Source organism: Streptomyces avidinii (genome assembly GCF_045161815.1).
Taxonomy (GTDB): Bacteria; Actinomycetota; Actinomycetes; order Streptomycetales; family Streptomycetaceae; genus Streptomyces; species Streptomyces avidinii.
Genome location: NZ_CP108863.1, coordinates 3,555,064 through 3,669,032, shown reverse-complemented (window position 1 = coordinate 3,669,032; position 113,969 = coordinate 3,555,064). Strand labels below are relative to the sequence as shown.

105 protein-coding genes (2 of these 105 only partly in view) are annotated in these 113,969 nt (G+C 72.2%); 63 read left to right on the top strand and 42 right to left on the bottom strand.

The genetic code is table 11. From position 1 onward, the window contains the following. The 3 genes in view from afsQ1 to OG373_RS15985 are tightly spaced (at most 53 nt apart) and all read left to right on the top strand, a layout consistent with a single transcriptional unit that may run on beyond the window. On the top strand, positions 1-482 hold the 3' portion of the coding sequence (gene afsQ1 / locus OG373_RS15995) for a two-component system response regulator AfsQ1 (protein ID WP_063754818.1). It extends 196 nt beyond the left edge of the window; the window shows 482 of its 678 coding nt (coding positions 197-678); its start codon lies beyond the left edge, outside the window; its stop codon occupies positions 480-482. Positions 483-535: 53 nt separating this feature from the next. Further along, on the top strand, positions 536-1,966 hold the full coding sequence (locus OG373_RS15990) for an ATP-binding protein (protein WP_397738677.1): 1,431 nt from the start codon (positions 536-538) through the stop codon (positions 1,964-1,966). Beyond that, positions 1,959-2,594, top strand: coding sequence for a hypothetical protein (locus tag OG373_RS15985; protein WP_397738646.1), 636 nt, complete (start codon positions 1,959-1,961; stop codon positions 2,592-2,594). The genes OG373_RS15990 and OG373_RS15985 overlap by 8 nt, the downstream gene beginning before the upstream one ends. Positions 2,595-2,863: 269 nt before the next feature. Here the strand turns inward: OG373_RS15985 and OG373_RS15980 are convergent, their stop codons facing one another. The 3 genes from OG373_RS15980 to OG373_RS15970 all read right to left on the bottom strand — a co-directional run bounded on the left by OG373_RS15980 (position 2,864) and on the right by OG373_RS15970 (position 6,095). Continuing rightward, on the bottom strand, positions 2,864-4,531 hold the full coding sequence (locus OG373_RS15980; protein ID WP_405438997.1) for a phospho-sugar mutase: 1,668 nt from the start codon (positions 4,529-4,531) through the stop codon (positions 2,864-2,866). A 28-nt stretch (positions 4,532-4,559) separates the two neighbouring features. After that, positions 4,560-5,366 carry a purine-nucleoside phosphorylase gene (locus OG373_RS15975; RefSeq protein ID WP_405438996.1) on the bottom strand — a complete coding sequence of 269 codons (807 nt, stop codon included), beginning with the start codon at positions 5,364-5,366 and terminating at the stop codon, positions 4,560-4,562. A 291-nt stretch (positions 5,367-5,657) separates the two neighbouring features. Further along, the gene (locus OG373_RS15970) at positions 5,658-6,095 is read right to left on the bottom strand and encodes a gamma-glutamylcyclotransferase (RefSeq protein ID WP_405438995.1); all 438 of its coding nucleotides are present in this window, start codon (positions 6,093-6,095) and stop codon (positions 5,658-5,660) included. Between the two features lie 173 nt (positions 6,096-6,268). On the opposite strand from OG373_RS15970, the gene OG373_RS15965 reads away from it, so the two are divergent. Both OG373_RS15965 and OG373_RS15960 read left to right on the top strand, forming a co-directional pair. Further along, a complete protein-coding gene (locus OG373_RS15965; protein ID WP_052873218.1) occupies positions 6,269-7,708 on the top strand; it encodes an NAD(P)H-quinone dehydrogenase in 1,440 nt (479 codons plus the stop codon). Positions 7,709-7,883: 175 nt separating this feature from the next. After that, entirely contained in the window at positions 7,884-8,834 is a 951-nt protein-coding gene (locus tag OG373_RS15960) for a DeoR/GlpR family DNA-binding transcription regulator (protein ID WP_405438994.1), read from the top strand. 176 nt (positions 8,835-9,010) lie between these two features. On the opposite strand, the gene OG373_RS15955 is transcribed toward OG373_RS15960, so the two are convergent. Further along, complete coding sequence (locus tag OG373_RS15955) at positions 9,011-10,774, bottom strand: acetyl/propionyl/methylcrotonyl-CoA carboxylase subunit alpha (protein ID WP_397738636.1); 1,764 nt, start codon at positions 10,772-10,774, stop codon at positions 9,011-9,013. Between the two features lie 1,128 nt (positions 10,775-11,902). Between OG373_RS15955 and OG373_RS15950 the strand changes: the two genes are divergently transcribed. Next, positions 11,903-12,520 (top strand): hypothetical protein, encoded by a 618-nt coding sequence (locus OG373_RS15950; protein ID WP_405438993.1) that lies wholly within the window; start codon positions 11,903-11,905, stop codon positions 12,518-12,520. Here OG373_RS15950 and OG373_RS15945 read toward each other — a convergent pair. Beyond that, positions 12,510-13,787: a helix-turn-helix domain-containing protein gene (locus tag OG373_RS15945; protein ID WP_405438992.1), complete on the bottom strand. Its 1,278-nt coding sequence runs from the start codon at positions 13,785-13,787 to the stop codon at positions 12,510-12,512. The genes OG373_RS15950 and OG373_RS15945 overlap by 11 nt on opposite strands. A gap of 170 nt (positions 13,788-13,957) precedes the next feature. On the opposite strand from OG373_RS15945, the gene OG373_RS15940 reads away from it, so the two are divergent. From OG373_RS15940 to OG373_RS15920, 5 genes are all read left to right on the top strand, one after another. After that, positions 13,958-15,196 (top strand): MFS transporter, encoded by a 1,239-nt coding sequence (locus tag OG373_RS15940; RefSeq protein ID WP_405438991.1) that lies wholly within the window; start codon positions 13,958-13,960, stop codon positions 15,194-15,196. Between the two features lie 78 nt (positions 15,197-15,274). Further along, complete coding sequence (locus tag OG373_RS15935) at positions 15,275-16,531, top strand: aldehyde dehydrogenase family protein (RefSeq protein WP_405438990.1); 1,257 nt, start codon at positions 15,275-15,277, stop codon at positions 16,529-16,531. After that, positions 16,528-18,252: a thiamine pyrophosphate-binding protein gene (locus OG373_RS15930; protein ID WP_405438989.1), complete on the top strand. Its 1,725-nt coding sequence runs from the start codon at positions 16,528-16,530 to the stop codon at positions 18,250-18,252. The genes OG373_RS15935 and OG373_RS15930 overlap by 4 nt, the downstream gene beginning before the upstream one ends. 25 nt (positions 18,253-18,277) lie before the next feature. Further along, positions 18,278-19,180 (top strand): ACP S-malonyltransferase, encoded by a 903-nt coding sequence (locus tag OG373_RS15925; RefSeq protein WP_405438988.1) that lies wholly within the window; start codon positions 18,278-18,280, stop codon positions 19,178-19,180. Next, positions 19,177-20,739 carry an MFS transporter gene (locus tag OG373_RS15920; RefSeq protein WP_405438987.1) on the top strand — a complete coding sequence of 521 codons (1,563 nt, stop codon included), beginning with the start codon at positions 19,177-19,179 and terminating at the stop codon, positions 20,737-20,739. The genes OG373_RS15925 and OG373_RS15920 overlap by 4 nt, the downstream gene beginning before the upstream one ends. Before the next feature lie 97 nt (positions 20,740-20,836). Here the strand turns inward: OG373_RS15920 and OG373_RS15915 are convergent, their stop codons facing one another. The 3 genes from OG373_RS15915 to OG373_RS15905 all read right to left on the bottom strand — a co-directional run bounded on the left by OG373_RS15915 (position 20,837) and on the right by OG373_RS15905 (position 23,462). After that, positions 20,837-22,063, bottom strand: a complete 1,227-nt coding sequence (locus OG373_RS15915; protein WP_405438986.1) for a cytochrome P450 — start codon at positions 22,061-22,063, stop codon at positions 20,837-20,839. A gap of 115 nt (positions 22,064-22,178) precedes the next feature. After that, entirely contained in the window at positions 22,179-22,424 is a 246-nt protein-coding gene (locus OG373_RS15910) for an acyl carrier protein (RefSeq protein WP_030387610.1), read from the bottom strand. An 87-nt stretch (positions 22,425-22,511) separates the two neighbouring features. Next, on the bottom strand, positions 22,512-23,462 hold the full coding sequence (locus OG373_RS15905) for a ribonucleotide-diphosphate reductase subunit beta (protein ID WP_397738614.1): 951 nt from the start codon (positions 23,460-23,462) through the stop codon (positions 22,512-22,514). A gap of 246 nt (positions 23,463-23,708) precedes the next feature. Here OG373_RS15905 and fabF point away from each other — a divergent pair, with 246 nt between their 5' ends. From fabF to OG373_RS15880, 5 genes are all read left to right on the top strand, one after another. After that, positions 23,709-24,998, top strand: a complete 1,290-nt coding sequence (fabF, locus tag OG373_RS15900; protein WP_405438985.1) for a beta-ketoacyl-ACP synthase II — start codon at positions 23,709-23,711, stop codon at positions 24,996-24,998. Beyond that, positions 24,995-27,616 (top strand): class III lanthionine synthetase LanKC, encoded by a 2,622-nt coding sequence (lanKC, locus tag OG373_RS15895; protein WP_405438984.1) that lies wholly within the window; start codon positions 24,995-24,997, stop codon positions 27,614-27,616. Before fabF ends, lanKC begins: the two co-directional genes overlap by 4 nt. 282 nt (positions 27,617-27,898) lie before the next feature. Further along, complete coding sequence (gene fabI, locus OG373_RS15890; RefSeq protein WP_397738607.1) at positions 27,899-28,669, top strand: enoyl-ACP reductase FabI; 771 nt, start codon at positions 27,899-27,901, stop codon at positions 28,667-28,669. 1 nt (position 28,670) lies between these two features. Next, the gene (gene speB, locus OG373_RS15885) at positions 28,671-29,705 is read left to right on the top strand and encodes an agmatinase (protein ID WP_397738605.1); all 1,035 of its coding nucleotides are present in this window, start codon (positions 28,671-28,673) and stop codon (positions 29,703-29,705) included. Then, a complete protein-coding gene (locus OG373_RS15880) occupies positions 29,702-31,216 on the top strand; it encodes a class I adenylate-forming enzyme family protein (protein ID WP_405438983.1) in 1,515 nt (504 codons plus the stop codon). Before speB ends, OG373_RS15880 begins: the two co-directional genes overlap by 4 nt. A gap of 70 nt (positions 31,217-31,286) precedes the next feature. On the opposite strand, the gene OG373_RS15875 is transcribed toward OG373_RS15880, so the two are convergent. Together OG373_RS15875 and OG373_RS15870 are read right to left on the bottom strand one after the other, a co-directional pair. Beyond that, entirely contained in the window at positions 31,287-32,456 is a 1,170-nt protein-coding gene (locus OG373_RS15875; protein WP_405438982.1) for a beta-ketoacyl synthase N-terminal-like domain-containing protein, read from the bottom strand. Continuing rightward, positions 32,453-32,974, bottom strand: coding sequence for a hypothetical protein (locus OG373_RS15870; protein ID WP_405438981.1), 522 nt, complete (start codon positions 32,972-32,974; stop codon positions 32,453-32,455). Before OG373_RS15870 ends, OG373_RS15875 begins: the two co-directional genes overlap by 4 nt. An 83-nt stretch (positions 32,975-33,057) precedes the next feature. Here OG373_RS15870 and OG373_RS15865 point away from each other — a divergent pair, with 83 nt between their 5' ends. The 5 genes from OG373_RS15865 to OG373_RS15845 all read left to right on the top strand — a co-directional run bounded on the left by OG373_RS15865 (position 33,058) and on the right by OG373_RS15845 (position 37,051). After that, the gene (locus OG373_RS15865; protein WP_405438980.1) at positions 33,058-34,263 is read left to right on the top strand and encodes a macrolide family glycosyltransferase; all 1,206 of its coding nucleotides are present in this window, start codon (positions 33,058-33,060) and stop codon (positions 34,261-34,263) included. A 57-nt stretch (positions 34,264-34,320) separates the two neighbouring features. Beyond that, complete coding sequence (locus OG373_RS15860) at positions 34,321-34,995, top strand: GNAT family N-acetyltransferase (protein WP_397738594.1); 675 nt, start codon at positions 34,321-34,323, stop codon at positions 34,993-34,995. After that, positions 34,992-35,819, top strand: coding sequence for a PIG-L family deacetylase (locus tag OG373_RS15855; protein WP_405438979.1), 828 nt, complete (start codon positions 34,992-34,994; stop codon positions 35,817-35,819). Before OG373_RS15860 ends, OG373_RS15855 begins: the two co-directional genes overlap by 4 nt. After that, a complete protein-coding gene (locus OG373_RS15850; protein ID WP_405438978.1) occupies positions 35,819-36,430 on the top strand; it encodes a class I SAM-dependent DNA methyltransferase in 612 nt (203 codons plus the stop codon). The genes OG373_RS15855 and OG373_RS15850 overlap by 1 nt, the downstream gene beginning before the upstream one ends. A gap of 141 nt (positions 36,431-36,571) precedes the next feature. After that, complete coding sequence (locus OG373_RS15845) at positions 36,572-37,051, top strand: hypothetical protein (RefSeq protein WP_405438977.1); 480 nt, start codon at positions 36,572-36,574, stop codon at positions 37,049-37,051. On the opposite strand, the gene OG373_RS15840 is transcribed toward OG373_RS15845, so the two are convergent. From OG373_RS15840 to OG373_RS15825, 4 genes are all read right to left on the bottom strand, one after another. Continuing rightward, the gene (locus OG373_RS15840) at positions 37,032-37,661 is read right to left on the bottom strand and encodes a nucleoside triphosphate pyrophosphatase (protein ID WP_405438976.1); all 630 of its coding nucleotides are present in this window, start codon (positions 37,659-37,661) and stop codon (positions 37,032-37,034) included. The two genes, OG373_RS15845 and OG373_RS15840, sit on opposite strands and share 20 nt — an antisense overlap. A 65-nt stretch (positions 37,662-37,726) precedes the next feature. Further along, the gene (gene mmpB, locus OG373_RS15835) at positions 37,727-37,861 is read right to left on the bottom strand and encodes a morphogenic membrane protein MmpB (RefSeq protein ID WP_257789492.1); all 135 of its coding nucleotides are present in this window, start codon (positions 37,859-37,861) and stop codon (positions 37,727-37,729) included. Between the two features lie 80 nt (positions 37,862-37,941). Next, the gene (locus OG373_RS15830; RefSeq protein ID WP_184791824.1) at positions 37,942-38,148 is read right to left on the bottom strand and encodes an acyl-CoA carboxylase epsilon subunit; all 207 of its coding nucleotides are present in this window, start codon (positions 38,146-38,148) and stop codon (positions 37,942-37,944) included. A gap of 21 nt (positions 38,149-38,169) precedes the next feature. Then, positions 38,170-39,765, bottom strand: coding sequence for an acyl-CoA carboxylase subunit beta (locus OG373_RS15825; protein ID WP_397738581.1), 1,596 nt, complete (start codon positions 39,763-39,765; stop codon positions 38,170-38,172). Positions 39,766-39,896: 131 nt separating this feature from the next. Between OG373_RS15825 and OG373_RS15820 the strand changes: the two genes are divergently transcribed. The 5 genes from OG373_RS15820 to hutH all read left to right on the top strand — a co-directional run bounded on the left by OG373_RS15820 (position 39,897) and on the right by hutH (position 45,874). Next, a complete protein-coding gene (locus OG373_RS15820; protein WP_405438975.1) occupies positions 39,897-40,763 on the top strand; it encodes a biotin--[acetyl-CoA-carboxylase] ligase in 867 nt (288 codons plus the stop codon). Between the two features lie 206 nt (positions 40,764-40,969). Next, on the top strand, positions 40,970-42,139 hold the full coding sequence (locus tag OG373_RS15815) for an adenylate/guanylate cyclase domain-containing protein (RefSeq protein ID WP_245385724.1): 1,170 nt from the start codon (positions 40,970-40,972) through the stop codon (positions 42,137-42,139). Positions 42,140-42,163: 24 nt separating this feature from the next. Beyond that, positions 42,164-42,985 carry an enoyl-CoA hydratase/isomerase family protein gene (locus OG373_RS15810; protein WP_405438974.1) on the top strand — a complete coding sequence of 274 codons (822 nt, stop codon included), beginning with the start codon at positions 42,164-42,166 and terminating at the stop codon, positions 42,983-42,985. Between the two features lie 125 nt (positions 42,986-43,110). Beyond that, entirely contained in the window at positions 43,111-44,226 is a 1,116-nt protein-coding gene (locus OG373_RS15805; protein ID WP_405438973.1) for a diguanylate cyclase domain-containing protein, read from the top strand. Between the two features lie 106 nt (positions 44,227-44,332). Beyond that, entirely contained in the window at positions 44,333-45,874 is a 1,542-nt protein-coding gene (gene hutH / locus OG373_RS15800; RefSeq protein ID WP_405444069.1) for a histidine ammonia-lyase, read from the top strand. Positions 45,875-45,968: 94 nt separating this feature from the next. On the opposite strand, the gene OG373_RS15795 is transcribed toward hutH, so the two are convergent. Then, positions 45,969-46,313 (bottom strand): hypothetical protein, encoded by a 345-nt coding sequence (locus OG373_RS15795; protein WP_405438972.1) that lies wholly within the window; start codon positions 46,311-46,313, stop codon positions 45,969-45,971. A gap of 164 nt (positions 46,314-46,477) precedes the next feature. On the opposite strand from OG373_RS15795, the gene OG373_RS15790 reads away from it, so the two are divergent. The 3 genes from OG373_RS15790 (at position 46,478) to OG373_RS15780 (ending at position 49,261) form a co-directional block, all read left to right on the top strand. Next, positions 46,478-46,762: a hypothetical protein gene (locus OG373_RS15790; protein ID WP_229874969.1), complete on the top strand. Its 285-nt coding sequence runs from the start codon at positions 46,478-46,480 to the stop codon at positions 46,760-46,762. A 134-nt stretch (positions 46,763-46,896) separates the two neighbouring features. Continuing rightward, positions 46,897-48,168, top strand: coding sequence for an Ig-like domain-containing protein (locus OG373_RS15785; protein WP_397738566.1), 1,272 nt, complete (start codon positions 46,897-46,899; stop codon positions 48,166-48,168). Between the two features lie 115 nt (positions 48,169-48,283). Continuing rightward, positions 48,284-49,261: a GNAT family N-acetyltransferase gene (locus OG373_RS15780; protein WP_405438971.1), complete on the top strand. Its 978-nt coding sequence runs from the start codon at positions 48,284-48,286 to the stop codon at positions 49,259-49,261. On the opposite strand, the gene OG373_RS15775 is transcribed toward OG373_RS15780, so the two are convergent. Beyond that, the gene (locus OG373_RS15775; RefSeq protein WP_405438970.1) at positions 49,251-50,171 is read right to left on the bottom strand and encodes a helix-turn-helix transcriptional regulator; all 921 of its coding nucleotides are present in this window, start codon (positions 50,169-50,171) and stop codon (positions 49,251-49,253) included. The genes OG373_RS15780 and OG373_RS15775 overlap by 11 nt on opposite strands. A gap of 166 nt (positions 50,172-50,337) precedes the next feature. On the opposite strand from OG373_RS15775, the gene OG373_RS15770 reads away from it, so the two are divergent. After that, positions 50,338-51,393 carry an NAD(P)-dependent alcohol dehydrogenase gene (locus tag OG373_RS15770; RefSeq protein ID WP_405438969.1) on the top strand — a complete coding sequence of 352 codons (1,056 nt, stop codon included), beginning with the start codon at positions 50,338-50,340 and terminating at the stop codon, positions 51,391-51,393. A 93-nt stretch (positions 51,394-51,486) separates the two neighbouring features. Further along, positions 51,487-51,888: an NPCBM/NEW2 domain-containing protein gene (locus OG373_RS15765; protein WP_405438968.1), complete on the top strand. Its 402-nt coding sequence runs from the start codon at positions 51,487-51,489 to the stop codon at positions 51,886-51,888. On the opposite strand, the gene msrA is transcribed toward OG373_RS15765, so the two are convergent. The 4 genes from msrA to OG373_RS15745 all read right to left on the bottom strand — a co-directional run bounded on the left by msrA (position 51,828) and on the right by OG373_RS15745 (position 56,754). Then, positions 51,828-52,490: a peptide-methionine (S)-S-oxide reductase MsrA gene (gene msrA / locus OG373_RS15760; RefSeq protein WP_189970299.1), complete on the bottom strand. Its 663-nt coding sequence runs from the start codon at positions 52,488-52,490 to the stop codon at positions 51,828-51,830. The genes OG373_RS15765 and msrA overlap by 61 nt on opposite strands. 80 nt (positions 52,491-52,570) lie before the next feature. Then, a complete protein-coding gene (locus tag OG373_RS15755) occupies positions 52,571-53,710 on the bottom strand; it encodes a hypothetical protein (protein ID WP_405438967.1) in 1,140 nt (379 codons plus the stop codon). Further along, positions 53,707-55,305, bottom strand: a complete 1,599-nt coding sequence (locus OG373_RS15750; RefSeq protein ID WP_405438966.1) for a M48 family metallopeptidase — start codon at positions 55,303-55,305, stop codon at positions 53,707-53,709. The genes OG373_RS15755 and OG373_RS15750 overlap by 4 nt, the downstream gene beginning before the upstream one ends. A gap of 342 nt (positions 55,306-55,647) precedes the next feature. After that, positions 55,648-56,754, bottom strand: a complete 1,107-nt coding sequence (locus OG373_RS15745; RefSeq protein WP_405438965.1) for a hypothetical protein — start codon at positions 56,752-56,754, stop codon at positions 55,648-55,650. A 74-nt stretch (positions 56,755-56,828) separates the two neighbouring features. Between OG373_RS15745 and OG373_RS15740 the strand changes: the two genes are divergently transcribed. After that, positions 56,829-57,986, top strand: a complete 1,158-nt coding sequence (locus OG373_RS15740) for a cystathionine gamma-synthase (RefSeq protein ID WP_397738546.1) — start codon at positions 56,829-56,831, stop codon at positions 57,984-57,986. 238 nt (positions 57,987-58,224) lie between these two features. On the opposite strand, the gene OG373_RS15735 is transcribed toward OG373_RS15740, so the two are convergent. The 3 genes from OG373_RS15735 to OG373_RS15725 form a co-directional block, all read right to left on the bottom strand. Next, positions 58,225-58,479, bottom strand: a complete 255-nt coding sequence (locus OG373_RS15735; RefSeq protein ID WP_397729388.1) for a hypothetical protein — start codon at positions 58,477-58,479, stop codon at positions 58,225-58,227. Further along, positions 58,476-58,892: a sigma factor-like helix-turn-helix DNA-binding protein gene (locus tag OG373_RS15730; RefSeq protein WP_397729387.1), complete on the bottom strand. Its 417-nt coding sequence runs from the start codon at positions 58,890-58,892 to the stop codon at positions 58,476-58,478. Before OG373_RS15730 ends, OG373_RS15735 begins: the two co-directional genes overlap by 4 nt. Positions 58,893-58,955: 63 nt before the next feature. Next, positions 58,956-59,477 carry a MarR family winged helix-turn-helix transcriptional regulator gene (locus OG373_RS15725; RefSeq protein ID WP_405438964.1) on the bottom strand — a complete coding sequence of 174 codons (522 nt, stop codon included), beginning with the start codon at positions 59,475-59,477 and terminating at the stop codon, positions 58,956-58,958. Positions 59,478-59,738: 261 nt separating this feature from the next. Here OG373_RS15725 and ilvA point away from each other — a divergent pair, with 261 nt between their 5' ends. The 6 genes from ilvA to OG373_RS15695 all read left to right on the top strand — a co-directional run bounded on the left by ilvA (position 59,739) and on the right by OG373_RS15695 (position 65,917). Further along, positions 59,739-60,974 (top strand): threonine ammonia-lyase, encoded by a 1,236-nt coding sequence (ilvA, locus tag OG373_RS15720; RefSeq protein ID WP_397729386.1) that lies wholly within the window; start codon positions 59,739-59,741, stop codon positions 60,972-60,974. A 136-nt stretch (positions 60,975-61,110) separates the two neighbouring features. Beyond that, on the top strand, positions 61,111-62,133 hold the full coding sequence (locus OG373_RS15715; RefSeq protein WP_405438963.1) for an ATP-binding cassette domain-containing protein: 1,023 nt from the start codon (positions 61,111-61,113) through the stop codon (positions 62,131-62,133). 145 nt (positions 62,134-62,278) lie between these two features. Beyond that, on the top strand, positions 62,279-63,073 hold the full coding sequence (locus OG373_RS15710) for an ABC transporter permease (RefSeq protein WP_266380794.1): 795 nt from the start codon (positions 62,279-62,281) through the stop codon (positions 63,071-63,073). Positions 63,074-63,133: 60 nt separating this feature from the next. Next, complete coding sequence (locus tag OG373_RS15705; RefSeq protein ID WP_405438962.1) at positions 63,134-64,345, top strand: helix-turn-helix domain-containing protein; 1,212 nt, start codon at positions 63,134-63,136, stop codon at positions 64,343-64,345. A 259-nt stretch (positions 64,346-64,604) separates the two neighbouring features. Beyond that, complete coding sequence (locus OG373_RS15700) at positions 64,605-64,739, top strand: hypothetical protein (RefSeq protein WP_405438961.1); 135 nt, start codon at positions 64,605-64,607, stop codon at positions 64,737-64,739. After that, a complete protein-coding gene (locus OG373_RS15695) occupies positions 64,736-65,917 on the top strand; it encodes a methyltransferase domain-containing protein (RefSeq protein ID WP_405438960.1) in 1,182 nt (393 codons plus the stop codon). Before OG373_RS15700 ends, OG373_RS15695 begins: the two co-directional genes overlap by 4 nt. A 733-nt stretch (positions 65,918-66,650) precedes the next feature. Here OG373_RS15695 and greA read toward each other — a convergent pair. Then, complete coding sequence (gene greA, locus OG373_RS15690) at positions 66,651-67,148, bottom strand: transcription elongation factor GreA (RefSeq protein WP_030765152.1); 498 nt, start codon at positions 67,146-67,148, stop codon at positions 66,651-66,653. Positions 67,149-67,286: 138 nt separating this feature from the next. Further along, positions 67,287-67,700 (bottom strand): DUF4307 domain-containing protein, encoded by a 414-nt coding sequence (locus tag OG373_RS15685; protein WP_405438959.1) that lies wholly within the window; start codon positions 67,698-67,700, stop codon positions 67,287-67,289. A gap of 107 nt (positions 67,701-67,807) precedes the next feature. Between OG373_RS15685 and mca the strand changes: the two genes are divergently transcribed. The 3 genes from mca (at position 67,808) to OG373_RS15670 (ending at position 69,219) form a co-directional block, all read left to right on the top strand. After that, entirely contained in the window at positions 67,808-68,689 is an 882-nt protein-coding gene (mca, locus tag OG373_RS15680; RefSeq protein WP_405438957.1) for a mycothiol conjugate amidase Mca, read from the top strand. 2 nt (positions 68,690-68,691) lie between these two features. After that, positions 68,692-68,925, top strand: coding sequence for a hypothetical protein (locus OG373_RS15675; RefSeq protein WP_052873284.1), 234 nt, complete (start codon positions 68,692-68,694; stop codon positions 68,923-68,925). Positions 68,926-69,006: 81 nt separating this feature from the next. Beyond that, positions 69,007-69,219: a hypothetical protein gene (locus OG373_RS15670; protein ID WP_405438955.1), complete on the top strand. Its 213-nt coding sequence runs from the start codon at positions 69,007-69,009 to the stop codon at positions 69,217-69,219. Between the two features lie 108 nt (positions 69,220-69,327). Here OG373_RS15670 and OG373_RS15665 read toward each other — a convergent pair whose 3' ends face one another. Next, complete coding sequence (locus tag OG373_RS15665) at positions 69,328-72,591, bottom strand: tetratricopeptide repeat protein (protein WP_405438953.1); 3,264 nt, start codon at positions 72,589-72,591, stop codon at positions 69,328-69,330. 153 nt (positions 72,592-72,744) lie between these two features. Between OG373_RS15665 and OG373_RS15660 the strand changes: the two genes are divergently transcribed. The 6 genes from OG373_RS15660 to OG373_RS15635 all read left to right on the top strand — a co-directional run bounded on the left by OG373_RS15660 (position 72,745) and on the right by OG373_RS15635 (position 82,552). Beyond that, on the top strand, positions 72,745-73,506 hold the full coding sequence (locus OG373_RS15660) for a DUF4344 domain-containing metallopeptidase (RefSeq protein ID WP_405438951.1): 762 nt from the start codon (positions 72,745-72,747) through the stop codon (positions 73,504-73,506). A 27-nt stretch (positions 73,507-73,533) separates the two neighbouring features. After that, positions 73,534-75,588: a thioredoxin domain-containing protein gene (locus tag OG373_RS15655; RefSeq protein WP_405438949.1), complete on the top strand. Its 2,055-nt coding sequence runs from the start codon at positions 73,534-73,536 to the stop codon at positions 75,586-75,588. A 243-nt stretch (positions 75,589-75,831) separates the two neighbouring features. Further along, positions 75,832-77,223, top strand: coding sequence for a glycosyltransferase (locus OG373_RS15650; protein WP_405438947.1), 1,392 nt, complete (start codon positions 75,832-75,834; stop codon positions 77,221-77,223). Next, positions 77,220-78,950 carry an ArnT family glycosyltransferase gene (locus OG373_RS15645; protein ID WP_405438945.1) on the top strand — a complete coding sequence of 577 codons (1,731 nt, stop codon included), beginning with the start codon at positions 77,220-77,222 and terminating at the stop codon, positions 78,948-78,950. Before OG373_RS15650 ends, OG373_RS15645 begins: the two co-directional genes overlap by 4 nt. Positions 78,951-78,968: 18 nt before the next feature. After that, a complete protein-coding gene (locus OG373_RS15640) occupies positions 78,969-80,126 on the top strand; it encodes a glycosyltransferase (protein WP_405444068.1) in 1,158 nt (385 codons plus the stop codon). Positions 80,127-80,197: 71 nt separating this feature from the next. Next, positions 80,198-82,552 carry a galactose oxidase-like domain-containing protein gene (locus OG373_RS15635; RefSeq protein ID WP_405444066.1) on the top strand — a complete coding sequence of 785 codons (2,355 nt, stop codon included), beginning with the start codon at positions 80,198-80,200 and terminating at the stop codon, positions 82,550-82,552. A 55-nt stretch (positions 82,553-82,607) separates the two neighbouring features. Here the strand turns inward: OG373_RS15635 and OG373_RS15630 are convergent, their stop codons facing one another. After that, positions 82,608-83,321, bottom strand: coding sequence for a hemolysin III family protein (locus OG373_RS15630; RefSeq protein WP_397729373.1), 714 nt, complete (start codon positions 83,319-83,321; stop codon positions 82,608-82,610). A 220-nt stretch (positions 83,322-83,541) separates the two neighbouring features. On the opposite strand from OG373_RS15630, the gene OG373_RS15625 reads away from it, so the two are divergent. Next, positions 83,542-85,380, top strand: coding sequence for a phosphoenolpyruvate carboxykinase (GTP) (locus OG373_RS15625; RefSeq protein ID WP_405438943.1), 1,839 nt, complete (start codon positions 83,542-83,544; stop codon positions 85,378-85,380). 113 nt (positions 85,381-85,493) lie between these two features. Here OG373_RS15625 and OG373_RS15620 read toward each other — a convergent pair whose 3' ends face one another. The 4 genes from OG373_RS15620 to OG373_RS15605 all read right to left on the bottom strand — a co-directional run bounded on the left by OG373_RS15620 (position 85,494) and on the right by OG373_RS15605 (position 90,064). Further along, complete coding sequence (locus OG373_RS15620; protein WP_405438941.1) at positions 85,494-86,105, bottom strand: hypothetical protein; 612 nt, start codon at positions 86,103-86,105, stop codon at positions 85,494-85,496. Continuing rightward, the gene (locus OG373_RS15615; protein WP_405444064.1) at positions 86,092-87,675 is read right to left on the bottom strand and encodes a substrate-binding and vWA domain-containing protein; all 1,584 of its coding nucleotides are present in this window, start codon (positions 87,673-87,675) and stop codon (positions 86,092-86,094) included. The genes OG373_RS15620 and OG373_RS15615 overlap by 14 nt, the downstream gene beginning before the upstream one ends. A gap of 113 nt (positions 87,676-87,788) precedes the next feature. Then, on the bottom strand, positions 87,789-88,973 hold the full coding sequence (locus tag OG373_RS15610; RefSeq protein WP_405438940.1) for a toxic anion resistance protein: 1,185 nt from the start codon (positions 88,971-88,973) through the stop codon (positions 87,789-87,791). Continuing rightward, positions 88,970-90,064 (bottom strand): hypothetical protein, encoded by a 1,095-nt coding sequence (locus tag OG373_RS15605; RefSeq protein WP_405438938.1) that lies wholly within the window; start codon positions 90,062-90,064, stop codon positions 88,970-88,972. The genes OG373_RS15610 and OG373_RS15605 overlap by 4 nt, the downstream gene beginning before the upstream one ends. Positions 90,065-90,207: 143 nt before the next feature. Here OG373_RS15605 and OG373_RS15600 point away from each other — a divergent pair, with 143 nt between their 5' ends. Then, positions 90,208-90,633, top strand: coding sequence for a hypothetical protein (locus OG373_RS15600; protein ID WP_405438936.1), 426 nt, complete (start codon positions 90,208-90,210; stop codon positions 90,631-90,633). A 42-nt stretch (positions 90,634-90,675) separates the two neighbouring features. On the opposite strand, the gene OG373_RS15595 is transcribed toward OG373_RS15600, so the two are convergent. From OG373_RS15595 to OG373_RS15585, 3 genes are all read right to left on the bottom strand, one after another. Then, positions 90,676-91,329: an RDD family protein gene (locus tag OG373_RS15595; RefSeq protein WP_405438935.1), complete on the bottom strand. Its 654-nt coding sequence runs from the start codon at positions 91,327-91,329 to the stop codon at positions 90,676-90,678. Between the two features lie 209 nt (positions 91,330-91,538). Beyond that, positions 91,539-91,931 carry a hypothetical protein gene (locus OG373_RS15590; protein ID WP_397729365.1) on the bottom strand — a complete coding sequence of 131 codons (393 nt, stop codon included), beginning with the start codon at positions 91,929-91,931 and terminating at the stop codon, positions 91,539-91,541. Between the two features lie 122 nt (positions 91,932-92,053). Continuing rightward, on the bottom strand, positions 92,054-93,265 hold the full coding sequence (locus OG373_RS15585) for a pyridoxal phosphate-dependent aminotransferase (protein WP_405438933.1): 1,212 nt from the start codon (positions 93,263-93,265) through the stop codon (positions 92,054-92,056). 497 nt (positions 93,266-93,762) lie between these two features. Between OG373_RS15585 and OG373_RS15580 the strand changes: the two genes are divergently transcribed. After that, a complete protein-coding gene (locus tag OG373_RS15580) occupies positions 93,763-93,975 on the top strand; it encodes a hypothetical protein (protein WP_052873304.1) in 213 nt (70 codons plus the stop codon). A 165-nt stretch (positions 93,976-94,140) separates the two neighbouring features. On the opposite strand, the gene OG373_RS15575 is transcribed toward OG373_RS15580, so the two are convergent. Beyond that, on the bottom strand, positions 94,141-94,458 hold the full coding sequence (locus OG373_RS15575; protein WP_405438931.1) for a hypothetical protein: 318 nt from the start codon (positions 94,456-94,458) through the stop codon (positions 94,141-94,143). A 220-nt stretch (positions 94,459-94,678) separates the two neighbouring features. On the opposite strand from OG373_RS15575, the gene OG373_RS15570 reads away from it, so the two are divergent. After that, complete coding sequence (locus OG373_RS15570) at positions 94,679-95,230, top strand: GNAT family N-acetyltransferase (protein ID WP_405438929.1); 552 nt, start codon at positions 94,679-94,681, stop codon at positions 95,228-95,230. A 75-nt stretch (positions 95,231-95,305) separates the two neighbouring features. On the opposite strand, the gene OG373_RS15565 is transcribed toward OG373_RS15570, so the two are convergent. Next, positions 95,306-95,758 carry a nitroreductase/quinone reductase family protein gene (locus tag OG373_RS15565; protein WP_405438927.1) on the bottom strand — a complete coding sequence of 151 codons (453 nt, stop codon included), beginning with the start codon at positions 95,756-95,758 and terminating at the stop codon, positions 95,306-95,308. A gap of 106 nt (positions 95,759-95,864) precedes the next feature. Between OG373_RS15565 and OG373_RS15560 the strand changes: the two genes are divergently transcribed. Beyond that, positions 95,865-96,884 (top strand): LysR substrate-binding domain-containing protein, encoded by a 1,020-nt coding sequence (locus tag OG373_RS15560; RefSeq protein ID WP_405438925.1) that lies wholly within the window; start codon positions 95,865-95,867, stop codon positions 96,882-96,884. A 92-nt stretch (positions 96,885-96,976) separates the two neighbouring features. On the opposite strand, the gene OG373_RS15555 is transcribed toward OG373_RS15560, so the two are convergent. Then, a complete protein-coding gene (locus OG373_RS15555; RefSeq protein WP_397729358.1) occupies positions 96,977-97,162 on the bottom strand; it encodes a hypothetical protein in 186 nt (61 codons plus the stop codon). 170 nt (positions 97,163-97,332) lie between these two features. Between OG373_RS15555 and OG373_RS15550 the strand changes: the two genes are divergently transcribed. After that, positions 97,333-98,679, top strand: coding sequence for a carbohydrate-binding protein (locus OG373_RS15550; protein WP_405438923.1), 1,347 nt, complete (start codon positions 97,333-97,335; stop codon positions 98,677-98,679). A gap of 118 nt (positions 98,680-98,797) precedes the next feature. Here OG373_RS15550 and OG373_RS15545 read toward each other — a convergent pair whose 3' ends face one another. From OG373_RS15545 to OG373_RS15535, 3 genes are read right to left on the bottom strand one after another with little or no spacing between them, the layout of a single operon-like run. Beyond that, a complete protein-coding gene (locus tag OG373_RS15545) occupies positions 98,798-99,814 on the bottom strand; it encodes a YdcF family protein (RefSeq protein WP_405438921.1) in 1,017 nt (338 codons plus the stop codon). Between the two features lie 23 nt (positions 99,815-99,837). Beyond that, positions 99,838-101,418: an amidohydrolase family protein gene (locus OG373_RS15540; RefSeq protein ID WP_405438919.1), complete on the bottom strand. Its 1,581-nt coding sequence runs from the start codon at positions 101,416-101,418 to the stop codon at positions 99,838-99,840. A gap of 10 nt (positions 101,419-101,428) precedes the next feature. Next, a complete protein-coding gene (locus tag OG373_RS15535; protein WP_405438917.1) occupies positions 101,429-102,721 on the bottom strand; it encodes an amino acid deaminase in 1,293 nt (430 codons plus the stop codon). Positions 102,722-102,911: 190 nt separating this feature from the next. Here OG373_RS15535 and OG373_RS15530 point away from each other — a divergent pair, with 190 nt between their 5' ends. Further along, positions 102,912-103,664, top strand: coding sequence for an IclR family transcriptional regulator (locus OG373_RS15530; RefSeq protein WP_405438915.1), 753 nt, complete (start codon positions 102,912-102,914; stop codon positions 103,662-103,664). Beyond that, positions 103,661-104,086, top strand: coding sequence for a RidA family protein (locus OG373_RS15525; RefSeq protein WP_405438913.1), 426 nt, complete (start codon positions 103,661-103,663; stop codon positions 104,084-104,086). The genes OG373_RS15530 and OG373_RS15525 overlap by 4 nt, the downstream gene beginning before the upstream one ends. Positions 104,087-104,158: 72 nt before the next feature. On the opposite strand, the gene OG373_RS15520 is transcribed toward OG373_RS15525, so the two are convergent. Together OG373_RS15520 and OG373_RS15515 are read right to left on the bottom strand one after the other, a co-directional pair. Then, positions 104,159-105,496 carry a M14 family metallopeptidase gene (locus OG373_RS15520; protein WP_397729351.1) on the bottom strand — a complete coding sequence of 446 codons (1,338 nt, stop codon included), beginning with the start codon at positions 105,494-105,496 and terminating at the stop codon, positions 104,159-104,161. Positions 105,497-105,621: 125 nt separating this feature from the next. Further along, the gene (locus OG373_RS15515) at positions 105,622-107,325 is read right to left on the bottom strand and encodes a chitinase (RefSeq protein ID WP_405438910.1); all 1,704 of its coding nucleotides are present in this window, start codon (positions 107,323-107,325) and stop codon (positions 105,622-105,624) included. A 453-nt stretch (positions 107,326-107,778) separates the two neighbouring features. Between OG373_RS15515 and OG373_RS15510 the strand changes: the two genes are divergently transcribed. The 8 genes in view from OG373_RS15510 to OG373_RS15475 are tightly spaced (at most 48 nt apart) and all read left to right on the top strand, a layout consistent with a single transcriptional unit that may run on beyond the window. Beyond that, entirely contained in the window at positions 107,779-108,669 is an 891-nt protein-coding gene (locus OG373_RS15510; protein ID WP_405438908.1) for a hypothetical protein, read from the top strand. A 48-nt stretch (positions 108,670-108,717) separates the two neighbouring features. Next, positions 108,718-109,419, top strand: a complete 702-nt coding sequence (cpaB, locus tag OG373_RS15505) for a Flp pilus assembly protein CpaB (RefSeq protein ID WP_397729347.1) — start codon at positions 108,718-108,720, stop codon at positions 109,417-109,419. Positions 109,420-109,426: 7 nt separating this feature from the next. After that, positions 109,427-110,707, top strand: coding sequence for a CpaE family protein (locus OG373_RS15500; protein WP_405438906.1), 1,281 nt, complete (start codon positions 109,427-109,429; stop codon positions 110,705-110,707). 3 nt (positions 110,708-110,710) lie between these two features. After that, positions 110,711-111,073 carry a TadE/TadG family type IV pilus assembly protein gene (locus OG373_RS15495; protein ID WP_405438904.1) on the top strand — a complete coding sequence of 121 codons (363 nt, stop codon included), beginning with the start codon at positions 110,711-110,713 and terminating at the stop codon, positions 111,071-111,073. A gap of 1 nt (position 111,074) precedes the next feature. Beyond that, positions 111,075-111,461, top strand: coding sequence for a TadE/TadG family type IV pilus assembly protein (locus OG373_RS15490; RefSeq protein ID WP_405438902.1), 387 nt, complete (start codon positions 111,075-111,077; stop codon positions 111,459-111,461). A 1-nt stretch (position 111,462) separates the two neighbouring features. After that, entirely contained in the window at positions 111,463-112,809 is a 1,347-nt protein-coding gene (locus tag OG373_RS15485) for a CpaF family protein (RefSeq protein ID WP_405438900.1), read from the top strand. Further along, the gene (locus OG373_RS15480; RefSeq protein WP_405438899.1) at positions 112,806-113,744 is read left to right on the top strand and encodes a type II secretion system F family protein; all 939 of its coding nucleotides are present in this window, start codon (positions 112,806-112,808) and stop codon (positions 113,742-113,744) included. Before OG373_RS15485 ends, OG373_RS15480 begins: the two co-directional genes overlap by 4 nt. A gap of 13 nt (positions 113,745-113,757) precedes the next feature. Continuing rightward, positions 113,758-113,969, top strand: the 5' portion of a protein-coding gene (locus OG373_RS15475; RefSeq protein WP_405444062.1) for a DUF5936 domain-containing protein. The gene runs 679 nt beyond the window's last position; only the first 212 of its 891 coding nucleotides appear in the window; the start codon lies at positions 113,758-113,760; the stop codon falls past the right edge of the window.

Genomic DNA, 113,969 nt, shown 5'->3' with positions numbered 1-113,969 from the left:
GGATCCGCCGCACCGACCAACTGCCGATCATCCTGCTCACCGCGCGCAGCGATGACATCGACGTGGTGGTGGGCCTGGAGTCCGGGGCCGACGACTACGTGGTCAAGCCCGTCCAGGGGCGGGTCCTCGACGCCCGCATCCGGGCCGTACTGCGCCGCGGCGAGCGCGAGTCGAGCGATTCGGCGAGCTTCGGCTCCCTGGTCATCGACCGGGCCGCCATGACGGTGACGAAGAACGGCGAGGACCTCCAGCTCACCCCGACCGAGCTGCGGCTGCTGCTCGAACTGAGCCGCCGGCCGGGGCAGGCGCTGTCGCGCCAGCAGCTGCTGCGGCTGGTCTGGGAGCACGACTACCTGGGTGACTCGCGGCTCGTCGACGCCTGCGTGCAGCGGCTGCGCGCCAAGGTCGAGGACGTGCCGTCCTCGCCCACCCTGATCCGTACGGTCCGGGGTGTGGGCTACCGCCTGGACTCCCCGCAGTGATCCGCGCGTTGCTCGCGGGCCGGCGCTGGACCAGCCTGCGGCTGCGGCTCCTCATGGTGTTCTGCCTGGTCGCACTGACGGCCGCGGTCTCCGCCTCGGGCATCGCCTACTGGCTCAACCGCGAGGCGGTCCTCACCCGCGTCCAGGACGCCGCCCTCGGTGACTTCCGGCAGGAGATGCAGAACCGGGCCGCCGCGCTGCCCGCCGATCCCACCGCGGAGGAGCTGCAGCGCACCGCCGAGCTGATGGCGGGCAGCAGCCCCGGCTACAGCGTGCTGCTGGTGCAGGTCGGCAAGGACAACCGGCAGATCTTCGGCGCGGCCGGGCCCGACTCCTTCGGGCTGGCCAACGTACCGAAGTCCCTGCAGAACGCGGTGAACGACCGGCAGAAGACGACCGCCGCGAACGACTCCGAGTACCACATGTACTGGCAGCGGACGAAGCCGAACGGCAATCCGTACCTGGTCGGCGGGACCCGGATCGTCGGCGGCGGGCCCACCGGCTACATGTACAAGTCGCTCGCGCAGGAGCGGGACGACCTCAACGCGCTCGGCTGGTCGCTGACCATCGCCACCGGTCTCGCGCTGCTCGGCTCCGCGCTGCTGGCGCAGGCCGCGGCCCGTACCGTGCTCAAGCCCGTGCAGCGGCTCGGCGACGCGGCGCGGCGGCTCGGCGAGGGCGAGCTGGACCACCGCCTCGACGTGTCGGGCACCGACGAACTCGCCGACCTGTCGCACACCTTCAACAAGACGGCCGAGGCGCTGGAGAAGAAGGTCGCCGACATGAGCGCGCGGGAGGAGGCGAGCCGGCGTTTCGTCGCGGACATGTCCCACGAGCTGCGGACGCCGCTGACCGCGCTGACGGCCGTGGCGGAGGTGCTGGAGGAGGAGGTCGACGACCTCGATCCGATGATCGCACCGGCCGTGGCGCTGGTCGTCAGCGAGACGCGCCGTCTCAACAACCTGGTGGAGAACCTGATGGAGGTCACCCGCTTCGACGCGGGTACGGCCAAGCTGGTGCTGGACGACGTGAACGTCGCCGACCAGGTCACCGCCTGCATCGACGCCCGGGCCTGGCTCGACGCGGTCGAACTCGATGCCGAGCGGGGCATCGTGGCCCGCCTGGACCCGCGCCGCCTCGACGTCATCCTCGCCAACCTGATCGGCAACGCGCTCAAGCACGGCGGCTCGCCGGTGCGGGTGTCGGTGACGGTGGAGGGGGAGTGGCTGGTGATCGCGGTGCAGGACAACGGTCCGGGCATCCCCGAGGAGGTCCTGCCGCACGTCTTCGACCGGTTCTACAAGGCGAGCGCGTCGCGGCCGAAGTCGGACGGCAGCGGGCTCGGCCTGTCCATCGCCATGGAGAACGCGCACATCCACGGCGGCGACATCACCGCCGCCAACGTGGCGGGGGGCGGTGCGCTGTTCACGCTGCGGCTGCCGGTGGACATCGGAAAGGTGATCGCGGGTGACGCGGATGCGTAGGGCTCTGCCGGTGGTTCCGGCGGTGCTGGTGCCGTTCGTCGCCGCCCTGCTGCTCGCGACCTCGGCCTGCGGGATCCGGGCGACGACGGTGCCGGTGGACGTGGGCGCGGCGCCGTCGCGCGTGTCGTGCGACACGCAGCCCCAGCCGAGCGGGGTGCAGGGCTTCCGGGCCACGGTGGAGCTGGTCTGCGGATCGCAACTGGTGGGTGTGGAGCGAGTGATTCCGGTACCTGAGAAGAAGCCGGTACGGGACCCCCTGACGCTCGTCGCGCAGGCGCTGCTGGAGGCCCTGGAGCGGACGCCGACCACGGAGGAGCGGGACGCCGGCTTCACGAGCGAGGTCCCGGCCGGGCTCTCGGCGGGAGCGCCGAGGCCGGGGGACCCGGCGGGCACGGTGCGGCTCAGCCGCAAGCCGGAGGACCTGCCGCCGGTGGCGCTCTCGCAGATCGTGTGCACGCTGGCGGGCAGCGAGGCGCTGAAGGGGACCCCGGGCCCGGTGGTCCTGGGCGGCCCGGACCTGGATCCGCCGCGGGCGTGGGAGTGCACGGACGCGGTGCGTTCGCGGCCGGAGTCGGTGCCGACGCTGGGCGAGATCGCCCGCCCGACGCCCTCCGTGTCGCCCTCCTGACGAGGCGCCGCCCACGCCGGGGGCCCTGCCCCCGGACCCCCGCGCCTCGAGCGCCGGCGGGGCCGAGGGTATGCCGGCGGGGCCGAGGGTGCGGCTCAAGTGCGGGCGGGGCCGGATGCGCGAAGGCCCGGTCCCGCCGGACGGGGCGGGACCGGGCCGGGCAGGGGGCCGAAGCCCCGGCTCCGTGCCCGACGGACGGAGTCCGGCGCAGCGGCACGAAGCCGGTGAGGCCCCCTGGGGCCGAGGCGCCGCGAGCGGCGCCGGCGGGATCAGATGCCCATGGCCGCGGAGAGGTCCTTCTTGATCGCGTCCAGGACTTCCTGGCCGCGGACGCGGGCCGGGGCCAGGTCGGAGGCCTCGGCCACCGGGACCACGACCTCCAGGTAGCACTTCAGCTTGGGCTCGGTGCCCGACGGGCGGGCGATCACCCGGGCCTTGTACGCGCCGTCCAGGTAGTAGCGCAGACCGTCCGTGGGCGGGAGGGTCTCCGTGCCCTTGGCCAGGTCCTCCGCCGAGACCACCCGCAGGCCCGCCAGGGACACCGGCGGCTGCGCGCGCAGCGCCGCCATCGCGTCGGCGATGATCGACAGGTCCGAGACGCGCACGGACAGCTGGTCGGTGGCGTGCAGGCCGTGGGCCATCGCCAGGTCGTCCAGCAGGTCGGTCAGGGTGCGGCCCTGCTCCTTGAGCACCGAGGCCAGCTCCGCCACCAGCAGGGCGGCGGTGACGCCGTCCTTGTCGCGGACGCCCTCGGGGTCCACGCAGTAGCCGAGCGCCTCCTCGTAGCCGTAGCGCAGGCCCTCGACGCGGGCGATCCACTTGAAGCCGGTCAGGGTCTCCTCGTAACCGACGCCCGCCGCCTCCGCGATCCGGCCCAGGAGGCTGGAGGAGACGATGGACTCCGCGAAGACGCTGTTGCTGTCACCGCGTGAGACCCCCTTGTGGACCAGGTGCGCCGCCAGCAGCGCGCCGACCTCGTCGCCGCGCAGCATCCGCCAGCCGTCCCCGGTGGGGACGGCCACGGCGCAGCGGTCCGCGTCCGGGTCGTTGGCGATCACGATGTCGGGCTGGACCTCGGCGGCCTTCGCGAACGCCAGGTCCATCGCGCCCGGCTCCTCCGGGTTCGGGAACGCCACGGTCGGGAAGGCCGGGTCCGGCTCGGCCTGCTCGGCGACCAGCACCGGCTCCGGGAAGCCGTGCCGGGCGAAGGCCGCCAGGACCACGTCCTTGCCGACGCCGTGCATGGCCGTGTAGACGGTCCGCACGCCCCGGGGGGAACCGGGGGTCAGGACGGCGTCCGTGCGCGCCAGGTAGGCGTCCAGGACCTCGTCACCGAGGTCCTGCCAGCCGGACTCCGGGCGCGGTACGTCGGCCAGCTTCTCGACCGCCGCGATCTGCGCCGCGATCTCGGTGTCGGCCGGGGAGACGATCTGCGAGCCGTCGCCGAGGTAGACCTTGTAGCCGTTGTCCCGGGGAGGGTTGTGGCTCGCGGTCACCTCGACGCCGGCGACGGCGCCGAGGTGCCTTATCGCGAACGCGAGGACGGGCGTCGGCAGTGGGCGGGGCAGGACGGCCGCGCGCAGCCCGGCGCCGGTCATGACGGCCGCGGTGTCGCGGGCGAAGTCCGCGGACTTGTAGCGGGCGTCGTAGCCGACGACGACCAGGCCGCCGTCGTGGCCCTGGGCCTTCAGGTAGGCCGCGAGACCCGCCGCGGCCCGGATGACCACACCGCGGTTCATCCGCATCGGACCGGCACCGATCTCACCGCGCAGACCGGCGGTGCCGAACTGCAGGGTGCCCGAGAAACGGTCCGTGAGCTCCGCGGTGTCTCCCGACTCGATGAGCGCGGCCAGTTCCGCGGCCGTCTCCGGGTCCGGGTCCTCGGCCAGCCAGGCCTGCGCCCGGGTGATCAGGTCGTCCTGTGCCTGTTCCTGCACTGCTTCCGCCTTACCTCTCGTACGTCGATCAGATGCGGGCGAGGACCTGCGTCAGCAGCGTGCCCATGCGGGCAGCCGAGTCGCGGCCGGCCTGGAGGACCTCTTCGTGGTTCAGCGGCTCGCCGGACAGGCCCGCCGCCAGGTTGGTGACCAGGGAGATGCCGAGCACCTCGGCGCCGGCCTCACGGGCGGCGATGGCCTCCAGCACGGTGGACATGCCGACCAGGTCGGCGCCCATGACGCGGATCATGTTGATCTCGGCCGGGGTCTCGTAGTGCGGGCCGGGGAACTGCACGTAGACGCCCTCTTCGAGGGTCGCGTCGATCTCCTTGCACATCGCGCGCAGGCGCGGCGAGTACAGGTCGGTGAGGTCGACGAAGTTCGCGCCGACGATCGGCGAGGTGGCCGTCAGGTTGAGGTGGTCGCTGATCAGGACGGGCTGGCCGGGCTTCATGCCCTCGCGCAGACCGCCGCAGCCGTTGGTCAGCACGACGGTCTTGCAGCCGGCGGCGACGGCGGTGCGCACGCCGTGGGCGACGGCGGCGACGCCGCGGCCCTCGTAGTAGTGGGTCCGGCCGAGGAAGACCAGGGCGTGCTTGTCGCCGATCTTGTACGAGCGGATCTTGCCGCCGTGGCCCTCGACGGCGGCGGGCGGGAAGCCGGGCAGCTCGGTGACGAGGAACTCGGCCTCGGGGGCGCCGAGCGCCTCTGCGGCGGGGGCCCAGCCGGAGCCCATCACGAGGGCGACATCGTGGGAGTCCACGCCGGTCAGCTCACGCAGGCGGGCGGCTGCGGCGTCGGCGGCGGCGAAGGGGTCGGTAACAGATGCGTTCACGCGGACGAGCGTAACCGCTTCCGGCCTACGCGCGTAGATGGCACAGCTCACGGTGTTCGGATCGTTGCCTTGTCGTTTCCGCCGAATCGTCCCCGAGGGGGGCGGGGGTGTGGACGCGCGGCCCTCGCGCCGGGTCGTGGGCCGGGCCGAAAGAGCCGGGGCTCCGCCCCGGGCCCGCGTCCCGGGCGTCGGCGGGGCCGAAAGATCGGGGCTCCGCCCCGGACCCCGCGCCTCAAACTCCCCCAGCTACCGCTGGGAGGTGCCCCCTGGCGAGGCCGGAACAGCAGGGGTTCAGCAGGGGCGCTTGCGGATTTCCATCACATAGTCGTGGGGGGCGCCCGCGGACTCGGCGGCGTCGGCGATCTCGCCGAGGTAGCGCGCCGAGGGCAGGCCGCCCTCGTAGCCGTTCAGGACGTACACCCAGGCCGCCTCCTCGCCGTCCAGCGTGTGGACGCGGACCCGCATGCGGCGGTAGATGTCGAGGCCGACACCCTCCCAGCGGTCCATCGACTCCTCGTCCGGCGGCGCGATGTCGTACAGGGCGACGAAAACCTGGTGGCGCGGGGCTTCGACGATCGTGGCGAGCGCGCCCTCCCAGCCCATCTGCTCGCCGCCGAAGGTCAGCCGCCAGTCGTTGATCCAGCCCGTGCCGCGCAGCGGCGAATGGGGAGCGCGGCGCGTCATCAGCCGCGGGTCGAGGTTGCCGGCGTACGCGGCGTAGAGCGACATGAGGTCGAGGGTACGGGAGGGGTGCCGGTGCACGCGTGCCCGGATGGAGGGACCGGGCGCGAAGCACCGTGAAGCGTGCGGGACAATGGGGCACGGAATGCATCCCCCGGGGAGACCCCCCGGAACACCGGCCGGGGCGGCAGCCGGCCGGGTAGACGTGAGGCGGACTTTTCGTGACCCGGATCGTGATCATCGGCGGCGGACCCGGCGGGTATGAGGCAGCCCTGGTGGGGGCCCAGCTCGGCGCGGAGGTGACCGTCGTCGACTGCGACGGTCTGGGCGGGGCCTCGGTCCTCACCGACTGCGTACCCTCCAAGACTCTGATCGCGACCGCCGAGGTGATGACGACCTTCGACTCCTCCTACGAGGAGCTCGGCATCGTCGTCGCGGACGACACCCCGCACATCGAGCAGGCCGCGCGCGTCGTCGGCGTGGACCTCGGCAAGGTGAACCGGCGTGTGAAGCGCCTCGCGCTCGCCCAGTCCCACGACATCACCGCCTCCGTCACCCGGGCCGGCGCCCGCGTGGTGCGCGGCCGCGGCAAGCTCGGCGGGCCGCAGGGCATCGACGGCACCCGGGACGTCATCGTCACCGCCGCCGACGGGTCCGAGACGATCCTGACCGCGGACGCCGTGCTGATCGCGACCGGCGGGACCCCGCGCGAGATCCCGGACGCCATGCCCGACGGCGAGCGGATCCTGAACTGGACCCAGGTCTACGACCTCGACGAGCTCCCCGAGGAGCTCATCGTGGTCGGCTCCGGTGTGACCGGGGCCGAGTTCGCCGGCGCCTACCAGGCCCTCGGGTCCCGGGTGACCCTCGTGTCCTCCCGCGACCGCGTGCTGCCCGGTGAGGACCCGGACGCGGCCGCCGTGCTGGAGGACGTCTTCCGGCGCCGCGGCATGAACGTGGTCGGGCGCTCCCGGGCCGAATCCGCCAAGCGGGTGGGCGACCGGGTCGAGGTGACCCTCTCCGACGGCCGTGTGCTGACCGGTACGCACTGTCTGATGGCCGTCGGCGCGATCCCGAACACCAAGAACATGAACCTGGAGGAGTCCGGGGTCCGGCTCAAGGACTCGGGGCACATCTGGACCGACAAGGTCTCGCGCACCTCCGCGCCCGGCGTGTACGCGGCCGGTGACGTCACGGGCGTCTTCGCGCTCGCGTCGGTCGCGGCGATGCAGGGGCGCATCGCGATGTACCACTTCCTCGGTGACGCGGTGGCCCCGCTGAACCTGAAGACGGTCTCCTCGAACGTCTTCACCGACCCGGAGATCGCCACCGTCGGCTACACCCAGGCGGACGTGGACGCCGGCAAGATCGATGCCCGTGTGGTGAAGCTCCCGCTGCTGCGCAACCCGCGCGCCAAGATGCAGGGCATCCGGGACGGCTTCGTGAAGATGTTCTGCCGCCCGGGCACCGGCATCGTCGTCGGCGGTGTGGTCGTCTCGCCGCGCGCGAGCGAGCTGATCCACCCCATCTCGATCGCGGTCGACAACAATCTGACGGTCGAGCAGATCGCAAACGCGTTCACCGTGTACCCCTCGCTGTCGGGATCGATCGCCGAGGTGGCCCGCCAGCTGCACACGCGGAAGGCCGCCGGGGAGGCCTGACCCGGCCTAACCGCCCCATACCGTAAGGGGTTTGGGGCGGGGCGGCGTTTCGTGGCGAGATGTTCACGCAACTCTCGGGTTGCGTATACCACTAGTCGCCCCACCTTATGGACAACTTCGGTATTCCGGCGCAAAGAGCTGAAAGCAGACGGTCGTTGGGGTTACTGTCAGTTTCGTGTTCGCTGCAGAACGTCGCCAATTGATCCTCGAAATGGTGCGGGCCAACGGAGCGGTATCGCTCCGGGAGCTCGCCCGCGTCGTCCAGACCTCCGAAGTGACCGTACGGCGGGACGTGCGGGCACTGGAGGCAGAAGGACTCCTCGACCGCCGACACGGCGGTGCGGTCTTGCCGGGCGGTTTCACGCGGGAGTCCGGCTTTCCGCAAAAGTCCCATCTCGCGACGGCGGAGAAGACCGCCATTGCCGATGTCGCGGCCGGCCTCGTCGAAGAGGGCGAGGCCGTCGTCGTCGGCGCGGGCACCACGACCCAGGAGCTGGCCCGCCGGCTCGCCCGTGTGCCCGGACTGACCGTCGTCACCAACTCGCTGCTCGTCGCCCAGGCGCTGGCCCACGCCAACCGGGTGGAGGTGGTCATGACCGGCGGCACCCTGCGCGGGTCCAACTACGCCCTCGTGGGCAGCGGAGCCGAACAGTCCCTCCAGGGGCTGCGGGTCTCCCGGGCCTTCCTCTCGGGCAGCGGTCTGACCGCCGAGCGCGGGCTGTCCACGTCCAACATGCTGTCCGCCAGCGTGGACCGGGCGCTGGTGCAGGCGGCGGCGGAAGTGGTGGTGCTGGCCGACCACACGAAGCTCGGTACCGACACGATGTTCCAGACCGTGCCGACCGACGTGATGACGCGCCTGGTGACGGACGAGCCGCCGCCGCACGACGACCGGGCGGGTACGGAGCTGCAGGCGCTGGCGGACCAGGGCGTGCAGATCACCGTGGCGGGCGGCGCGGTCGCCCCCGGCGGTGTGGACGGGATGCAGGGGCGGCGGCCGCGCCGCGAGTCGCCGCTGCCGGTGCAGAGGCGGGGCGGGCCGTCGGCCCAGCTGCGCAGTGCGTCCGGCGGGATGCTCGAGCCGCAGGCGGAGCGGGCGCGCGTGGCCGACATGCGCCGCCGCTAGGCCGTGTGCCGGGGCTCGGCCCCGGACCCCGCGCCTCAAGAACGCCGGCGAGGCTGATCTTTCAGCCTCGCCGGCGTTTCAGGTGCGGGGTTGCGGGGGCAGCGCGCCCGGAGCGGCGCCGCACATGCGAAACGGGGCCCCCGGGGCGCGAACCCCGGGAACCCCGTTGCAGGACGTCAGTCCTTGATCTCGCAGATCGTCGCGCCCGAGGTGACCGACGCGCCGACCTCGGCCGTGAGGCCGACGATCGTGCCCGAGCGGTGGGCGTTGAGCGGCTGCTCCATCTTCATGGCTTCGAGTACGACGACCAGGTCGCCCTCGTTGACCTGCTGGCCCTCCTCGACCGCGACCTTGACGATCGTGCCCTGCATCGGGGAGGCCAGGGTGTCGCCGGAGGCGGCGGGGCCGGACTTCTTGGCCGCGCGGCGCTTCGGCTTCGCGCCGCCCGCGGCGGCCGTACGGGCCAGGGTCATGCCCAGTGAGGACGGGAGGGAGACCTCCAGGCGCTTGCCGCCGACCTCGACGACCACGGTCTCGCGGCCCGGCTCGTCCTCGGTGTCCTCCGCGGCCGGGGCCGTGAACGCCGGGATCTCGTTGACGAACTCGGTCTCGATCCACCGGGTGAAGACGGTGAAGGGGCTGCCGTCCGTGGGGGCGAACGCCGGGTCGACGACGACCGCGCGGTGGAAGGGGATGGCGGTGGCCATGCCCTCGACCTCGAACTCGGCCAGGGCGCGGGCCGCGCGCTGGAGGGCCTGCTCGCGGGTGGCGCCGGTGACGATCAGCTTGGCCAGGAGCGAATCCCAGGCCGGGCCGATCACGGAGCCGGACTCGACGCCCGCGTCGAGGCGGACACCCGGGCCGGTGGGGGCGTTGAACTTGGTGACCGTGCCGGGGGCCGGGAGGAAGCCGCGGCCCGGGTCCTCGCCGTTGATGCGGAACTCGATGGAGTGACCGCGCAGGACCGGGTCGCCGTAGCCGAGCTCCTCGCCGTCGGCGATGCGGAACATCTCGCGGACCAGGTCGATGCCGGCGACCTCTTCGGTGACCGGGTGTTCGACCTGGAGCCGGGTGTTGACCTCCAGGAAGGAGATCAGGCCGTCGGCGGAGACCAGGAACTCGACGGTGCCGGCGCCGACGTAGCCGGCTTCCTTCAGGATGGCCTTGGAGGCGGCGTACAGCTCCGCGTTCTGAGCGTCGGTCAGGAAGGGGGCCGGGGCCTCCTCCACGAGCTTCTGGTGGCGGCGCTGGAGGGAGCAGTCACGGGTCGACACGACGACGACGTTGCCGTGCGAGTCGGCCAGGCACTGGGTCTCGACGTGGCGCGGCTTGTCGAGGTAGCGCTCGACGAAGCACTCGCCGCGGCCGAAGGCGGCGACGGCCTCGCGGACGGCGGAGTCGTAGAGCTCCGGCACCTCTTCGAGGGTGCGGGCGACCTTCAGGCCGCGACCGCCACCGCCGAAGGCGGCCTTGATGGCGATCGGCAGGCCGTGCTCCTTGGCGAAGGCGACGACCTCGTCCGCCCCGGAGACAGGGTCCGGCGTACCGGCGACCAGCGGGGCCCCGGCGCGCTGGGCGATGTGACGGGCGGCCACCTTGTCACCGAGGTCGCGGATCGCCTGCGGCGGCGGACCGATCCAGGTGAGGCCGGCGTCGATCACGGCCTGGGCGAAGTCGGCGTTCTCGGAGAGGAAGCCGTATCCGGGGTGGATGGCGTCCGCACCGGAGTCGGCTGCGGCCTGGAGGACCTTGGAGATGTCCAGGTAGCTGGTGGCCGGGGTGTCACCGCCCAACGCGAAAGCTTCGTCGGCCGCGCGGACGTGCAGAGCGTCCCGGTCCGGATCGGCGTAGACGGCTACGCTCGCGATCCCGGCGTCCCGGCAGGCCCGAGCAACGCGGACAGCGATTTCGCCACGGTTGGCGATGAGCACCTTGCGCACGATGGCTCCCTCCTTGAAACAAGCTGAGTTTAGGGACAGCCCACACGGCCTTTCGACCCTTCCCCGGTGGTGACCTTGCCCACACAGAGTGTGATGCGAGGTCCGAACCGCCGGAGAACCCTTGTGGCGCCCCAGGTCAGGGGGATCCCCGACTGCACAGTAACCCCGTCCTGTATCCAAGGTCTCTGTTCCTCCGGTCAGCGGCCCCGGGTGATTCTTTGTCGAGTCCCTACGAACGGCCCACAGTTTCTTTGCGGTCGTGAGAGGAGTTGTCCCCTTGTTTACTGATTGGTAGCCCCGTTGTCCCGCAGGGCGGACCGGCACAACACCGTACCCACAGCGATGTAGCCCACGGTGGCCCGGACGGGCCGCAGCGCGCCGGGCGTGTACTGCGGACGAGGGACCCCGCCGGGCGCCGCCCGGACCGGTCCCGGCCGCTGCCGCACCCGTCGCCGCCGCAAAGGCGGGGCCCTGCGGAGGCGAAAGCGCGGGGCGGGCGTCGAGCGGCCGAAGATTTCCGGCCATCGCGGGGACGGGCGTGTCCGCGGCATGTCCACGGCGCCGGCGGAGGGGGCGGGTCCGGCGCCCCGCGATTTGCCGGTCATTGGCGGCGGGGGCGAGCACTTTTCGGCGCTCGACCGGCGTTGACACGTGGCTCCGGACGGGCCGTCAGCGGTTAATCCTTCAAGAAAATATGACCGCCAGTCAGCCATAGTCAGATCGGTCTTGCCGATGTTGACTGGGGTGAACGTGCCAGGTTACGTTTGGTGCTCCGTGCGCCCTGCTGGGCGCGCTGAGGCAAGTGGCTGCGGGGTCGCACCGTCGAGCCGACCGAGCGCCCTGCAGGCGGTTTCCTGCCTCGGCGCTCCGAGCTCCGGTGTCGGGTCATTGAAAAAAGAGCGCTCTGACCAAGCTGCTTCTATGAGTTCTCGTTCCAGCCATTGATGCCGATTCTCTTCGGTTTCCGACGGCTGGAAACAAAGATGTGAGGGAAAATTGCCGGGGGATGATCTTCTCTATGACATACATCAATCAGAAAAGGATGCAGCGGGATCGGCTTTAAAAGAAGAACGGTGGCACCAGGACCGTCCGTACGAGGTCGGTGAGGGTGAGGTCCACGTCTTCTCCGTGCTGAGCGAGAGCGAATTCTGCCTCGCGCCGCCCACGCCGCCGGGCGCTCCCGGTGGGGGCGACGACCGGTCGGTCCGCGCCCTGCTGGCACGCCTGTCGATGCGGCCGCCGGACGACATCCGGCTCGCGCGGGACGACCTGGGCCGGCTCCGCTGGGAGGCGGGGTCGCTCGGGGTGGCGATCTGCCGGGACGAGGGAGGGCTGCTCGTCGCGCTGGCCCGTGGGATGTCGGTGGCGCTCAGCGCGGTCGCCGTGCCCGGCTCGGTCGAGGCCGAGGCCCTGTTGCCCTTCAGCCGTTCGGAACGCGCCTTCGCGGGGGAGGCGACGGCCGGACGGCGGTCCTCGGTACTGGCCCGGATGTGGGCCCGTAAGGAGGCGGCGCTGCGACTGTCCGGACGGGGCGGCTTCGCGCTCGCCGCCGAGGTGGACGTGCTGGGTACGGGACCGGACGGCAGGGTGGTGATCCCCGCGTCCGGGCCGTTCGGCGGGGGCGGGGTCGCGTACGTACGGGACCTGTCCGCCGGAGCGGGGACGGCGGCGGCCGTGGCGGCCTCCGCCCCCGTTCGCAGAGCGGTGCTCCGGAGAGTGCGATGTCCGGAGCCCGCTACGGCATGAGGACCGCGTGAGGGTCGACGCCGGTGACGTGGCCGGGGGTGCTGAGCTCCCGCCACGTCTCCATCGCCAGCCGGACGGCGCCGGCCTTCTCGTAGTCCGAGGCCGCCGCCTTGAAGTCCTCCGCGGCGGCCTCCTCCTGGTCCGCGGCACGCCGGGCACGGGCCCGTACGACGGTGCAGCGGGCCCTGTCGAGCGGCGGCAGCGCCGCGGGGTCCAGCGCGTCGGCCGCCGCGGCCGCGGTGGCCGCGGAGGCCCCCTCGGACCGTACGGCGGTCACGGCGGCCAGCGCCTCCAGCGTCGCGAGCCAGGCCGCCGCCGCGGGCGCGGAGTCGAGCGTCCCGGCCCGGCGTACGCGGTCCAGCAGGGCGGCGGCGCTCCCGTCGCCGGTGGCGACGGCCAGCAGGGCGCGGGCCCGGGCCAGGCGGGTGCGCAGCCGGACGTCGTCCGCCCGGCCGAGCAGGTCGTCCGCCTCGGCCAGCAGGCCGAGGGCCTCACCGCCGCCGCCCAGGTGGCGCGCGCCGGCCGCGGCCCAGAGCGCGCACGCCCGCAGCTGCTCGGCCGGTACGGACGGCACCTCCTGGAGCAGCGCGTCGCCGAGGCTCTTCGCGCGGTGCCACTCCCCGCTCTCCACGTACGCCGTCAGCAGTACGACCTGGGCCTGGACCCGTTCGGGCCGGGCGGCGTCGAGACCGTCGGCGGCGCTCGCGGCGTCCTCCGCGAAGGTGACGGCCTCGGAGAGCCGTCCCGTGCGCCGGTAGAGGTCGGCGAGCTCGATCGCTGCCCGGGTACGCATGAGCTGCGCGGCGGCGGTGATCGGGTCGTTCAGCAGCTCCAGCAGGGTCGCCTCGCGTTCGGCGTCGGCGCCGAGCCGGTCGAGCACGGTGGCCAGTTCCCAGCGGGCCTCCCAGCGCACCTCGTCGAACCCGCCGTCGCCGGCCTGCCGCACGACGGTCTCCAGCTGGCTCCGGGCCGCGGACCAGTCCCCGGCCAGCTGGCTGGAGCGGGCGGCGACCAGCAGGCCGACCAGCTGGAGCCGGTGGGTGCGCTGCTTGTCCTGGGCCTCCGGCTCGCACAGTTCCTCGAGCGTCACCCCGAGCCGCCCGGCGATGACCTTCGCCGCCTTGAGGCTGGGGATCCGGTGACCGCTCTCCACCAGCGAGACGTAGCTGGAAGAGACGCCCTCTCCGGCGAGATCCCCCTGGGACATGCCCTGGACGCGACGTCTCTCCCGAACACGTTTCCCGAATGCTGGCTGCTCGATCGTCAAGGTTCGGCTCGCTGTGTGGTCGAAGGGCGGATGGATATTTACGGAGTGTGACAAAGGATTCTACCCGACATGGCCCGTTCGGTGATGCTGAGTCGTGAAGCGGTGTCAATTTTTGCGGATTCTTGGTGGATTCATGTAGTCACATTCGAGTCATGTTAAAGTCAATACTCATGACAATGGATGCGCGGCCCGGCCGACGACGTCGGTGGGGCATCTATGTCCTGTTGGGCGCGGTGGCCGTCAGTTCGGTCGGCGAGGCGATGATGGTCGTCGCCGTCCCGTGGTTCGTGCTGCAGACGACCGGGAGCGTGGCGCAGACCGGAATCCTCGTCGCCCTCGGGGCCGTCGCCTCGGGAGCCGTCGGATTCGTGTCCGGCCCCCTGGTGGACCGCTGGGGATTCCGGACGACGGCGGTCCTCTCGTACACGGTCGGCGGTCTCGGCGCGGCCTGCATTCCGGTCATGCACGCCCTGGAGATGCTGAACTTCCCCATCCTTGCCGCACTGGTCGTGGCCGCCAATGTGCTGGACATCCCCGCCTCCGCGGCCGTCACCGGGCTGGTGCCCGAACTGGCCGAGGATGCGGGCATGCCCCTGGAGCGGGGCAACGCCCTCCTCGGCGGGGTCCATCAGGTCGCCCAGTTGTGCGGCCCGCCGCTGGGAGGGGCCGCGGTCGCCCTGCTCGGCGTCGCCGACGTGCTGCTCATCGACGCGGTGGCCTGCCTCCTGGCCGCGGCCCTCATCCTCGGCCTGCTGTCGGCGGGCCGCGCACGCCCCGCCGACCGGCCGGCCACCCCCTACCTGAACGAACTGCGCTCGGGCCTGCGCACCCTGCGCGAGCACCGGCTGCTGCGCGCCGTGGCCGTCTCCGGGACGGCCTTCAACGGGCTGGACAGCGGGCTGGCGGGGGTGGTCCTGGTGACCTACGCCTACCAGCACCTGGGCAGCGCGACGAGCCTGGGCATCCTGCTCACGGCCTTCGGGCTGGGGGCGGTCGTGGGCACGGTCGGCTACGCCGTCGCGGGCCACCGGCTCGGCGCGCGCCGGGTCTACCTCGGCGCCGGCTTCGCCGTGGCCCTGCTGATCGGCGCGCTCGCCGCCCTGCCCTCCCTGCCGGTCGGGGCCGCACTGCTCGCGCTGCTCGGCGCCTTCGCCGCCCCGGTGGGCCCGGTCCGCACCGGCGTGCTGCAGCGGAGCGTTCCGCGCGAGCAGTACGGGCGTGTGACCGCCGCGGTCGACACCGCCGGGCTGGTGGCCGTACCGCTGGGGGCCTCCCTGACGGTGGTGATGGTGGGGGCCGCCGGTCTGCGCCCGGCGATCGTGACCCTCGCCTGCGGCTACCTGCTGGTCGTCGGCTGCTGCTGGGCGGCTCCCGCGCTCCGCGGGATGCAGGCCGATCAGCGGCCATGACTACTATGACTAAACTTGACAATGAATGACTGGGGGTTGACGCTGACCCTCCATGGACTCCGCCCCGAGGAGGGATACATGAGCTCCGCTCCCGCCTGGCCGACTGCTCTCAACCAGCCGGTGCACGCCCCGGACGCCGGGCGCCCGGACGCCCGGCGCCTGGACGCGCTCCGCGCCGTCCGGGACTTCCTGGCCCGCGACCCCGGCGCCGTCCACGACCTGCTCTGCGAGATCTCCACGCACCGCGCCGCCGGATACGAGATCGAGGCGACCATCGCCACCCTGGACGGTGCGCTCGCCGAGTTCGAGACGTACCGGCCGGGCCGGGTCCCGCGACTGGCGGTCTACATGCCGTCGAACGTCGTCCTGTACTCCTACGCCCTGTACCTGCTGGTGCCCGCCCTCTACGCGGACCGGCTGGTCTTCCGCCCCTCCAGTCAGGTCAAGGACCAGATGGGCCGGCTGCACACGCTGCTCGCCGGGCACCACGGCCTGCCGATCGAGCTGACCAACGCCAGCCAGCGCGAGTTCCTGCGTGAGTACGTGCAGCCGGCCGACGTCGTCGTCTTCACCGGCGCCTACCGCAACGCCGAGCAGATCCGGCCCCAGCTCTCCCCGGGGCAGCTCTTCCTGTTCCTCGGCTCCGGGGTCAACCCCTTCGTCGTCGCCCCCGGCGCCGACATCGCGAAGGCCGCCCGGGACGCCGTGGAGATACGCATGCACAACGCCGGTCAGGACTGCCTGGGGCCGGACCTGTTCTGCGTCCACGAGGACCTGCTCGACGAGTTCCTCGACACCCTCGTCTCGGAGCTCAAGGGACTGCGCTACGGGCCCTACACCGACCCCGGCGCCGACTACGGTCCCGTCTTCTACGACGGCGCGCTGGAGGAGGCGGCCCAGTTCCTGGCCCGCAACCGCCGGCACATCGTCCACGGCGGCCACGTCGACTTCCGCGAGCGCCGGATGGAGCCCACCGTCATCGTCGGCGAGGAGGTGACACCGCGCACCCCGGTGCCGGAGTTCTTCGCGCCGGTCTTCAACGTGGTCGGCTACCGCGACCCCGAGGCCCTGGCGGCCACCCTCACCACCAGCGTGTTCACCGAACGCGCCCTCGGATCCAGCGTGTACGGAGACGCCCCCGGCCTGATCGCCGCGCTGCGCAGGCGCACCACCGTCACCGTCGACACCACCCTGCTGTCCATCGACGACGGCAACGCGCCCTTCGGCGGGTACGGGCGGATGGCGAACTACATCACCGACGGCCAGGACATGTGGACCGAGCCGGTCCTCGTCTCCAAGGCCGTCGCCGAGCACTTCCCGGCAGCCGCCCGATGAGCGGGCACACGTACCCCACCGCATGGCACGCCGTCGCGGACCACCTGTGCCACCTCGGCGCCGGCGCCGTCTTCGGCCTGCCCGGCGACGACATGGACCTGCTGGGCGCCCTGGAGGGCACCGACACCCGCTTCGTGCTGTGCCGGGACCAGCGCAACGCCCTGTTCATGGCGACCGGTTACGCCCTCGCCTCCGGCCGCCCCGGCATCGCCGCGGTGGGCAAGGGCCCCGCCCTGACCAACACGCTCACCGGCGTACTGGAGGCCGCCTCCGCCGCCGCGCCCGTCGTGCTCATCGCCGGGGGCACCGCCCTGGACCGGCTGGGCACGGGGGCGTTCCAGGAACTGGACCAGCTCACCGCGGTGCGCCCGTACGTGAAATGGGCCGCGCGGGTGGACCACCCCGACCGGCTGGCGGGCGTACTGGACAAGGCCCTCACCCTCGCCGTCAACGGCACCCCCGGGCCCGTCTACGTGGAGATCGCGGAGCAGATCGCCGGTGAACCGGTCACCCGTACCGGCCCCTGGCGGCCGGCCGCCCCGCAGCGGCCCACCCCGGACCCCGAGGTGCTGCGGACCACCGCCGACACCATCGCCGCGGCCCGGCGGCCCCTGCTGCTGGTGGGCGGCGGCGCGCGCCACCGCAACACCGGCCGTGTCCTGGAGGCCTTCGCCGAGCGGCTCGGCGCCGGCATCTTCACCACCGCGTCCGGCCGGGGCACGGTCGCCGAGGACCACCCGCTCTTCTGCGGGGTGTCCGGGCTCTACACGGTGGCCCCCGCCGACCGGCTGTGGCGCGAGACCGACCTGGTGATCGCGCTCGGCAGCCGGCTTGAGGAGACCGCGACCTTCGGCTGGCCGGACGCCGCCGGGCTCCCGGTGATCCAGGTGGTGACGGGGGAGGAGAGCATCGTCACCGACCGGCCGGGCGCCGGGGTGCTGGGCGACGTGGAGCGGACCGTGGCGGCCTGGACCGGGCTGCTGGCCGGGCACGCACCCGCCACCGCCTGGACCGAACGGGTCCACGAGGTACGGGAGGCGCACGCCGTGCGCGCGGCCGAGCGGGCCGCGGACGCCGACGCCGCTGCGGCCGCCGCGGGACCGGGCGCGGGCGTTCCGGTGGCGCGCGTGCTGTCCGCCCTCGACAGCGCCGTCCCCGAGACGCGGATCCTCGTACAGGAGAACGGCCTGCAGGACATGTGGTCGTACTTCTACCCCCACTGGAGCTGCGGCGCCCTCGGCGGGTCCGTCGTGCCCAGCGAACAGACCCCGCTCGGCTTCGGCGCCGCGGCCGCCGTGGGCGCCGCCCTCGCCGAACCGGGACGGCCCGTGGTGGCGGTGGTCGGCGACGGCGCCTTCAACCTCTTCCGCTCCGAACTGCCCACCGTCGCCGACGCGGGCGCCGCCGTGCTGTACGTCGTCCTCGACAACGGCGGCTACGGATGGCTCCAGACCAACCTGGACCGGGTCTCGGGTCCCGGCTCACGGTTCGCCTTCACCGCCGACCGCCCGACCGGATCCGAGGGCCTGACCCACGCATACGGTCTCGGATACTGGCGAGTCGACAACCCGGACGATCTCCACGGCGTCCTACATACGGCGTGGCAACACTGCGCCGAACACGGCACGTCAGGAGTGGTCGAGGTGGGGGTGTCCCTCGCCGACAGCCCCCCGGGAACCTCCGGGGCGGGCGGCGACTTCCCGCTGCGTGAGGACGAATGAACGACTGCGAGACAAGGATGAGGCAATGGCCGTAGCGCTCTTCTTCCCCGGGCTCATTCCCACCCGATTCGACGCGATCAGCGAGTTCGTCACCACGAACGGCCACGCCAGACGCAGATTCGCCGAAGCCGACGAGGTGTTGGGCTACTCCCTGGCCGATGCCTACCGCGAGGCGTCGATCTACGACTGGGAGGTGTTCGAGACCGGCTTCATGGCGCTCACGCTCGCCCTCGCCGACTGCGCGCAGGACCGCCACGGCGGCCGGCCCGCCGTCTGCGGCGGACAGAGCTTCGGCGCCTTCATGGCCGCCGTCTGGGCCGGAGCCCTGACCTACCCGGACGCGCTGGAGCTGATCCGGCGCAGCGTCGCCGTGGAGACGGACTACTTCGACTCGCTCCAGGAGCCGCTGGGCTGCCACTTCTTCTACCGGCTCCCGCACGACACGGTGCAGCGGCTGGTCGAGGAGACGCGCGCACGCGGCGAGTGGATCGAGCTGTCGGTCGTCCTCGACGAGGAGGTCCACGCGGTGTCCGCGTCGCTGCGCTCCCTGGAGCGCTTCGAGCAACGGGTCCGCGAGGAGGGCGGTTTCCCCTTCTACACGATGAACCGGGCCGAGCACTGCTCCGCCGTCTCCGGCCTGCGCGCGCGCCTGCACGACGAGGTCTACGGCACCGTGCCGTGGAGCGCCCCGGGGATACCCGTCGTGTCCGATGTGGACGGACGGCTGCTGACCGACCCCGAGGAGATCAAGCAGGACCTGCTGGACGGCTGGACCACCCCCGTCCACTGGCAGACCATCCTGCGCGGACTGCAGACCGCGGCGGTCGACGAGGTGTGGATACCGGGGCCGCGCAACATGTTCGCCCGGATCACCAACAAGTCCATCCCCACCCGGGTGATCACCCCGAAGACGGCGCTCGAACCGTGAGCGCCGGGACGAGGACGCCGACGGACCCGGCCGGGCGCCGGGTCCTGTCGGCCGCGCTGTTCGCGAGCGCCCCGGCGGAGGTGCTCGACTTCCTGCTGCCGCTGTGGGCGGGGTCCACGCTGCACGCCGGGGCCGCCGCGGTCGGCGCCCTCATCGCCTTCGAGGCGGTGCTGTCGCTGATCGTGCGTCCGCTGGCCGGAGAGCTGGCCGACCGCTTCGACCAGCGGCGGGTGGCCGCGGCCGGTGCGGGCCTGTACGCCCTGTCGTTCGCGGGGTACGCGCTCGCCGACTCGCTGGTGGTGGCCTTCGTCGCGGCCGGCCTGGGCGGCGCGGGCGGGGCCCTGTTCTGGGTCGCGCTACGGGCCTGGACCGGGCAGCGCTCGCAGGACGGCGACGGCACCTCCGCCTACGGCAAGTTGCTGTCGGCGGAGGGCCAAGGGGCCTTCATCGGCTACCTCGTGGCGTTCTCGTTGCTGGAACGCGGCGGCTACGCACTGCTGTTCTGGCTGGGCAGCGCCGCCTGCGTGGTGGCGGCGGCCTCGCTGCTGCGCGGGCCCCGTGCGGAAGGGACCCGCACCGCCGCAGCGGACCGCGGGGACCGGCTCGGGGCGGCGGGGCGCCGGCTGCTGCCGCTGATGGTGGTGTCCGCGGTGACGGCAGCGGCCGAGGCCGGGCTGTGGATGCTCCTGCTGCTCAGGCTCCAGGGCGACCTGGAGCTGTCCCCGAACGAGATCGCGCTGGTCTTCGCCCCCGGCTTCGTGGTGTTCGTCCTGCTGCCGGAGCACACGCACCACCTGACCGACCGGCTGGGCCGTACGCCGACCATGGTGGTCTCGTTCGCGGCGAGCGCACTGTTCGCCGCGGGGCTCGCGGTGGTCTCCACACCGCTGGCGATCGCCGCGTTCTGGACCGTGGCCGCCGCCTGTTTCGCGGCGCAGATCCCGGTCGAGCAGGCGACGGTGGCCGCCGCGTCCGGCGGGCGGATCGGCCGGGGCATGGGCCTCTACGAGAGCGCCCGGCTGGCCGGTGTGGTGGCCGGCCCGCTGGTGATGGGCGTGCTCTACGAGGAGCTCGGCTGGGTCGCCGCCTGCGTGGCGGCCGCGGCCACCTCGGTCGTGGGGGCGCTCGTGGTCCCGTACGCGGTCCGCACCCTGCGCCTGCCGGAGGAGAAGAAGAAGTCCGGAACGCCGGCCCCGGCCACGACCGGGGCCGGGCCGGAGACCGTACACGTGAGAGAGGACAGAGAAGACATGGACATGAGCAAGCCGGAACCGGCGCTGCCGTCGGCGGAGACCGCCCTCGGGCCGAAGGCCCACGCCCGCAAGGAGCGCCGGGACTGGTACATCCACACAGCCGCGTTCGCGCTGGGCCAGCTGGTCCTGTGGGCCCTGGACTCCAGCTGGCTCGTATGGCAGATCACGGACGGCAGCGTGCCCGACGACCAGCGCGGACCGCTGGTCTGGATCGGCCGGATCTGGCTGACCATCTGGGTGATCGACACGATCTGGTCCTGGTCGTACACCATCTGGCCGCGGGAGAAGAAGGCCAAGTCGTCGTAGGCGCGCCGCGGCGCTGCGTGTGACCGGCCCGGGGCGGTGCGCCCCGGGCCGGCGGCCGTCCGGGGTCGCTTCACGTCTCGCTCCGGGCGTCACCGCGTCACTTCAGGTCGAGCGGCAGCCGGTCGTAGCCGCGCAGTGAGGTGACGCGCGTACGGGGCTCCGCCGGACCGGCGTGCGCGATGTGCGGGAACCGGGCCAGCAGCCGGGGGAAGACGACCTGGGCCTCCGTCCTGGCCAGGGCCGCTCCCAGGCAGTAGTGCGCGCCGGCCCCGAAGCTGAGCGAGCCGGACACCGGCCGGCCCGGCAGGAAGGTGTCGGGGGACTCGTACCGCTCGGGGTCGCGGTTCGCCCCCGCGAGCAGGGCCACGACCTGGGTGCCCTTCTCGATGCGCTCCCCGTGCAGTTCGATCTCCTCGCCGGTCCAGCGCGAGGCGATCTGGATGGGCGGGGTGAAGCGCAGCATCTCGTCGACCCACGCGCCGATGTCGTCCACCTCGCCGCGCAGCCGCGCGAGGAGCTCCGGCCGGTCGAGGAGGGTGGCGATGCCGTTGCCGATGAGGTTGCTGGTCGTCTCGTACCCCGCCGAGTAGAGCAGGACGAGGTTGGCCAGCAGCTCGCGGCGGGTGAGCCGGTCGCCGTCGGCCTCGCGGACCGCGATGAGCGTGCTGACCAGGTCCTCGCGCGGATCGGCCCGCCGCTCGGCGACCAGTGCGCCCAGCCGGTCCCAGAGTTCGGCGGTGGCCGCGTCGGCGCGTTCCAGGTCGGGGCCGAGGAGGTTGTTCTCGATGGCCGAGGTGATGTCCCGCACGCGCGGGCCGAACCAGGCGCGGTCCTCCTCGGGAATGCCGAGCAGTTCGCCGATGACGGTGATGGGCAGCGGCAGGGCCAGGTGTTCCATCAGGTCGACCGGGCCGGCGGCGGCGCGTTCGGCGAGGTGGTCGAGCAGTTGGTCGGTCAGCCGTTCCACCGCGGGCCGCAGCGCCGCCACGCGGCGGGGGGTGAAGGCCCGGCTGACCAGGCGGCGCAACCGCTCGTGGTGGGGCGAGTTCTGGTTGACCATCTCGCCCATGAGCGAGTGGACGGCCAGGTGCTCGGGTCCCTCGGGCCAGGTGCGGGCGATCCATTCGTCGTCCTCGACCCGGAAGAGGGGATCGCGCAGCACGCGGTCGCAGTCGGCGTAGCGGGTGACGACGACGGTTCCGTCGGGCAGCCGGGCCACGGGGGCCCGCGCGCGGAGCACCGCGTAGAAGGGGTAGGGGTCGGGGCAGCCGTGAGGGCTGAACAGGGCGCGAAGAGCGCGGCGTACCTGGGCCTGATCGCTCATGGTGCCTCCTGGCCCCGGGCTCGCTCGTGCGGCCGAGTCCGGTCGTAGGTGGATCCGCTGCTCCGGCCCCGCGTCGGGCCGGGCCGGAGCGGCAGCGGGAAGTGGGTCCGGCCGGTCAGCCGGCCAGCTGCTTCTCGATGCGGATCACGATGTCGGACACGAGCTGGAGCTCCTTGAGCTCCTCCTCGGGGAGGGTGACCCCGAAGCGCTCCTCGGCGGCGACGATGACCTCGACCATGGCGAGGGAGTCGACGTCGAGGTCGTCGATGAAGTGCTTCTCCTCGGTCACGTCGGCCGGTTCGACGTCGGCGACCTCGTTCAGGATCTCGGCGAGTCCGGAGATGATTTCTTCACGCGTCATGGCAGTTGCCTCTCTTGAATGCGGTGCGGGTGCGGGTGCGGGTGCCGGTGCGGGTGCAGGCGCGGGTGTGGTGCGGTGGCCGGTGGCTCAGCGGTCCTCTTCGGGGACGGGCTTCAGCATGGAGAGGTCGACGACGTGGTCGGCGAACTTCTTCTCGATGCCGATGAGCCGCAGTTGGCGGTACAGGCTCTCGATGCCGAGCTGCTTCATGGTCAGCCCCTGCGGGGCCGAGTCGGCCTCGCCGCCCTCCTCGATGTTGAGGGCGATCGGCGCGCCCAGCTCGATGACCTCGCGGATGTCGTCGCCGTAGCCCTCCTGCACCCCCTGGCGCAGCGCGTGCAGGCCGAAGCTGACGTGCCGGGACTCGTCGCGGCACATCGCCGTGAAGCCGGCCTTCAGTCCGGCGAGCAGCGGAATGCCGTGGAGGGAGTTCACGATGGCCCGCTGACCGACGAGGGCGAGGACGCCTTCGGTGATCAGGTGGAAGAGGGCCACCGCGCGCAGCCAGCGCCGGTAGTCCGAGGGGTGCTCCTGCAGCTCCCGGATGATCTCGGTCTCGACGCGGCTGAGTTCCTGGTGGGCCGGCGTGACCATGTTCCACGCCTGCACCAGCATCCGCTTGGGGTCGGGGTCCAGACCGAGGAGCTCCTCGCCCAGCCGCAGCATCAGCTGCGTGTGGCGCGTCTCGTCGGCGATCTGCGTACCGAGGTAGAGGTGGTCGCGTTCCTCGGGGGCCCCGGTCAGGATCGGGCCCAGCAGGTCGAGGCCGGTGTACTCGCCGATGATGAAGGTGGCGATGGACTCCTCGATCATCCTGCGGGCGGACTTGGGCAGCCGCTTGTCGAAGTCCTCGCGGTCCGGCCCCAGTTCGATCGCCTGGGCCGACCACTGCTGCTTCTCCCAGCGCTCGTAGAGAGCCTGTGGCTGCGGCTGCTGTTCGGTGACGAGGTCGGCGTGCCGAAGTACGTCCTTCAAGGGGAGTTTCGGCATCTCGGCGAGCGAGGCGTCGTCGAGCAGCAGGGTGCTCCAGCGCGGCATATCAACTCTCCATGACTCTTGAGTCAAGTTCATGACTATCCATGAATTCGACAGTGAACAGCACTCACGGCCCATCGTCAACGCGGATCGGGTGCCGGCGGGCTGCCTCCGAGATTTGTTCAGTCATGTTTCTTGACTCTCGAGTCGAGAGTGTGTCAATGTTTGGTCATCAGCCCGACGGAACGGCCCAACAAGCCCTCGCCGCAAGGCTGTTGAAGCTCACAGCAACCAGGAAGGGAGGCGGACATGACGCAGACACAGGCTCGTGCCACGGATCGCCGCGTGGTCATCACCGGCACCGGCGTCGTCTCCCCGATCGGGTGCACCACCGAGGAGTTCTGGGCCTCGGTCGTCGCCGGGCGCACCGGCATCCGGGCCATCGGCCGCTACGACGCCGACACCCTTCCGACCCGGTTCGCCGGCGAGGTCGTGGACTTCGACCCGAAGCCCTACATGCCCAACAAGCAGGGCCGCCGGCTCGACCGGTACGCACAGTTCGCTCTCGCCGCCGCCCTCCAGGCGGTGCGGCAGGCCGGGCTGGAGATCGGCGAGGAACTCGCCACCCGTACCGCCGTGCTCGTAGGCTCCGGCTACGGCCCGGGCCAGCTCATGCAGTCGGCCATCCACGACCTGCGCGACCACGGGCGGCGCCGGATGACCCCGTACCTCGCCTCCAGCGGTTCGCTGGACAGCGCGGCGGGCGAGATCGCCTTCCGGCTCGGCGCACGGGGCCCCTCCGGCGCCACCGCCACCGCCTGCGCGACCGGTGCCACCTGCATCGGCGACGCGCTGCGCATGATCCGGCACGGATACGCGGACGTCGTCATCGCCGGCGGGGCCGACGACGCGGTCAACCCGCTCGACCTGGCCGCCGCCGCCAACGCGGGCGCCCTGTCCCGCCGCGACGACGACCCGGCCCTGGCCAGCCGCCCCTTCGACCGGGCCCGGGACGGGTTCGTCATGGGGGCCGGCGCGGGCATCGTCGTCCTGGAGTCCGCCGAGCACGCACGCCGCCGGGGCGCCACCGTCCTGGCCGAACTGGCGGGCTACGGCGCGACCACCGACGCGTACCACTCGACCCACCCGCACCCCGAGGGCCTCGCCGCCCGGCAGGCCATGACCGACGCCCTGGACGACGCGGGGGTGCGGCCCGAGGAGATCGACCACATCTCCGCCCACGGCACCGGCACCCAGCTCAACGACCGCATCGAGAGCGCGTCCATCCGCGCCGTGTTCGGCCGGCACGCCCCGCGCGTCCCCATCAGCTCGCTCAAGTCGATGACCGGTCACATGATCGGCGCCGCGGGAGCCGTCGAACTGATCGCCGCGGTGGGCACGATCCGCGACGGCATCGTGCCGCCGACCGTCAACTGCGACGACCCCGAGGACCCGGAGCTGGACTACGTCCCGCACACCGCGCGTCCCCACGCCGTCCGCACGGTGCTCAGCAACTCGTTCGGATTCGGCGGGCACAACGCCGTACTCGTCCTCCGGGCCCACCCCGAGGACCACCGGTCCCAGGGAGGAGAGCGATGACCAGCACGAGGCCGCAGCCCGAGGAGTACTGCCAGGCCAGCCGCGTCTTCTACGACATCGCCGGCCGCCACAACGAGGCCGACAGCTCCTGGTTCACCCGCACCGCGGCCCCGGCGCCCGAGGGCTGGGAACGCCGCGAGATGGACGTGTGGATCGTGCACACGCCGGTCGGTCACGTCATGCCGCAGCAGGGCTGGAAGATCCACATCTCCGGTCTGCCGGACAACGCCCGCCGCATCGTGGACGCCGCCTGGGAGTACTGCACCCGCGAGGGGCTGCCGTTCAAGTTCCTGCGCAGCGTCGACGTGCTGACGACCCACAGCCTCAAGTACGCACCGCGCTCCTCCAGCGGCAAGCTGGTGACGATCTACCCGAGCGACGAGGGCCGGCTCCACCGTGCCCTGCAGGAGCTGGGAGCCCTCCTCGACGGCGAGGCGGGACCGTACATCCTCACCGACCTGCGGTGGGGCGCCGGACCGCTCCACGTCCGCTACGGCGGCTTCGTCGCCCGCTGGTGCACCGACGAGGACGGCTCGCCCGTCGCGGCGATCGAACGCCCCGACGGCACGCTGGTCCCCGACCGGCGCCGGCCCGTCTTCGAGGTGCCCGACTGGGTCCGGATGCCCGCCTTCCTGGCCGAGCAGCTGGCGGCCCGCGAGGCGAGCGGCTCCGCCGCGGACTTCCCGTACCGGGTCGAGCGCGCCCTGCACTTCTCCAACGGCGGCGGCGTCTACCTGGCGAAGGACGCCGAAGGACGCCAGGTCGTGCTCAAGGAGGGCCGCCCCCACGCGGGCCTCGACGGCCGCGGCCGGGACGCGGTGACCAGGCTGGCGCGGGAGCGCCGGGCCATGGAGCACCTCGCCGGCATCCCCGGCATCCCCGCCCTGTACGAGCACCGCGTCGTGTGGGAGCACCACTTCCTGGCCGTGCAGCACCTGGAGGGCGACACCCTGCAGGGCTGGCTGGCCCGGCACTACCCGCTGACCAAGGCCGGACCGACCGACAGCGAACTCACCGCCTACGCCCGCCGGGCGCAGACCGTGGCCGACCGCATCGAGGCACTCGTCGCCGAGGTGCACGCACGCGGCATGATCTTCGGCGACCTGCACCCGGCGAACATCCTCATCGACGACGAGGACCGCGTCTCGCTGGTCGACTTCGAACTCGCCGTACCCGTCGAGGAGGCGGACCGGCTCGGCCTCGGCCACCCCGGTTTCGCCGGAGCCGGACGCACCGGCTTCGACATCGACCGGCACGCCCTGGCCGCCCTGCGGCTGTGGCTGCTGTTCCCGCTCACCGGGCTGAACGAGCTCGACCCGGGACGCGGCGTACGCCAGGTGGACATCGCCGAGCGGCGGTTCGCCCTGCCCGCCGGCAGCCTGGACGCCGTACGCCGCGAACTGGCCCCCGGCGAGCAGGCCCGCGACCGGGTGCCGCCCGTGCTCCGCGAGCCGCTGAGCGTGGACCTGGACGAGGCGCGGCCCGACTGGGCGGCCGTACGGAAGTCACTGACGGAAGCCGTCCTGCTCTCGGCCACCCCCGAGCGCACCGACCGGCTCTTCCCCGGCGACGTACGGCAGTTCCTCACCGACGGGCAGGGCCTCGCCCACGGTGCGGCGGGCGTCCTGTGGGCGCTGCACACCTCCGGTGCGGGGCGCTTCCCCGAGCACGAGGAGTGGCTGCTGAAGGCCGCGGACCGGCGGCCGTCCTCGCGGCCCGGCCTCTACGACGGGGCGCACGGAGTCGCCCACGTCCTGCGGGAGTTCGGCCACCTGGACGCGGCCGAAGGACTGCTGGCACGCAGTGCGGCCGCCGCCTCGGCGCTGCGCGACGTGAGCCTGCAGCGCGGCATGGCGGGCATCGGCCTCGACCTGCTCGACGCCGCCCGCACCGGCGGCGACCACCTGCGCCGCGCCATGGACCTCGCCGACCGGATGGCGCAGGCGATCGCCCTGGGCACCGCTCCGGGCATCGCCGCCGGCCCCGGCCGGGGCAGCCGGGCCGGGCTGCTGCGCGGCTGGTCCGGGCCCGCCCTGTTCTTCCTGCGGCTGTACGAGGACACGGCGGACGCGGCCCACCTCGACCTGGCGGTCCGGGCGCTGCACCACGACCTCGACCTGTGCGCCGCGGCCGAGGACGGCTCGCTCCAGGTGGACGGCGGCTTCCGGTCGCTGCCGTACCTGGAGGTGGGCAGCGCGGGGATCGCCCTGGTCGCCGACCAGGTCCTCGCCCACCGCCCGGACGACCGGCTGGAGCAGGCGCTCCCGGCCCTGGTTCGGGCCGCCGAGCCGGAGTTCACCATCGAGCCGCACCTGTTCGGCGGCCGGGCCGGCCTGCTGGCCACGCTCGCGTCGCTGCGCACCCGGAACGCGGGAACGGCACCCGGGCCGGCCGTGGCACGGCACCTGTCGCGACTGCACTGGCACGCGCTGTCCTACCGCGGCCACCTCGCCTTCCCCGGCGAGCAGCTGCGCAGGCTTTCGATGGACCTGGCCACCGGCAGCCCCGGCATCCTGCTGGCCCTCACCGCGGCACTGGACGGACGGCGGGACTTCCTGCCCTTCCTCGCGCCGCGCACGGACCGGCACCCCACCGGCGTGGACCACCACGCCCCCTGAGCTCCGGACGGCATCCGCCGACCGGTTGTCCACTGACCCCGATACATCGGAGAGGAGGAAACATCATGTCGATCGTTCTCGACCTGCAGGGCCTTGAGGTCCCCGCCGAGGAGACCACGCGCGTCGCCAGCACCGCCAGCAACCACTGCTGAACGAGCTGAGCAGCTCCGGTGCCCGCCCTTCCGGGCGGGCGCCGGAGCTCGTCCATTTCCGCGCGCACCGCGCGTTCTGCGCGCCGGACCGACACCGGCGCCCCCGAAGGACCTTGAGGGAGAGACCCGGATGAGCGGCCTGCTCGACGGCAAGAGACTCGTCATCACCGGTGTGATCACCGAGAGTTCGATCGCCTACGCGGTGGCACGCCTCGCCCAGCAGGAGGGCGCGCACATCGTCCTCACCGCGTACGGACGCACCTCGCTGGTGCGGCGGCTCGCCCGCCGACTGCCCCACGAACCGCCGGTCGTGGAACTCGACGTCACCGCGCCCGACCAGCTCGCCACGCTCGCCGACCGCCTCGGCGAGCACCTCGACGGCGTCGACGGCGTGCTCCACTCGGTCGCGCACGCCCCCGCCGAGTGCCTCGACGGCGGATTCATGACCGCCGGCTGGACCGACGTCTCCGCCGCCCTGCACACCTCCACGTACTCGCTCCAGGCCCTCGCGGTGGCCTGCCGGCCCCTGCTGCGCCCCGGAGCGTCCGTCGTGGGCCTGGACTTCGACGCCTCCCGTGCCTGGCCCGGCTACGACTGGATGGGCGTGGCCAAGGCGGGACTCGAGGCGTGCAGCCGCTATCTCGCACGCGAGCTCGGCCCCGACGACGTCAGGGTCAACCTGGTCGCGGCCGGACCCCTGCGCACCCTGGCCGCCCGCGGCATCGGCGGCGACGGACCGGCCTTCGAGGCCGAGTGGGCGACGCGGGCCCCGCTCGGCTGGGACGCCGCCGACCCGGACCCCGTCGCCCGTACCTGCCTGGCCCTGCTGTCGGACTGGCTCCCCGCGACCACGGGCGAGATCGTCCACGCGGACGGCGGCCACCACATGATCGGGAGCTGACGTGCACCACCTGGGATCCGCCCACGGGCCCGACATCACCTTCCTCGGCGTCCCGCGGCTCGACCTGTCCGATCCGCCCGAGGACGCCGACGTGGTCATCCTCGGCGCTCCCTTCGACGGCGGCACCTCGCACCGGCCCGGCGCCCGCTTCGGCCCGTCCGCCATGCGCCAGGCCTGCTACCTGCCGCAGAACGGCGCCCGCCGGAGCCTCGCCATGGGCGTGGACCCGCTCACGGAACTGAAGGTGTACGACGCCGGGGACGTCCCCTGCTACTCCGGCGACATCGAGCAGAGCATCAAGAACATCGAGCAGGCGGTCCGGATGACTGCCGCGCTCGGCGCCGTCCCGGTCGTCCTCGGCGGCGACCACACCATCGCCCTCCCCGACATGCGCGGGCTGGCCCGCCACCACGGCTTCGGGCGACTGGCGATGCTGCACTTCGACGCCCACGCCGACACCGGCGAGGTGGAGGACGGCCCGCTGTACGGGCACGGCAAGCCGATGCGCCAGCTCATCGAGTCGGGTGCGGTACGAGGTGACCGCTTCCTGCAGATCGGGCTGCGCGGCTACTGGCCCGGCCCGGACACCCTGCGCTGGATGGCGGGCCAGGGCATGCGCTCGTACGAGATGTCCGAGATCACCTCGCGCGGCCTGCCGGCCTGTCTCACCGAGGCCTTCGCCATCGCCACGGACGACTGCGACGGGGTGTTCCTGTCCGTCGACGTGGACGTGGTGGACCCCGGCCAGGCGCCGGGCACCGGCACCCCGGAGCCGGGTGGTCTGACCTCCCGCGAACTGCTGGACGCGGTGCGCCGGATCGCCTACGAGCTTCCGGTGGTCGGCGTCGAGGTCGTCGAGGTGGCTCCGCCCTACGACCATGCCGAGATCACCGCCTACCTGGGCAACCGCGTCGTCCTGGAGGCGCTCTCCGGCATCGCCCGGCGGCGCCGCGACCGGGCCCTGGGGACGCGGTGGGATCCGCGCACCCCGCTGCTGGAACGGGAAACGCAGGAACAGGAAGGAGCACCCCGGTGACCGTGACGAGGACCGAGGAACCCACGGCACGGACGGCGCCCCCGGACCGGGCGGCCGCCGCTCCCGCTTCTCGCGCTTCGGCCGCTTCTTCTGCTGCCGCACCCGCCGCCCCCGGACTCGCCGACGCGGCCGGCACGCTCACCGGGCCCGCGCTCACCCGCCGGGTGCTCGCCGCCGCGCGGGAGCTGCGCGGGCGCGGCGTCGGCCCGGGCGACCGGGTCCTGGTCAAGGGCGACAACTCCGTCGACTACGTCGTGGCCCTGCTCGCCCTGATGCACCTGGACGCCTCCCTGGTCCCGGTGGACCACCGGCAGTCCGCCGCCGACGGACGGTTCGCCGCCCGGCGGGCGCGGGCGCGCTGGCTGCTGACCCGGGAGGACTCCGCCGGCGACTTCCCGGGCGAGGGCGTGCTCGGCTACCCGGGCTGCGGAGCCGGATCCGCCCCGCTGGACGGCGAGGTCGACCTGGCCGCCTGGTTCGCCCGCGCCGACGCCGTGGTGCTGTGGTCCTCGGGAACGACCGGCCGCCCCAAGGGGATCGTGAAGTCCGGGCGCGCCCTGCACGACAACACCCTCCGCACCATCCGGTCCATGGGCTACCGCGCGGACGACGTACTCGCCCCGCTGCTGCCCTTCTCCCACCAGTACGGCCTGTCCGTGGTCCTGCTGTGGTGGCTGGCGCGATGCACCCTGGTCGTCACCCCCTACCAGCGGCTCGATGTGGCCCTCGCGCAGGCCGCCGACCACGGGGTCACGGCCGTGGACGCGGCTCCGTCCACCTACCACTCCCTGCTCGGCGTGGTGCGCCGCCGCCCGGAGCTGCGCGCCGCACTGAGCGGCGTACGCATGTGGGGCGTCGGCGGCGCACCGCTGCCCGCGCCGCTCGCCGCCGCCTTCCCAGAGGTGCTGGGCCGGCCGCTGCTGGACGGGTACGGGCTGACCGAGCTCGGCAACGTCTCCCTGGCCACGCCCGACGCGCCCACCGGCTGCGGGCGGCCGCTGCCCGGCGTCGAGGTACGGGTGATCCGCCCGGACGGCGAGAAGGCCGCGCCCGGCGAGCTCGGCGAGATCGAGGTGCTCTCGCCCGGCCTGATGGAGGGCCACCTGCTCGACGACGGCACGCTCGCGCCCGTGCCGCAGGACTCCTGGTACGCGACGGCCGATCTCGGCCACTTCGACGCCGACGGCAACCTGCACGTCGTGGGCCGCAACCAGGCCGTGCACCGGTCGGGCTTCACGCTGTACCCGGAGAGCCTGGAGCGCAAGGCGGAGGCCTGCGGCCGCCAGGTGAAGGCCCTTCCGGTCGAGGACGTGCGGCGCGGCTGGGCGCTGCACTTCGTCGTGGCCGACCCCGAGGGCGCCTCGCCCGCCCACTGGCGGCGCCGGATGGCCCCGCACCTGGCCGCGTACGAACAGCCCAACGCCGTCCACGTGGTGGACCGGTTCCCGCTGAGCGCCAACGGGAAGATCGACACGGCGGAGCTGCGCAGGATGGTCGGTGCGGGCGGCTGACACTCGCCCGCACGCCCCCCCCGGTACCGGTCGCTCCGCCCGTTCCCCCGCGGGCGGAGCGACCCTCGGTTCAGCGCCGGAGCAGGACCAGCGAGGCGTTGTTCCCGCCGAACCCGAAGCTGTTCACGGCCGCCGTCCGGGCGCCCGCCAGCTCCAGCGGGGCCGTCGGCAGCACCAGCCGCTCCGTCGGCTCGGGGGCGAGGAGACCCGCGGTGGGCGGGGCGATGCCGGTGCGCAGGGTCAGGGCGGCCGCGGCGATCGCCGGGGCCCCGGAGATGTGCAGCAGGTGACCGATGGCGCCCTTGTGCGAGCTGACGGGCAGGGCGGGGGCGCCGCGTTCCGCAGCCACGGCCTCCAGAGCCGTCAGTTCCGCCGCGTCCCCCTGACCCGTTCCCGTCGCGTGCGCGTGGACGTGGTCCAGCCGGTCCACGGCGGCGTCGGCGAGGGCGTCGCGCATGCACCGGGCGACCTGGCCCGCATCGGAGGCCGCGGACTTGAAGCCGGAGACCCGGCAGGCCGCGCCCGCGACGGCGATGTCGGCGGACGCCCCGCGGGCGCGGGCGCGTTCGGCGTCCTCCAGGACGAGGGCCCCGCCGCCCTCGCCGAGGGAGATGCCCGCCCGGCCGGCGTCGAAGGGCCGGGCGGCGGTACGGCCGACGGCCCGGACGACGTCCATGCTGGCGTACTCGTACCGGTTGAGCACCGAGGAGCCCACCACGACGGCGAGGGGCGCGGCGCCCGCGCGCAGCAGTTCGCGGGCGTACCCGACGGCGAAGACGGCGGAGGCGCAGGCGTGCGAGAGGTGGAGGACGCGGGGGGATGCGGACCCGGCGCCGGAGCCGAGCACGTCCGCCGGTTCCGGGCCCAGGAACTCCCCTTCCTCGGCGACGGGTCGACCGTCCGGGTCCTGCGCCCGGAACCGGTCCCGCGCCTGAGGGCGGGCCTGCGCCTGGGCCTGGCCGACGACGAGCACCACGGCCCCGTCCGGCAGCTCCGCCAGACCGGCCGCGCGCAGCGCCTCCCCGAACGCGGCCCGGGCGTAGGCGCTCTTGCGGGGCGCGTCGCCCGGCACCGGCTCCCACGGCACCTCGCCGACCGGTTCCCCCCGGTAGAGCGGCGCGGTGAAGCGCCGGGCGGCACGCAGGGCGGAACGCCCTCCGAGGAGGCCCTGCCAGTACGGCTCCACGCCCCGGCCGAAAGGGGTGACCAGGCCGAGTCCGCTGATGACGATGTCGCTCACAGGCCGGAGGCCTTCCAGGTGGTGGCGAGGGCGAGGAGGTCCGCGTCACGCGGGTCCTCGCCGGGGAACACGATCAGGTCCAGTACGACGGCGGCCGGACGGGCGGCGGTGACCGGCGGGACGAACTCCGCTTCGGCCTCCGGGAGCTGCGCCAGCAGGTAACAGTCCCCGCGGTGTTCCGAGGCGGTCAGGTACGGGCGCACGAGCTCGGAGGTCTCCAGCCCGACGGAGTCCGAGGGCCGCAGCCGGCGGGCGGGGTCGTGGCAGCGTGCGACGAAGCGCCGGGCCGCCCAGCTGCCGTAGTCGCGGCACAGGACGTACAGCGGAGCCGTCGCCCGCAGTTCCCCGGGCAGCGCGTCGAAGGCGGCGCCCAGGGCGGCGGCGGCCGCGTCCACCGGCTTGCGGTGCACGGTGGGCGCCGCCGCGAGCACCGGGGCGGCGGCCACCCGGGCCTCGTCGGTCCCGGCGAGCGCGCGGTGCCACCGCACCGCGACGGGCCGTCTGGTTCCTGTCGTCATCCCAACCCCTCTACCGCAAGTCATGATCTGTCGAATATGCTCAGCCGGTAGTCAAGTTTTGTCAACGAGGTGAAAGGGGAGTCATGTCGCTCCACGTCGGATTCGTGGGGATCGCGTGGCACGGTCATGTGAACCCCACGCTCGGCCTGGTCGAAGAGCTGGTGCGCCGGGGCCACCGCGTCTCGTACGCCGTCACCGAGGCGTTCGCCGAGACCGTACGGGCCGTCGGTGCGGAGCCCGTCGTCTACCGCAACCCGGTCGACGAGGCCCTGACCGACGACGGCCTGGACATCTCCCCGACGGACTTCCTCCGGGAGGCCGAGGCCACCCTGCCCGTGCTGACCGAGGCCTGGGCCACCGACCGGCCCGACGCCATCGCCTACGACGGGATCGCCTGGGCCGGCCGGGCCCTCGCCGCCAAGTGGCGGATCCCGGCCGCCGAGATGTGGCCCTCCTTCGTCTCCAACGAGCACTTCTCCCTGGAGGCGGAGTTCCTCGCGGACAACCCGCTGCACCCCGGCGTCCTGCGATTCGTCCGCGAGCTGACCCGCTTCCTCACCGCCCACGGCCTGTCCGGGGACGGCGACTCCGTCGGCGCCTTCCTCGGCCACACCGAGCCGCTGCGCCTGGTCTTCCTGCCGCGCTCCTTCCAGTACCGCGGGGAGACCTTCGACGACCGCTTCGCCTTCGTCGGACCCTGCGCCGGCGACCGCGGCTTCCAGGGCGACTGGCACCCCGCCGACGACCACCGGCCGGTGCTGCTGATCGCGCTGGGCACCGCCTGCTACGACCGGCCCGAGTTCTTCCGGATGTGCGGCGAGGCCGTCGCGGACCTGCCCTGGCAGGTCGTCATGGCCTACGGCCCCGGGATCGACCCGGGCGCCATCGGCCCGCTGCCGGACCACGTCGACGCCCGGCCGCACGTCCCCCAGCTCGCCGTCCTGCGCCGCGCCGACGCGTTCGTCACCCACGGCGGCATGGGCAGCACCATGGAGGCCTTCCTCCACGGCACCCCGATGGTGGCCGTACCGCAGACCCAGGAACAGACCGCCGTCGCCGAACGCATCGGTCAACTGGGCCTCGGAGTCCGCCTCGACCGCGACCGGCTGACCGCGCAGACCCTGCGCGAAGCCCTCGTACGCGTCATGGACGACACCGGCATCCGCGCCAACGCCGCACGGATGCGCGAGGAACTGCGCTCCGCGGGCGCCGCCCCCGAGGCCGCCGACCGCCTGGAACTGCTGGTCGCGTCCGCACCGGACGGCACCCGACCGGCGGACGGCACCTGACCACCACCCACCTCACCCCGTCCATCACCTTCAACCAGGTTCACTCAGGGAGTCGCCATGCAGGGCAAACTCGTCAGGCTCGAACGGCCCAGGGACGAGGACTACGAGCTGATGGCGCGGTGGTTCGGGCCGGACGCCCCCGCCGCCGTCATGGCCGCCACCGACGGCGACGTCGTCACCGCCGAGGAGTTCCGCCGGCTCGACCAGAACGGCGGGCTGCGCCAGTTCGCCGTCCGCGACGCGGAGGACCGCACCGTGGGAGCCGTGCACTTCAAGGCCCAGGGCCCGGTCGGCGGCTACGTCCTCGGCGGTGCGATCGGTGACCGGGAGCTGTGGCGCCGCGGCCTCGGGGCCGAGGCCTTCGACCTGCTCATCGACCACCTCTTCCACGCACGGGGCGCCCACCGCGTGCAGTTCACCACCGCCCTCTACAACAAGAACGTGCTGCGCCTGGTGACCGGCGTGGGCTTCACCCTCGAAGGCATCCTGCGGGAGTACTTCTACCTCGACGGCCGCCACCACGACGGCGCGGTGTGGGGACTGCTGCGCCACGAGTACTACGCGGCCGTCGAGGAGCTGAAGCGGACCGACGCCACCTTCTCCCTGCCCGACGCCATCCCCGAGGAGGACAAGGCCGAGGCCCGCCGCCTCCTCGCCGAGTACATCGCCGGCCCGTTCGGCAAGACCTCGGCCGGACTTCTGCTCGCCGCCACCGGGAAGGACCGGCGGTGACCGCGCCGGCAGCGGAGAAGGCCCCGACCGGGGCCACCGGACCGCGCTGGAGCACGGTGGTCCTCTCGCCGCACTTCGACGACGCGGTCCTCTCCGTCGCCGGCCTGCTCGGCCGCCTGGACGGCCCCACCGCGGTGCTGACCGTCCACGGCGGGCCGCCGCCCGCCACCGCCCGCGTCTCCTGGTGGGACGCGGGCTGCGGGTTCGCCACGTCCCAGGAGGCCTACCGCGCGCGCCGGGAGGAGGACGCGCGGGCCTGCGCCCTGATGGGCGTGGAGCAGCTGACGCTGCCGAACCCCGACAGCCCGTACCGCGACGGCGGCGGGCTCACCGGGCTGGACGGCTTCCTGCGGGAACTGCACCCGGACACCAAGGTCCTGGTGCCGCTGGGCACGAATCAGCCGGACCACGCGGCCGTCCGCGACCAGGCCCTCGCCGCCCTCGCCCCCTCGGCCGCCGTCGGAGGACCGGCCGGCCCCGCCCGCCCCCGTACGTACGTGTACGCGGACCTCCCCTACACGGGCGCGGTGCGCCGCTGGGGCACCGACGCCGCGGTCGACCGCCTCGCGCGCGACCCCGCGTACGGAGGCGCGCTGCGTGAGGTCGCGGCCCGGTACCGGATGCGCGTGGCGTACGACGTCCGGCTCGACGAGGCCGAATGGGCCGCCAAGCGCACGGCCGTCCTCTGCCACACCTCCCAACTCGCCCCGGTGGCCGTCGGCCACGGCCCCTTCCTGCGCCGGCCCGGGCCCCTCCAGGCCGAACTCGTCTGGGAACTGGAGCCGCGCCCGGACGCCCCCGCACGCACTCAGGAGCAGCACTGATGCCCGCCGCCCGCCGTACCTCGGTGTCCACCGCACACTTCGACAAGGCGTACCGCTCCAGGTCCGACCCCTGGGGCACCCTGCACAAGGCCTACGAGCGCGAGAAGTTCGCCGACACCGCCACCCTCCTGCCCGCCGGACGCTTCGCCCGCGCGCTGGAGATCGGCTGCGGCGTCGGCGCCCTCACCCGGCTGCTGGCACCGCACTGCGACGACCTGCTCGCCACCGACTGCTCCGCCGCGGCGATCGAACAGGCCCGGAGCAACTGCGCCGACCTGACGGGCGTCTCCTTCGCCACGCTCCGCGTGCCCGAGGAACTGGTCGACGGGGACCCGGACCTCGACCTCGTCGTCATGTCCGAGGTGGGCTACTACCTGTCGGCCCCGGACCTGCGGCTCGCGGCCCTGCGGATCTCCGACCGACTGCGCCCCGGCGGGCACCTGCTCCTCGCGCACTGGGTCCACGAGGGCGCGGGCCCGGAGGGCGTCATGACCGGCCGCGGCGTTCACGAGGTCTTCCGCGCCGCCCCCGGGATGCGCAGGGTCGACGGCAGGGAGACGACCCGCTACGACACCCGCTACCGGCTGGACCTCCTGCGCCGCGAGCCGTAGGGCCCGTCCCCTGGATCAGGCCCGGCCCCCGGCCCCCGTGCCCGCCCCGCAAGCCGGGTGCGCGGATGTCTTGCCCGCCGCGCTACCCGTTAGTAGCCTCCAGGCGTCGAACAGGCTTGTGACACGTGGGGGGTGGGCGTAGTGCTGCGCAGACTCGTGGCCGGACTGGCCGCGATCGTGCTCGTCGTGGAAGCGGCGGTGCTCGTGCTCGTCCACATCGTGCTGGGCCGGACCACGGCGAACCAGTCGATGTCCATCGCGGGCAGCGATCCGGACGTCATGTCCAAGGCGACCTACGCGATGGGGGCGGGCATGGGCGCCTTCCTCGTCCTGTGCGCCGCACTCGCCGCCGTCGCCGCGATCCGCGACCGCTCCCCGAACCGCTTCGGCCGCATCGTGCTCATCAGCGGCGCCGTCGCCCACGGCGTGCTCGGCATCCTCTCCGTCGCCCTGGTCGGCTGGGCCGCCTTCGCGACGACGACGCTGATCCTGTGCCTCCTCGTACTGACCCTGACGCTCTACGCGGACCGGCCCGCCGGCGGCGGCGCCGACCCGGGCGGGGACACCCCGCCGCTGCCGCCCGCGCCGCCGATCGGGGATCTCAAGCCCACAAGTCCGTGATGGACACGTTCAGTTCGCCCAGCAGGGAGCGCAGCAGCGGCAGCGAGAGCCCGATGACGTTGCCGTGATCCCCGTCGATGCCGTCGATGAACGGCGCCGACAGCCCGTCCAGGGTGAACGCCCCCGCCACGTGCAGGGGTTCCCCGCTCGCCACGTACGCCGCCACCTCCGCGTCCGTCGGCTCGCCGAAGCGCACCGTCGTGGACGCCGTCGCCGAGACCTGACGGCCGTCCACGGTGTCGATCACGCAGTGCCCGGTGCGCAGGACGCCGGCCCGGCCGCGCATCGACTTCCAGCGCGCCGTCGCCTCCTCGGCGTCCGCCGGCTTGCCCAGCGCCTCGCCGTCCAGCTCCAGCACCGAGTCGCAGCCGATCACCAGGGCGCCGGCGGCCTCGTCCAGGCCCGCCACGACGGCCGCCTTCGCCTCGGCCAGGGCCAGCGCCAGGGCGGCCGGCTCGTCGTGGTTCAGGGCGTCCTCGTCGAAACCGCTGACGATCACGTGCGGGGCGAGCCCGGCCTGCCGCAGCAGGTTCAGCCGGGCGGGGGAGGCGGAGGCGAGGACGAGCTTGCGCCCGGTCGCGGGCTCAGGTGTGGCAGTCATGGGGGCCATCGTAGGTGCGGCGCGCGGGGCGGCCCACAGGGTGGCCCACGGGGCCGACGGGGCGGCCGACAGGCCTAGAAGTGGCCCACGCCCAGGACGTAGACCACCACGAGCATGGCGAGGGCGAGCACCAGGCTCAGCCGCCGGATCATCGCCTGCGCGTCGCGCATGTCCTTGGGCGGCTCGTTCTTCGGGTCGGACCAGAGCATGCCCCGATCCTGACCCCGGACAGGGGTACGGCGCCTGAGTACCCGTACTCAGGCGCCACCGCCCGTTCACATCAATTCGGCTACGCGGGCCAGTACGTACGCCCCCAGGCCCGCGGCCCCGGGTGCGGCACCCGCCGCCGGGCCACGCGGGCCGGCGTCGACCACTCGTCCGCGACCGGCGGAGCGCCCGACGGTGCCATGGCCAGCACCGCCGCGCGCGCCTGGACCACCGCCAGTGCGGCGGCCAGCTCCTCCGGGGTCGGGTTGCCCTTGACGACCTTGATCACCACAGCGTCCTCCTGGAGGGCCTAGAGCGGGATGTTGCCGTGCTTCTTCGGCGGCAGGGACTCCCGCTTGGTGCGCAGCTGCCGCAGCCCCTTCACCACGTGCGCCCGGGTCTCGGACGGCATGGTCACCGCGTCGATGTACCCGCGCTCGGCCGCCGTGTACGGGTTGAGCAGCGCGTCCTCGTACTCGGAGATGAGCCGGGCCCGGGTCTCCTCGGCGTTGCCCGCCTCCTCCGCCTCGGCGATCGCGCGGCGGTGCAGGATGTTCACCGCGCCCTGCGCGCCCATGACGGCGATCTGCGCGGTCGGCCAGGCCAGGTTCAGGTCCGCGCCGAGGTGCTTGGAGCCCATGACGTCGTACGCGCCGCCGAAGGCCTTGCGGGTGATGACGGTGATCAGCGGAACGGTGGCCTCGGCGTACGCGTAGATCAGCTTCGCGCCGCGCCGGATGATTCCGTTGTACTCCTGGTCGGTGCCCGGAAGGAAGCCCGGGACGTCCACGAAGGTCAGCACCGGGATGTTGAAGGCGTCGCAGGTCCGCACGAACCGCGCCGCCTTCTCGGAGGCGTCGATGTCCAGACAGCCGGCGAACTGCATCGGCTGGTTGGCGACGACACCCACCGGGTGGCCCTCGACGCGGCCGAAGCCGGTCAGGATGTTCGGCGCGAACAGCGACTGCGTCTCCAGGAACTCCGCGTCGTCGAGCACGTGCTCGATCACGGTGTGCATGTCGTACGGCTGGTTCGCGCTGTCCGGGATCAGTACGTCGAGCTCGCGGTCGGTGTCGGAGACCTCGGTGTCCGCGTCCTCCGGGAAGGCCGGCGGCTCGGAGAGGTTGTTCGACGGCAGGTACGCGAGCAGTGACTTCACGTACTCGATGGCGTCCTTCTCGTCGCCCGCCATGTGGTGCGCGACGCCGGACGTGCTGTTGTGCGTGCGTGCACCGCCCAGCTCCTCGAAGCCGACGTCCTCGCCGGTGACCGTCTTGATGACGTCCGGGCCGGTGATGAACATGTGCGAGGTCTGGTCGACCATGACCGTGAAGTCGGTGATGGCCGGGGAGTACACGGCGCCGCCCGCGCAGGGCCCGACGACCAGGCTGATCTGCGGGATCACGCCGGAAGCGTGGACGTTGCGGCGGAAGATCTCCCCGTACATGCCCAGCGCGCTGACGCCCTCCTGGATGCGGGCGCCACCGGAGTCGTTGATGCCGACGAGGGGGCAGCCCGTCTTCAGCGCGAAGTCCATGACCTTCATGATCTTCTGGCCGTAGGTCTCGCCCAGGGCCCCGCCGAAGACGGTGAAGTCCTGCGAGAACACGGCCACCGGGCGGCCGTCCACCGTTCCGTAGCCGGTGACGACGCCGTCCCCGTAGGGCCGGGTCTTCTCCAGTCCGAAGTTGGTGGACCGGTGCCGGGCGAACTCGTCGAGCTCGACGAAGGATCCCTCGTCCAGCAGGAGGGCAACCCGCTCACGCGCCGTCAGCTTGCCCTTGGCGTGCTGCTTCTCCACGGCACGCGCGGACCCGGCGTGGGTGGCTTCGTCGATGCGGCGCTGCAGATCCGCGATCTTGCCCGCGGTGGTGTGCATGTCGATCGGCTCTGACGGTTGTGACATCGGGGTCGCGGCTCCCTGCGTGGTGTCAACTGCCTGGTCAATTGATTGACTACTGCTGGCTACTGGTGCGTAGCGTATCGGCGGGCATGGCGCTCGGCAGTGCGGCGTTTGACACACCTAATCTGGCTTGCATGACGCCATCAGATGCCTCAGCAGGAGCTTCCGCCGGTCGTTGGTCGAGCCTGGACCGGCCGCCGCTCAACGTTGCCGCCCTTCAGCGGGCCCTCGTCACCGGGGACGGGCTGTGGACCTCCCTGGAGGTCGTCGCCCGTACCGGGTCCACCAATACCGACCTTGCCACGCGGGCGGCCGAGCTGCCCGAGGGGGCGGTGCTCGTCGCCGAGGAGCAGAGCGCCGGGCGCGGGCGGCTCGACCGGAGCTGGGTCGCGCCCGCGCGCTCGGGGCTGTTCTTCTCCGTCCTGTTCAAGCCGGGCGACGCGGTGCCGCAGGAGCAGTGGGGGTGGCTGACCCTGCTGGCCGGTGTGGCCACCGCGACCGGGCTGTCCCGGGCGGCCGGCGTGGACACCGCCCTCAAGTGGCCCAACGACCTGCTGGTCGGTGTCGAGGGCGAGGAGCGCAAGACCGGCGGGATCCTCGCCGAGCGGGTCGCCGACGGGGTGGTCGTCGGGATCGGGCTGAACGTCAGCCTGACCGAGGACGAGCTGCCGGTACCGACCGCGGGCTCGCTGGCGCTGGCCAAGGCCTCCGTGACCGACCGCGACCCGCTGCTGCGGGCCGTCCTGCGGTCCCTGGAGGAGTGGTACGGGAACTGGCGCGCGGCCGGCGGCGACCCGGCGGCCAGCGGCCTCCAGGAGACCTACGCGGCGGGCTGCGCGACCCTCGGGCGCCACGTCCGCGCGGAGCTCCCCGGCGGGCGCACCCTCACCGGAACGGCCGAAGCGGTCGACACCGATGGCCGCCTGGTGATCCGCACGGCCGAGGGCCGCCACGAGGCGGTCGGCGCGGGCGACGTCGTCCACCTGCGTTCCGTGCACTGACGCGGGCCCGGGCACCGGGCGCGGGCGGCGGGTGCGGCGCGGGACCGGTGCCGCACCCGGACCCCGCACCCCGGTCGCGGGGCGGCCGGAAGTGGGGAGGGGGAGTGAGCTACGGCACACCTGCCGTATGGTTTAGGCGATCCCGGTGCTCGTGGTGATCAACCGGTTCGCAGGGCAGTGCGCACGGAATGGACAGGAGGCGGCCCTTGACCGTCGACGACCCTACGTCCAGCGCGTCCCCGGCCCCCGGCGGCGGTTCCGCGTCCGGCCCGGGTACCCCGATCGGCCGCGACCAGCACACCCCTCACCACGAGGTCGATCACACGGCCCAGCCGACGGCGGATCCGCTCGCCATCCGGCTGGAGCAGCTGATCCTCGGTGCCGAGCGCCGGTACACCCCGTTCCAGGCCGCCCGCAGCGCGGGCGTGTCCATGGAGCTGGCCTCGCGCTTCTGGCGGGCCATGGGCTTCGCCGACATCGGGCAGGCCCGGGCGCTGACCGAGGCCGACGTACTGGCCCTGCGCCGGCTCGCCGGTCTGGTGGAGGCCGGGCTGCTGTCCGAGCCGATGGCCGTGCAGGTGGCCCGGTCCACCGGGCAGACCACGGCCCGGCTGGCGGAGTGGCAGATCGACTCGTTCCTGGAGGGGCTGACCGAGCCGCCGGAGCCGGGCATGACCCGTACCGAGGTCACGTACCCGCTGGTGGAGCTGCTGCTGCCCGAGCTGGAGGAGTTCCTCGTCTACGTGTGGCGGCGCCAGCTGGCGGCCGCGACCGGGCGCGTGGTGCAGGTGGCCGACGACGACGAGATGGTCGACCGGCGGCTCGCGGTGGGCTTCGCCGACCTGGTGGGCTTCACGCGCCTGACACGGCGGCTGGAGGAGGAGGAGCTCGGCGAGCTCGTCGAGTCCTTCGAGACGACCGCGGCGGACCTGGTGGCCGCGCACGGCGGCCGGCTCATCAAGACCCTCGGCGACGAGGTGCTGTACTGCGCCGACGACGCGGCGACGGCGGCGGAGATCGCGCTGCGGCTCATCGAGACGATGGAGCTCGACGCGCAGATGCCCGAGCTGCGGGTCGGGATCGCCTTCGGCACGGTGACCACCCGGATGGGCGATGTCTTCGGGACCACGGTGAACCTGGCCAGCCGGCTGACGTCGATAGCGCCCAAGGATGCCGTCCTGGTGGACGGCGCGATGGCCGAGGAACTCTCCCGGACCGGGGCCGCTCCGGTGTCGGAGAAGGAGGCCGAGACGGCGCCCGACGAGGGCGCGTCGTACCGCTTCGCCCTGCAGCCGATGTGGCAGCGGCCGGTCCGCGGGCTCGGTGTCGTGGAGCCCTGGTCGCTGACGCGCCGGAAGCCTAAGATCCCCGGGTAACGTTCGTTAACCGGGAGGGTTCCTATGGCGACCGAGGCCGTGTCCGAGGCCGTGTCCGCGTTCGAGTCGGAGTTCGTGACGGTACGCCGCCACGAGGACGGGGTCGCGGAGCTGGTCCTGGACCGCCCCAAGGCGATGAACGCGGTGTCGACCGCGATGGCCCGTGACATCGGCGCGGCCTGCGCCGTGCTGGCCGCCGACCGGTCCGTACGCGTGGTCGTGCTCTCCTCCTCGGCGGAGCGGGCCTTCTGCGTCGGGGCCGACCTCAAGGAGCGGAACTCGCTCTCCGACGCCGAGCTGGTGCGGCAGCGGCCGACCACGCGGGGGGCGTACGGGGGCGTGCTGGAGCTGCCGATGCCGACGGTCGCGGCCGTGCACGGGTTCGCGCTGGGCGGCGGCTTCGAGCTGGCCCTGGCCTGCGATGTGATCGTCGCCGACGAGACCGCGGTGGTGGGCCTGCCCGAGGTGTCGGTGGGCGTGATCCCCGGAGGCGGAGGCACCCAGCTGCTGCCGCGCCGGGTGGGTGCGGCGCGGGCCGCCGAGCTGATCTTCACCGCGCGCCGGGTGGAGGCGGCGGAGGCGCTGTCCCTGGGGATGGTGGACTCGGTGGTCCCGGCCGGCCGGGACACGGCGGAGGCGCTGGCGCTGGCGTCCCGGATGGCGGCGAACTCCCCGGTGGGCCTGCGGGCGGCCAAGCGGGCGCTGCGGCTGGGGCACGGGATGGACCTGGCGGCCGGGCTGGAGATCGAGGACGCGGCCTGGCGGACGGTGGCCTTCTCGGGCGACCGGGCGGAGGGCGTCGCGGCGTTCAACGAGAAGCGCCGGCCGAACTGGCCCGGGGAGTAGCCGCCCCGAGGCGCCGCCCTGGGTCGGCCCCCACGGACCGCCCCCGTCACCCCCTGGTGATCTTGGTGGCGTCGAAAGCCGCGCCAATTATCTCCAAATCAGACAAAAGTCCCTAGCCTGGGGTGATGGGAGTTGACGGGCGGCTACGAGCCGTGGTGGGACTCGCGCAGGCGATGGCCGCGGCGGGCGCGCCGCGGGACAGTGTGCGGGCGGCCGCGCGGGGGGCGCGGCTGGCGCTCGACGGTTCGTTCGCCGCGATCTCCGCGTGGGAGCGCGAGCGGGGGCGCCTGCGGGTGCTCGTGAACGAGGGCGAGCGGCGGGCCGGCGAGGAGGAGTTCCCCGAGGACGAGTCGTACCCCGTGCACGACTTCCCCGAGATCACCGAGTTCCTGCACGAGCGCTGGGTGGGCGGCGGCGGCCCGCACGCCTGGGTCGAGAGCGCCGTCGGCGACCGGCCGGGGCGGCGCGGGGCGGCCCTGCGCCGGCGCGGCCGCGGGACCTGTGTGGTGGCGCCCGTGGTGCTCAGCGGGCGGGCCTGGGGCGAGCTGTACGTGGCCCGGGACGAGGGGCTGCCCGACTTCGACGAGGACGACGCCGAGTTCGCCACCGTGCTCGCCGCGGTGGTCGCGGCCGGTCTCGCGCAGAACGAGCGGCTGGAGGAGGCCCGGCGGCTCGCCTTCACCGACCCGCTGACCGGGCTCGCGAACCGGCGGGCGGTCGACATGCGGCTCGACGAGGCCCTGGAGGAGCATCGGCGGACCGGGGTGGTCGTCAGCCTGGTCGTCTGCGACCTGAACGGGCTGAAGAAGGTCAACGACACCCTCGGCCACGCCATGGGCGACCGGCTGCTGGAGCGGTTCGGGTCGGTCCTGAGCCTGTGCGGGGCGATGCTGCCCGGGTCGCTGGTGGCCCGCCTCGGCGGTGACGAGTTCTGCCTGGTCGGGGTCGGCCCGACGGCGGACGAGATCGTGCGGGTCACCGAGGAGGTGTGCACCCGGGCCGCCGAGCTGGAACTGGGCGAGGGGGTGGCCTGCGGGGTGGCCTCCACCGGGGACCCGATCGGGCCGGTGAAGTCCTCCCGGCGGCTGTTCCGGCTGGCGGACGCCGCCCAGTACAAGGCGAAGGCGGCGCGCTCGCCGAAGCCGGTCGTGGCGGGCCGGGACACGGCGGTGGTCCGGCTCGCGGACGCCGCCGCCCAGGAGGCTCCCGGCGAGCGGCGCCGCTTCCGGGGCCGCCAGTGACCGCCGCCCGGGGTGGCGGACCGTAAGGGGTCCAGCCGCCGCGCGATCGTGACAGATTCACCTAGTGACATGAAGCGATTCAATCCGTAGGGTGCTGAATATGGATATGCACACTGTTGTGGTGGGGACGTCCGGGACCACTGCCGAGGACGTCATCGCCGTAGCCCGCGGCAATGCCCGTGTCGAGCTCTCCGCCGAGGCGCAGGACGCCCTCGCCCGGGCCCGCGAGATCGTCGACGCCCTCGCCGCCAAGCCCGAGCCCGTCTACGGGGTGTCCACCGGGTTCGGCGCCCTCGCCTCCCGGCACATCAGCCCCGAGCTGCGTGCCCAGCTCCAGCGCAACATCGTCCGCTCGCACGCCGCCGGCATGGGCCCGCGCGTCGAGCGCGAGGTCGTCCGCGCGCTGATGTTCCTGCGCCTCAAGACCGTGGCCTCCGGTCACACCGGCGTACGCCCCTCCGTCGCGCAGACCATGGCCGACGTGCTCAACGCCGGGATCACCCCCGTCGTCCACGAGTACGGCTCCCTCGGCTGCTCCGGCGACCTCGCGCCGCTGTCCCACTGCGCGCTCGCGCTGATGGGCGAGGGCGACGCCGAGGGCCCGGACGGCACCGTCCGCCCCGCCGGGGAACTGCTCGCCGAGGCCGGCATCGCCCCCGTCGAGCTCCGCGAGAAGGAGGGCCTGGCCCTCCTCAACGGCACCGACGGCATGCTCGGCATGCTGGTCATGGCCCTCGCCGACCTCGGCAAGCTCTACACCTCCGCCGACATCACCGCCGCCCTCACCCTGGAGGCGCTGCTCGGCACCGAGAAGGTCCTCCAGCCCGAGCTGCACGCCATCCGCCCGCACCCGGGGCAGGGCGCCTCCGCCGCGAACATGGCCGCCGTCCTGAAGGACTCCGGTCTCGTCCGCCACTACCAGGAGGAGACCGCCCCGCGCGTGCAGGACGCGTACTCCGTGCGCTGCGCCCCGCAGGTCGCCGGCGCCGGCCGCGACACCATGGCGCACGCCGCCCTCGTCGCCTCCCGCGAGCTGGCCGCCGCCGTCGACAACCCGGTGGTGCTGCCCGACGGGCGCGTGGAGTCCAACGGCAACTTCCACGGGGCTCCGGTCGCGTACGTGCTGGACTTCCTCGCCATCGCGGCCGCGGACCTCGGCTCCATCGCCGAGCGCCGCACCGACCGGCTGCTCGACAAGAACCGCTCGCACGGCCTGCCGCCGTTCCTCGCGGACGACGCCGGCGTGGACTCCGGCCTGATGATCGCCCAGTACACGCAGGCCGCCCTGGTCAGCGAGATGAAGCGACTCGCGGTGCCGGCCTCGGCCGACTCGATCCCCTCCTCCGCCATGCAGGAGGACCACGTCTCGATGGGCTGGTCGGCCGCGCGCAAGCTCCGTACCGCCGTCGACAACCTGACGCGGATCATCGCGATCGAGATGTACGCCGCCACCCGCGCCATCGAGCTGCGCCACGGGCTGACCCCCGCCCCGGCCAGCCGGGCCGCGATCGCGGCCGCTCGCGCGGCCGGTGTGCAGGGTCCCGGGCCGGATCGTTTCCTCGCCCCCGACCTGGCCGCGGCCGACGCGTTCGTGCGCAGCGGCGGTCTTGTCGCGGCGGTGGAGCCGGTGACGGGCCCGCTCGCCTGACGAGGGAGCCGCGCACGCAGTACGAAGGGCCGCCCCGGGATCCGATCCCGGGGCGGCCCTTCGTGCGTCGTGCTTCGCGCCGCGTGCCGCGTGTCTACGGCGCGTGCGAGCGGCGTACGGAGAAGGCCACGGAGGCGGCTCCGACCCCCAGGAAGAGGGTGCCGCCCAGCAGGTAGGGAGTGGTGTCGACGGATCCGGTGTCGGCGAGCAGGGACTGCGGCTGCGCGGTCGGCGCGGCGGACGTCCCGGTGACCGTCCCGCGGGCCCCGGCGGGACTGCCGGTGTCCATGGCCGTTCCGGGGGTGTTCGCGCCCGTGGGCACGGCGGAACGGGTCTCCGCGGCACCCGGGGAGGTGGCGCCCGCCGAGGGGACGAACCACAGGGCGCCGAGGAGGGTGGTCGCTCCGAGAGCGGTGAGCAGCGGTCGGCGTGCGGACACGGTGCGATCCCCCTTGTGGCAGCAGCGAATTGGCCGTGTGCGGTGATGCTACGGAAAGGGGCGGGTCGTGGGAAAGTCGGGGCTTCCTCGGGCTTACTCTCCGTCGTATGAACTCTTCTGAGACATCACGATACGTACGGCTTCGGGTTGATTTGGTACTGGAAGTGCCGGACGTCCAAGCACTCACCGGAGCCGCGCTGGCTCACATCAAGGCCGACGAGTTCATGCCGGACGAGGAGCGCGGCCACGCCGAGTCCGCCGTCCGGGAGGACGAGTCGGAGGCCCTCGCCTACCTCGTCGACCCCACTGACCTGGTCGCGGACATCCCGGGGGTGGAGCTCGCACAGGCCTCCTGGAGCAGCGAGCCCGTCGAATACGACCCCGAGTCGATGGAGTGGGACCTGGACGAGGAAGATGGGGACTTCGACGAGGAACCCGACAACGCCTGACCGTGTGGTGGACCACATCCGAACGGAATGTGGAACCGGCCGGCGCCGTTAACGCGTTGTCAGGACCAGGCAGGGGGTGCGTCCCCCTGCCCGGCCAACCCCGGGGACGTCAGCCTCCGGGGTATCCGGCAACGATGGAGTGGCGTGTGAGGACGGACAGTAAGCGGCGGAGAAGGTCCCTGGTGGCCATATCCGCCGTTCTCGGTGGGGTACTGGTGCTCTCGGCGTGCGGCGGCGGGGACGACGACAAGCCGAAGGGCAAGGGAGATTCCGCCAGTGCCCAGGCGGACGTCGACGCGGCGGCGGCCAAGGACGCGTCCAAGGCCAAAATAACCATCACGCCGAAGGACGGCGCCACCAACGTCGGCCTCAACGACGCGGCCAACGTCGCCGTGACCGACGGCACCCTCACCCTGGTCGAGCTCAAGACCAGCGAGGGCACGGCCGTGCCCGGCAAGATCGCCGCCGACGGCAAGAGCTGGAAGCCCGACGCCGCGCTGAAGCGCTCCATGAAGTACGCCCTGGCGGCGACCGCCAAGGACGCCGACGGCAAGGAGGCGCACGAGAACGCCTCCTTCACCACCGTCTCCCCGGAGAACAGCTTCGTCGGCTCGTTCATACCGGACGACGGCCAGACGGTCGGCGTGGGCATGCCGGTCTCGATCAGCTTCAACAAGCCGATCAAGGACCAGAAGGCGGTCCAGGCGGCGATCTCGGTCACCTCCAGCAGCGGCCAGGAAGTCGTCGGCCACTGGTTCGGCGCGCAGCGCCTGGACTTCCGCCCGGAGAAGTACTGGCAGGCGAACTCCACCGTCACGATGAAGCTGGCGCTGGAGGGCGTCCAGGGCGCTCCCGGCGTCCAGGGCGTCCAGAACAAGACCGTCACCTTCAAGATCGGCCGCAGCCAGGTCTCCGAGGTCGACACGAAGACCAAGAAGATGACGGTCACCCGTGACGGCGCGGTCCTCAAGACCATCCCGATCTCGGCGGGCTCCCCGGAGAACCCGACGTACAACGGCCAGATGGTGATCTCCGAGAAGTTCAAGGAGACCCGGATGGACGGCTCCACCGTGGGCTTCAAGAACAGCGAGGGCAAGGGCGAGTACGACATCAAGGATGTCCCGCACGCCATGCGCCTGTCCCAGTCAGGCACCTTCATCCACGGCAACTACTGGGGTGCGGACTCGGTCTTCGGCAGCGCCAACACCAGCCACGGCTGTGTCGGCCTGAACGACGCCAAGGGCGCGGGCGACCCGAACCAGCCCGCCGCGTGGTTCTTCGACAACTCGCTCATCGGCGACGTGGTCACCGTGATCAACTCCCCGGACAAGACCATCAAGCCCGACAACGGCCTCAACGGCTGGAACATGGACTGGGCGGAGTGGAAGGCCGGCTCGGCCGTCTGACCTCCACCACCTCCCGACCGCGCACGACGAACGGCGGGGACCCCTCACGGGGTCCCCGCCGTTCGTCGTGAAAACCGCCGGACCCGCTCGCACGTGATCATCTAGGGTCCCCGGTATGACCATTCGCGCGCTGTCGCTGCCCCCGACCGATGCCGAGATCGACGCCTGGACCGCGGTCCTCACCGCCGCCCGGGCCGTCGACCTGCCGCAGGCGACGCCGCCCGCCCGCACGGAAGTGGCCGGACGGCTGTGCGTGACGCCCGCGCGCGGCCGCGCCGCGCTCTGGGCCGCGGACGGGGGAGCGGGCGTGGCCGCCCTGCTGCTCTTCACGGACGAGGCCAACGCGCACACCGCCTTCCTCGACGTGCTCGCCGTACGCCCGGACGCCCGGCGCCGCGGCCTGGGCGGGGCCCTGTGGGAGCAGGTCCGGGCGGAGCTGCTCGCGCAGGGCCGGACCTCCGTCATGACGCTCGTGGACCTGGGTGGGCCGGGGGAGGCCTTCGCGCGGTCCCTCGGGTTCGAGAACGTCCTGCCCATGGCCTGGTACGAACAGGACGTCGCGCAGCACGTGCAGGCGCAGACGCAGGCCGTGGCCCCGGTGCCCGTCGCCCCGGGGTACGAACTGCGCGCCTGGCACGGCCTGGTGACGGACGACTGGGCCCAGCCGCTGGCCACGGCCCACGGGGCGATGGAGGACGCGCCCATGGGCGACATCGACGAGAAGATCGAGGCCTGGACTCCGCAGCGGCTCCACGCCGCGCACCAGCTGATCCTGGACCGCGGCGGTGAGATCACCACCGTCGCCGCGGTCACCGGCGCGGGCGAGGTGGCCGCCTACACGGAACTGGTCCTGCCCGACCCGGCCGGCCCTCGCGCCCTCCAGTACGACACCGTCGTCGCCCCCGCCCACCGCGGCCACGGCCTGGGCCGCGCGGTCAAGCTGCACATGCTGGACCTGGCCCGGAACCGGTACCCCGGCCTGCGCCTGATCGCCACCACGGTGGCCGACGAGAACACCGCGATGCGGGCGGTGAACGAGCGCCTCGGCTATCGCCCCGCCCGCCCCGCGGCCTACTACCAGCTCAGCCTCTAGGCGCCGGGTTCCGAACCCCGGCCTCCCCGGCCACCCCGCCCTCCCCGGCCGCCCCGGCCTCCTCCGACGGCGCCGACCACGACGCCAGCAGACGCAGGGCGTCCGCCGACGGGGAGCCGGGGACCGCGTGGAAGGTCACCAGGGACTGCGCCGGGTCGTCCGGCAGCGTCAACGTCTCGAAGGACAAACGCATCTCGCCCACCAGCGGGTGCCGCAGGACCTTCTCCCCGTGCGTCTTGTCCGCCACCGTGTGCGCGGCCCACAGCCGCCGGAACTCCTCGTTCTTCACCGACAGCTCCCCGACCAGCGCCGACAGCCGCTCGTCGTCCGGGTGCTGACCGGCGTACATGCGCAGGTTGCTCACCACCTCGCACGCCCGGCACTCCCAGTCCCCGTACAGCTCCGCCGTCGCCGGGTCCAGGAACACCAGCCGCACCAGGTTCCGTTCGGCGGCCGGCAGTGCCCCGAAGTCCCCGAAGACCGCGGCCGCCAGCCGGTTCCAGCCGATGACGTCCTGACGGTGCCCCACGAGGTAGGCCGGTACGCCGCACATCGCGTCCATCAGCGTGCGCAGCTCCGGCCGCACCTGCTGCGGGCGCCGGCTCTGGCGGCGCCGGTGCGCCTTCGGCCGGGCCAGGTCCAACAGGTGCGCCCGCTCGGTCCCGTCCAGGCGCAGGGCCCGCGCCAGGGCGTCCAGGACCTCCACCGACACGTTGTGCCCGTCGCGCTGCTCCAGCCGCGTGTAGTACGCGACGGACACCCCCGCCAGTAGCGCCAGTTCCTCACGGCGCAGCCCCGGCACGCGCCGGCGGCGTCCGTGGTCGGGCAGGCCCACGTCCTCGGGGCGCAGCCGCGCACGGCGGGAGCGGAGGAACTCGCCGAGGCAGGCGCGCTGATCAAGCTGGTCCATCCCGCAAGTATCCCCGGGCGGCGTGCACCGGGGCAGGCGTGAGCCTGACCCCGCCAGGCGTAGGTTCGCCAGTCATAGGCAGGACAGGGGGATGGCTGCCCGCCGGACGAACCGGCAGCGTGGGGACATCGCAGCAGCACGTCACCGTTTTCCGAGGAGCACCCCCATGTCCGTCACCCGGACCACGCAGGTCGCCGCGTACGCCGCCCCCGCCGCCAAGGCCCCGCTGGAGCGCACCACCATCACGCGCCGTCCGGTCGGCGAGCACGACGTGCTCATCGACATCAAGTACTCCGGCATCTGCCACTCCGACATCCACCAGGTGCGCGACGGGTGGGGCGAGGGCATCTACCCGATGGTCCCCGGCCACGAGATCGCCGGTGTCGTCACCGAGGTCGGCGCGGCCGTCACCCGCTTCTCCGTCGGGGACCGGGTGGGCGTCGGCTGCTTCGTCGACTCCTGCCGCACCTGCGAGTACTGCCTGCGCGGCCAGGAGCAGTTCTGCACCGAGGGCATGACCGGCACGTACAACGCCCTCGACCGGAGCGGCGAGCCCACGTACGGCGGCTACTCCACCCACCTCGTCGTCGACGAGAAGTACACCGTCCGCATCCCCGACGGCCTCGCCCTCGACGTCGCCGCCCCGCTGCTGTGCGCCGGCATCACCCTCTACTCCCCGCTCAAGCACTGGCAGGCCGGCCCCGGAAAGCAGGTCGCGGTCGTCGGCCTCGGCGGCCTCGGCCACATCGGCGTGAAGATCGCGCACGCGCTGGGCGCCGAGGTCACCGTCCTGTCGCAGACCCTCCGCAAGAAGGAGGACGGCCTGAAGCTGGGCGCCTCCCACTTCCACGCCACCTCCGACGAGGCCACCTTCGAGGAGCTGGCCGGCCGCTTCGACCTGATCCTGTCCACCGTCTCGGCGCCGATCGGCCTGGACGCGTACCTGGGCCTGCTGAAGGTCGACGGCGCGCTGGTGAACGTCGGAGCCCCGGAGGAGCCGGTCTCGCTCAACCTCTTCTCCGTCATCGGCGGCCGCAAGACCCTCGCCGGGTCGATGATCGGCGGGATCGCCGAGACCCAGGAGATGCTCGACTTCTGCGCCGAGCACGGACTGGGCGCGGAGATCGAGCTGATCGGCGCCGACCGGATCAACGAGGCGTACGAGCGGGTGCTGGCCAGCGACGTGCGCTACCGCTTCGTGATCGACGCGTCGACGATCTGAAGTCGACGGTCGGGTCCGGGCCGATGCCTCCGGGCGGCGGGTGTCACACGTTCTTCATGCCGCCTGCATGGCCCCGGCGGCGCACCGGCGCGGATGATCTCCACACGCCGACCGGCCGGCCGCCATCGCCACCACCTCGGCGGCCGGGCGTCCCGCTTCACGGCGCTCGTCGGCATCGACGACTTCTGCACGAACCAGTCGCCGGCCGGGGCCGCCCGCGCCGTCGTCCGCGCGGACGGCCGGACCCTGCTGACCACGGCCACCCTGACGGGAGCCACCGGCCCCACCGCGATCGACCTCGACGGGAGCGGCGTCCGCCTCCTCCACCTGCTGGTCGAGGACGCGAACGCCACTCCTCCTTCGACCACACCTCCCGGGCCCGCCCCTACGTCACGGCCGGCTGACCGTGGCCGGCCGGTGCCCGGGCCGGCGGATCACTCCGCCGCGGCCACGCCGATCGGGCAGGAGACGCCCGTGCCGCCGATGCCGCAGTAGCCGCCCGGGTTCTTGTCCAGGTACTGCTGGTGATGGGCCTCCGCAGGCCAGAAGGGGCGCTCCGCGGCCGGCAGGACCGCCGTGGTGATCGGGCCGTAGCCCGAGGAGGCCAGGACCTGCTGGTAGGCGGCGCGGGAGGCCTCCGCCGTCGCCTGCTGGGCGGGGGAGTGGGTGTAGAGCGCCGAGCGGTACTGGGTGCCCACGTCATTGCCCTGGCGGAAGCCCTGGGTGGGGTCGTGGGACTCCCAGAACAGCTTCAGCAGGGCCGCGTAGGAGACCTGCGACGGATCGAAGACCACCCGGACGACCTCGGTGTGGCCGGTCAGCCCCGAGCACACCTCCTCGTAGGTCGGATTCTCCGTGAAGCCACCCTGGTAGCCGGCCAGCGTGGTCCACACCCCGGGGGTCTGCCAGAACTTGCGCTCGGCGCCCCAGAAACAGCCCAGGCCGAAGTCGGCGACCTCCAGGTGCGCGGGGTACGGGCCGGACAGCGGGTTGCCCAGCACGGTGTGCCGGTCGGGCACGGCGAACAGCGGCTCCGCGCGGCCCGTCAGGGCCTCCTCGCGGGTGGGGAGCTCGGGCGTACGGCGGTACGAGAACATGGATTCCCTCCTTGTGGGAGTGACAACGTGCGGAGGGCGGGCCGGGATTCCCCGACCCGCCCTCCGCCGCCCGCCCCGGGTCAGAGACCCGGCGTGGTCACGCCCACCGCCCAGTCCCGGGCGTACAGGTACCGGCTCTTCGGCGAGCCCGCGTAGCTCCACGGCAGCGCGCCGATGTACCCGTCGATGTGGCGGAACTGCTCGACGGCCTGCTCGTCGCGGTCCTGCCAGAACAGCAGGTACGCCAGCATGTGCCGGATGCGCGCCGTCCCGGGGTGGTCGTCGCCCGCCGCCGCCAGGTCCAGCAGCGCCGCGTCCACCGCGGCGACGATCTCCGGCTCCTTGAAGAAGGTCTCGGCCGCCAGGTCGTCCTCGTCCGTCTCCTGCTCGAAGTACGCGATCAGCGGCAGCAGCGACAGCAGGTCGCCGGGTGCGCCGGCGGCCGCCGACTCCCGCGCGAAGGCGAGCGCCAGCTCGTGCGAGCCGCGCCACTTCCGGCACCAGTACTGCAGACCGCTGATGTGCGACCACAGCACCTTCGGGTCGCGCTCGACGACCTGCGCCCACAGCTCGCCGTACCGCTCGTGCGAGTAGCCCAGGCCCTGCCCGATGGGCTGCTCCACGATGTACGGGGTCGGGTCCGCCGGGTCGGCGAGGCGCTGGGCCTCGTGGGCGACCTGCTGTGCCTTGACCAGCAGCTCGCGGAAGAGCCGGAACTGCTCCTGCGTGGTGCGGCTGCCCGACTGGGACCCGCGCACGTTCCACGCCACCATGATCGCGGTGTCGGCGTCGACCAGGGCCGCCGTCGGGTCCGAGGGCCGCGCCGCACGCCACGCCAGCAGCCACGCGTCGTCCTCGGCGGCCGCCTCGGCCAGCGGGCGGACCCGCTCCATGCGCTCGTGCCAGTCCTTCCCGGCCGCCTCGATGTACGCGGCTCCCGCCTCCCAGTCGCCCGACCGGACCGCGTCCAGCACGGCGGTCCGCTCCGGCGGTACGGGAGCCGGGTTCTCGGTGTCGAGGTCGGCCTCCGCCACGAAGCCCAGCGCGACGACCGCAGCCGCCTTCTCGGCCTTCTGCTCGGCCTTGACCGCAGCGGTACCGGCGTTCAGCGTGCCGATCTCCGTCTCCAGGGCCTTCGCCTTGCGGATGTAGTAGACGCCGCGCAGGAACTTGAACGCGCCGAACAGCAGCACGGCGCCCAGGATGTAGAGGCCGATCACGGGGCAAGCACCAGCTTTCGCAGGGGTTCGGTGTCGGGCAGGTCGGCCACGGCCGCGTCCAGAGCCTCGCCGAGACGGTCCTCGAAGCCGTCGGCCGGGTACCGCAGCGAGGCCGAGTCGGACCAGGAGAGCTGCCAGCGGGCGGCGCCGCGCGCCGTCAGCTCGACGGTGACCAGCTGGTTCAGCGCGCGCCGGACCACCGGACGGGCGAACTCGCGGGCGGTGCGGCCGGTGGCGGCCTGCGCCTCCTCCGACTTCGGGAAGCGGTCGGCGATCCGCCAGCGCACCGCCGGGTCGGCGTCGAAGGCGTCGAGCACGGCGCCCAGCCCGGGGCCCGCGCCTTCGGCGGCGAAGGCCTCGCCGAGGTCCTCCGCGCCCTGGCCGACGTACACGGTCATGGCCTCGTGGACGAGGTCCTCCCAGTCGACCCGCTTCAGCGCGAGCGCCTCCGGGGTGAGGACGACCTGCTCCAGCGCGGCCAGCGCCGCACCGGCGTCGGCCAGCAGCTCCAGGGCCGGGCGGGCGGCCTGCCCGGCGCGGCCGTCGTCGGGCAGCGCCTCGATGCGGGCCACGCGCTCGGCGAGCGCGGGGTGGGAGTCGTAGGGGGAGGTGGGTTCCGTCGACAGTTCCCGGCGCAGCTCGTCCAGATCGGCCGAGCGCGCGTCCAGGAGCCGTCGCAGACCGCCGAAGACCTCGCCGGGGCGGGGCAGCAGACCGGCGCCGACACCGAGGGTGGCGTACGAGCCCATGTAGAAGTCGTGCGCCGAGTCGAGGGCGTTCAGCTCGCGCAGCGCGGAGGCGGCGGAGTCGCGGCCGGCGACGCGGACCGACGCGAGGTCGGCGGCGAGCTCCTGCCGGCGGGAGGTGGAGCGGGTGGCACGCATGTAGAAGTTGCCGTACGCGATGTAGACCTTGGCCATGGCGCGGTACATCGCGCCCTCGCCCGCGGTGTCGACGCCCTTGGCCTTCTTGCCCTTGGCGATCCGCTTCTCGTCCTTGCGCTCCTGCTTCGCGCGCTCCTTGGCGACCTTCTTGTCGGCACGCTCGTGGAAGTACCCGATGGTGCGGATCAGCTGGGCGCGGCCGCGGGCGATCAGCGGGGTGAGGCGGGTGTCGAAATTGGCGTAGTGACCCATTTCGTGGGCGAGCACGGCGCGCAGCTGCATCTCGTCCAGGCCCGTCATCAGCGGCAGACCGAGGTAGAGGCGGCGGGTGCCGGGCCGCAGACCCAGCAGCTTCGCGTCCTCGGCGACGGCCGCGTTCACCTCGTCGATCAGCACGATCTCGTCGGGGGCGCGGGTGCCGACCTGCTGCGCGACGTCGCGCACGGCCGCCCACAGCTCGGGCTCCTGCGCCTCGCCGACGGTGACGCCCGCCAGGGGTTCGCCCTTGGGGGTGCGCAGCATGAACATGCCGCGCACGATCGGGACGGTGAGGACCAGGGAGGCGAGGAGCAGCTTGGCCACGATCGGGCCGTGCAGCGTGGTGACGACGGCGTAGTCGATGCCGCCGAGGGCGGCCAGCAGAAACACGCCGAGCAGGTAGAAGCCTGCGAGCAGGACGAGAGCGCGCAAGGCGCGCAGTGATGCGCCCATATGGACAGATCCCCCCACGGGAACGAAAAGGAATGGGCGGCAGGGCAGAAGGCCACGGCCACCGCCGCATCATGCGGCCTGTGATTACTTACAGCAACCTTATTCGCCCCGGATTCCCGCAGGCAGGCAGGGTGGCCGACCACGGGCGGCGGTGGGCGGTGGGCTGCGGGGTGGGGGCACTCCGGGACGTCCCCGCAGGTCGGGCGAACCCGCCGCCGCCCGACGGGCCGGTTCGGCCCGGGGTTCGCGAGCCGAGGAGACGTCCCGGAGGGATCCCACCCCACCCCGCGAGGCCGTGGCGCCGCCGACCCCCGGAGGGACTCCGCCGACCCGCCCGGAGGGCTACCCCGGCAGGGTTGCCGGCGACCCGCCGTTCGCCTCGTACCCCGCCACCGCCATCGCCCGGTACACCGCGTACACCGCGGCCGGGTCGTCCGCCTCCGACCACGGCAGCGCGCCCACGTACCCGTCCACGTGCCGCACCTGCTCCATCGCCTCGGCCCAGCGCTCCATGCAGACCAGGAACATCATCAGCAGGTGCCGCACGTGCGCCACCATCGGGTCGTCCTGCCGCGCCGTGTGCACCGCGTACAGCGCGCCCTCCACCGCCCGCGTGACGACCGCGCTCCGGTAGAAGCTCGGGCTCAGCACGATGTCCGGCTGGTTCTCGCGCAGCGCGAACAGCGGCAGGGCCGCCAGCAGCGAGCCCTGCGGTGCGCGCGCCGCGGCCGCGTGCGCGAAGGCGTCGGCCTTCTCCCGCGAGCCGTGCCACTGCGCGCCCCAGTAGTGCAGCGCGGCGAGGTGGGCGCCCATGTGCTCCGGGGCCCGGTCGATGACCTTCGCCCACAGCTGGTCGAACTCCGCCTCCGGGTAAGTCAGTCCCCGCGCGATCGCCAGTTCCGTGATGTACGGGACCGGGTCCCCCGGCGCCAGCAGCGCGGCCCTGCGGCACGCCTCCCGCGCCTCCTCCAGGATGATCCGGTGGTCCTCGGAGCCGACCCCGCCCGAGTGCCGCCACGCCTGCTGCACCAGCAGCTCCGCGTGGACCTGCGCGCCGCCCGGGTCCTTCTCCGCCTCCAGCCGCCACGCCTTCAGCCACTGCGCGCCGACACCGGGCTGCGCCACCAACTCCAGGGCCGCCGCACCGCCGAAGGCCTGTACGCGCTGCCAGCGCCGCTCACCCTCCCGCGGGGTCCCGGCGAGCAATTGGGAGGCCGCCTGCCACTGTCCGGTGCGCTGCACGTTGTCGAGGGCGTCCATCAGGTCCTGGTCCGGCCCGGGGACCCGGATGTCGAGCTCCTCCTGCCGGTCGAATCCGTAGTTCGCCGGGTCGGCGGCGTCAGGGCTGCCCGGCGCGACAAGGCGGATACCGCCGCGTCGGCGCCGGATGTACGGACCGACGATGAACACGATCATGAGCATCGCGAACACGAACCACAGAATCTCCATGCCTCCAGCGAACCAGACCGAGGGGGGAGCAGGCCAATAGGGGTGCGGACCGCGGGCGGGCATAGCATCGGACCATGAGCGACGACAGCCACGAGCACCAGAGCTTCGAGACCCGCGCGATCCACGCGGGCAACACGGCGGACCCGCTGACCGGCGCGGTCGTGCCCCCGATCTACCAGGTTTCCACCTACAAGCAGGACGGCGTCGGAGGACTCCGCGGCGGCTACGAGTACAGCCGCAGCGCGAACCCGACCCGGACCGCGCTGGAGGAGAACCTCGCGGCCCTGGAGGGCGGCCGTCGCGGGCTCGCCTTCGCGTCCGGCCTGGCCGCCGAGGACTGCCTGTTGCGTACGCTGCTCGCCCCGGGCGACCACGTGGTCATCCCGAACGACGCGTACGGCGGCACCTTCCGCCTCTTCGCGAAGGTCGTCTCCCGCTGGGGTGTGGAGTGGTCGGTGGCCGACACCTCCGACCCCGAGTCGGTACGGGCGGCCCTCACCCCGAAGACGAAGGTCATCTGGGTCGAGACCCCCTCCAACCCGCTGCTCGGCATCACCGACATCGCCGTGGTCGCCGACATCGCGCGGACGGCCGGCGCCAAGCTGGTCGTGGACAACACCTTCGCCTCGCCCTACCTCCAGCAGCCCCTGGCGCTGGGCGCGGACGTGGTCGTGCACTCGCTGACCAAGTACATGGGCGGGCACTCCGACGTGGTCGGCGGCGCGCTGGTCACGGCCGACGCGGCGCTGGGCGAGGAACTGGCCTACCACCAGAACGCGATGGGCGCGGTCGCCGGTCCGTTCGACTCCTGGGTCGTGCTGCGGGGCATCAAGACCCTGGCCGTGCGCATGGACCGGCACGCGGAGAACGCGGGCAGGATCGTCGAGATGCTCACGCGCCACCCGAAGGTCACCAAGGTCCTCTACCCGGGCCTGGCCGAGCACCCGGGTCACGAGGTCGCGGCCAAGCAGATGCGCAACTTCGGCGGCATGATCTCCTTCCAGGTCGCCGGTGGAGAGGAAGAGGCCGTCGCGGTCTGCGGCCGCACCAAGATCTTCACCCTGGCCGAGTCCCTGGGCGGCGTCGAGTCCCTGATCGAGCACCCGGGCCGTATGACGCACGCGTCGGTGGCCGGCTCGGCGCTGGAGGTTCCGGCCGACCTGATCCGTCTGTCGGTCGGCATCGAGAACGCCGACGACCTCCTCGCGGACCTGACCCAGGCCCTGGGCTGACCCCCTGCCCCCTGACCCCCGCCGGGCTCGCCCCGAACCCGGCGGGGGCCCGCCCGCCCGTTCCGGCTGCGCCGGGCCACCTTCGGCCCCGCCGGCGTTCGAGGCGCGGGGTCTGGGGCGGCGCCCCGGCTGGGGCGGCGCGCCGGGAAACCCGGCTCCGCCGGGCACCGGGCTCCGCCCGGACCCGCGCCTCGAACGCCGGCGAGGCTGAACATGGCCCGGCGGAAGTGGTGAGGGACTACCAGCCCTCCAGGGGTGGGGAGACGCCGCTCGGCGGTCCGGCCCAGGGGTGCGTCAGCGAGGCCCACACCACGAACGCCACCGCGGCAGCGAAGAGCACCGCCCAGCCGAACCTGCGCAGCACCCGCCGCCGCCGCAGGAGCCGGTCGCCCCGGGCTGCCGCGCCCGCCGCCAGCCCGGCCGGCACCACCGGGTACGGGCCCTCCAGCAGGTGCCTGATCTGGGCTTCCTTCCGGTCCGGAACCCCGCTCACGCCGCCTCCCGGGACCGCAGCGCCGCCACGGCCCGGTTGCACAGCACCCGTACCCGCTCGACCGGCATTCCCAACTGCGCCGCCGTGACCTCCTCCGCGACCCCTTCGTAGAGCCGCAGGACGAGCACGAGCCGCTCCGGCGGGCTCAGCCGAGCCAGCACCCCGGCGCCGCCGTGATGGCGCCAGCCGGTCCGGGCGAAGGCGGTGCACAGCTCCTGGCGGGTGTAGTCGTACGGATCGTCCGCGCGCAGCCGACGCCAGTTCGCGTACGTCAGGGCCAGCGCGCCCGCCAGCAGCCGGCGGGCCGCTTCCGGTTCACCGGTGAGCAGCACCGCGACATGCAGGAGCCGCCCTGCCGCGCCCGCGACGAAGGCTTCGAACTCCGCGTAGGAGCCCGCCTGTTGATCAACCACCCGCATAGTCCACATAGTGCGGGCAGCGGGGCGGGCCAGGTCAAGAGGACGGACGGACTCCGGTCAGGAAGCGGGACCGGCTTCGGCCACGGCCGCCATGAGCTCCGACAGCGACAGGTTGAAGCGCGTCAGCAGCCCGGTGAAGGATTCGCGCTCGCCCTCGCTCCAGCCCTCGGTCACCCGGGCCATCAGCTCGCGTCGCGAGGACCGGACCTCCTCCAGCCGGGCCAGCCCCCGCGGGGACAGCGCGAGCACCACGGCCCGGCCGTCCTCGGGGTGCGAGGTCCGCTTGACCAGACCGCTGTCGACCAGCGGCGCGACCTGCCGGGTCACGGTGGAGGAGTCGATCCCCATGCCGCCGGCGAGCGCCTTGACGCCCATCGGGCCCTCCAGGTCGAGCCGGTTCAGCAGCAGGTAGGCGGCACGGTCCATCGAGTTGCGGGCCTGGCCCACGCCGCCCAGACGGGTCTGCTCGGCACGGCGGGCGAAGACCGCCACCTGGTGCTGGAGCGCGTCGAGGAGACCGGCTCCGGCGGGCGCTTCGGGCGCCGCGGGCAGATCGGAATTGGCCGGGAAGGAAGGCATGGCCGTGGGCTCTCTTCGCGTGGGTCCGACAAGGATGGGGGACAGAGTACGCGGCCGTGCGGCGGCCCGTACGCCTCGTACGAGAACTGATACGGCCGGTTCGCGGGCCCGCTGGACGGGTGTCCCGGATGGCGAGATATCGCCCCTCGCGCCGCCGGGCTGCGCCCCTCGCGCCCGCTGCGCGGCGTGCTCGCCGCGTCCCCGCGGCGGGCCCTTCCGCCGGCCCGGGCCCGGCCCCGCCCGGGCTGCGAGACTGGCGGCATGAACTACCGCGTGCCCCAGCCCGTTCCGCAGGTCATCCTCGACGACGTCCGGGGGGCCCAGAAGATGCTCTCCGGCGTCTCCCGGGTCACCGCGATGGAGGGCAGCCGGCACCTCTCCGCCCTCACCGGCTCCCCGGTCCACCTCAAGTGCGAGAACCTCCAGCGCACCGGCTCCTTCAAGCTCCGCGGCGCCTACGTACGCATCGCCGGCCTGCGCCCCGAGCAGCGCGCCGCCGGCGTCGTCGCCGCCAGCGCGGGCAACCACGCCCAGGGCGTGGCCCTGGCCTCCTCCCTCCTCGGGGTCCGCTCCACCGTGTTCATGCCGGTCGGGGCGCCGCTGCCGAAGGTGGCCGCGACCCAGGAGTACGGCGCCGAGGTGCGCATGCACGGCCAGGTCGTCGACGAGACCCTCGCGGCCGCCCAGGAGTACGCGGACCGCACCGGCGCGGTGTTCATCCACCCCTTCGACCACCGCGACATCATCGCCGGCCAGGGCACCGTCGGACTGGAGATCCTGGAGCAGTGCCCGGAGGTGCGGACCATCCTCGTCGGGATCGGCGGCGGCGGGCTCGCGGCCGGAGTCGCGGTCGCCGTGAAGGCGCTGCGCCCGGACGTCCGGATCATCGGCGTGCAGGCGGCGGGCGCGGCCGCGTACCCGCCCTCGCTCAAGGTCGGGCACCCCGTCTCGATCGACGATCCGATCACGATGGCCGACGGGATCAAGGTGGGCCGCCCCGGCGACGTCCCCTTCAAAATCATTGGCGAGCTCGTCGACGACGTGCGTACGGTCTCCGAGGACGCCCTCTCCAGCGCCCTGCTGCTGTGCCTGGAGCGGGCCAAGCTGGTGGTCGAACCGGCAGGGTGCAGCACGGTCGCGGCCCTGCTCAGCGAGCCCGAACTGTACGGCGGCGGCCCGGTGGTGGCCGTCCTGTCCGGCGGGAACGTCGACCCGCTGCTGCTCCAGCGGATCCTGCGCCACGGTATGGCGGCGGCGGGCCGGTACCTGTCCCTGCGCCTGCGCGTGGCCGACCGGCCCGGGGCGCTGGCCGGGCTCCTGGCGGTGTTGTCAGTGGTGGATGCGAACGTGTTGGACGTGAGCCATGTGCGGACGGACCCGCGGCTGGGGCTCACGGAGGTGGAGGTGGAACTGCACCTGGAGACGAAGGGCCCGGAGCACTGCGCGGAAGTCGCGCGTTCCCTGCACGGCGCCGGATACAAGGTGATGAGCCAGTAGTCGGGGAAAGCCTGAAACCCCTGGCCGCGGATCGCACCCGATCGGCCGAGCAGGACCTGCCCGCCGCCCATAGGATTTGCGTAGAAATGCCCTGAATATCCTGATTCTACTGGCCCGATTCACTGGGAGAATCCATATGCCAGGCGCTATCTACGCCGAAGGTCTGGTCAAGACCTTCGGCGATGTACGGGCTCTGGACGGCGTGGACCTCGATGTCCCCGAAGGCACCGTCCTGGGTCTGCTCGGCCCGAACGGCGCGGGCAAGACCACGACCGTACGCGTCCTGACCACCCTCCTCCGGCCCGACAGCGGCAAGGCCGTCGTCGCCGGCATCGACGTGCTCAAGCACCCCGACGAAGTCCGCCGCTCCATCGGCCTGTCCGGCCAGTTCGCGGCCGTGGACGAGTACCTGACCGGCCGTGAGAACCTCCAGATGGTCGGCCAGCTCTACCAGATGAAGGCCAAGGCGGCCAAGGTGCGGGCCGAGGAACTCCTCGATCGCTTCAACCTCGGCGACGCCGCCGACCGCACGGCCAAGACGTACTCCGGCGGCATGCGCCGGCGCCTCGACCTCGCGGCCGCCCTCGTCGTCAGCCCGCCCGTGATGTTCATGGACGAGCCGACCACCGGCCTCGACCCCCGCAACCGCCTGCAACTGTGGGGGATCATCCAGGAACTGGTCGCCGGCGGTACCACCCTGCTCCTCACCACCCAGTACCTGGAGGAGGCCGACCACCTCGCGCACGACATCTGCGTGGTCGACCACGGCAAGGTCATCGCCCGCGGCACCTCCGACCAGCTCAAGGCCCGTACCGGCGGCGAGCGCGTGGAGGTCGTCGTCCACGAGCGGGACCGCATCGCCACCGCGCGCGAGGTGCTCGCCGGCTTCGGCAAGGGCGAGACCACGGTCGAGGAGCACACCCGCAAGCTGACCGTGCCCGTGTCGGGCGGTGCCAAGCTGCTGGCGGAGGTCATTCGCGAACTGGACGGCCGGGGCATCGAGATCGACGACATCGGGCTGCGCCGCCCCACCCTCGACGACGTGTTCATCTCACTGACCGGTCACGCCGCCGAACGGCGGGCGGAGGAGCGCGCCGAGGCGGCGGCCGGCCCCGAGGCCAAGGGCCGCAAGACGGCCCGGAAGGAGGCGGCGAAGTGAGCGGCCTGAGCGACTCCCTGGTCATCGCGCGGAGGAACGTCATCCGGCTCACCCGGATCCCGAATCCTCTTCGCCCAGTTGGATTTCATTTCAACTCACTGTGCACCCAAGGTCGGCGCGTGAATGTCGGGAAGGGGCAGGTTGTATGAGCACGGTGACCGACTCCCTGGTCATTGCCCGCAGGAACTTGATTCGGATGTCCCGAATTCCTGAGATGATCCTGTTTGGCGTGATCCAGCCAGTCATGTTCGTGGTGCTGTTCAGCTTCGTCTTCGGCGGCTCCATGACGATCGGCGGCACCACGGACCCCGTCGTCTACCGCGAGTTCCTGATGGCCGGCATCTTCGCCCAGACCGTCACCTTCGCCACCGCGGGTGCTGGCGCGGGCATCGCCGACGACATGCACAAGGGCCTGATCGACCGCTTCCGCTCGCTGCCCATGGCCCGCGGCGCGGTCCTGACCGGCCGCACGCTGGCGGACCTGGTGCAGACCGCCCTCACCGTGGTCGTCCTTACGATCGTCGCCCTCCTCGTCGGCTGGCGCATCCACGAGGGAGTCCCGAAGGCGCTGGGGGCCTTCGGCCTGCTACTCCTCCTCGGCTACGCCTTCTCCTGGATCGGCGCGCTGATCGGCCTCTCGGTCCGCACGCCGGAGGCGGCGACCTCGGGCGGCCTGATCTGGCTCTTCCCGGTCACCTTCATCTCGATCGCGTTCGTGGACTCCGCCCAGATGGCGTCCTGGCTCCAGCCCATCGCTGAATGGAACCCGTTCAGCGCGACCGTGCAGGCGTGCCGCGTCCTGTTCGGCAACCCGGGCGTCTCGACGTCCGAGGCCTGGCCGATGCAGCACCCGGTCTGGGCCTCGATCCTCTGGTCGGTTCTGATCGTCGTGGTCTTCCGGACGCTGTCGGTACGGAAGTACCGCCGCGCAGATGGTTGATGCTCTGACTTCCGATGAAGCCCCCACCCGAAGGTGGGGGCTTCTTTGTACCCTCGACGTATGGCTGAACACCTGGGGGATCGGCTCGCACGCCTCCGCAGATTGGCCGACCTCACGCAAGAGGGTCTGGCCGCGCTGTCCGGCGTATCTGTCGACGTGATCAAGAAGCTGGAGCAGAAGCGCAAGCACTCGGCGCGGCTCCCCACCATCCACGCCCTCGCGAAGGGCCTCGGCGTCGAGCTGACCGCGCTCCTCGGGGATCCGCCCGGAGTGCCCTCCACCGGGGACGCCGACCCGCCCGAGCTGGTCGCCCTGCGTCGTGCCGTGATGCCTCCGATGTTCGCCCCGCCTCCCGAGCCGAGCGACACCGAGCGCCTGACCGTCCCGCTCCTCCGCAAGGAGCTGGCGGCCGGCTGGACCCTGTACCACGCGGCCAAGTTCGGTGAGCTCATGACCGCGCTTCCCGGCATCGTCAACGACGCCCGCTTCATCGCGTCGGTGGGCAGCGGAGACGACCGAGCGTCCGGCCAGGCGGCCCTCGGCAAGGCTTTGCAGCTCGCCGGACACCTCGCGATCCGCCTGGGCAAGACCGACTTGGCCCTGTCCGCGCTGGAGCGCGCGATGAACGCGGCCGAGCAGTCCTCGGACCCGCTGCTCGGCTCCATGGTCAGCAACTCGGTCGCCTGGAACTACCAGCGCCAGAACCGGCTCGACGACGCCACCAACCTGGCTGTCTACGCCGCCGACAGGGTCGACAGGGAACAGAAGGACACCGCGGAGAAGGTGCGGGTGTGGGGCGGGCTCGTGATGTCCGCTGCAACGTCTGCGGCACGGTCCGGCGACTACGAGAGCGCCAAGGACATGATGACGACCGCCGAGGACGCCACCGAGAAGCTCGCCAAGCTCCCGCCGCCAGTCGACGGCAAGTTGGTGTCCATCTTCAGCCGCTCCTCGGTCAGGATCGAGCGCGTACGCCTCGCAGTGCAGCACGCCCGGCCCGAGGAAGCTCTGGACCTGGCCAAGGGTGTTCGGCTGAGCGCCGACACGCCCCCGTCCTGGCGAACGTGGATGCTCCTCGACGTGGCGCGGGCCTACACCGACCTGGGGGACGCCGAGGGGGCTGTGAAGGCCCTCACGAAGCTCAATGAGGTGGCCCCTGGGTGGATGCGCCACCACACCCACGCCGTCTCGATCGTGAGCGATCTGTGGGCTGGATCGGCACGCCCCCAGGGTCTCGGGAAGCTGGCCAGGGCCCTCGGGGTGGCAGCTTAAGGCCGCAAAAGGGGGACGTTCCGTCCCTGTAGTCGCCTGATCACTCGGAGGAGTCTTGTGCTCAGGCGGACGACACGAGGAGATGACGGCCATGTCTGAGGCGCGGCGGCTTCTGGGTCAGGCAATGAGGGCGTTCGGCCAAGACGGCGGGCTGGTGCTCTTCAAGGACCCGGAGGACCCGTTCGGCCTCGACAAGGGCCCCGTCCTTCACTCGTACGTACCGCCTGCCCGCACCACCCCTTCGAATCGAGGAGAACCCATGCGTGACGAGCGACGTCCCTGGATCGTGGCCGGCGGCGAGGACGACAGCAACTCGGGGAACAAGCACGGCGGTGGCGGCAGCGAGGGTGACGACTCGGGTCACAGCGACACCAACGGGAGCGGCAACAAGTGATCGACCGCGCCGCGACGGAGGCCAGCCTGGACGGGCTGGCCTCCCGGCTCATGGACCTCGGAGCCCTGACCTCGGACTGGCTCCCCACCTACCGGGCTGTCCCCAGGGAGTTGTTCGTCCCTGACCTGATGTGGCCGGGCGAGGCAGTGGGCACCGGGCAGCAGGACGCGGTCGACCGCAACGAGGACCCCAACGCCTGGCACGAGGCCGTCTACTCCGATGTGTCCCTGACTACCCAGTGGGACGACGGCCGCCACTCCGGCAAGGGCAAGGGCAAGACCCCGACCTGCTCCAACTCGCAGCCACAGATGGTGTTCTCGATGCTGGCAGCCCTGGACGTCCAGGAGGGCAACCGCGTCCTGGAGGTGGGCACCGGTACGGGCTGGAACGCTGCGCTGCTGTCGGAGCGGGTCGGCTCGGCGAACGTGACCACCATCGAGGTCGACCCCGAGAACGCCATGGACGCGCGCCGACGCATCGAGGCGGCCGGGTACAGCCCGTGCATGGTCATCGGCGACGGAGCGGAGGGACACTCGGACGGGGCGCCGTACGACCGCATCCTGATCACGGCCGCGGTGCATCACATCCCGTCCGAGTTGATCCGCCAGCTCCGGCCGGGCGGTGTCCTCGTGGCCCCGTACAGCACCACGTACGGTGGCGGCGCAGTTGTGCGGCTCACCAAGCAGGAGAACGGGACCGCTCTCGGCCCGTTCGTCGGGTCCTCTGCCTTCATGAAGCTGCGCCAGCACCGCGTGCCCCGGCAGCACGTCAGCGAGTACCTCGGCGGGGTGCCCTGGCCGGCGGACGGGGTCAAGTCGGTGACCAAGGTGTCGCCGGAGGCTGTGGGGGACTGGCTGCCGATGTTCGTCATCGGCCTTCAGACCGTTGGGGTGTTCCCCTGGGCGGAGAACTACAAGGACGGTTCGTACACGCTCTGGCTCCGGGACCAGCGGGTGTCCTCGTGGGCCACCGTCGACTACGTGCCCGGCTCTGAGACCTTCGAGGTCTACCAGGGGGGCCTGCGCGAGCTGTGGACCGAGGTGGCTGCGGCCTACGCCTGGTGGGCATCCAACGACCGCCCCGACTTCCAACGCCTCGGCCTGACAGCGGACCCCGAGAGCGGCCTACACATGCCGTGGATGAACTCTCCGGAGTACCCGCTACCCATTGTCGGGTAGGTGACGAGCGAAAGGCCCCCAGCCGTTTGGCCGGGGGCCTTCGTCATGTCATCGGCTTGTATTCGCACCGTCACGTCGTGCTACTTTGGGGTTCTGCGATGACTCCACTGGAGGCAACGCGGCGGAAGTGCCAGCAGCCGGCGCGGACGCTGTGAACGCAGGGGCCCCTCAGTAGTGGGCCAAACAGTGCAAGTTACCCGCCATACGGGTCCTGTTGACGGCTGCCGACAGAACTCGACCGAGGCTCCCGGGCCGCCAAACCGGGACGTCTCACACCACCTGTTTGTGTCTTGGGTGGTTGGTCGAGTCTGTCGAGATTCACCGACCACCCCTTGAAGAGGGGTTGCTCTCGTGGGGTTCACTCGGGCCGAAGCTCTGGCGGCCATCGCTTTTTCCTTCCTGGTTGGGCTCGTCGCCGGGCTGGTTGCTGGCATCACGGGGGCCCTGGTCGGCGAACCCATCAGCGCCGCTCTCGCTTGGGGCGGTACGACGTTCCTCGGGATGGCGACGTTCAGCATGGTCGCGGCAGGTTTCTACCTGGGCGCGCGGAAGACGCCCCGCGCCGGATCTGGCCGGTCCTGATCGTCCTGGTCTTCCGCACCCTCGCGGTCCGCAAGTACCGCGGCGCGGACGGCTGAGGGGACGGCGGAGGGAGGAACGCAGATGCCCGGCCGGTGGAGACCGGCCGGGCATCGGACGTGCGGGTCAGGCAGGAAGAGGTGACCGAGGGTGATCAGCCGGTAAAGGGCTTGACGTCCAGGATCTTGACCGAGGCCTTCTTGCCGTTCGGCAGCTCGTACTCGGCGTCCTCGCCGATCGCCTTGCCCATCACACCGCTGCCCAGCGGGGACTGGGGGGAGTACGTCTCGAAGTCCGAGGACGCGTACTCGCGCGAGGCCAGCAGGAACTCCATGGTGTCGTCCTCGTCGCCGTCGAAGGCAATCTTGACGAGCGTGCCCGGGGCCACCACGCCGTCGGACGCCGGCGCGGTGCCGACCTTGGCGTTCTCCAGGAGCTGCGTGAGCTGGCGGACCCGGAGTTCCTGCTTGCCCTGCTCCTCCTTCGCCGCGTGGTAGCCACCGTTCTCACGCAGGTCGCCCTCCTCGCGGGCGGCTGCGATCTTCGTGGCGATCTCCGTGCGGGCGGGACCAGAGAGGTAGTCCAGCTCCGCCTTCAGCTGGTCGTACGCCGCCTGGGTCAGCCAGGTGACGCTTTCGCTCGTCTGGGTCACGGGTGCTCCTCGTCGGTACAGGGGACTACTGGCCGCCAGCGGCGGACGAAACCACGAGCCTAACAATTCGGGAAGAAAAGGGGGAGGACCCCAGAGGCTCATTGCCTCGTGGGGCGCGTCTTCAACCCTCTTCGCGCCTCAGTGGGCGGAAGCCGCCGGCCGGCAGCCGACCAGCTCGACCATCGTGGCCCGCGTGGTGGTCTTCAGGGTGACAACCTCGTCCACCCGCGACACGGGCTGGGCGAAGGTGAAGTCCGCGCGGCCCACCTCGCCGTGCCCCTCGTCCTGGGAACTCAGCGAGCAGACGCCGGTGACCGAGGACTCCTTGCGGACCTCCAGGTGCACCTTCACCTCGGTGTCCGAAATCACCTGGAATTTAATCACCTCGGCGCTCACGCTCTGCCCCGCGATGTAGTCCCAGCCGATCCAGCCGATCACACCCAGTAGCGCGACACCCAGCACGGATCCGATGATCTTGAGCTTCCGGTCCGTACGCTCGTCCGCCGACCGGCCGTACCGGCCCTCGGGCAGTCCCTCGCGCACCGCGCTCATGATCGTTCCTCTCGCCGGGGACGGCTTGGTCACCCCTGGAATTTTCCGCCCCCCAGTTCGGTCACTATAGGAGCTGAGTGTCGCGCCGAATCGCAGAGGATCCTGTTTTGACCGAGCAGCTTCGACTGATGGCCGTCCACGCCCACCCCGACGACGAGTCGAGCAAGGGCGCGGCCACCATGGCCAAGTACGTGTCCGAGGGGGTCCCGGTGCTGGTCGTCACCTGCACCGGTGGCGAGCGCGGCTCGATCCTGAACCCCAAGCTCCAGGGCGACAAGTACATCGAGGAGAACATCCACGAGGTCCGCGCCAAGGAGATGGACGAGGCGCGCGACATCCTCGGCATCGCGCAGGAATGGCTCGGCTACGTCGACTCCGGCCTCCCGGAGGGCGACCCGCTGCCCCCGCTGCCCGAGGGCTGCTTCGCGCTCGCGGACGTCGACGAGGCCGCCGGCGAGCTGGTGAAGAAGATCCGCGCCTTCAAGCCGCAGGTCGTCACCACCTACGACGAGAACGGGGGCTACCCGCACCCCGACCACATCATGACCCACAAGATCTCGATGGCGGCCTTCGAGGGCGCGGCCGACACCGAGAAGTACCCGGAGAACGAGTACGGCCCGGCCTACCAGCCGCAGAAGCTCTACTACAACCAGGGCTTCAACAAGCCGCGCACCATCGCCCTCCACGAGGCACTGCTCGCGCGCGGCCTGGAGTCCCCCTACGGGGAGTGGCTGGAGCGGTGGAAGGAGTTCGAGCGCAAGGAGCGGACCCTGACCACCCACGTGCCCTGCGCCGACTTCTTCGAGATCCGTGACAAGGCGCTCATCGCGCACGCCACGCAGATCGACCCGGACGGCGGCTGGTTCCGCGTCCCGATGGACATCCAGAAGGAGGTCTGGCCCACCGAGGAGTACGAGCTGGCGAAGTCGCTCGTCGACACTTCCCTCCCCGAGTCCGACCTCTTCGCGGGCATCCGGGAGAATGCGTAGCTATGAGCGCTACGCAGGCAGCACTGACCCAGCTCCTTCCGCTGGCGGGTGACACCTTCGACAAGAACAAGGTGACGCCCGGCCTCCTCGGCTTCGTCGTGTTCGCGGCCCTCGCCATCGGCGTGTGGGCCCTGATGAAGTCGATGAACCGGCACATGGGCCGGGTGGACTTCCAGGAGGCCCCGGAGCCCGCCGCCCCGGCCGCCCCCGGCGCGGACGGCACCCGGGCCCCGTAGGGCCGACGGCCATCGCGTGTGCGCGCCGCCCGGCCGGGAAAACCGGTGGGGCGGCGATTCCCGCACGTGCAGGCTCACCGCGTGACCGCCCCGCACCCCCGCGCGGCGTGCGGGCGGGCGGAGGGCGGGCGGGCGTACGACGTGCGCATCGCCGGACGGCTCGGCCGCACCACGACGCGGGACGGCCGCGCGCCGAGCCCCTGGACAACCCCGTCCACCCGGTCGTCGAGGACCGCACAGGACCGCGTGACGCACCCGGCGACGGGCGCCGCGTCCCGCCGCGCCCCCGCGTGAGGCCGGGCCCCGGGCTCCCGTGTGAGGCCGCGTCCGGCCGCGCCCCCGCGTGAGGCCGGGCCCCGCCGGGCTCCCGCGTGAGGCCGCGTCCCGCCGGGCCCCGGCGCGTCAGGTCCGCGGGACCCCCATCACCTCCCGCGCATGCAGGTTCGGAACCAGCCCGAGCCGCCACGCCTGCCAGCCCTCCGCCGGGTCCACCCCGCGGCCGAGGATCACCCCGTACGTCTCCAGGCAGTCCTCCAGCCGGCCGTCCCGCGCCGGATGCGGCGCCTCCACCAGCCGCCCCAGCTCCGCCCGCGCCTCCTCCGGCGCCGCCGGCACCGCGTACGGCAGCATCGTGCACCGCAGGAACCGCGCCCAGTCCTCCCCGCGCCGGTCCCCGTACGAGATGAACAGCCGCACGGCCTCCTCGCACAGACCCAGCGCCTGCGACAGCCGCCCGTTGCCCGCGTCGATCACCGCCAGCTCCAGGCAGGTCCACGCCTCGCCGTGCGCGAGCCCGATCCGCCGGAAGTCCGCCCGCGCGTCCACCAGCAGCTGCCGGGCGAAACCGGAGTTCCGCAGGTTCCCCGTCTGCGCCGCCCGCTGGTCCCGCGTCACCCGGCCCGAATGGTGGCGGGCGTACGCCAGCCCGTACACGTCCCGCATCCGCGAGAACATCGTCCGGGCCCGCTCCAGCTCCCGTACCGCCTCGTCGCGCCCGCCGCCCTCCTCCAGCGCCTGCCCGAGGTAGTACTGCGTCCACGCCTCGCCGCGCGCGTCCTCCGCCTCCCGGTGCCGGGCCAGCGCCTCCCGCAGCCCGTCCGCCGCCGGCCCCGGATCCCCGTCCACCACCCGGGCCCGGCCCAGCTGCGTCAGCGCCCAGGCCTCACCACGGTCGTCGCGGGTACGCCCGTACAGGTCCAGCGCCAGCCGCAGCTCCGCCTCCGCCCGCTCCACGTCCCCGAACCGCAGGTGCACCTGACCCAGCTGGAAATGCGCCCACGCCTCCCCGTGCACGCTCTCGCTCTCCCGGTGCAGCGCCAGCGAGGTCTCCAGCAGCCGCGCCGCCTCCGCCAGATGCGCCCGGTCCCGCTCCACCGCCGCCAGCGCGTGCAGACCCCACGCCCGGTCGCCCGCCAGCTCCGCCGGCTCCTGCAGCACCAGAGCCTCCCGGATCCGGACCGCCGCCTCCGGGAGATTGCCCTGGTGGTGCAGGGTGATGCCGAGCGAGACCAGGGCCATCGCCGCCCCCGCCTCCTGATCGGCCTCCATGTACTGGTCCACCACCGAGGTCAGCGTGGTGCGGGCCTTGTCCAGCTCGCCCAGCTGGCGCGCCGCGATACCCGTACGCCACTGCACCGACCGCACCAGCCGGCCCTGCTGCCCCTTCAGCCCGTTCCGGCCCGCTGCCACCGCCTGCGTCAGCTCGTCGATCTCACCCAGCCGGTACAGGTCCCCGCGCAGCAGACAGAAGTCGCACAGCGCACCCAGCAGATCGAGCACCGCCTGCTGGTCCACCCCCTCCGAATGCCGCAGCGCCGCCGTGATGAAGCTCGACTCGTCGTCCAGCCAGCGCAGCGCCGCATCGAGCGAGGTGAAACCGTGCCCCCCGAACTGGTCCGCCCGCGTCGACATCTTCCCGTCGACCATCCGGATCACCGAGTCCGCGAGCTGCGCGTAGTTACGGATCAGCCGCTCGTGCGCCGCCGCGGCCCGCGCCCGGTCCTCCTCGTCCCGGGCCGCCGCCACCTCCGCATCCGCGTCCCGGTCCGCGTCCCGGTCCGCGGCCGCGGCCGACCGCGCCGCCGCGTACGAGCGCACCGCGTCGTGCATCCGGAACCGCTGGCCGCGCACCCGCTCGATCAGGCCCGCCTCCCACAGCTCCTCCAGCGTGCGCAGCGCCGCCGCCTCCGGTACGTCGGCCAGCGCGGCCGCCGCCGCACCGCCCAGCGACGCCCGCCCCGCCAGCGGCAACCGCCGCAGCAGCTGCCGGGCCGGCTCGGCCAGCCGCGCGTCGGCCGCGCGCAGCGCCGCCTCCACCGGATGCGCCGCCGCAGCACCGCCCACCAGGGCCCGGCCCTCACCCACGAGCGGGGCCAGCATCCGCAGCGCGAGCGGCAGCCCACCGCTCAGCTCCACCACCGCGGCCACGTCCTCCTCCGCCACACCCGCCCCCGGCGCGGGGAGCAGCTCCGCCGCCTCCTCCCGCGCCAACCGCTCCACCGGCAGCTGGTACACCCACGCCGCCAGATCGGCCGGCAGCTCCAACGGCTCCCGCGCCGTCACCAGCACCAGGCTCTCGGAACGCTCCGGCACCAGCAGCCGCACCTGCGCGGCGTCCACCGCATCGTCCAGCAGCACCGTCACCGGCAACCCGCGCAGGTGCTGGTGGTACAGCTCCCCGAGGCGCCGCACCTGCTGCTCCGCCGACGCGCCCTCACGGAACAGCAACTGCTCGCGGGGCGCCCCCAGCCGGTTCATCAGGTGCAGCAGCGCCTCACGCGTCGCCAGCGGTGCCTCCCCGGACGACTCCCCGGCCGAACCGCCCCGCAGGTCCACCACGCACGCGCCCCGGAACTGGTCCCGCAGCCCGTGCGCCGCCCGCAGCGCCAGCGTCGTACGCCCCACCCCCGGCTCGCCGTGCAGCACGACCACCACCGGCCGGGTCTCCGTACTCGCCCGGGCCGCCTGCACCCACTGCGCGATCCGCGTCAGCTCGGACCGCCGCCCCGCGAACACCTCGGCCGGCGCCGGCAACTGCCCGAAGGACTGCTCCAGCGCACTGCGCCGCCGCGCCGCCGCACTGCGGTCCGTACCGCGCAACTGCGGAGCGGGCCGCGGCGCCGGCCGCGCGACGGGCCGCGCCGCCCGTGCCGCCGCGGCCACCGCACGCTGCTGCTCCAGGAACGGGCGTACCCCGCGCACCTCCAGCGCCGACAGCCACTGCAGCTTCAACTGTTCGGGCCCGCCCGGCCGGCCCAGCTCACCGGCCCGCCGGTTCGCGGCCGGCAGATGCAGCGCCGTCACCTTCGCCACCGTCGCCACCGCCCCCGCGATCCCCACCACGGCCCCCGCCGTGAGCGCCGTACCGGCCGCGACGCCCAGCGACAGGTCCGCGCCCACGGCCGTGGCCGCCGCCACCGCCGTCACCAGCAGCGCCGTGGAGGTGTTCCCCCGCCGGAAGGACTCGCCGAGCGACTGCTCCCCGGCCGCCGCCTCGTCCAGAGCCCGCACGTACGCCTCGTACTCCGGCGCCGCACTCGCGGCGAGCGCGTCCAGCGCCTCCCGGCCCCGTGCCAGCAGCGTCGCCCGGTCCACCCCGGCACCCGCCGCCTCGTCCACGGCCCGCTCCAACAGCCGCTCGGCCTCACCGCGATGGCTGTCCCGCATCGGCATCCCCCTCAAGAGAGCTCCGGCAACGAGCCCCAAGTGTCCTGCGGGACCCGGCCAAGTGCGAGTGAATCTGAGCTAGTTCAGAGGGAAGAGCTCACTTCCTCCTACAGTCGGGTCGAAAAACACCAACTGGGCTGAACGGGGGGCGACATGACGACGCACTGGTCACGCGCGACGCTGACCGCCACGCTGTGCGCGACCGCGCTGCTGACGGCCGTGGCCGGATGCGGATCACCGCCACCGGAAAGGGGATTCGTGGCGCGCTACGAAGAACCGGCCGAGGCCGACCGCGACAGCGCCGGCTTCCTGAAGCAGCGCCGGCTCGTCGAGCTCGTCACCGCCGACCTCAACGCCTACCTCGACGTCCCCCACCGGATCACGGTCGTCGCCCGCTCCTGCGGGGGCGAAGGCAGCGGCTACGACCCCGGGCCCCGCCGGATCGAGCTCTGCTACGACGACCTGACGGAGGACCGGAAACTGTTCGAGGACGCCGACCGCCACCCGGCGGACGAACCCCTCGCCGAGGTCGTCCGCGAAACCCTCCACCACGAGGCGGGCCACGCCCTCATCGACATCCTGAACCTCCCCGTCCGCGACCGGGGCCGCGCCGAGGAGGACGCCGCCGACCGCTTCGCCCAGTTCATGCTCCTGCGCGCCCCGGAGGGCGACCGCACCCTGCTCACCGCCGCCCGCGCGTACGACCTCGCGGCGTCGGCCGACCCCACCCCGGACCCCGACGACGAGCACGCCCCGGACCCCACCCGCGCAGAATCCCACCGCTGCGCGGCATACGGGGCGGCCCCCGCCCGCCACCTTGACCTCGCGACGCCCGCCCGCGCGAACTGCCCCCGGACCTGGGCCACCACCCGCGACACCTGGACCGCCGACCTGGCCCCGCTCCTGCGGCAGTGATCCGACCCCGTGCGGCAGGATGGGGCCATGCCGAACCGCCTCGCGAACGAGACCTCTCCCTACCTGCTCCAGCACGCCGACAACCCGGTCGACTGGTGGCCCTGGTCGCCCGAGGCCTTTGCGGAGGCGCGTGAGCGCGGGGTGCCCGTGCATCTCAGCGTCGGCTATTCGAGCTGCCACTGGTGTCACGTGCTCGCCGGCGAGAGCTTCGAGGACGAACTGACCGCCGCCTACATGAACGAACACTTCGTCAACATCAAGGTGGACCGCGAGGAGCGCCCCGACGTCGACGCCGTCTACATGGAGGCCGTGCAGGCCGCCACCGGGCAGGGCGGCTGGCCCATGACGGTCTTCATGACCGCCGACGCCGAGCCCTTCTACTTCGGGACGTACTTCCCGCCCGAGCCCCGGCAGGGGATGCCCTCCTTCATGCAGGTGCTCGAAGGGGTGCGGACCGCCTGGGTGGGGCGGCCCGAGGAGGTCGCCGAGGTCGCGCAGCGGATCGTACGGGACCTGGCCGGGCGGGAGTTGGACTACGGCAAGGCCGGGACGCCCGGGCCCGGGGAGCTCGCGCAGGCGCTGCTCGGGCTGACGCGCGAGTACGACGCCGCGCGCGGCGGATTCGGCGGAGCGCCGAAGTTCCCGCCGTCCATGGTGCTGGAGTTCCTGCTGCGCCACCACGGGCGCACCGGCTCCGAGGGTGCGCTGCAGATGGCCGCCGACACGTGCGAGGCGATGGCCCGTGGCGGGATCTACGACCAGCTCGGCGGCGGATTCGCCCGGTACTCCGTGGACCGGGAGTGGGTGGTTCCGCACTTCGAGAAGATGCTCTACGATAACGCGCTGCTCTGCCGTGTGTACGCGCACCTGTGGCGGGCCACCGGTTCCGATCTCGCCCGGCGCATCGCGCTGGAGACCGCCGATTTCATGGTCCGGGAGCTGCGCACCGAGCAGGGCGGTTTCGCGTCCGCGCTCGACGCCGACAGTGAGGATCCGGCGACCGGCGAGCACGTCGAGGGGGCCTACTACGCCTGGACGCCCGCCGAGTTGCGCGAGGTGCTGGGGGAGGCCGACGGGGAGTCGGCCGTCGCGTACTTCGGGGTGACCGAGGAAGGGACCTTCGAGCACGGGAAGTCCGTGCTGCAGCTGCCCCAGGACGGGCCCGTGGTCGACGCGGAGCGGATCGCCGGCATCAAGGCGCGGCTGCTGGCCGCGCGGGCGGAGCGGCCCGCGCCCGGGCGGGACGACAAGGTCGTCGCCGCGTGGAACGGGCTGGCGATCGCCGCGCTCGCCGAGTGCGGGGCGTACTTCGACCGGCCCGACCTGGTGGAGCGGGCGACCGAGGCGGCCGATCTGCTGGTGCGCGTGCACATGGACGGCCGCGCGAGGCTGTCGCGGACCAGCAAGGACGGCCGGGTCGGCGCCAACGACGGAGTGCTGGAGGACTACGGCGACGTGGCGGAGGGCTTCCTCGCGCTGGCGTCCGTGACGGGCGAGGGCGTCTGGCTGGAGTTCGCCGGGTTCCTCGTCGACCTGGTCATGGACCGGTTCACCGCCGAGGACGGGTCGCTGTACGACACGGCGCACGACGCGGAGAAGCTCATCCGCCGGCCGCAGGATCCGACGGACACGGCCGCCCCGTCGGGGTGGACGGCCGCCGCGGGCGCGTTGCTCTCGTACGCGGCGCACACCGGGTCGCAGGCCCACCGTACGGCGGCGGAGCGGGCGCTCGGCGTGGTGCACGCGCTCGGGCCGCGCGTGCCGCGGTTCATCGGGCACGGGCTCTCGGTGGCCGAGGCGTTGCTGGACGGGCCCCGGGAGGTGGCGGTGGTCGGCCATCCGGAGGATCCGGCGCTGGCGCTGCTGCACCGGACCGCGCTGCTGGGGACGGCTCCCGGGGCGGTGGTGGCGGCCGGTCTGCCGCTTACGGCGGACGGTGGTGGCGGTGAGTTCCCCCTTCTTGCCGAGCGCACACTCGTGCACGACCTTCCGACGGCGTATGTGTGTCGACATTTTGTCTGCGCGCGGCCTACGACGGATCCGGTCGAGCTGGCGGAGCAGTTGGGCACGGTTCGACCCTGAAAGGGCCGGAGTGCTGTCAATTCCGGTTGCGGGTGCGTGAGTTGGGAAACGCGCTTTTTTTTTCGATGCGGCTGAGTGTCATGTTCACTGCCTAATCTCGTAGCTCCGGATGTCACCGGGCCGACGCACTGGGGGGTGCGCGCAAGGGGGGAAGCGGGGCGACGGCGGGCCGGGGGGCCCGCCGTGAGTCCCCGGGGGGTTTGCTGATCGCCGCCGGGGGGCGGCGGGTCTGTGGGGGACCTTTTGTACACATCTGTGTTCATTGCTGTCGTGTCTCTGGCGCTCTTCTGGATGGCCGCCTTCACGCTCTGGTGGCAGATGCACGCGTGGCGGACCCCGGAGGTGCTGGCCTCCACGCGCTTCGACCGTCCCGACGGCGAGGGCCGGCTGGCCTTCTCGCTGCTGCTGCCCGCCCGCCACGAGCAGGCGGTCCTGGAGCACACCATCGACCGGCTCCTGGAATCGAGCCACACCGACTACGAGATCATCGTGATCGTCGGCCACGACGACCCCGGGACCGCCGCCGTCGCCGAACGGGCCGCCGCCCGCCGCCCGGCCCGCGTCCGGGTCGTCGTCGACCACCACGAGAAGAAGAACAAGCCGAAGGCGCTCAACACCGCCCTCCCGTCCTGCCGCGGTGACATCGTCGGAGTCTTCGACGCCGAGGACCAGGTCCACCCCGAGCTGCTCGCCCACGTCGACCACGCCTTCCGCTCCACCGGCGCCGACGTGGTCCAGGGCGGGGTCCAGCTCATCAACTTCCACTCCAGCTGGTACAGCCTGCGCAACTGCCTGGAGTACTTCTTCTGGTTCCGTTCCCGGCTGCACCTGCACGCCGAGAAGGGCTTCATCCCGCTCGGCGGCAACACCGTCTTCGTGCGCACCGAGGTGCTGCGCGAGGCCGGCGGCTGGGACCAGGACTGCCTCGCCGAGGACTGCGACCTGGGGGTGCGGCTCTCGTCGGTCGGCAAGAAGGTGGTCGTCGCGTACGACTCCGACATGGTCACCCGGGAGGAGACGCCCGGCTCGCTGGTGAGCCTGCTCAAGCAGCGCACCCGCTGGAACCAGGGGTTCCTTCAGGTGTACCGGAAGAAGGACTGGCAGCAGCTGCCCGGGCGCGGCCAGCGCTGGCTGGCCCGCTACACGCTGATGACGCCCTTCATGCAGGCCGCCTCGGGTGTGATCATCCCGCTCAACTTCGCCGTCGCCGTCTTCCTCGACGTGCCGGTCGGCATCGCGATTATCACCTTCCTTCCCCTGGTCACGGCGATGGTGACCTTCGTGTTCGAGATCGTCGGCCTGCACGACTTCGGCCGCCAGTACGGTCTGCGCGTCCGCTTCGTGCACTACGTCAAGCTCGTCGTCGGCGGCCCGTTCTACCAGGTGATGCTCGCGGGGGCGGCGATCCGCGCGGTCTGGCGCGAGCAGCGCGGCCGCAACGAGTGGGAGCTGACCAGTCACACCGGCGCCCACCTGACGCCCACCGCCACGCCCGCCGTCACGTCGGAAGCCACCGCCACGTCGGAAGCCACCGCCACCACCACCGCCACCTCCGCCGCCCCGTCCTCCACCACGTCCGAAGCCAAGGCCGGAGCCTCCGCCTCCACCGCGATCCGAGAGGACAGCCGCCGGTGACCGCCACCCTGCCCACGGCCACTGATCCCCAGCCCGGAACCCGCACCGTCCCGGCCCGGCGGACGCCCGCCGCAGAGCGCCCCGGAGTCCGCCCGCCCGCGCCGGCCCGCCCGCTCGTGCGCTTCCGTTCCTCCCGCCCCGACCTGCTGCTGTGCGGCGCCCTGCTCCTGGTGATCGTGCTGGTGCAGGGCTGGAACATCACCGACTTCCCGACCCTGAGCGACGACGAGGGCACCTACCTCGCCCAGGCGTGGGCCGTCCAGCAGGGCGACGGCCTCGCCCACTACACGTACTGGTACGACCATCCGCCGCTCGGCTGGATCCAGCTCGCGGGCCTGACGTACCTGCCGTCCCTCTTCGTGCCCGACTCGATGACCGTGGCGTCGATGCGTTTCGCGATGCTCGCCGTCTCCGCCGCCTCCTCCGTGCTGATGTACGTCCTCGCGCGCCGGCTGTGGCTGCCGCGCTGGGCCGCCGGGCTCGCGATGGCCCTCTTCGGGCTGTCGCCGCTCTCCGTGGTCCTCCAGCGGGAGATCTTCCTCGACAACCTCGCCGTGATGTGGATGCTGCTGGCCTTCTGCCTTGCCGCGTCCCCGAGCCGCCACCTGTGGCACCACTTCGGGTCCGGGCTGGCGGCCGCCACCGCCGTCCTGACCAAGGAGACGATGCTGGTGGTGCTGCCGGCGCTGCTGGTGACGATGTGGCGGCACAGTCACCGCGACACCCGTAAGTTCGCCGTCACCGGAGCGATCACCGCCTGCGTGCTGATCGGACTGTCGTACCCGCTGTACGCGCTGCTCAACGGCGAGCTGCTGCCCGGCTCCGGGCACGTCTCGCTCATCGACGGCATCACTTACCAGATGGGCCGCGAGGGCTCCGGCTTCATCCTCACGCCCGGCTCCGGCTCGAACGGCGTCTTCCGGTCCTGGCTCTACTACGACACCGTCCTGCCGCTCGGCGGGCTGGCCGGCGCGGTCCTGCTGCTGGCCACCTTCAGCTGGTCGGTCACCGCCCGCGCGCTGGCCGGCCCCGCGCTCGCCGCCGTGATCCTCGCCGTCGTCGCGATGCGGCCATCCGGCTACCTCCCGGCGATGTACGTGATCCAGGCGCTGCCGTTCCTCGCCCTCGTCCTGGCCGGGGGCGCGGCCAGCGTCACGCACGCCGTGCTGCGCCGCCGCCGCGGTCCGGCGGAGAGCAGGCCGCGGGTGTGGGCGCGGTGGGCGCTGCTCGGCGTACTCGCCGTGTCGGCCGCGGTGTACGTGCTGCCGCGCTGGTACGAGGGCAACCGCACCGCGCTCACGGCGGACGCGAACGCCCCGTACCGGCAGGCCGCGGCCTGGCTCGGCAGCGAGGTCGCCGATCCGGCGAACACCCGGGTGCTGCTGGACGACGCGCTCTGGCTGGACGCGGTGCACCACGGCTTCGAGCCGGGCCTCGGCGCGATCTGGTTCTACAAGGCGGACCTCGACCCCGCCGTGACCGTGACCCTGCCGCGGGGCTGGCAGGACATCGACTACGTCGTCTCCTCGCCCACCGTGCGCCGTGACGCGGTGGACCTGCCCAACGTGCGGGCGGCGCTGGAGCATTCGGCGGTGGTGGCGGTCTTCGGGTCGGGCGAGGACCGCATCGAGATCCGCCGCACCGACCGGTCCGCCCCCACAGACGCAGGCGCCCCCGCTGACTCCGCCGCCCCCGCCGCCCCCGCCGACCGCCAGAGTGGGAGCTGACTCACCATGAGCGAGGACATGCGGTCCCTCCATGCCCCGATCGATCCGGACCTCACCCTTGCGCAGGCGGTGACCGGCAGCGTCACCCTCATCATCCCGACCTTCAACGAGGCGGGGAACATCGCCGAGCTGCTGCGCCGGCTCGGCGGCGCACTGCCCGACCCCGAACAGCTGCCCTGCGAGGTGCTGTTCGTGGACGACTCCACGGACGACACCCCGGCCGTCATCGAGAAGGCCGCCGCCGACCACCCCTTCCCGGTGGCCGTCCTGCACCGGGAGACGGCCGCGGGCGGCCTCGGCGGCGCCGTCGTCGAAGGGATCGGACGCGCGGACACCGACTGGATCGTCGTCATGGACGCCGACCTCCAGCACCCGCCCCACCTGGTGCCCGAACTCGTCGGCGAGGGGATCCGCACCGGCGCCGACCTCGTCGTCGCCTCCCGCTACATCAGCGGCGGCAGCCGCGCCGGACTCGCCGGGAGCTACCGCATCGCCGTCTCCCGCGGCGCGACCTGGCTGGCCAAGGGGCTCTTCCCGCGCGCGCTGCGCGGCATCAGCGACCCGATGAGCGGGTTCTTCGCGATGCGCCGCCGCGTCGTGACTGCGGAGACACTGAAGCCCCTCGGCTACAAGATCCTGCTGGAGCTTGCGGTGCGCTGCCGCCCCCGCAGGGTCGCCGAGGTGCCCTTCGTCTTCCAGGACCGCTACTCGGGCGAGTCCAAGTCCACCGCCCGCGAGGGCCTGCGCTTCCTCGCCCACCTGGCCTCGCTGCGCTCCGCGACCCCGCTGGCCCGCATGATCGGCTTCGGTCTGATCGGGCTCTCCGGCTTCGTCCCGAACCTGGCCGGGCTCTGGCTGCTGACCCACGCCGGGATGCACTACCTGCCCGCCGAGATCGTCGCCAACCAGGCGGGTGTCCTGTGGAACTTCCTTCTCATCGAGACCCTCCTCTTCCGCGACCGCCGCCGCCACCGCCACTGGGCCGACCGGATCGGCCGGTTCGCGCTGCTCGCCAATGCCGATCTGCTGCTGCGGATCCCGCTGATCGCGCTGTTCGTCGCCCGGTTCGGGATGGGGGCGCTACCGGCCACCGCCCTCGCGCTGGTGACCACCTTCGTCCTGCGGTTCGCGGCCACCGAGGCCCTCGTCTATCTGCCGCGCCGCACCAGGAGTTGAGCCGCACAGAAGGGAACCTTTCCATGCGTCTGACCATCCGGCGGAGGGCCGCCCTGCTCGCCGTCGGGGCGATGACCGCGGGCCTGTTGCTCACCGCACCGCAGCAGGCCACGGCCGGTCCGCCCAATCTGCTCTCCAACCCGAGTTTCGAGACCGCCGGCGCCGCCGGCTCCGACATGCCGTCCTGCTGGTCCAGGTCCGGCTGGGGCGACAACGACTTCACCTTCGCCACCGTTGCCGACGCGCACAGCGGCACCAAGGCGATGAAGGTCTCGCTCACCCGCCGCGTGGACGGCGACCGCAAGGCCCTGGTCACCGAGAACGCCACCTGCGCCCCGGGCGTCACGCCGGGCCGGCAGTACGACCTGTCCGCCTGGTACAAGTCGAACACCCCGGATGTGTCGGTGACCGTGTTCCGCCACGACACGACGGCGGGCTGGCAGTACTGGACCGACCTGCAGAACCCGCCCGTCAGCGCGGCCTGGGCGCGTACGGAGGTCCGTACGCCGGCCGTCCCGCCCCATACGGACAAGATCGCATGGGGGCTGTCGGTCTACGGGGTGGGCACGCTCACCACCGACGACTACGCGCTGGAGGAGGTGGGCGCCGCCCCGCCGCAGCCGGTCTGCTCGGGTACGACGGAGGAGTGCGCCAAGGGCAGGTGGGAGGTGATCCCGGCCAAGAACCCGGTGCGGTCGATGCACGCCGTCGTGCTGAAGAACGGCAAGGTGCTGCTGATCGCGGGCTCGGGCAACGACATCGCCCAGTTCAACGCGGGCACCTTCACCTCCGCCGTGTACGACCCGGCGAACGGGTCCTTCAAGGTGATCCCGACCCCGGTCGACATGTTCTGCGCGGGCCACGTGCAGCTGGCGGACGGCCGGGTGCTGGTGATGAGCGGCAACAAGGGGTACCCGTCGGCCGACGGCTCGATCGGCTACCAGGGGCTGAAGGACTCGTACACCTTCGACCCGGCGACCGAGACGTACACGAGGACGAACGACATGAACGGCGGGCACTGGTACCCGTCGGCGACGATCCTCGGCAACGGTGACGTGATCTCCTTCGGCGGGCTGAAGGAGGACTCGACGGGCAACGTGACCGCGGAGAAGTTCTCGGCGGCGCAGAACAAGTGGCTGCCGATGAACGAGGTCAATCAGACCTGGTCGTACTGGGGCCTGTACCCGTCGATGATCCTGATGCAGGACGGGCGGCTCTTCTACTCGGGCAGCCACACCTTCGGCAACGGCACCCCGGGCACCGGTGCCTCGATCTACGACTACGACGCCAACACCATCACCGACGTGCCGGGCCTGCGGAACAAGGACGAGCGGGACGAGTCGGCGAGCGTGCTGCTGCCCCCGGCCCAGGACCAGCGGGTGCTGACCATCGGCGGCGGCAACAACGAACGCAACCCGGCGGCGAACCGGCTCACCGACATCATCGACCTCAAGCAGCCGGCCCCCGCCTACACGGCCGGCCCGCCGATCCCGCAGGGCCTGGTCGACCAGGGCCAGGGCAAGCGGCCGCAGACCGGCGCCGAGGGCAAGATGTTCGTGTCGGCGGTGCTGCTGCCGGACGGGAAGGTGCTGGAGACCGGCGGCGGGCTGCACGACCGGGCCGACCCGGTCTTCGAGGCCTCCTTCTTCGACCCGACGACCAACACCTACCAGGCGGGCCTGGCCACCGACCCGATCCCGCGGACCTACCACTCGGCGTCGTTCCTGATGCCGGACGGCCGGGTGATGTCGGTCGGCGACAACCCGGGCAACGGGACGTACAACCACAACGTGTCGATCTACACCCCGCCCTATCTCTTCAAGGGCGCCCGCCCGCAGATCACTTCGGTGATCGACACGCAGTGGGTGTACGGGGACACGCAGCGGATCACCGTCAACCGGCCGATCGCGAGGGCGGAGCTGATCCGTCCGGCGGCGGTCACCCACTCCTCGGACCCGAACCAGCGGTTCGTGGACCTGCCGATGACCGTTGACGGCAACAACATCGACCTCAATGTCACCAGCAACCCCAACCTGGCGCCGCCCGGCTGGTACATGCTCTTCGCGGTCGACGCGAACGGCGTCCCCTCGATCGCGACCTGGGTGCACCTGGGCGGCCCGTCCGCACTGGCCGCCGCCCAGGAGCAGCCCGCCGCGCACGAGCACTCCTTCGCGAACGGGCCGGGACCGGCCAAGGACAACCCTGCGAAGCGGGACTCGGTCCCGGTCGCGCCGAGCGTGGCCGGCTGCGACCGGCACTACGGCACGGCCAACGTGTGCGTGCCGACCGCCTTCCCGGCCGAGGTGAAGGGGACGACGAAGGCCCGCTGCGACTGGCTGGCCGCCCACACGTACCCGAAGCGACTGAAGGTCAACGGCAGTGATCCGCTGCGTCTCGACCCCGACCGCGACGGATACGCCTGCTGAACGCAAGCAGGAAGGGGCCCGGCCGCGATTCTGCGGCCGGGCCCCTTCCCCGGGCTCAGTGCTGGTACGCGGCGAGCGAGATGCCGACGTAGTGGGCCACGAAGGCCGCGAGCGTCAGGGAGTGGAAGACCTCGTGGAAGCCGAAGAAGCGGGGCGAGGGGTTGGGCCGCTTCATGCCGTAGATGACCCCGCCCACGCTGTAGAGGAGGCCGCCGACGATCACCAGGACCAGAACGGCGATCCCGCCGGTGCGCATGAAGTCGGGCAGGAAGAAGACCGCCGCCCAGCCCATGGCGATGTAGCAGGGGGTGTAGAGCCAGCGCGGTGCGCCGACCCAGAAGACGCGGAAGGCGATACCGGCGGCGGCCGCGATCCACACCGCCCACAGCAGGGTCCGCCCGGTGGAAGGGGGCAGCAGCAGGACGGTCAGCGGGGTGTAGGTGCCCGCGATGATCAGGAAGATGTTGGCGTGGTCGAGCCGGCGCAGGATGGCCTCGCCCCGCGGTCCCCAGGTACCGCGGTGGTAGACCGCGCTCACGCCGAAGAGCAGGCAGGCCGTGAGGATGTACACCCCGCAGGCGACCCGTGCCCGGGTGGAGTCCGTGAAGGCCATGAGCACCAGGCCCGCGACGACCACGGCGGGGAACATCCCGAGGTGCAGCCAGCCGCGCAGCAGCGGCTTCTCCTCCAGGGCGGTCTCGGCCGCCTCCAGGGCCTCGACTACCGGTGTGGCCTCGGTGGCCGGGACGTCGGCGGCATCAGAAGTCATGCGCGCCATGCTACCTACGGGTCCGTAGGTTTCCGTCAGTGCTCTTTACGGAAGATTGACGGACGTGGCGATGCTCACGTGAGAGGCCCTCTGGACATATGCGCACATGCACCGGATGATCAGATGAGTGCGGTCGACACCGGATGAGCGGAGCGCGAAGCGTCCGGGTCGCAGCCCCCACGGGGCCTACACCAAACAAACCCCTCAACAAGGAGCAATCGTGGCGCGCGACAACGCGGCTCCCACCAGTTCGACTCTTCCCACCAAGCATGCAGAGCTGATCTCCTGGGTGGACGAGATCGCAGCCCTCACCCAGCCGGACCGCGTCGTCTGGTGCGACGGCTCCGAGGGCGAGTACGAGCACCTGTGCGAGGAGCTCGTAGCCAAGGGAACGTTCAAGAAGCTCGACGAGACGAAGCGCCCGAACTCCTACTACGCCGCCTCCGACCCCTCCGACGTCGCGCGCGTCGAGGACCGGACCTTCATCTGCTCCGAGAAGGAGGAGGACGCGGGCCCGACCAACCACTGGAAGGCCCCTTCCGAGATGAAGGAGATCTTCGCGGGGCAGGAAGGTATCTTCCGTGGTTCCATGAAGGGCCGGACGATGTACGTCGTCCCGTTCTGCATGGGCCCCCTCGGCTCCGAGCTCTCCGCGATCGGCGTCGAGATCACCGACTCCGCCTACGTCGCGGTCGCCATGCGCACCATGACCCGCATGGGCAAGCCCGTCCTCGACGAGCTGGGCACCGACGGGTTCTTCGTCAAGGCCGTCCACACCCTCGGCGCTCCGCTCGCCGAGGGCGAGGCCGACGTGCCGTGGCCCTGCAACACCACCAAGTACATCTCGCACTTCCCGGAGACCCGCGAGATCTGGTCCTACGGATCCGGCTACGGCGGCAACGCCCTCCTCGGCAAGAAGTGCTACGCCCTGCGCATCGCCTCCGTCATGGCCCGCGACGAGGGCTGGCTCGCCGAGCACATGCTCATCCTCAAGCTCACCCCGCCGGCCGGCGAGGGCGAGGCGAAGTACATCGCCGCCGCCTTCCCCTCCGCCTGCGGCAAGACGAACCTCGCCATGCTGGAGCCCACGATCCCCGGCTGGACCGTCGAGACCGTCGGTGACGACATCGCCTGGATGCGCTTCGGCGAGGACGGCCGCCTCTACGCGATCAACCCCGAGGCCGGCTTCTTCGGCGTCGCCCCCGGCACCGGCGCGCACACCAACGCCAACGCCATGAAGACCATGTACGCCAACACCGTCTTCACCAACGTCGCGCTCACCCCGGACGGCTCCGACGTGTGGTGGGAGGGCATGACCGAAGAGGCGCCCGCCCAGCTCATCGACTGGAAGGGCAACGCCTGGACCCCGGAGTCCGGGACCCCGGCCGCCCACCCCAACGCCCGCTTCGCCGTCCCCGCCGCCCAGTGCCCGACGATCGCCCCCGAGTGGGAGGACCCCAAGGGCGTCCCGATCTCCGCGATCCTCTTCGGCGGCCGCCGCGCCTCCGCCGTCCCGCTGGTCACCGAGTCCTTCGACTGGAACCACGGCGTCTTCATCGGCTCGAACATCGCCTCCGAGAAGACCGCCGCCGCCGAGGGCAAGGTCGGCGAACTGCGCCGCGACCCCTTCGCCATGCTGCCGTTCTGCGGCTACAACATGGGCGACTACATGGGCCACTGGGTCGACGTCGCCAAGGGCAAGGACCAGTCCAAGCTCCCGAAGATCTACTACGTGAACTGGTTCCGCAAGAACGACGCGGGCAAGTTCGTGTGGCCCGGCTTCGGCGAGAACAGCCGCGTCCTCAAGTGGATCGTCGGCCGCCTCGACGGCACTGCCGCGGGCGTCGACACCCCCATCGGCATCCTGCCGACCAAGGAGTCCCTCGACCTCGACGGCCTGGACCTCCCGGCCGAGGACCTCGACTTCCTCCTCACCGTCGACAAGGAAGTCTGGCGCGACGAGGCCTCCCTGGTCCCCGAGCACCTGAACACCTACGGCGACCACACTCCCAAGGAGCTGTGGGACCAGTACCACGCACTCGTGGAGCGCCTGGGCTGAGCCGGGACACGCCCTGAAGAAGGGCCATTGAACGTGGGAGCCCCCGACCAAGCGGCGCCCACCGCTGTGGGAGCCCCCGACCAAGCGGTTCCCACCGCAGCACATGACCGACCTCAAGAGCGTCCGCGCTCCTCCAGGTAGGCCGTGTGCGTCTGCTGACGGCGGGCCTCTGCTTCGCGGAGGTCCGCCGTCACTCTTTCCGCCTCCTCGTACAACAGGTCGAGCTGCCGCTCCAGATGGCGCTCCGGCGACTCCCCGCCCGGAGTGAGCCGGTCCCACCAGCGGGTCCGGTTGTAGCTGTCCACGCACTCCGGCACGTCCCGCCGGATCGCCCGCGACAGCGCGTGCACCGCCTCCGGCTCGGTGGCCAGGACCTCCGCCACCCACCCCGGCTCCAGCAGCGCCCCGTACAGCTCCAGCAGCCCCTCCCACCTGGCCCCGGCCGTCGTCGGCAGCTCCACCTCGCCCAGGTACTCCTTCAGCCGCGTGAAGTCCGCGCGCAGCGCGCCGACCTCCTCGCTCGGGTCGAAGGGCGGCGGCGCCACCCGCTCCGGCGGGGCGATCAGCGCGCCCGCCCCGTACAGCCCGGCGATCACCACCGGCCAGTACGCGCCGGCCACCCCGGCGAGGGTCAGGCCCAGCCCGACCACGCCACAGGCGGAGCCCGCCAGGTTCTTCCTCGACTCCAGGTGACCGAGCATCCGGCGCGCCCTATTGGTAGCCACGGATCTCCTCGAAGGCTCCGGCCAGCGAACCGCCCCCAGCTACCGCTGGGGGGACCCCCGTGCCGGTGGCGTCGAAGAGCCGCCCGCCGGTCAGTTCGGTGATGTGGGTGAGCTCCTTGCGGTCCGAGTCCCCGAACAGCACCGCGAAGACGGGCGTCTGCTTCTGCGCCGGCGGCAGGGCCGCGTAGAAGGAGTCGAAGTGCCCCGCCCCGACACCCTCGGTGTTCTCGCCGTCCGTCATCAGCACGATCGAGGTGAAGGCGTCCGCACCGCCCTTGCCGAGGTGCTGGTACGCCGCCTCCAGACTGCCGTACACCGCCGTACCCCCGTCCGGCTCCAGCGACTTCACGTCCCCCCGGATCGCGTCCAGGGCCGGACCCGGATTCCCCGGCTCGACGATGTGCGTGCGCACCTTCTTCACCTTGGACCCGAAGGGCAGCAGCGTCACCTCCTCGCGGTCCCGGAACCGCTGCCCGGTGCCCGAACTGCCCGAGCCCGTCAGGTCGGTGAGCGCCGACTTCAACCGCCCGATCCGGTCCTCCTCGCTCATCGACCCCGAGGTGTCCAGGACGTACACCGTCCGCGAGGGCCGGCGCAGCTCGTTCTCGTACGAGGCCAGCAACCCGTCGGCGACCGAACGCGAACCCGGGAAGGGCAGCTCGCGCCGCTTCTCCGCGTCCAGCCCCGCGGCCGGAGCCACCCCGGCCGCCACCGGGCGGCGGAAGGTCTGCTCGGTGATCGCCTTCTGCGCCTCGGGACCGCGCAGGTACTCCGTGAGCGCCCGCCCCGCATCACGGGCCCCGGCCGGGGCCGAGGTCAGCAGCGTCAGCGGATAGTGGGCGGTGACCACACCGTCGCGCGGCCGGATCACCGTCAGCGGAGCCCCGGCGCCCTTCGCCTCCCGGTTCATGGACAGCAGCACCGACTCGTAGTTCACCAGCGCGTCCACGTCCCCGCGCTTGGCGTAGGCCGTGACGAGCCAGCCCGAGGAGCCCGAGGTCAGCTTCTGCCCGGCGAAGAACTCCTTCAGCCGCGGCGCGGCCGCCTTCACGTCCGCGTCGCTCAGTGCCGCCTGCGCGCCCGACAGCCCCGAGGCCACCGACACCAGCGCCGAGAAACCGGAGTTGGAGCGCACCGGGTCCGTCATCCCGTAGGTGAGCTTCCCGGCGGCGACGGCCTCGTGCACCGCCGGCCAGGTCACCTCCCCGGGCTTCCAGCCGAGCCGGGCCAGCGCCTCCGGCTTCACCCCGAGCGCGACCGGCGAGGACATCACCGGCGTCTCGCTGGAGAGCTTCCCGGCCGCCTCCGGCCGCAGCCGCAGGTAGTCGTTGGAGGAGAGCCAGATCGCGTCGTACTTGCCGTCGGCGGTCCCCGAGGCGACCTGCTCGGCGGCGTCGAGCGTCCCGGACCAGGTCAGCTCGACACGGACGCCGGTGGCCGCCTCGGCGGCCTTCAGCACCGGCTCCATGTCGCTGAGCTCACTGGAGGCCAGCACCCGCAGGTGGCCCTCCTTGTACGTCGACTCCGCGGGCTCGGCGGGCCCGTCGGCGGTGCAGCCCGTCGCGGCCATCAGCCCGGCGAGCGCCAAGCCGATCCAGCTCCGCCGGCGCCCGGGCCGCAGGGCCGGACGGAGCCCGGGGGACGGGGAAGGTGTCGAGCGGAGAGAGGCTCCGCGCAGCGGCCTCACCGGGAGCCCCCGTCGAGCGCACCGGCGGTCCGCGTCCGCGCGAGATGCGCCGACGCCGTCTGCAGCTCCCCGGCCAGCGACTCCACCGTCGCGGCCATGTTCTGCGTCGCCTGCACCTTGAACGCGTCGATCGCGTCCAGCGTCCGGTAGATCTGCGCGAAGGCCGTCCGCAGCGTCTCCGCGCCCACCGCCGGGTCGGCCGCGATCCGCTGGATCTCGCCGCTCTGCGAGGACAGCATCTCCGCGTTGCCCCGGATCAGCTCCTCCGTGGTCCCCTTCAGGGCGTTGACCTGCTCGATCACCTTGCGCTGGTTGTCGAGGGCCGAAGCCAGCATCACGGCGATCCGCAGCGCCGACACGGTCGTGGTGGCGGCCCGGTCGACGCCCTTGATCAGCTCGTCGTTGTTGCGCCGGACCACGTCCATCGCCAGGTAGCCCTGCGCACACACGGCCAGCTGTGTCAGCAGGTCCTGGTGCTTCTGCCGGACCGGGAAGAGCACGTCCGCGCGCATCGCGTCGGCCGCCTGCGGATCGGTGTGCTCCGCCTCGGCGATCCGCTGCTCCACGGCACCGTCCAGGGCCTCGGTGAGGACGGCGTACTCCTGGAGCTTGCCCATGGTCTCCCACAGCCGCGAGCGCTCGGTGTGCAGGGCCGCGTTGTCGCGGCGCAGCTCGTCCTGGCCGCTGCGCAGCGAGCCCACGATCTTGTTGAGGGTCGCCTGCGAGGAGGCGTACTTCGCCACGTGGTCGCGGAACCTGTTGCCGCCCAGCTTCGAGAGGATCCCCTTGATGCCCTTGCCCGGCGTGTCCCGCGGGTCGAGGTCCTCGACGGTGCGGCGCAGCTCGACCAGGGACCCGGCGACGCGGGCCTGGGCGTCGCCCCCGCCGTCGGAGCCCAGCGAGCGCACCGCCCGCTCCAGCATCCGGTTGGACTGCTGGGCGGCGGTGCGGATGTCGGCCGAGCCGAGTCCGGCTATCTCGCCGATGCGCTGGGCGAACTCGGGGGAGCGGGCGTCGATCGCGGCGAGCGAGCCGACGTACTCCCCGGCCCGGCGGGCCATCTCCTCACGGACGCCGTCCTGGAGCGGGACCAGGCCGGCGGCCTGCTCCCTGCGTACGGGGGCGACGGGCTCCGGAGGGCTCAGGTGGAAGGACGTGTCCTCGGGCGGTGTCAGTGTCATGGCGTGTCCCCCTGGCCCTTGGCGCGCTGGGCCAGCGCCATCAGGATCTTGACGGTGGGTGTGCCGACCTGGCGGATGCCGGTCAGACCCGTGTTGAGGTAGGCGGTGTGCGGCGTCGTCGCGGCAGCGAACTCGGCCACGCCCTCCTGCGGGCGGAACCCGCGGAGCACGGCCAGTTCGCGCAGCTTCGGATCGGTGGCGAGGAGGGTGCCCAGCTCCTTCGCCCGCTCCGTCAGCGGCACGAAGGTGTGCGCCGAGTTGACGGTGGTGTCCGGGTAGAGGACGACCATGTCGCCCGGGTCCTGGTGCTGGAGCAGCAGCGAGGCCACCTGGGACTCGTACACCAGGATCAGCGGTTCGCCGCTGCCGCTGATGAACGCCCGGAAGGGGTCGTCGGTGCTGGGCTCCAGCGCGCCCTGAACGGAGATCAGCTTCCGCATCAGGGGTGCGGTGCGGGCGATGCCGGCGTCGTCGGCGACCACGGTGTTGCCGTTCGCGACGTTGGACGTGGCGGCGAGGAAGAGGGCGCCGGAGTTGGAGGAGGCCGGGTCGGTGGTCTTGATGAACACCGTGCCGGTCAGCTCGGCGTGGGCCGCGGAGCCGGGCAGCTGCTGCCAGGTGCGGTCCTCACCGGCGGCCTTGAGGAAGGGGCCCATGAGCAGGGTCCCGGAGTTCTTGCCGGTCATCCTGGCGAGGCCGTTGTCGGCCAGCACCCTGGCGGCGCCCGGCCGGGCGATGACGACGAGCGGGGAGAAGAAGGGCTTGGTCTCCTGGGCTCCCTTGAGCCCGGCGGCGGCCGCGACCTCCTTGGCGGGTTCACTGCTGCTGGGGAAGGCGAAGTCGAACTCCTTCAGGGCGAGTTGGTCCATCGCCCAGGAGCCGGAGGTCTCCGCCTTCACGGTGTAGCCCTTGGCGGCAAGGGCTTTGACGACGTCGGGGTCGCGGAAGAATTCGGACTTCTCCGAGCCGATGACGCCACGCACGGTCTTCGTTGCCGTGGTTTCTGGGTGATCCTGCCCCTGGAACGCGACGACGTAGAGCACGCCGCCGATCAGGAGGAGGCCCAGGACGATTCCTAGGATGCGTCTCACGGGTGCAGCGTGCTCGCGGAAACCCACATTCCGCGAGGAGTTGAATGAACGTCAGGTGTCCAGGCGGTCCCACTTCGAAATGCTGTGTGGGCCCTCGGGTGCTGGTGGGCCGGGCGGCGGCCCGGGAGGATCGGGGCATGGGCGTGAGCGCGTTGAAGTGGCAGGGCTGGCTGGTCGGCCTGGTGACGGTGGCCGGGCTGCTGGTGTTCGCCCCGCTGGCTCTGTACGTGTGGGCGAGCGGCGGCGATCCGCCGCAGGCACCGCCGCGGGCGGCGGTGGAGGACGTACGCGTCACCGGGTGCCGAATCGATCCGGCGAGCCGCCGGGTGGTGGCCGCCGTGGAGGCGACGGGCCGGGCCGAGGGACCGGGCGCGTACGTCGTCACGGTGGAGTTCCGCGACCGCGCCGAAGCGGACCCGGGCGGGCGGGCCGCGCAGGCGCTGGTGAAGCTCCCGGGCGTGGCCCCGGGCGCGACCGAGTACGGGGAGGCGGTCGGCCCGGTGTGGCCGGTGGCGACGGTGCCCTGGTGCGGGGTCGCCGGCGCGGAGTTCGCGCGGGCGGCCCGGTGATCCCTCGGCAGGGAGTCGCCACCGGTCCTCACAATGTGGCGATCAGCCGTTCTGGTTCACCTTGATGACGACGGTGCTGCACACCTTGTCGGCGAAGGTCTGCTTCTTCTCGTCCCACAGCGGCCACAGGTAGCCGATGTAGCAGGCGGCGCCGTCCAGGAAGTGCGCCAGCTTGCGAACGAACGCCATGCCGAAGCCGATTGTGGACCCGTCGGTCTCACGGTGCAGGCTGATGCCCACGATCTTCTTGCCGATCGACTGGCCGGTGGTGCCTTCCTTGTACAGCTGGAAGACGGCCATGCCGAGGGTGTACAGCATGCCGAGCAGGCTGAGGATGCCGGCGATCGCCTCGGTCGACTCGTCGGTGGCGACGGCCGCGCCGATACCGATCAGCGCGTACATCGGGCCAAGGATGATCAGCAGGTCGAGCAGGTACGCGCCGACGCGCAGACCCCAGTGGGCCAGCGGCGGCATCCCCGAGCCCGGCATGCCCGGCGCGGGCATGCCCGGCGTCGGGTAGGCACCGTACGGCGGCGGCGTCTGCTGCGGGTAGCCGTACTGCGGGACGGCGCCCTGGGGCGGCTGCTGGGGGTATCCGTACTGCGGCGGGACACCCTGCGGGGCCTGCTGCGGGTGGCCGGGCTGGCCCTGCGGGGGCTGCTGGCCGTACGGATTGTTCGGGTCGCCGAAGCTCATGGGCGAATCTCTCCAGAATGCTCGAACGGGGACGAAGCGGAGCAGGGGAGATTGACCATGTGGAGCGGCCTCCCCCGTACTGCCGCGATCTTTCAGCCCTCATCGTGTTCGGAGCACCGGAATCTGTCCAATTTCCGCCCCCGCCGCAGGCTCGCGCGGGGGACCGTGGCACCCGGTCCGGAGCCTCCGCGGCCCCGGACCGGGGCCGTCTAGAGGGCGCCGGCCAGGTCCGAGGACGTCAGGGCGGCGGCGTGCGCGTCCATGCGCTCGGCGGCGAGGATCGCGACGGTGGTGTCGGCACGGGACGCGGCGACGAGGAGCGCGCGGGCGGCGAGGTCATGGGCGCGCTGGTGCAGCGCGGCGGCGTCCTCGGCGGAGTGCCGCGGCGCGCGGGCGGGCTGGGCCCCGCGCAGTCGCGCGACCTGTGCGGCGATCTCGGCGGCGCCCTCGTCGAGCCCGAGCTCGTCGGTGACGGCGAGAAGGGCGGCGAGGTGGCCGGCGAGCTGGATGTCCAGAGCTTCGGCGCGGCTGCTGTGCGGGTAGTCGGCTGGGGTAGCGCCCATGCGGTGGACGACCGGCTTCGTGCGGATCGGCTCGTACATGAGGTGGCCTCCTGCGTGGTCAGGAGACCATCCTACATTGGATTGGTTCTAAAGTTGAGCTGAATCCTGTTGTTGGGGGTGCGTCTCGCCGGATGGACACCGGCGAGACCGCACGTACGCGACTACACCTGGCTGTAACCGTCCAGGAAGTTGCCGATCCGGGTCACCGCGTCGGCCAGATCCTTGGCGTTCGGCAGGGTCACGATCCGGAAGTGGTCGGGCTCGGGCCAGTTGAAGCCCGTACCGTGCACCACCATGATCTTCTCGGCCCGCAGCAGGTCGAGGACCATCTGCCGGTCGTCCTTGATCTTGTAGACGGACGGGTCCAGCTTGGGGAAGGCGTACAGCGCACCCTTCGGCTTCACACAGGTGACGCCCGGGATCTGGGTGAGCAGGTCGTGCGCGACGTTGCGCTGCTCCAGGATCCGCCCGCCGGGCAGGACCAGGTCCTCGATCGACTGCCGGCCGCCGAGCGCGGTGGCCACGGCGTGCTGCGAGGGCATGTTCGCGCACAGGCGCATGTTCGCCAGGACCGTGAGGCCCTCGATGTAGCAGGAGGCGTGCTTCTTGGGGCCGCAGACCGCCATCCAGCCGGCCCGGTAGCCGGCGACGCGGTAGTTCTTCGAGAGCCCGTTGAAGGTCAGCGTCAGCAGGTCGGGGGCGATGGCGGCGGTGTTGTGGTGCACGGCGCCGTCGTACAGGATCCGGTCGTAGATCTCGTCCGAGCAGACGACCAGGTTGTGGCGGCGCGCGATGTCCGTCAGCCCGCGCAGCATCTCTTCGTCGTAGACGGCGCCGGTCGGGTTGTTCGGGTTGATGATGACGATCGCCTTGGTGCGATCGGTGACCTTGCGCTCGATGTCGGCGAGGTCGGGCATCCAGTCGGACTGCTCGTCGCAGCGGTAGTGCACGGCCGTGCCGCCGGCGAGGGAGACGGAGGCGGTCCACAGCGGGTAGTCCGGTGCGGGGACCAGGACCTCGTCGCCGTCGTCGAGCAGTGCCTGCATCGACATCTGGATCAGCTCGGAGACGCCGTTGCCGAGGTAGATGTCCTCGACGTCCAGGTCGATGCCCTTGGTCTGGTAGTGCTGCATGACCGCGCGGCGCGCGGAGAGCAGCCCCTTCGCGTCGCCGTAACCGTGGGCCGTGCCCAGGTTGCGGAGCATGTCCTCAAGGATCTCCGGCGGGCACTCGAAGCCGAAGGCCGCGGGGTTGCCCGTGTTGAGCTTGAGGATGCGATGACCTGCTGCTTCGAGCCGCATCGCCTCTTCGAGCACGGGGCCGCGGATCTCGTAACAGACATTGGCGAGTTTGGTTGACTGGATCACCTGCATGACGGGAGCTTACGGGCCCGGGTGCGAGCGTGACGTGTGTTTTCGAAGAGAGACCCGGGGTCGATTTGTCCCACTTCGGGCAATGGGTGGGTGGGGGTGCGGTCCCCCCTTGGAATCCGGGGTCGCGCCCACGTCCCGACCTGCGGAATGGGTGACGTGGGGGCAGATGGGAGCGCATGGTGTTGCGCTCGTCACCCCGGGTGCCGCGGAAGATCGGCAGCGCCGGGTACGCCGCATGAGTACGGGACGTCGGTACGAGGCATGAGTACGCCGCATGAGTACGCGGGATGAGTACGCGCACTCATGCGGGCGCCCGTGCCGCGGTGGAGGCTGGAGGCATGCACCAGGGCGAGCGGGAAGCCGGGTCGGCACGGTCATCGTTGCCGCGGCGGGCGTCCTGATGGTGGCGGGGGCGGTCCTCATGGGCCCGCTCATGCCGGTGGTCCTGAACGGCGGCAACTGAGGGGCGCGAGACAGTGGTTTTCGTAGTCGGTGACATGGAGATCGCCACGGTCGGCACGGATGGCGACGACCGGGCGATCGAGTTCCTGGTCAGGCCGGAAGGGGTCGTGGAGGAGGGCCACTTCGCGATCTTCCGCGACCACGACCAGGACTGGGAGTCGGCCCGCCTCGCCATAGCCCCCGACTCGGGCAGCGTCCCGCTGGCCGCGGTGGAATGGGCGGTGGAATTCGCCCGCGAGTACCTCTGAGGGGGGCTTCGGGGGTGGGGGTGCGGCGGGGGTGCGGTCGGGCGGGGGTGGTGACGTTCGGGGCGGCTCCCGCCCACCGAAGCCGCCCCGAACGTCACCGACGCCGCCCGCCCGCCCCCACCCCCACCCGCAACGGATGAGGCTCGGCCCGCGCCGTGTGCGGTCTCAGCTCCGGACCTGCCACGCGGGGTGCGGGGGGCGGGGTGCGCGGCGCTTGTAGGCGTCGATCGTGAGGAACAGGGCTCCCGAGGCGGCCGTCGCGGTGAACGACAGGATCGCGGCGGCCGGCCGCCACATGTGCGAGATCCCTACGAGCATCAGCCACGTCGCCGCCGAGGCCCCGGCCGTGAACAGCACCAGCGCGATCCTGGCTCCGAGCGACATGCTGCCGCTCGCCGCGACGCACCCGTACCCCAGGAGCGCGCCCGGGAGGAGGGTCACGATCACACCCAGGATCACGAAGAGAAGCAAGGCGATGACCATGGCGCACTGACCTCCGGACCGGATCCGCTCCCCGCCGGTCGGGCGGGGTCGTCTGCAGCCATCCTGTCAGATGATTTGAACGTGTTCAATGCAGGGTGGCTGCCTTGTGGCTGCGGGGCGCTGGCGTCAACGGGGGGGGGGGGCGATGCGTGGTGCTGTCACCCGGAGGCTTCGGTGTCGGGGTCGGGGCCCGGCAGTGGCGGCGTGGCACGATCGCGGGATGGAGTACCGGTATGCCACCGAGGCCGACGCGCCCGCCATGGCGGAGCTCTTCGCCGCCAACCACCATGACGCGCTGACCGAACGGCAGCGGGCGGAGCAGGGGTTCGTGCAGGGTCGGCTCGACGTCGGCGCGCTGCGGGCGATGGCCGGTGCGCGCGAGCTGCTGGTCGCGGACGACGCGGGCCGGATCGCCGGCCTCCTCGCGCTCTCCCCGCCCGCGGCTCCGGCCGATCCGCCGCCGCCGGTCGCGGGTCTGCTCCGGGCGCAGGCCACCCTGGAGTGGCAGGGGCGGCCGCTGGCCGAGGCGCGGTGGCTGCTCTACGGGCCGGTCGTGGTCGATGCCGCCTACCGGGGGCGCGGCGTGGCACGGGCGCTGTTCACCATGGCGGTGTCGGCGGCCTCGGAGCGCGCGGAAGCCGTGGTCGCCTTCATCGAGGCCGGGAACGTGCCGTCCTGGAAGGTGCACGTCGACGGCTTCGGCATGGTCCCGCTGGGCGAGTTCGTCGTGGATGGGCGCACGTACAGCGCGGTCGCCGCGGCCACGCTCTGAGGGTGCCCGGGAGTGCCCGGGAGCGCCCGGGAGTGCCCGAGGCGTCTCGGGGTTCCGGACGTGTGCGGGCGGTGGTCAGCCCGTGCGTTCCAGGATCACCAGTGGGATCTCGCGGGGCCGGGCCGCGGCGCGGTCGTCCTCGAACGGGGGCCACAGGGCCGTCAGCATCTCCCAGTACATCTCCCGCTCCCCGGGCGTGGCGGTGCGCGCCTGCGCCATGAAGGAGGCGGCGCCGACCTGGAGGCGGACCTCCGGGTGGGCGGTGAGGTTCCGGTACCAGCGGGGGTGCTCCGGGGCGCCGTACGCGGAGGCCAGGACGAGGTGGCGGCCCGCGTCCTCGCAGTAGATCAGCGGGGTGCGCAGGGTGCGGCCGCTGTCGCGGTCGAGCGTGGTGAGCAGCAGGGTGGGGACCCCGTGCCAGAGGTGCCCGTCGGCTCCGGCGGTGGTCACGTAGGCACGGACGTGGTCGAGCCGTGGGCCGGGGCGCGGGTCGGTGGGGTGCTCCCAATCGACGTCGAGTACGTGCATTTTCCTGTCCTTAGGGTTGTGTCCCCCCTGTGGCTAACGAGCATTAACGATTCTGGATGCGCCCGACCCGTAGCGCATGCCTACAGGTCTGGACCAAGCTCGTCGCATGGATCTGGAGCTGAGGCACCTCAAGATCGTCCGGGCCGTCGCCGACGCCGGGAGCCTGACCCGGGCCGCCACCGCGCTCGGCCTCGCGCAGCCCGCGCTCAGTACGCAGTTGAAGCGCATCGAGCGCGCGCTGGGCGGGACCCTGTTCGTGCGCGGCCGCGAGGGCGTACGGGCCACCGCGCTCGGGGAGCTGGTGCTGGAGCGGGCCAGGGTGCTGCTGCCCGCGGTGTGCGAGCTGCAGGAGGACGCCCGGCGATTCGCCCGGCAGGGGACGCCCGGCTACCGGCTCGGCGGCACGCACGGGCCACTGCTCGGCGGGCTCGTGGACCGGCTCGCGCGCCGGGAACCCGGCGTACCCGTCACCACGTACACCTCCTGGTCCGAGAGGGACATCGCCGGGAGCGTCGCCGAGGGGCGGCTGGACTTCGCGATGGTCGGAGTCTGCGGGGAGAGCGCGCCGCCCGAGCCGGGGCGGCTGGCGTGGATGGAGGTGGCGCGCGACCCCGTGCACGTGATGCTCGCCGAGGACCATCCGCTGGCCCTGGCCCCGCGCGCGGAGATCGAGCTCGCCGAGCTGGCCGCCGAGGCCTGGACGGACGTCCCCGGCGACGGCTGCTTCGGCGACTGCTTCGCCGCGGCCTGCGTGCGCGCCGGTTTCACGCCCGCATGCGTCTACGAGACCGACACCGCCTCCTGCGTGCACCTGGTGCAGGTGGGGCGGGCCGTCGGACTGTGCCGGGCCACCTTCCCTGTGACGCCGGGGGTGGTCACGAGGCCGCTCGCCCGGACTCCGCTGATGTGGCGGCACCTGCTGGGGTGGCATCCCGCGGCGCGCGCGGCGGCCCGGGCCGCGGAGGTACTGGAGCACGCCCGGGCCGCGCACGCGCAGGCGCTGGCCGGGTCGGCCGGCGGTCTGCCGCCGGGTCTGCGGACAGCGGACGACCCCGCCCCGGGGCGCGACCCCGGGGCGGAGCTTCGGCAGCATCCTTGTCGCGCTGAAGCCGCGGGCCGTACCTGAGTACAAGCGGGCACCGGCGACTACCGGTGAGTACCGGCTCGTACCGGCGTGGCCGGGTGCGGGGGTACCCGAGTGACCCGGGTACCGGGCACCTACGGCAGATAGCGCTCGATGACCTGCGGGCCCTCCTTCTCGATCAGCAGCCGAGCCTTCTCGACCCGCTCCGGAGTCGGGTCGTGGCCCGTCGCCATCACGAGGTCCTCGGGGTCGTACGGTCGCTCCCCGCCCGTGAAGAGCCGGTCCGACCGTGTGGGCTGCTCGTCGGGTTCACTGACCATCGCGTACCTCCTACGGTTTTCCCCTGGCCCCATCCTCCGACCGCCGCCCCATGAACGCACCTCGACCGCGGGCATAACACCGGGGGAGGGGCCAACCGGCAGCTCCCGCAAGGCGGTTCGGATTTCTACGGTTTCCGCAGACCCCCCACCGGAAACCGAGGAGATCCCCCATGCTCAAGCGACACGCCCGCGCGGCGTGTACCGCCCTGGCCGCCGCCGGGCTGCTGCTGGCCGGGACCGGCGGCGCCACCGCCGATTCCGCCCCCGCCGCACCCTCCGCGGCGGCCACCCTGCGCACCGCGGACGCCCCGCCCGAGCTGCTCGCCGCCATGCAGCGCGACCTCGGCCTGACCCCCACGCAGGCCAGGGCGCGCCTCGCCCACGAGGCCGAGGCCGGTGCCACCGCCGCCCGGCTGAGGGACCGGCTCGGCCCCGCCTTCGCCGGGGCCTGGGTGGACGGGGCCGACGCCGGCACCCTCACCGTGGCCACCACCCGGGCCGCCGACACCGCCGCGATACGGGCCACCGGAGCCCGGGCGGAACTGGTCACCCGCGCCTTGGCCGACCTGGACGCCGACCGGGCCGCACTGGACCGGGCCGCCGGCCCCGCGACCCCGGTCCGCTACGTCGACCCGCGCTCCAACACCCTGGTCGTCGAGGAGACCGAGGCGGGGGCGGCCGCCGCGCTCCTGGCCGCCACCGGGACCGACGCCGCCCGGGTCACGGTGGTCCGTACGGCCGAGGCCCCGCGCCCGCTGTACGACCTGCGCGGTGGCGACGCGTACTACATGAACGGCAGCGGCCGCTGCTCCGTGGGCTTCCCCGTGACCAAGGGCTCCACGAACGGCTTCGCCACCGCCGGGCACTGCGGCCGCGCCGGGACCACCACCAGCGGCTTCAACCAGGTCGCCCAGGGCTCCTTCCAGGCCTCGGTCTTCCCCGGCAACGACATGGCCTGGGTGGCCGCCAACACCCAGTGGACGGCGACCCCCTACGTGAAGGGCGGCGGCGCGAACGTGCAGGTCACCGGTTCGGTGCTGCAGCCGGTCGGCGCCTCGGTGTGCCGTTCCGGATCGACCACCGGATGGCACTGCGGCACGATCCAGCAGCACAGCACGAGCGTCACCTACCCCGAGGGCACCATCTCCGGCGTGACCCGTACGACGGTCTGCGCCGAGCCGGGCGACTCGGGCGGCTCCTACATCTCCGGGAGCCAGGCGCAGGGCGTCACCTCGGGCGGTTCCGGCAACTGCTCCAGCGGCGGGACCACCTTCTTCCAGCCGCTGAACCCGATCCTGTCGGCGTACGGCCTCACCCTCAAGGTCAGCGGCAGCGACCCGGGCCCGGGCCCCGGTCCCGGCGAGCCCGAGCCGGGCGGCACGTGGAAGGCGGGCACCGTCTACGCGGCCGGCGCCACCGTCACCCACGGCGGCGCGACCTACCGCTGCATCCAGGGGCACCAGGCCCAGACGGGCTGGGAGCCGCCGAACGTCCCGGCGCTCTGGCAGCGGGTGTAGCGGCGTAGCGGTGCGGCGGGTGCAGAGCCCGCTCGGCCCGGCCCCTGCCCGGTCCCGCGCGCGGACCGGTGCCGTGACTGCCAAGGGGGGAGTCACGGCACCTCCGCGTGCGCGCGGGTCACACGAGGACCGCCGCCAGAGTGCCGAGCGCGCCGAAGACGGTGAGCAGTGCGCAGATCGACAGGTTCACGATCCGGTGCTCCCAGAAGACCGCGACGAACTCGCGGATGGTGGCGCTCGGCCAGTAGTACTTCGCGGTGGGGGAGCCCACCACCTGCCCGTTGACGCCGGTCTTGCGGGCCAGCATCGCCGCCCGGAAGGCGTGGAAGTTGTTGGTGACGACCACGCACTTGTAGGCCGGGTCGTGGGCCGTCATGATCTCCCGGCTGAAGAGCATGTTCTCCTCGGTCGTGGTGGAGCGGTCCTCCAGCACGACGTGCTGCTCGGGCACGCCCTGCGCGATCAGCCAGTCCGCCATCGCCCGGGCCTCGGCGACCTTCTCGTCCGAGCCCTTGCCGCCCGAGACGAGGAGGACCGGCGGCCGGCCGCTCCGGGCCAGCTGGGCCTCGTAGATCTGCTGCCCCTTGCGCAGGCGGGAGGCCAGCAGCGGCGGCACGCGGTCGCCGCCGACCAGGCCCGAGCCCAGCATGACCACGTGGTCGACGTCGCCGCGCACCTTGATCCGCCCGTAGAGGAAGGCGTAGCCGAGGAAGCAGAAGAAGACGAAGGAGACGTAGCCGGCGACCACGGTGACCGTTCCGGCGATGCCGCCGAGGAGCGGGGAGCCGACCACGCCGACGAGGACCAGCAGCGCGATCAGCGCGAAGATCGCGAGGCCCGCGAGCATCGACAGCAGGTTGGCCGGCCGGAAGCCCTCCTTGCGGATCATGATCATGCCGTTGCGGACGAGGTAGCCGCCCAGGACCAGGGTGGCGAACGCGGGTGAGGCGAAGGCGAGCACGACGACCGTGACGGCGGCCCAGGTGGGCAGCTTGCCGACCTGGAGGAACACGGCGGAGAACAGGCTGAGGAAAGTCAGCCCCAACAGCACGGCGTTGCTGAAGCGTCGCCGGTCCTGCCGGACGCTTACGCAGAACGCGAGGAACAGCAGGGCGGCAAGGGCGAAGGCGACCATGCCGACCATCGTAGATGTCGGATTTACCGAAGATCGCGGGCGGTTCGGCGCACGGACCGTCCGGCCAGCACGTCCGTCCGGCGTCCGTCGCGCATCACGAAGCGTCCGTCGATCAGGACGTGCGGGATACCGGTCGGCAGCACACGCGGCCGCTCGTACGTGGACCCGGCCGCGACCGTGTCCGGGTCGAAGAGGACGAGGTCGGCGCGGTACCCCACGCGGACCAGGCCCCGGTCGGGCAGCCGCAGGCGCGCCGCGGGCCGGCCGGCCAGGTGCGCCACGCACTCCTCCAGGGAGAGCAGGCCGAGTTCGCGGACGTAGTGACCCAGGTAGTGGGGGAAGGTGCCGTAGGCGCGCGGGTGCGGTTTCGCGCCCTGGAGGATGCCGTCGGAGCCGCCGGTGTGGACGCGGTGGCGCATGATCGCCCGGACGTTCTCCTCGTGGCCGACGTGCTGGAGGATCGTCGGCGCGAGCCGGTCCTCGAGCAGCAGCCTGCGGGCGGTCTCCCAGCCGGCCACGCGGGTGCCCACGTACGGGGCGAGGGCGGGGTCGGCGGTGCCCGAGATCTCGATCGTCGACCAGTCGACGGGCACCCCGTGGCAGCCGTCGGAGCCCTCGACCTCCAGCGCGCGGCGGATCCGCTCGGCCTGGGTGCCGTCGCGCAGCCGGGCGAGGACCGCCTCCGGGCCGCCCTCGTTCGCCCAGCCGGGGAGGAGCGCGACGAGGGTGGTGCAGCCGGGGGTGTACGGGTAGCTGTCGAGGGTGATGTCGGCGCCGTCGGCCAGGGCCGCGTCGAGCAGGGCGAGCAGTTCGGGGGCCCGGCCCCGGTTCTCGCCGAAGTTCATCGTGGCGTGCGCGAGGTGCAGGGCGCAGCCTGCCTCCCGGGTGAGCGCGACCATCTCGGCGTAGGCGGCCAGCGCGCCGTGGCCGTAACTGCGGTGGTGCGGGCAGTAGTAGCCGCCGTACCGGGCCACGACCCGGCACAGCTCGGTCAGTTCGGCGCCGGTGGCGTACATGCCCGGGGTGTAGGTGAGACCGGAGGACAGGCCGACGGCGCCCTGGGCCAGGCCGTCGGCGACGAGCTGCCGCATCCGGTCCAGCTCGGCCGCGGTCGCCGGGCGGTCGTCCCAGCCGAGGGCGTACGCGCGGACCGTGCCCTGGGGGACGAGGTAGGCGGCGTTGACCGCGATGCCCTCGCCGTCGAAGCCGCGGTCCAGCCGGTCGAGGTACTCGCCGACCGTGCGCCAGTCGAAGGCGATGTCGTCGCCGGGGCCGTTCCAGCCGGCGATCGCGGCCCGCACCTCGCCGAGCGTGCGCTCGTCGACGGGCGCGTACGACAGGCCGTCCTGGCCGATGACTTCGAGGGTCACCCCCTGTGCGGCCTTCGCGCCGTGGTCCGGGTCGCGGAGCAGCGCGAGGTCGCTGTGGGCGTGCATGTCGACGAAGCCCGGGGCGAGGGCGAGGCCGTGCGCGTCGACGGTCTCGCGGCCCCCGGACAGCCTGCCGATCCCGGCGATCCGGCCCTCGTGGACGCCGACGTCGGCGGTGCAGGAGGGCCCGCCCGTGCCGTCGACGACGCGGGCCCCCCGGATGACCAGGTCCACCGGCCGCTGCCTAGAAGAAGGTGCGGACGTAGTCGGTGACGGTGCCGTCGGCCGCCACGACCGGGATCAGCGGCCACTTCTCGAAGATCGTGCAGGGGTGCGACATGCCGAGCGCCACCCAGTCGCCCACCTGCACGTCCTCGGCCGAGTCGGTCTCCAGCCAGGCGTGCTGGTCGGACAGTTTGACCACGCGGACGCCGGTGGCGGGGCGCTCCTCGCCGGTGAGGGCGTCGCGGACCAGCTCGGCCTCGGGCAGGCCCAGGTCGTAGGCGATGTCGCGCTTGCCCGCGTTGACGAAGGCCTGGGTGGCGGAGGGCCGGGACACGACCTGGGTCCACAGCCGGAACGCCGGGCGCAGGCCGCCCTCGTCGGGGTGCCGGTTGAAGGGGGTCAGGCGGGTGTACCAGCCGTGGTCGTGGGAGACGTACGCGCCGGAGCGCAGCAGCTTGAGGACCGGGCGGGAGAGCTCCGGGAGCTCGGCGAAGACGTCGGCGACCGCGTCGAACCAGGCGGAGCCGCCGGCGCTGACCACGATCTCGTCGAGGTCCGCCGGGAACCGGCCCGCCTTGTCGAACTCGACGGCCAGGGCGGTGAGGCGGCGCAGGTACGCGTGGACGGAGTCCGGGTCGGCGCCGGGGACCTCGGCCTCGTAGCCGCCCAGGCCGACGAGGCGCAGGGTGGTGGTCCGGGCGACGGCGTCGGCGACGGCACGGCAGTCCTCGTCGGTACGCACCCCCGTACGGGCACCTTCGCCGGCGCCGAGCTCGACGACGACGTCGATGCGGGCGGCCGGTGTCCGGCCCTGGAGGGCGCGGTCCATGAGCTCGACACCGCGCACGGAGTCGACGTAGCAGACGAAGCGGAAGCCGGGGTCGGCGGCGAGCTCGTCCGCGACCCAGCGCAGGGCGGCCGGATCGACGAGCTCGTTGGCGAGGAAGATCCGCTGGATGCCGAAGGCGCGGTAGACGCGGGCCTGGTGGGGGACGGCGGCGGTGATGCCCCACGCGCCGTGCTCCAGTTGGCGCCGGAAGAGCTGGGGGGACATGCAGGTCTTGCCGTGCGGGGCGAAGGCCAGGTCGTGGCGGGCGGCGTAGGTGCCGAGCGCGGTGAGGTTGTGCTCCAGCGCGTCCGCGTCGAGGGTCAGGACGGGGGTGGTGAAGCCGCCGGTGTGCAGGTCGCGGCGCTCGGCGGCGAGCTGACCGACGGTGAGGCCGTGCGCCTGGGCGTCCGGGGGGAGGCCCTTGAACCGGTGGTCGACCGGTTCGTCGGCGAGGTCCTTGACGGGGTCGCTGTCGCTGGCCATACGTACCTCCGGGTTGCGCGATGTGCAACGGTCATTGCGTGTGCCGCTGCACGCTGTCTAACATCCCCGGTGACGGCGGGTCAACGTGCGGAAGATCCAGCCTCGCCGGCGGTTGAGGCGCGGGGTCCGGGCGGAGCCCGGAGCGCCGGCGGAGCCGGTGTTCGCAGTGACGGTCACGAAAGGACGCGGCATGAGCCAGTCGGTGGAGCGCGCGCTCAGGATTCTGCCGGTCCTGGCGGGGGGCCCCGCCGGCCTCGGCGCGGTCGCCGACGCGCTCGGCGTGCACAAGAGCACCGCGCTGCGCCTCCTGCGCACCCTGCACGCGCACGGCCTCGTCTACCGCCGGCCCGACGGCCGCTACCGCCTCGGCGCACAGCTCTTCGCGCTCGCCGCCGAGGCCATCGAGAACCTGGACGTCCGGGAGATCGCGCACCCCCACCTCGTGGAGCTGAACAGGGCCACCGGGCACACCGTCCACCTCGCCCTGCACCAGGACGACGAGGTCGTGTACGTCGACAAGGTCGACAGCCGCTACCCGGTCCGCATGTACTCGCGCATCGGCAGGCCCGTACCCCTCACGGTCGCCGCCGTCGCCAAGCTGCTCCTCGCCGACCTGCCCGAGGCCGAGCGGCGCTCCCTCGCCGATCGGATCGAGTACCCGCGCTACACCGCCCGTTCGACCCCGGACGCGGCGGCCTTCCTGCGCGAGCTGGAGCTCGTACGGGAGCAGGGCTGGGCCACCGATCTCGGCGGGCACGAGGAGTCCATCAACTGCCTGGGGGCGCCCGTGCACGGGCCGGACGGGCGGGTCGTCGCCGCGCTGTCGGTGTCCGCGCCCGGTGTGGTCCTCGCCGCCGAGGGGCTGCTCGAACTGCTGCCGCAGGTGCTGCGTACCGCCGAAGCCATCAGCCAGGACTACTCAGGAGCACAGGAGAGCACGTGAGCGAGCAGAACGTCCCCGGGAAGACCGCCATCACGCCCGACACCCACACCACCCCGCCCGCGAGGTTCTCGCACGGCGTGCGCAAGGGGAACATCCTCCAGGTCGCCGGCCAGGTCGGCTTCCTCCCGCACGTCGACGGGCAGCCGCCCACCCCCGCCGGGCCCACGCTGCGCGAGCAGACCCTGCAGACGCTGGAGAACGTCCGTTCCGTGCTGGAGGCCGGCGGCGCGGGCTGGGACGACGTGATGATGATCCGCGTCTACCTCACCGACACCGGGCACTTCGCCGAGATGAACGGCATCTACAACGCCTACTTCGAGGAGCAGGGGCTCAAGGAGGCCCCGGCCGCCCGCACCACCGTGTACGTGGGCCTGCCGGCCGGGCTGCTCATCGAGATCGACGCCCTCGCCGTCCTCGGCTGAGGCCGGCCGCCGGACATGCGGGCGGGGCGCCCCCCTGGCGGTGGGGCGCCCCCTTTCACGCGCCGCACACGGTCACGGCGCCGCGCAGTACTGGGCTTCCTTGCCGATCGAGCGGTACATGCAGTCCGCGTTCTCCAGCAGCTGGAGCACCGCGTCCTTGTTGCGCGCGGTCTCGCGGTCGATGACCTCGTCCGGCGGGTAGAAGCCGCCGCCGCCGCTCTCCGGGTACATCTCGAAGGTGTAGGAGAAGATCTTCTGGTTGCCCCACAGCCAGTCGTCGATCGTGCCGTCCGTGATGTACAGGTCGCTCGACTGCTCCGGCGTGTAGCCGTTGCTGGCCGCCATGCTGGTGCCGATCTTCTTGTAGACGGCGAGGTCGTCGGCGGTCAGGCCCGGTGCGGTGTCGTTGTACGTGTAGCCGAAGGGCCACAGGACGAGCTCGCTGTAGGTGTGGAAGTCGATGGCGGCCTTGATCTGCTGCTTGCCGCCGATCACCCGGCTGCGTACGAAGTCGGCGACGACCTTCACCTCGGGCGCCGACTCGGCGGACGCGCCCCGGTAGGTCTCGGAGCTCTTGCTGCTGCTGGAGCCGCCGCAGCAGCCGAACTTGTAGTTCCAGTTGCGGTTCTCGTCCGTGCCGACGTACGAGGAGCCGGAGTTCGGCTGCCGGTTCTTGCGCCAGGAGCGGTAGGAGCCGGTGGCGATGTCGTACTCGCCGCCGTCCGGGTTGAGGTCCGGCACGATCCAGATCTCGCGGCCGTTGACGGCGCCCGTGACCCGGGAGTCGCTGCCGTACTTGGAGGTGAACTCCTTGAGCAGGTAGAGGGCCATCTCGACGGTCAGGTGCTCGCGCGCGTGCTGGTGGGCGGTGAAGAGCACCTCGGGCTCGGCCTCGTCCGTCGCGACGTTGTCGCTGATCTTGATGGCGAACATGTCCCGACCCTGGTACGACTTTCCGATCACCCGCTTGCTCGCGATCGCGGGGTACTGCGCGACGAGCTGGTTGATCTCCGCCGTCGCCTCGGCGTAGTTGTGGTACTTCGAGTCCGCCGAGGGGAAGTCCATCGGGCTCGCCGCGATACCGGGCAGCGAGCGGTCCGGGGGCCCGGGCAGGGCCGTCAGCCGGTAGCCGAGCTCCTTGAGCTTCCTGGCCTGCATGGTGTCGGCGCTGACCACGACGGTGTGGTCGTCGACCTCGTCGATCGAGACGCCCGTACGGAGCAGGGCGGTGCGGTCGGCGGCGGTGGAGGGGCCGTGGATCCGGTACTGGACGATCGCCTCGTCCTGGGTGGCGGTCGAAGGAGTGGGCGGAGGGGAAGCCGTCGCGCTCATGCCGTAGGCGGGTGCGCCCAGCGCGAGCGCCAGCAGGGCCGCCGTGACGGCGGCCCTTCGGCGGGTATGGAGCCGCATGCGTTCTCCTGGGTCGGGAGTGTGGGGGTAGCCGTGCGGACGCGCACAGCGTGCTCTCGTGGCATGTCCCGGTCAAGGACACGCTGTGTCGGCCGAACCGATCCGGCCACCCCCACACGTACCGCCTACGGGAGGCCGTGGACCTTCGGACCCACCGAGTTCGACCAAGCACTACCCGCCTTGGCGTCCCAGTTGGTCGACCAGGTCATGGCGCCGCGCAGACCCGGGTAGGTCTTCGACGGCTTGAAGGAGCCGCAGTTCGTCCCCCTGGTCAGGCAGTCCAGGGCGTTGTTGACGATGGTCGGGGACACGTAGCCGCTGCCCGCGCCGCTGGGGGAGGCCGGGACGCCGATGCCCACCTGCGAGGGGTCGAGGCCGCCTTCCAGCTGGATGCAGGCGAGTGCGGTGAGGAAGTCGACGGAGCCCTGGGAGTAGACCTTGCCGTCACAGCCGTTCATCGAGCCGCTGTTGTAGTACTGCATGTTGACGACGGTGAGGATGTCCTTGATGTTGAGCGCCGTCCTGAAGTAGCCGCCCTGCGTGGACTGCATGTCGATGGTCTGCGGCGCCATGGTGATGACGAGCGAGGGGCCCGCCTTCGACGACAGGGAGCGCAGCGCCTGCGTCATGTAGGTGGGGTTCAGGCCGTTCTCCAGGTCGATGTCGATCCCGGTGAACCCGTACTCCTGCATCAGGGCGTACGCGGAGTTCGCGAGGTTGTTCGCGGAGGTCGAGTCGCCCACCGTGATGGTCCCCTTCTCGCCGCCGATGGAGAGGATCACCGACTTGCCGGCCGCCTTCTTCGCGGCGATGTCGGCCTTGAACTGGGCGACCGTGTAGCCGCCGAGGCCGGCCGAGTCGAGGTTGAAGGTGATGGCGCCGGGCGTGGTGGTGGCGTCCGCGAAGGAGACGGCGATGATGTCGTACTGCGCGGAGACGTCGGAGATCCGCTGGACGGTCGCGCCGTTGTTGAAGTTCTGCCAGTAGCCGGTCAGGGCGTGCTTGGGGACGGCCGGGCCGGGGCCGGGACCCGGGTCGGTGCCGGTGGTCGTGCCGGTCACGGGGGCGGACTTCGGGCCCTCGCCCGCGGCGTTGTAGGCGCTCACCTGGAAGGAGTACGAGGTCGAGGCGGCGAGCCCGGTGATCTGGGTGGAGGCGGCGCCACCGGTCACGGTCCTGACGCGGACTCCGTCCTGGTACACGTAATAGCCGGTGGCCGAGCCGACCGCGTTCCACGAAAGGGTGAGGGCGCTCGCGCTCTGTCCGGAAACGGCCGTCCCGGCCGGGGCGCCGGGGACGGACGGGCCGGGGTCGGTGCCGCCACCGCCGTCCGGGCCGAAGACGCTGAACTCGTCGACGACGTAGGCGGGCTGGCCGTACCAGCCGTGCGTGTAGACGGTGACCTCGGTGGTGCCGGGGCCGGTGGTGAAGGTGGTGGAGAGCTTCTGCCAGCCGCCGCCCGACCCGGGGGTCCAGGTGGAGACGTCCTGGGTGCCGGTCCCGGTCGCGCCGAGGTAGACGTAGCTGCCCTGGACCTGCGTGCTCAGCGTGTACGTCGAGTTCGGCTTGACCGTGACGGTCTGGCTGCAGCGGGCGTTGTCCTGGCCCGCCGGGGTCGCCTTCAGGGCGCCCGATCCGGCGTAGACGGGCGAGGAGACGGAGGCGCCGGTTCCGCCGGTGCAGGACCAGTTGGCGAGACCCGACTCGAAGCCGCCGTTGCGGGCGACGTTGACGTCCGCGGCCTGTGCGGTGCCGGCGGCCAGGGCGGACAGGGCGCCGGCGGTGAGGGTGACGGCGATGGGGAGGGCGAGGGAGCGTATGCGGTTCACGTGGGCTCCGGTGGGGGGAGGAAGGGGGTGTGGGGAAAGGCGGACCGGGTGGGGTGGGTCCGTGGGGTGGATCCGTGGGGTGGATCCGTGGGGTCCGACTCAAGGCGTGCGCTGCCAAGTTGGTCCAGACCAATCCCCGTGTCAAGAGTCTTCGCGATGTGGCTTGAAATGGCCCGCTATGCGATCCCTGTTGTCCGGGTTTCCGCCACCTGTGACCTGTGCCGTCAGCACGGGAATCCGCAAGGCCCTGCCCTGCCAGGGGTGACGCGGATATGGTGCTGGGGCAAGGGGGGAGCGGGTCGATCGGATGCGGTCGCGCGGTGCGGGCGCGCACCGCGGGCGTGGCCGTGAAGGTCCGCGTCGAGTCCGCGTCGAGCTCCGCGCAGGGCGCGCGCCCGGCAGCTGAACTGCCGGCGCCGCACGGGGCGAACGTGGGGGAACGGGGGAATTCGCGTGCCGACCGCCATCGCTGTCACCAGCGCCGATCTGGTACTTCCGGCCCCTGACCGGCACACGCCCGGGGCCGCGTTACTGCACCCGCCCGAGCAGCTCGACCTGGAGGCCGCGCTCGCCGAGACGGGTGCCCTGCTGGAGCGGCACGGCCACCTCGTGGCCCTCGTACCGCCGTGGCTCCCGCGCTCCACCGTCCAGCGGCTGCACACCGTACGGGCCATCCTGGAAACCGACCGGATCGCGCTCATCGGTATCGATCTGCCGCCCCTGGGCACCGCCCTGCTGGTGCGTCAGCTGCGCCAGCTCACCGTCTGCGACTTCAGCCCCGGAATCATCGCCTCCGCGGCCCGGCTGCTGTCCCACTACATCTACGCGGGCGCACTGCTGGGCTCGGTCGCCAAACTCGACCGGGTCCGGGTCCCGGTCGGGCTCGGCGCGCACGCCAGGTCCTGGTCGCCGAGCGCGCAGTTCGCCGTCATGGCCCACCCGAAGCCGCACCTGGCGAAACTGGGCGGCGGAGCCCAGGGCGCGCACGGCCCCCGCAGCGCAGTACTGCCGGCCGGCCCCGAGTTCGCCACGCACCTCACCTTCGCCCGCGGTCAGCTCGCCTCCGACTGGGTCACGGCCGAACTGGCCCCCGCCTGGCAGGTCCAGGGCGTCATGGAGAACCCGCTGCCCGCCGCGTCCCCCGGCTGGTGGGGCACCCAGAAGATCGTCGAGTTCGCCGCCGGCATCCCGGACCTGTCCGTGCTCTACCAGCTGGTCGCCTCGGTCCGCCGGGAGGAGTGCCGCTGGTGCGGCCTCGAACTGATCGGCGACCGCTGCGGCTTCTGCGCGGCACCGCTCACCGCACCACCGCCGCCCGCGAGTACCGCCCGTTCCAGACCCTGATCACTCGAACGCACGAATGAATGAAGAACGGCGAGGTAGGTAAGGCCCATGAACTCACGCCAGCGCCGCGGCGTCATCCTGCTGCTCCTGTCGGTCCTGTGCGCACTGGGGGCCTTCGCCGGAGTCCTCGTGGTGATCGGCGACGTCAATTCCAAGGTCGGCGCCGAGGTCGTCGCCTACCGGGCCAAGGGCGACATAGCGCCGTACAGCCCTCTGTCGGCGGGGCAGTTCGAGGAGGTCCGGATCCCCCGGCGGTGGCTGTCGGAGACCGCCGTCTCCGATCTCGGCGCACTCAAGGACAAGATCGCGCTCACCACCCTGAAGAAGGGTTCGCTGCTCCAGGCGGACATGTTCGTCGACCGGCCGCAGCTGCAGCCCGGTGAGCAGGAGATCGCCATCATGATCGACGCCGCCACCGGCGTGGCAGGAAAGATCACCTCCGGCGCCAAGGTCAACATCATCGCCACCTTCAAGGGCGCCAAGGACACCGACCCCTCCCGGTCGGTGATCATCGTCGCCAACGCCCGGGTCCTCGGCGTCGGCAAGCTCACCGCCCTGGAGAAGGAGAGCGACCGCAAGGGCCCCGCCGAGGCCGTCCCGATCACCTTCGCCCTCAGCACCAAGGACACCCAGCGCGTCGCGTACGCCGAGTCCTTCGCGGAGCACGTACGCCTGGCCCTCGTGGCCCCCGGCACCGACTCGGCGCCCGCCCCGGGCGACCGCACGTACACCCTCGACGGGGACAGGTGAGGCCCGGATGACCACCCGAATCCTCCCCGCGGTCGGCGACCCGGACGCCGCGCGCGCCATCGTGACCCTGCTCAGCCAGCTCCCGGCCGCCGAGCCGGCCGCCCCCGTCCCCGACGCGACCACGCTCCTGGACACCCTCGCCCGCCTGGCCGCCGAATCCATCGACGAACTCCCCGAGGTCGTCCTGGTCCACGAGCGGATCGGCCCGGTGCCCGCCCTGGAGCTCATCCGGGAAGTCGCCCTGCGCTTCCCGGCGGTGGGCGTCGTCCTGGTCTCCTCGGACGCCGGCCCGGGACTGTTCTCCGCCGCCATGGACTCGGGCGCGCGCGGCCTGATCGGCCTCCCGCTCTCCTACGAGGAACTCGCCGCCCGCGTCCAGGCCGCCGCCCAGTGGTCCGTGGGCGTACGCCGCCACCTCGGCGGGGGCGCCGCCGCCGACGTCTTCACGGGCCCGGGCGGACGGGTCGTCACCGTCACCGGAGCCAAGGGCGGCGTGGGCACCACCTTCACCGCCGTGCAGTTCGCGCTGGCCGCGGCCGCCTCGGGACGGCGCACCGCACTGGTCGACCTGGACCTCCAGGCGGGCGACGTGGGCTCGTACCTCGACGTGCAGTTCCGGCGCTCGGTCGCCGACCTCGCCGGGATCCAGGACATCTCGCCCCGGGTCCTCCAGGACGCGGTCTACGACGACGCCTCGGGCCTCGCGCTGCTCCTCGCCCCGGCCGACGGCGAACGCGGCGAGGAGGTCGACGACCGGGCGGCCCGGCACATCGTCGGAGCCCTGCGCAGCCGCTACGAACTCGTCGTCATCGACTGCGGTACCCAGGTCACCGGCGCCAACGCGGCGGCCGTGGAGATGGCGGACGTGGCGGTCCTGGTCACCACCCCGGACGTCGTCGCGGTGCGGGCGGCGAAGCGGATGGTCCGGATGTGGGAACGCCTCCAGGTGCGCAAGGCCGAGGACACGGCGATGGTCGTCAACCGCTGGAGCAAGCACACGGAGATCCAGCCCGCCCTGATCGAGAAGATCACCAAGACCCGCGCCACCCGCACCCCGGTCCCGGCGGCGTTCAAGGAACTCCAGGCCGTGGTGGACGCCGGCCGCGTCCAGGACCTCGACAACCGCTCGACGGTCAAACAGGCCCTGTGGACGCTGGCCGGCGAACTCGGCCTCCTGTCGACCCCGGACACCGCCGCCCCGTCGACGGCGACCGCCACCCCGGGCGCCTCCCTGGCGGTCCGCGCCTCGGGCCCGGTGGCGCGCCTGCGCCGCGGCCGGGAGGGCTGACGCATGCCCGCCCGCAGACCGGGGCGCGGGGACCGGGGCCAGGTGGCGATCGAGTTCGTGGGCACGGTGCCGCTGATCCTGCTGCTCGTGGCGGCGGTGTGGGAGTGCGTACTGATCGGGTACGCCTTCTCCCTGGCGGGCAACGCGGCGGACGAGGCGGCGCGGGCGGGGGCGGTGGGACGGTCCTGCCAGGAAGCGGCTCATGCGCACGTCGGCTCCGCCTGGACCATGGGCGTGGAATGCGGCACGTCCGGCGAGGTCTCCACGGCGAAGGTCACCCTCAACCTCCCGATCATCCACCCGGGTCTGAACATCGGCGTCCGCATCGTGGGCGAGGCCGGCTCCTCGAACGAGGAGGAGGACTGACGTGGACAGGCTGCGCAATCGGCGCTCGCGCCTGACGAAGGACCGGGGTCAGGCGACCCTGGAATACATCGGCTTCCTCCCGATCCTGATCCTGGTGGCACTCTGCGGCATCCAGCTGGGCTGGACCGCGTACGTCGTGCAGCAGGCGCAGACCGCGGCACGTACGGCGGCACGTGTCGAGGCCCGCAAGCCCGAAGCGGGGAAGGCCGCCGGCCTGGCGGCGATCAAGGAGAGCCTGCGCCCTCGCGCGTCGATCGCCATCAGCAAGCCCGGGGACACGGTCACGGCAACAGTCCGCATCTCGATCAAGTCGATCGTTCCCGGTGTGGGCGAAGCGTCCGTCACACGCACCGCCACCATGCCCAATGACGACCCGGAGGAACCCTGACATGAGCCTTCGTTCCCGGGTCCACACCCCCGACGAGTCGCACAGCCCGCGCGAGGACGGCCGGCTGGTCTCCTCCTACCGCGCCAAGCTGCTGGAGGAGATCGACCTCGCCGAGATGTCCGCGCTCGCACCCGCCGAGCGCCGGGCGCGCCTGGAACGCGTACTCGGCCACATCATCAGCCGCGAAGGACCGGTCCTCTCCACGGCCGAGCGCGCCCAGCTGATCCGCCGTGTCGTCGACGAGGCCCTCGGGCTCGGCGTCCTCGAACCGCTCCTCGAAGACGCCTCCATCTCCGAGATCATGGTCAACGGCCCCGACCACATCTACGTGGAACGCGCCGGCCGGGTCGAACAGCTCCCCATCCGCTTCGCCTCGCACGAGCAGCTCATGCAGACCATCGAGCGCATCGTCTCCACCGTCAACCGGCGGGTGGACGAGGCCAATCCGATGGTCGACGCCCGCCTGCCCAGCGGCGAACGCGTGAACGTCATCATCCCGCCGCTCTCCCTGACCGGCGCCACCCTCACCATCCGCCGCTTCCCGCGGGCCTTCACCCTGCACGAGATGATCGCCCTCGGCTCGCTCGACGAGCAGATGCTCCTGCTCCTGTCGGGCCTGGTCGCGGCGAAGATGAACCTGATCGTCTCGGGGGCCACCGGCACCGGCAAGACCACGCTGCTGAACGCACTCTCCGGCCTGATCCCGGAGGGCGAACGCATCATCACCATCGAGGACTCGGCCGAACTCCAGCTCCAGCAGGCCCACGTCATCCGCCTCGAATCCCGTCCGCCGAACGTGGAGGGCAAGGGCCAGATCACCATCCGCGACCTGGTCCGCAACTCCCTGCGCATGCGCCCCGACCGCATCATCGTCGGCGAGGTCCGCGGCGGCGAGACCCTCGACATGCTCCAGGCGATGTCCACCGGCCACGACGGCTCCCTGGCCACCGTCCACGCCAACAGTTCCGCGGACGCCCTGATGCGTCTGCAGACCCTCGCCTCCATGTCGGAAGTAGACGTCCCCTTCGAAGCCCTCCAGGACCAGATCAACAGCGCCGTCAACGTCATCGTCCAGCTGACCCGCTTCGGCGACGGATCGCGCCGCATCACCGAGATCTCCATCCTCGAATCGCACGGCCACGAGCCCTTCCGCATCACCACCGTCTGCCGCTTCGCCGCTCAGCCGATGGGAGCGGACGGCCGCGTGCACGGCCACTTCGCGTACTACCCGCTGCCCCGCCTGATCGCGGAGCGCCTCTACATGAACAACCAGCCGATCCCGCAGGCCTTCGGCGTCGCCCTGCCCGAAGACCCTCTCACCGCCCGCATCACCCGGACCGCCCTGTGAACCCACTGATCCTCGCCACCCTCGGCGTCACCCTGCTGGCCTGCGTACTCGTCGTCGTGGGCCTCCAGGCGTACATGGCCGGCCGTGCCCAGCGCGCTGCCCTCATCGAGCGCCTCTCCGCGAGCGGAGTTCCCGAACCCCTGGGACGCGTACGCCGCTTCCGGAAGATCGACCGGCGGTTGCGCAGGACCGCACTGGGCCGCCGCATCGAGATCAAACTCGCGGTGACCGGCCTGGACCTCACCGTCGGCGAGTTCTTCGTCGCCATGTGCGCGGCGGTCGCGGGGCTGTGGCTGATCTCGGCCTCCTTCCTCGCTCCCTTCTTCGGACCGGTCGCCGGAGTGATCGGCCTGTGGGCCGCCAACGCCTTCCTCAACTGGCAGCGGGCCCGCCGCACCGAACGGTTCATCAACCAGCTCCCGGACCTCGCCCGCATCCTCGCCAACGCCACCCAGGCCGGCCTCGCCCTGCGCACGGCCCTCGGCATAGCGGCCGAGGAACTGGAAGCGCCCGCCGGTGAGGAGCTGGCGCGCGTCACGGACCGGCTCGCCGTCGGCCACTCCATCGAGGAGGCCCTCGGCGAGATCGCCGAGCGGCTGCCCTCGCGGGAACTGGTCGTACTCGTCTCCACCCTCGTCCTGTCCGCCCGCGCGGGCGGCGCGATCGTGGACAGCCTGCGCAACCTGACGGTGACGCTGGAACAGCGCAAGGAGACGCGGCGCGAGATCCGCACCCAGCTCTCCCAGGTCACGGTGACGGCCTACCTGGTGCCGATCATGGGCGTCGGCTCGCTCCTGCTCGTGGACACGATGATGCCGGGCGCCCTGGACCGCATGACCGGCTCCGTCATCGGGCAGACCGCAGTCCTGGTCGCCCTCGGCCTCTTCGCCCTCGGCTTCATCCTCATCCGCCGCCTTTCCAAGATCGACGTGTGAGGAGGCGGGGATGATCGCTCTGCTCCTGGCCCTGGCCCTGGCCGTCTCGGTCCTCGGTGTCTTCCACGGCATCCGGCTCTACCGTGCCGACGTCAAACTCCCCTCCGACCTGGCCCTCGCCCTGGAGGTGGGCGCCACCCGCACGACGGCGGTCGGCTCCCTGGTGGACCGGATGGGCATCCGCTACGCCCCGCTGATACTGAGCCTGATGGGCCCCGATCGGGT

Bases quoted from the DNA above. Each gene is read 5' to 3' on its own strand.
- OG373_RS15990 (WP_397738677.1), top strand. From the start codon at position 536: ATGGTGTTCTGCCTGGTCGCACTGACGGCCGCGGTCTCCGCCTCGGGC.
- OG373_RS15985 (WP_397738646.1), top strand. From the start codon at position 1,959: ATGCGTAGGGCTCTGCCGGTGGTTCCGGCGGTGCTGGTGCCGTTCGTC.
- OG373_RS15970 (WP_405438995.1), bottom strand. From the start codon at position 6,095: ATGTCGCTCTACGCCGCGTACGCCGGCAACCTCGACCCGCGGCTGATG.
- OG373_RS15940 (WP_405438991.1), top strand. From the start codon at position 13,958: ATGACAATGGATGCGCGGCCCGGCCGACGACGTCGGTGGGGCATCTAT.
- OG373_RS15935 (WP_405438990.1), top strand. From the start codon at position 15,275: ATGAGCTCCGCTCCCGCCTGGCCGACTGCTCTCAACCAGCCGGTGCAC.
- OG373_RS15930 (WP_405438989.1), top strand. From the start codon at position 16,528: ATGAGCGGGCACACGTACCCCACCGCATGGCACGCCGTCGCGGACCAC.
- OG373_RS15925 (WP_405438988.1), top strand. From the start codon at position 18,278: ATGGCCGTAGCGCTCTTCTTCCCCGGGCTCATTCCCACCCGATTCGAC.
- OG373_RS15915 (WP_405438986.1), bottom strand. From the start codon at position 22,063: ATGAGCGATCAGGCCCAGGTACGCCGCGCTCTTCGCGCCCTGTTCAGC.
- OG373_RS15910 (WP_030387610.1), bottom strand. From the start codon at position 22,424: ATGACGCGTGAAGAAATCATCTCCGGACTCGCCGAGATCCTGAACGAG.
- OG373_RS15905 (WP_397738614.1), bottom strand. From the start codon at position 23,462: ATGCCGCGCTGGAGCACCCTGCTGCTCGACGACGCCTCGCTCGCCGAG.
- fabF (WP_405438985.1), top strand. From the start codon at position 23,709: ATGACGCAGACACAGGCTCGTGCCACGGATCGCCGCGTGGTCATCACC.
- lanKC (WP_405438984.1), top strand. From the start codon at position 24,995: ATGACCAGCACGAGGCCGCAGCCCGAGGAGTACTGCCAGGCCAGCCGC.
- fabI (WP_397738607.1), top strand. From the start codon at position 27,899: ATGAGCGGCCTGCTCGACGGCAAGAGACTCGTCATCACCGGTGTGATC.
- OG373_RS15870 (WP_405438981.1), bottom strand. From the start codon at position 32,974: ATGACGACAGGAACCAGACGGCCCGTCGCGGTGCGGTGGCACCGCGCG.
- OG373_RS15865 (WP_405438980.1), top strand. From the start codon at position 33,058: ATGTCGCTCCACGTCGGATTCGTGGGGATCGCGTGGCACGGTCATGTG.
- OG373_RS15860 (WP_397738594.1), top strand. From the start codon at position 34,321: ATGCAGGGCAAACTCGTCAGGCTCGAACGGCCCAGGGACGAGGACTAC.
- OG373_RS15850 (WP_405438978.1), top strand. From the start codon at position 35,819: ATGCCCGCCGCCCGCCGTACCTCGGTGTCCACCGCACACTTCGACAAG.
- OG373_RS15840 (WP_405438976.1), bottom strand. From the start codon at position 37,661: ATGGCCCCCATGACTGCCACACCTGAGCCCGCGACCGGGCGCAAGCTC.
- mmpB (WP_257789492.1), bottom strand. From the start codon at position 37,861: ATGCTCTGGTCCGACCCGAAGAACGAGCCGCCCAAGGACATGCGCGAC.
- OG373_RS15825 (WP_397738581.1), bottom strand. From the start codon at position 39,765: ATGTCACAACCGTCAGAGCCGATCGACATGCACACCACCGCGGGCAAG.
- OG373_RS15820 (WP_405438975.1), top strand. From the start codon at position 39,897: ATGACGCCATCAGATGCCTCAGCAGGAGCTTCCGCCGGTCGTTGGTCG.
- OG373_RS15810 (WP_405438974.1), top strand. From the start codon at position 42,164: ATGGCGACCGAGGCCGTGTCCGAGGCCGTGTCCGCGTTCGAGTCGGAG.
- OG373_RS15805 (WP_405438973.1), top strand. From the start codon at position 43,111: ATGGGAGTTGACGGGCGGCTACGAGCCGTGGTGGGACTCGCGCAGGCG.
- hutH (WP_405444069.1), top strand. From the start codon at position 44,333: ATGCACACTGTTGTGGTGGGGACGTCCGGGACCACTGCCGAGGACGTC.
- OG373_RS15785 (WP_397738566.1), top strand. From the start codon at position 46,897: ATGGAGTGGCGTGTGAGGACGGACAGTAAGCGGCGGAGAAGGTCCCTG.
- OG373_RS15780 (WP_405438971.1), top strand. From the start codon at position 48,284: ATGACCATTCGCGCGCTGTCGCTGCCCCCGACCGATGCCGAGATCGAC.
- OG373_RS15775 (WP_405438970.1), bottom strand. From the start codon at position 50,171: ATGGACCAGCTTGATCAGCGCGCCTGCCTCGGCGAGTTCCTCCGCTCC.
- OG373_RS15770 (WP_405438969.1), top strand. From the start codon at position 50,338: ATGTCCGTCACCCGGACCACGCAGGTCGCCGCGTACGCCGCCCCCGCC.
- OG373_RS15765 (WP_405438968.1), top strand. From the start codon at position 51,487: ATGATCTCCACACGCCGACCGGCCGGCCGCCATCGCCACCACCTCGGC.
- msrA (WP_189970299.1), bottom strand. From the start codon at position 52,490: ATGTTCTCGTACCGCCGTACGCCCGAGCTCCCCACCCGCGAGGAGGCC.
- OG373_RS15750 (WP_405438966.1), bottom strand. From the start codon at position 55,305: ATGGGCGCATCACTGCGCGCCTTGCGCGCTCTCGTCCTGCTCGCAGGC.
- OG373_RS15745 (WP_405438965.1), bottom strand. From the start codon at position 56,754: ATGGAGATTCTGTGGTTCGTGTTCGCGATGCTCATGATCGTGTTCATC.
- OG373_RS15740 (WP_397738546.1), top strand. From the start codon at position 56,829: ATGAGCGACGACAGCCACGAGCACCAGAGCTTCGAGACCCGCGCGATC.
- OG373_RS15725 (WP_405438964.1), bottom strand. From the start codon at position 59,477: ATGCCTTCCTTCCCGGCCAATTCCGATCTGCCCGCGGCGCCCGAAGCG.
- ilvA (WP_397729386.1), top strand. From the start codon at position 59,739: ATGAACTACCGCGTGCCCCAGCCCGTTCCGCAGGTCATCCTCGACGAC.
- OG373_RS15715 (WP_405438963.1), top strand. From the start codon at position 61,111: ATGCCAGGCGCTATCTACGCCGAAGGTCTGGTCAAGACCTTCGGCGAT.
- OG373_RS15710 (WP_266380794.1), top strand. From the start codon at position 62,279: ATGAGCACGGTGACCGACTCCCTGGTCATTGCCCGCAGGAACTTGATT.
- OG373_RS15705 (WP_405438962.1), top strand. From the start codon at position 63,134: ATGGCTGAACACCTGGGGGATCGGCTCGCACGCCTCCGCAGATTGGCC.
- OG373_RS15700 (WP_405438961.1), top strand. From the start codon at position 64,605: ATGCGTGACGAGCGACGTCCCTGGATCGTGGCCGGCGGCGAGGACGAC.
- OG373_RS15685 (WP_405438959.1), bottom strand. From the start codon at position 67,700: ATGAGCGCGGTGCGCGAGGGACTGCCCGAGGGCCGGTACGGCCGGTCG.
- OG373_RS15675 (WP_052873284.1), top strand. From the start codon at position 68,692: ATGAGCGCTACGCAGGCAGCACTGACCCAGCTCCTTCCGCTGGCGGGT.
- OG373_RS15665 (WP_405438953.1), bottom strand. From the start codon at position 72,591: ATGCGGGACAGCCATCGCGGTGAGGCCGAGCGGCTGTTGGAGCGGGCC.
- OG373_RS15660 (WP_405438951.1), top strand. From the start codon at position 72,745: ATGACGACGCACTGGTCACGCGCGACGCTGACCGCCACGCTGTGCGCG.
- OG373_RS15655 (WP_405438949.1), top strand. From the start codon at position 73,534: ATGCCGAACCGCCTCGCGAACGAGACCTCTCCCTACCTGCTCCAGCAC.
- OG373_RS15640 (WP_405444068.1), top strand. From the start codon at position 78,969: ATGCGGTCCCTCCATGCCCCGATCGATCCGGACCTCACCCTTGCGCAG.
- OG373_RS15635 (WP_405444066.1), top strand. From the start codon at position 80,198: ATGACCGCGGGCCTGTTGCTCACCGCACCGCAGCAGGCCACGGCCGGT.
- OG373_RS15630 (WP_397729373.1), bottom strand. From the start codon at position 83,321: ATGACTTCTGATGCCGCCGACGTCCCGGCCACCGAGGCCACACCGGTA.
- OG373_RS15615 (WP_405444064.1), bottom strand. From the start codon at position 87,675: ATGGCCGCGACGGGCTGCACCGCCGACGGGCCCGCCGAGCCCGCGGAG.
- OG373_RS15610 (WP_405438940.1), bottom strand. From the start codon at position 88,973: ATGACACTGACACCGCCCGAGGACACGTCCTTCCACCTGAGCCCTCCG.
- OG373_RS15595 (WP_405438935.1), bottom strand. From the start codon at position 91,329: ATGAGCTTCGGCGACCCGAACAATCCGTACGGCCAGCAGCCCCCGCAG.
- OG373_RS15590 (WP_397729365.1), bottom strand. From the start codon at position 91,931: ATGTACGAGCCGATCCGCACGAAGCCGGTCGTCCACCGCATGGGCGCT.
- OG373_RS15585 (WP_405438933.1), bottom strand. From the start codon at position 93,265: ATGCAGGTGATCCAGTCAACCAAACTCGCCAATGTCTGTTACGAGATC.
- OG373_RS15580 (WP_052873304.1), top strand. From the start codon at position 93,763: ATGGAGATCGCCACGGTCGGCACGGATGGCGACGACCGGGCGATCGAG.
- OG373_RS15575 (WP_405438931.1), bottom strand. From the start codon at position 94,458: ATGGTCATCGCCTTGCTTCTCTTCGTGATCCTGGGTGTGATCGTGACC.
- OG373_RS15570 (WP_405438929.1), top strand. From the start codon at position 94,679: ATGGAGTACCGGTATGCCACCGAGGCCGACGCGCCCGCCATGGCGGAG.
- OG373_RS15565 (WP_405438927.1), bottom strand. From the start codon at position 95,758: ATGCACGTACTCGACGTCGATTGGGAGCACCCCACCGACCCGCGCCCC.
- OG373_RS15560 (WP_405438925.1), top strand. From the start codon at position 95,865: ATGGATCTGGAGCTGAGGCACCTCAAGATCGTCCGGGCCGTCGCCGAC.
- OG373_RS15555 (WP_397729358.1), bottom strand. From the start codon at position 97,162: ATGGTCAGTGAACCCGACGAGCAGCCCACACGGTCGGACCGGCTCTTC.
- OG373_RS15550 (WP_405438923.1), top strand. From the start codon at position 97,333: ATGCTCAAGCGACACGCCCGCGCGGCGTGTACCGCCCTGGCCGCCGCC.
- OG373_RS15545 (WP_405438921.1), bottom strand. From the start codon at position 99,814: ATGGTCGCCTTCGCCCTTGCCGCCCTGCTGTTCCTCGCGTTCTGCGTA.
- OG373_RS15535 (WP_405438917.1), bottom strand. From the start codon at position 102,721: ATGGCCAGCGACAGCGACCCCGTCAAGGACCTCGCCGACGAACCGGTC.
- OG373_RS15530 (WP_405438915.1), top strand. From the start codon at position 102,912: ATGAGCCAGTCGGTGGAGCGCGCGCTCAGGATTCTGCCGGTCCTGGCG.
- OG373_RS15520 (WP_397729351.1), bottom strand. From the start codon at position 105,496: ATGCGGCTCCATACCCGCCGAAGGGCCGCCGTCACGGCGGCCCTGCTG.
- cpaB (WP_397729347.1), top strand. From the start codon at position 108,718: ATGAACTCACGCCAGCGCCGCGGCGTCATCCTGCTGCTCCTGTCGGTC.
- OG373_RS15500 (WP_405438906.1), top strand. From the start codon at position 109,427: ATGACCACCCGAATCCTCCCCGCGGTCGGCGACCCGGACGCCGCGCGC.
- OG373_RS15495 (WP_405438904.1), top strand. From the start codon at position 110,711: ATGCCCGCCCGCAGACCGGGGCGCGGGGACCGGGGCCAGGTGGCGATC.
- OG373_RS15485 (WP_405438900.1), top strand. From the start codon at position 111,463: ATGAGCCTTCGTTCCCGGGTCCACACCCCCGACGAGTCGCACAGCCCG.